This is a genomic window from Halorubrum sp. ARQ200 (genome assembly GCF_005435115.1).
GTDB classification, from domain to species: Archaea; Halobacteriota; Halobacteria; order Halobacteriales; family Haloferacaceae; genus Halorubrum; species Halorubrum tropicale.
In genome coordinates this window covers 1-103645 of record NZ_SGTZ01000013.1, presented here as the reverse complement: position 1 = coordinate 103645, position 103645 = coordinate 1, and the positions used below count along the sequence as shown (strand labels likewise).

The 103645-nt window shown below is 71.3% G+C and carries 108 protein-coding genes, 1 tRNA gene and 5 pseudogenes; 62 read left to right on the top strand and 52 right to left on the bottom strand.

Annotated features, from left to right (window positions below; all coding sequences use genetic code 11):
* Nucleotides 1-114 (top strand): annotated as a pseudogene (locus EXE50_RS14115) (IS6 family transposase); the annotation flags it as partial.
* A 75-nt stretch (nucleotides 115-189) separates the two neighbouring features.
* A complete protein-coding gene (locus EXE50_RS14110; protein ID WP_053771441.1) occupies nucleotides 190-741 on the top strand; it encodes a phosphate-starvation-inducible PsiE family protein in 552 nt (183 codons plus the stop codon).
* Nucleotides 742-786: 45 nt separating this feature from the next.
* Here EXE50_RS14110 and EXE50_RS14105 read toward each other — a convergent pair whose 3' ends face one another.
* Nucleotides 787-1269, bottom strand: a complete 483-nt coding sequence (locus EXE50_RS14105) for an Lrp/AsnC family transcriptional regulator (RefSeq protein WP_053771440.1) — start codon at nucleotides 1267-1269, stop codon at nucleotides 787-789.
* A gap of 183 nt (nucleotides 1270-1452) precedes the next feature.
* Between EXE50_RS14105 and EXE50_RS14100 the strand changes: the two genes are divergently transcribed.
* The gene (locus EXE50_RS14100) at nucleotides 1453-2388 is read left to right on the top strand and encodes a DMT family transporter (protein WP_137705369.1); all 936 of its coding nucleotides are present in this window, start codon (nucleotides 1453-1455) and stop codon (nucleotides 2386-2388) included.
* A gap of 36 nt (nucleotides 2389-2424) precedes the next feature.
* Here EXE50_RS14100 and EXE50_RS14095 read toward each other — a convergent pair whose 3' ends face one another.
* Both EXE50_RS14095 and EXE50_RS14090 read right to left on the bottom strand, forming a co-directional pair.
* The gene (locus EXE50_RS14095; protein ID WP_137705368.1) at nucleotides 2425-2991 is read right to left on the bottom strand and encodes a hypothetical protein; all 567 of its coding nucleotides are present in this window, start codon (nucleotides 2989-2991) and stop codon (nucleotides 2425-2427) included.
* A 171-nt stretch (nucleotides 2992-3162) separates the two neighbouring features.
* Nucleotides 3163-3558, bottom strand: a complete 396-nt coding sequence (locus EXE50_RS14090; protein ID WP_137705367.1) for a 2Fe-2S iron-sulfur cluster-binding protein — start codon at nucleotides 3556-3558, stop codon at nucleotides 3163-3165.
* Nucleotides 3559-3654: 96 nt separating this feature from the next.
* Between EXE50_RS14090 and EXE50_RS14085 the strand changes: the two genes are divergently transcribed.
* Nucleotides 3655-4644, top strand: coding sequence for a biotin--[acetyl-CoA-carboxylase] ligase (locus tag EXE50_RS14085; RefSeq protein ID WP_137705366.1), 990 nt, complete (start codon nucleotides 3655-3657; stop codon nucleotides 4642-4644).
* Between the two features lie 28 nt (nucleotides 4645-4672).
* Here EXE50_RS14085 and EXE50_RS14080 read toward each other — a convergent pair whose 3' ends face one another.
* Entirely contained in the window at nucleotides 4673-5209 is a 537-nt protein-coding gene (locus EXE50_RS14080) for a universal stress protein (protein WP_137705365.1), read from the bottom strand.
* 124 nt (nucleotides 5210-5333) lie between these two features.
* On the opposite strand from EXE50_RS14080, the gene EXE50_RS14075 reads away from it, so the two are divergent.
* From EXE50_RS14075 to ptsP, 4 genes are all read left to right on the top strand, one after another.
* Nucleotides 5334-5591, top strand: a complete 258-nt coding sequence (locus EXE50_RS14075) for a hypothetical protein (RefSeq protein ID WP_137705364.1) — start codon at nucleotides 5334-5336, stop codon at nucleotides 5589-5591.
* Nucleotides 5592-5709: 118 nt separating this feature from the next.
* A complete protein-coding gene (locus EXE50_RS14070; protein ID WP_137705363.1) occupies nucleotides 5710-6912 on the top strand; it encodes a redox-regulated ATPase YchF in 1203 nt (400 codons plus the stop codon).
* Nucleotides 6913-6979: 67 nt separating this feature from the next.
* On the top strand, nucleotides 6980-7297 hold the full coding sequence (locus EXE50_RS14065) for an HPr family phosphocarrier protein (RefSeq protein ID WP_137705362.1): 318 nt from the start codon (nucleotides 6980-6982) through the stop codon (nucleotides 7295-7297).
* Nucleotides 7294-9015 carry a phosphoenolpyruvate--protein phosphotransferase gene (gene ptsP / locus EXE50_RS14060; RefSeq protein WP_137705361.1) on the top strand — a complete coding sequence of 574 codons (1722 nt, stop codon included), beginning with the start codon at nucleotides 7294-7296 and terminating at the stop codon, nucleotides 9013-9015. Before EXE50_RS14065 ends, ptsP begins: the two co-directional genes overlap by 4 nt.
* A 30-nt stretch (nucleotides 9016-9045) precedes the next feature.
* Here the strand turns inward: ptsP and EXE50_RS14055 are convergent, their stop codons facing one another.
* The 7 genes from EXE50_RS14055 to EXE50_RS14030 form a co-directional block, all read right to left on the bottom strand.
* Nucleotides 9046-9462: a PTS-dependent dihydroxyacetone kinase phosphotransferase subunit DhaM gene (locus EXE50_RS14055; protein WP_137705360.1), complete on the bottom strand. Its 417-nt coding sequence runs from the start codon at nucleotides 9460-9462 to the stop codon at nucleotides 9046-9048.
* Nucleotides 9462-10181 carry a dihydroxyacetone kinase subunit DhaL gene (dhaL, locus tag EXE50_RS14050; RefSeq protein WP_053771430.1) on the bottom strand — a complete coding sequence of 240 codons (720 nt, stop codon included), beginning with the start codon at nucleotides 10179-10181 and terminating at the stop codon, nucleotides 9462-9464. Before dhaL ends, EXE50_RS14055 begins: the two co-directional genes overlap by 1 nt.
* A complete protein-coding gene (gene dhaK, locus EXE50_RS14045; protein ID WP_137705359.1) occupies nucleotides 10178-11176 on the bottom strand; it encodes a dihydroxyacetone kinase subunit DhaK in 999 nt (332 codons plus the stop codon). The genes dhaL and dhaK overlap by 4 nt, the downstream gene beginning before the upstream one ends.
* Nucleotides 11177-11250: 74 nt before the next feature.
* The gene (locus EXE50_RS17900) at nucleotides 11251-11373 is read right to left on the bottom strand and encodes a hypothetical protein (RefSeq protein ID WP_255510294.1); all 123 of its coding nucleotides are present in this window, start codon (nucleotides 11371-11373) and stop codon (nucleotides 11251-11253) included.
* 330 nt (nucleotides 11374-11703) lie between these two features.
* Nucleotides 11704-12888: a pyridoxal-phosphate dependent enzyme gene (locus EXE50_RS14040; RefSeq protein WP_137705358.1), complete on the bottom strand. Its 1185-nt coding sequence runs from the start codon at nucleotides 12886-12888 to the stop codon at nucleotides 11704-11706.
* Nucleotides 12889-13106: 218 nt separating this feature from the next.
* Nucleotides 13107-13180: transfer RNA gene (locus tag EXE50_RS14035), tRNA-Ile, on the bottom strand.
* A 103-nt stretch (nucleotides 13181-13283) separates the two neighbouring features.
* Nucleotides 13284-13901: an FxsA family protein gene (locus EXE50_RS14030; protein ID WP_137705357.1), complete on the bottom strand. Its 618-nt coding sequence runs from the start codon at nucleotides 13899-13901 to the stop codon at nucleotides 13284-13286.
* Between the two features lie 183 nt (nucleotides 13902-14084).
* On the opposite strand from EXE50_RS14030, the gene EXE50_RS14025 reads away from it, so the two are divergent.
* Together EXE50_RS14025 and EXE50_RS14020 are read left to right on the top strand one after the other, a co-directional pair.
* Entirely contained in the window at nucleotides 14085-14792 is a 708-nt protein-coding gene (locus EXE50_RS14025; RefSeq protein ID WP_053771426.1) for a DUF1405 domain-containing protein, read from the top strand.
* Between the two features lie 70 nt (nucleotides 14793-14862).
* Entirely contained in the window at nucleotides 14863-15909 is a 1047-nt protein-coding gene (locus EXE50_RS14020) for a hypothetical protein (protein WP_137705356.1), read from the top strand.
* A gap of 499 nt (nucleotides 15910-16408) precedes the next feature.
* Here the strand turns inward: EXE50_RS14020 and engB are convergent, their stop codons facing one another.
* The gene (engB, locus tag EXE50_RS14015; protein ID WP_053771424.1) at nucleotides 16409-17029 is read right to left on the bottom strand and encodes a GTP-binding protein EngB; all 621 of its coding nucleotides are present in this window, start codon (nucleotides 17027-17029) and stop codon (nucleotides 16409-16411) included.
* 409 nt (nucleotides 17030-17438) lie between these two features.
* On the opposite strand from engB, the gene EXE50_RS14010 reads away from it, so the two are divergent.
* Entirely contained in the window at nucleotides 17439-19064 is a 1626-nt protein-coding gene (locus tag EXE50_RS14010) for a Na+/H+ antiporter NhaC family protein (protein ID WP_053771423.1), read from the top strand.
* 123 nt (nucleotides 19065-19187) lie between these two features.
* On the opposite strand, the pseudogene EXE50_RS14005 reads toward EXE50_RS14010, so the two are convergent.
* Nucleotides 19188-19877 (bottom strand): annotated as a pseudogene (locus EXE50_RS14005) (DUF4013 domain-containing protein).
* Between the two features lie 215 nt (nucleotides 19878-20092).
* Between EXE50_RS14005 and EXE50_RS14000 the strand changes: the two are divergent.
* Nucleotides 20093-20833 (top strand): 5-formyltetrahydrofolate cyclo-ligase, encoded by a 741-nt coding sequence (locus EXE50_RS14000; protein ID WP_053771421.1) that lies wholly within the window; start codon nucleotides 20093-20095, stop codon nucleotides 20831-20833.
* 60 nt (nucleotides 20834-20893) lie between these two features.
* Here EXE50_RS14000 and EXE50_RS13995 read toward each other — a convergent pair whose 3' ends face one another.
* Together EXE50_RS13995 and EXE50_RS13990 are read right to left on the bottom strand one after the other, a co-directional pair.
* Nucleotides 20894-21097: a hypothetical protein gene (locus EXE50_RS13995; RefSeq protein WP_137705355.1), complete on the bottom strand. Its 204-nt coding sequence runs from the start codon at nucleotides 21095-21097 to the stop codon at nucleotides 20894-20896.
* A 219-nt stretch (nucleotides 21098-21316) separates the two neighbouring features.
* Nucleotides 21317-22411: an archaeosine biosynthesis radical SAM protein RaSEA gene (locus EXE50_RS13990; protein ID WP_137705354.1), complete on the bottom strand. Its 1095-nt coding sequence runs from the start codon at nucleotides 22409-22411 to the stop codon at nucleotides 21317-21319.
* Between the two features lie 266 nt (nucleotides 22412-22677).
* Between EXE50_RS13990 and EXE50_RS13985 the strand changes: the two genes are divergently transcribed.
* Nucleotides 22678-24600 (top strand): bifunctional UDP-sugar hydrolase/5'-nucleotidase, encoded by a 1923-nt coding sequence (locus tag EXE50_RS13985; RefSeq protein ID WP_137705353.1) that lies wholly within the window; start codon nucleotides 22678-22680, stop codon nucleotides 24598-24600.
* Nucleotides 24601-24612: 12 nt separating this feature from the next.
* Here the strand turns inward: EXE50_RS13985 and EXE50_RS13980 are convergent, their stop codons facing one another.
* On the bottom strand, nucleotides 24613-25095 hold the full coding sequence (locus EXE50_RS13980; protein ID WP_137705352.1) for a VanZ family protein: 483 nt from the start codon (nucleotides 25093-25095) through the stop codon (nucleotides 24613-24615).
* Nucleotides 25096-25373: 278 nt separating this feature from the next.
* Between EXE50_RS13980 and EXE50_RS13975 the strand changes: the two genes are divergently transcribed.
* Both EXE50_RS13975 and EXE50_RS13970 read left to right on the top strand, forming a co-directional pair.
* Nucleotides 25374-27305 carry an aldehyde ferredoxin oxidoreductase family protein gene (locus EXE50_RS13975; protein ID WP_053771416.1) on the top strand — a complete coding sequence of 644 codons (1932 nt, stop codon included), beginning with the start codon at nucleotides 25374-25376 and terminating at the stop codon, nucleotides 27303-27305.
* Between the two features lie 61 nt (nucleotides 27306-27366).
* Nucleotides 27367-27702, top strand: a complete 336-nt coding sequence (locus EXE50_RS13970; protein ID WP_137705351.1) for a hypothetical protein — start codon at nucleotides 27367-27369, stop codon at nucleotides 27700-27702.
* A gap of 84 nt (nucleotides 27703-27786) precedes the next feature.
* On the opposite strand, the gene EXE50_RS13965 is transcribed toward EXE50_RS13970, so the two are convergent.
* From EXE50_RS13965 to EXE50_RS13950, 4 genes are read right to left on the bottom strand one after another with little or no spacing between them, the layout of a single operon-like run.
* Nucleotides 27787-28134 (bottom strand): AzlD domain-containing protein, encoded by a 348-nt coding sequence (locus EXE50_RS13965; protein ID WP_137705350.1) that lies wholly within the window; start codon nucleotides 28132-28134, stop codon nucleotides 27787-27789.
* On the bottom strand, nucleotides 28131-28820 hold the full coding sequence (locus EXE50_RS13960; RefSeq protein ID WP_053771414.1) for an AzlC family ABC transporter permease: 690 nt from the start codon (nucleotides 28818-28820) through the stop codon (nucleotides 28131-28133). Before EXE50_RS13960 ends, EXE50_RS13965 begins: the two co-directional genes overlap by 4 nt.
* Nucleotides 28821-28822: 2 nt before the next feature.
* Nucleotides 28823-29686: an RNA methyltransferase gene (locus EXE50_RS13955; RefSeq protein WP_121599536.1), complete on the bottom strand. Its 864-nt coding sequence runs from the start codon at nucleotides 29684-29686 to the stop codon at nucleotides 28823-28825.
* Nucleotides 29683-30273, bottom strand: coding sequence for a hypothetical protein (locus EXE50_RS13950; protein WP_053771412.1), 591 nt, complete (start codon nucleotides 30271-30273; stop codon nucleotides 29683-29685). Before EXE50_RS13950 ends, EXE50_RS13955 begins: the two co-directional genes overlap by 4 nt.
* A gap of 141 nt (nucleotides 30274-30414) precedes the next feature.
* On the opposite strand from EXE50_RS13950, the gene EXE50_RS13945 reads away from it, so the two are divergent.
* The 3 genes from EXE50_RS13945 to EXE50_RS13935 all read left to right on the top strand — a co-directional run bounded on the left by EXE50_RS13945 (nucleotide 30415) and on the right by EXE50_RS13935 (nucleotide 33484).
* Nucleotides 30415-30984 carry a DUF192 domain-containing protein gene (locus EXE50_RS13945; protein WP_121599535.1) on the top strand — a complete coding sequence of 190 codons (570 nt, stop codon included), beginning with the start codon at nucleotides 30415-30417 and terminating at the stop codon, nucleotides 30982-30984.
* Between the two features lie 340 nt (nucleotides 30985-31324).
* Complete coding sequence (folP, locus tag EXE50_RS13940; RefSeq protein ID WP_199241439.1) at nucleotides 31325-32596, top strand: dihydropteroate synthase; 1272 nt, start codon at nucleotides 31325-31327, stop codon at nucleotides 32594-32596.
* Between the two features lie 162 nt (nucleotides 32597-32758).
* Nucleotides 32759-33484, top strand: coding sequence for a 6-hydroxymethylpterin diphosphokinase MptE-like protein (locus EXE50_RS13935; protein ID WP_137705349.1), 726 nt, complete (start codon nucleotides 32759-32761; stop codon nucleotides 33482-33484).
* Here the strand turns inward: EXE50_RS13935 and EXE50_RS13930 are convergent.
* Nucleotides 33481-34266 carry a creatininase family protein gene (locus EXE50_RS13930; RefSeq protein ID WP_137705348.1) on the bottom strand — a complete coding sequence of 262 codons (786 nt, stop codon included), beginning with the start codon at nucleotides 34264-34266 and terminating at the stop codon, nucleotides 33481-33483. The two genes, EXE50_RS13935 and EXE50_RS13930, sit on opposite strands and share 4 nt — an antisense overlap.
* Before the next feature lie 167 nt (nucleotides 34267-34433).
* Here EXE50_RS13930 and EXE50_RS13925 point away from each other — a divergent pair, with 167 nt between their 5' ends.
* The 7 genes from EXE50_RS13925 to EXE50_RS13895 all read left to right on the top strand — a co-directional run bounded on the left by EXE50_RS13925 (nucleotide 34434) and on the right by EXE50_RS13895 (nucleotide 40459).
* Nucleotides 34434-34841, top strand: a complete 408-nt coding sequence (locus EXE50_RS13925; protein ID WP_053771409.1) for a nascent polypeptide-associated complex protein — start codon at nucleotides 34434-34436, stop codon at nucleotides 34839-34841.
* Nucleotides 34838-35578: a tRNA (adenine-N1)-methyltransferase gene (locus EXE50_RS13920; RefSeq protein WP_137705347.1), complete on the top strand. Its 741-nt coding sequence runs from the start codon at nucleotides 34838-34840 to the stop codon at nucleotides 35576-35578. The genes EXE50_RS13925 and EXE50_RS13920 overlap by 4 nt, the downstream gene beginning before the upstream one ends.
* Nucleotides 35579-35662: 84 nt before the next feature.
* Nucleotides 35663-36679, top strand: a complete 1017-nt coding sequence (locus EXE50_RS13915) for a DUF5821 family protein (protein ID WP_137705346.1) — start codon at nucleotides 35663-35665, stop codon at nucleotides 36677-36679.
* Between the two features lie 77 nt (nucleotides 36680-36756).
* Nucleotides 36757-37878: a pyridoxal phosphate-dependent aminotransferase gene (locus EXE50_RS13910; protein WP_137705345.1), complete on the top strand. Its 1122-nt coding sequence runs from the start codon at nucleotides 36757-36759 to the stop codon at nucleotides 37876-37878.
* A gap of 113 nt (nucleotides 37879-37991) precedes the next feature.
* Nucleotides 37992-39194 (top strand): methionine adenosyltransferase, encoded by a 1203-nt coding sequence (locus tag EXE50_RS13905; protein ID WP_121599530.1) that lies wholly within the window; start codon nucleotides 37992-37994, stop codon nucleotides 39192-39194.
* A 48-nt stretch (nucleotides 39195-39242) separates the two neighbouring features.
* Entirely contained in the window at nucleotides 39243-39959 is a 717-nt protein-coding gene (locus tag EXE50_RS13900; RefSeq protein ID WP_053771404.1) for an SDR family NAD(P)-dependent oxidoreductase, read from the top strand.
* Nucleotides 39960-40006: 47 nt separating this feature from the next.
* On the top strand, nucleotides 40007-40459 hold the full coding sequence (locus EXE50_RS13895; RefSeq protein WP_053771403.1) for a DUF5804 family protein: 453 nt from the start codon (nucleotides 40007-40009) through the stop codon (nucleotides 40457-40459).
* A 31-nt stretch (nucleotides 40460-40490) separates the two neighbouring features.
* Here EXE50_RS13895 and EXE50_RS13890 read toward each other — a convergent pair whose 3' ends face one another.
* The 3 genes from EXE50_RS13890 to EXE50_RS13880 form a co-directional block, all read right to left on the bottom strand.
* The gene (locus EXE50_RS13890; RefSeq protein WP_053771402.1) at nucleotides 40491-41018 is read right to left on the bottom strand and encodes a hypothetical protein; all 528 of its coding nucleotides are present in this window, start codon (nucleotides 41016-41018) and stop codon (nucleotides 40491-40493) included.
* A 2-nt stretch (nucleotides 41019-41020) separates the two neighbouring features.
* A complete protein-coding gene (locus tag EXE50_RS13885; RefSeq protein ID WP_137705344.1) occupies nucleotides 41021-42208 on the bottom strand; it encodes a glycosyl transferase family 2 in 1188 nt (395 codons plus the stop codon).
* Nucleotides 42209-42322: 114 nt separating this feature from the next.
* Nucleotides 42323-43507, bottom strand: coding sequence for an MFS transporter (locus tag EXE50_RS13880; protein ID WP_053771400.1), 1185 nt, complete (start codon nucleotides 43505-43507; stop codon nucleotides 42323-42325).
* Between the two features lie 173 nt (nucleotides 43508-43680).
* Here EXE50_RS13880 and EXE50_RS17505 point away from each other — a divergent pair, with 173 nt between their 5' ends.
* Nucleotides 43681-43851, top strand: a complete 171-nt coding sequence (locus EXE50_RS17505) for an HVO_0758 family zinc finger protein (RefSeq protein ID WP_167551897.1) — start codon at nucleotides 43681-43683, stop codon at nucleotides 43849-43851.
* Nucleotides 43852-43929: 78 nt separating this feature from the next.
* On the opposite strand, the gene EXE50_RS13875 is transcribed toward EXE50_RS17505, so the two are convergent.
* From EXE50_RS13875 to EXE50_RS13860, 4 genes are all read right to left on the bottom strand, one after another.
* Nucleotides 43930-45285: a hypothetical protein gene (locus tag EXE50_RS13875; protein WP_137705343.1), complete on the bottom strand. Its 1356-nt coding sequence runs from the start codon at nucleotides 45283-45285 to the stop codon at nucleotides 43930-43932.
* Nucleotides 45285-45950, bottom strand: a complete 666-nt coding sequence (locus EXE50_RS13870; RefSeq protein WP_137705342.1) for a hypothetical protein — start codon at nucleotides 45948-45950, stop codon at nucleotides 45285-45287. Before EXE50_RS13870 ends, EXE50_RS13875 begins: the two co-directional genes overlap by 1 nt.
* A gap of 79 nt (nucleotides 45951-46029) precedes the next feature.
* Nucleotides 46030-47142, bottom strand: coding sequence for an aldo/keto reductase (locus EXE50_RS13865; protein ID WP_137705341.1), 1113 nt, complete (start codon nucleotides 47140-47142; stop codon nucleotides 46030-46032).
* A gap of 84 nt (nucleotides 47143-47226) precedes the next feature.
* On the bottom strand, nucleotides 47227-47847 hold the full coding sequence (locus tag EXE50_RS13860; RefSeq protein ID WP_121599523.1) for a bifunctional 2-polyprenyl-6-hydroxyphenol methylase/3-demethylubiquinol 3-O-methyltransferase UbiG: 621 nt from the start codon (nucleotides 47845-47847) through the stop codon (nucleotides 47227-47229).
* Nucleotides 47848-48115: 268 nt separating this feature from the next.
* Between EXE50_RS13860 and EXE50_RS13855 the strand changes: the two genes are divergently transcribed.
* From EXE50_RS13855 to EXE50_RS13805, 11 genes and pseudogenes are all read left to right on the top strand, one after another.
* Entirely contained in the window at nucleotides 48116-48844 is a 729-nt protein-coding gene (locus EXE50_RS13855) for an SDR family NAD(P)-dependent oxidoreductase (RefSeq protein WP_053771395.1), read from the top strand.
* Nucleotides 48845-48882: 38 nt separating this feature from the next.
* Nucleotides 48883-49344: pseudogene (locus tag EXE50_RS13850) on the top strand (GMC oxidoreductase); the annotation flags it as partial.
* A gap of 112 nt (nucleotides 49345-49456) precedes the next feature.
* Nucleotides 49457-50266 carry a diadenylate cyclase DacZ gene (gene dacZ / locus EXE50_RS13845; RefSeq protein ID WP_053771393.1) on the top strand — a complete coding sequence of 270 codons (810 nt, stop codon included), beginning with the start codon at nucleotides 49457-49459 and terminating at the stop codon, nucleotides 50264-50266.
* 3 nt (nucleotides 50267-50269) lie between these two features.
* Nucleotides 50270-51058, top strand: a complete 789-nt coding sequence (locus EXE50_RS13840; protein WP_137705340.1) for a mechanosensitive ion channel domain-containing protein — start codon at nucleotides 50270-50272, stop codon at nucleotides 51056-51058.
* A 61-nt stretch (nucleotides 51059-51119) separates the two neighbouring features.
* The gene (locus EXE50_RS13835) at nucleotides 51120-52337 is read left to right on the top strand and encodes a sensor histidine kinase (protein ID WP_121599521.1); all 1218 of its coding nucleotides are present in this window, start codon (nucleotides 51120-51122) and stop codon (nucleotides 52335-52337) included.
* A 75-nt stretch (nucleotides 52338-52412) separates the two neighbouring features.
* Nucleotides 52413-53075 carry a GNAT family N-acetyltransferase gene (locus tag EXE50_RS13830; RefSeq protein ID WP_053771390.1) on the top strand — a complete coding sequence of 221 codons (663 nt, stop codon included), beginning with the start codon at nucleotides 52413-52415 and terminating at the stop codon, nucleotides 53073-53075.
* Between the two features lie 81 nt (nucleotides 53076-53156).
* Nucleotides 53157-55589 carry a DEAD/DEAH box helicase gene (locus EXE50_RS13825; RefSeq protein WP_137705339.1) on the top strand — a complete coding sequence of 811 codons (2433 nt, stop codon included), beginning with the start codon at nucleotides 53157-53159 and terminating at the stop codon, nucleotides 55587-55589.
* Nucleotides 55590-55628: 39 nt separating this feature from the next.
* Nucleotides 55629-56075: a phosphate-starvation-inducible PsiE family protein gene (locus EXE50_RS13820; RefSeq protein WP_053771388.1), complete on the top strand. Its 447-nt coding sequence runs from the start codon at nucleotides 55629-55631 to the stop codon at nucleotides 56073-56075.
* A gap of 90 nt (nucleotides 56076-56165) precedes the next feature.
* A complete protein-coding gene (locus EXE50_RS13815) occupies nucleotides 56166-57695 on the top strand; it encodes a deoxyribodipyrimidine photo-lyase (protein ID WP_137705372.1) in 1530 nt (509 codons plus the stop codon).
* Between the two features lie 107 nt (nucleotides 57696-57802).
* Nucleotides 57803-57910, top strand: coding sequence for a trehalase family glycosidase (locus EXE50_RS18030; RefSeq protein ID WP_137705338.1), 108 nt, complete (start codon nucleotides 57803-57805; stop codon nucleotides 57908-57910).
* 74 nt (nucleotides 57911-57984) lie between these two features.
* On the top strand, nucleotides 57985-58656 hold the full coding sequence (locus EXE50_RS13805) for a nucleotide exchange factor GrpE (RefSeq protein WP_137705337.1): 672 nt from the start codon (nucleotides 57985-57987) through the stop codon (nucleotides 58654-58656).
* Between the two features lie 27 nt (nucleotides 58657-58683).
* Here the strand turns inward: EXE50_RS13805 and surE are convergent, their stop codons facing one another.
* Nucleotides 58684-59478: a 5'/3'-nucleotidase SurE gene (gene surE / locus EXE50_RS13800; RefSeq protein WP_137705336.1), complete on the bottom strand. Its 795-nt coding sequence runs from the start codon at nucleotides 59476-59478 to the stop codon at nucleotides 58684-58686.
* Nucleotides 59479-59573: 95 nt separating this feature from the next.
* Here surE and EXE50_RS13795 point away from each other — a divergent pair, with 95 nt between their 5' ends.
* Complete coding sequence (locus tag EXE50_RS13795; RefSeq protein WP_137705335.1) at nucleotides 59574-59876, top strand: DUF5798 family protein; 303 nt, start codon at nucleotides 59574-59576, stop codon at nucleotides 59874-59876.
* Nucleotides 59877-59888: 12 nt separating this feature from the next.
* Here EXE50_RS13795 and EXE50_RS13790 read toward each other — a convergent pair whose 3' ends face one another.
* Nucleotides 59889-60485, bottom strand: a complete 597-nt coding sequence (locus EXE50_RS13790) for an acyltransferase (RefSeq protein WP_394324735.1) — start codon at nucleotides 60483-60485, stop codon at nucleotides 59889-59891.
* A gap of 64 nt (nucleotides 60486-60549) precedes the next feature.
* Complete coding sequence (gene purD / locus EXE50_RS13785; RefSeq protein WP_137705334.1) at nucleotides 60550-61833, bottom strand: phosphoribosylamine--glycine ligase; 1284 nt, start codon at nucleotides 61831-61833, stop codon at nucleotides 60550-60552.
* 140 nt (nucleotides 61834-61973) lie between these two features.
* On the opposite strand from purD, the gene EXE50_RS13780 reads away from it, so the two are divergent.
* Nucleotides 61974-64211, top strand: coding sequence for a thioredoxin domain-containing protein (locus EXE50_RS13780; RefSeq protein WP_137705333.1), 2238 nt, complete (start codon nucleotides 61974-61976; stop codon nucleotides 64209-64211).
* Nucleotides 64212-64300: 89 nt separating this feature from the next.
* On the top strand, nucleotides 64301-65431 hold the full coding sequence (locus tag EXE50_RS13775; protein WP_137705332.1) for a geranylgeranyl reductase family protein: 1131 nt from the start codon (nucleotides 64301-64303) through the stop codon (nucleotides 65429-65431).
* A gap of 13 nt (nucleotides 65432-65444) precedes the next feature.
* On the opposite strand, the gene EXE50_RS13770 is transcribed toward EXE50_RS13775, so the two are convergent.
* Nucleotides 65445-65921 (bottom strand): TRAM domain-containing protein, encoded by a 477-nt coding sequence (locus EXE50_RS13770; RefSeq protein ID WP_121599511.1) that lies wholly within the window; start codon nucleotides 65919-65921, stop codon nucleotides 65445-65447.
* Between the two features lie 96 nt (nucleotides 65922-66017).
* On the opposite strand from EXE50_RS13770, the gene EXE50_RS13765 reads away from it, so the two are divergent.
* From EXE50_RS13765 to EXE50_RS13760, 3 genes are read left to right on the top strand one after another with little or no spacing between them, the layout of a single operon-like run.
* The gene (locus EXE50_RS13765) at nucleotides 66018-67256 is read left to right on the top strand and encodes a mandelate racemase/muconate lactonizing enzyme family protein (RefSeq protein WP_053771379.1); all 1239 of its coding nucleotides are present in this window, start codon (nucleotides 66018-66020) and stop codon (nucleotides 67254-67256) included.
* A gap of 43 nt (nucleotides 67257-67299) precedes the next feature.
* On the top strand, nucleotides 67300-67476 hold the full coding sequence (locus EXE50_RS17210; protein WP_158293671.1) for a hypothetical protein: 177 nt from the start codon (nucleotides 67300-67302) through the stop codon (nucleotides 67474-67476).
* Between the two features lie 35 nt (nucleotides 67477-67511).
* Complete coding sequence (locus EXE50_RS13760) at nucleotides 67512-68363, top strand: DUF502 domain-containing protein (RefSeq protein WP_199236380.1); 852 nt, start codon at nucleotides 67512-67514, stop codon at nucleotides 68361-68363.
* 147 nt (nucleotides 68364-68510) lie between these two features.
* Here EXE50_RS13760 and EXE50_RS13755 read toward each other — a convergent pair whose 3' ends face one another.
* Nucleotides 68511-69296, bottom strand: a complete 786-nt coding sequence (locus EXE50_RS13755) for a PHP domain-containing protein (protein ID WP_053771378.1) — start codon at nucleotides 69294-69296, stop codon at nucleotides 68511-68513.
* A gap of 210 nt (nucleotides 69297-69506) precedes the next feature.
* Between EXE50_RS13755 and EXE50_RS13750 the strand changes: the two genes are divergently transcribed.
* Complete coding sequence (locus EXE50_RS13750) at nucleotides 69507-71579, top strand: peroxidase family protein (RefSeq protein ID WP_053771377.1); 2073 nt, start codon at nucleotides 69507-69509, stop codon at nucleotides 71577-71579.
* 65 nt (nucleotides 71580-71644) lie between these two features.
* On the opposite strand, the gene EXE50_RS13745 is transcribed toward EXE50_RS13750, so the two are convergent.
* From EXE50_RS13745 to EXE50_RS13720, 6 genes are all read right to left on the bottom strand, one after another.
* Nucleotides 71645-72862 carry an MFS transporter gene (locus EXE50_RS13745; RefSeq protein ID WP_137705331.1) on the bottom strand — a complete coding sequence of 406 codons (1218 nt, stop codon included), beginning with the start codon at nucleotides 72860-72862 and terminating at the stop codon, nucleotides 71645-71647.
* A 99-nt stretch (nucleotides 72863-72961) separates the two neighbouring features.
* Nucleotides 72962-73594, bottom strand: coding sequence for a hypothetical protein (locus EXE50_RS13740; RefSeq protein WP_053771375.1), 633 nt, complete (start codon nucleotides 73592-73594; stop codon nucleotides 72962-72964).
* The gene (locus EXE50_RS13735) at nucleotides 73584-74720 is read right to left on the bottom strand and encodes a DUF3179 domain-containing protein (RefSeq protein ID WP_137705330.1); all 1137 of its coding nucleotides are present in this window, start codon (nucleotides 74718-74720) and stop codon (nucleotides 73584-73586) included. The genes EXE50_RS13740 and EXE50_RS13735 overlap by 11 nt, the downstream gene beginning before the upstream one ends.
* Nucleotides 74721-74872: 152 nt before the next feature.
* A complete protein-coding gene (locus EXE50_RS13730) occupies nucleotides 74873-75466 on the bottom strand; it encodes an MOSC domain-containing protein (protein WP_053771373.1) in 594 nt (197 codons plus the stop codon).
* The gene (locus EXE50_RS13725) at nucleotides 75466-75855 is read right to left on the bottom strand and encodes a hypothetical protein (protein ID WP_053771372.1); all 390 of its coding nucleotides are present in this window, start codon (nucleotides 75853-75855) and stop codon (nucleotides 75466-75468) included. The genes EXE50_RS13730 and EXE50_RS13725 overlap by 1 nt, the downstream gene beginning before the upstream one ends.
* A gap of 91 nt (nucleotides 75856-75946) precedes the next feature.
* Entirely contained in the window at nucleotides 75947-76864 is a 918-nt protein-coding gene (locus EXE50_RS13720; RefSeq protein WP_137705329.1) for a PLP-dependent cysteine synthase family protein, read from the bottom strand.
* Nucleotides 76865-76994: 130 nt separating this feature from the next.
* On the opposite strand from EXE50_RS13720, the gene EXE50_RS13715 reads away from it, so the two are divergent.
* Complete coding sequence (locus tag EXE50_RS13715; protein ID WP_137705328.1) at nucleotides 76995-77378, top strand: thioredoxin family protein; 384 nt, start codon at nucleotides 76995-76997, stop codon at nucleotides 77376-77378.
* 24 nt (nucleotides 77379-77402) lie between these two features.
* On the opposite strand, the gene EXE50_RS13710 is transcribed toward EXE50_RS13715, so the two are convergent.
* On the bottom strand, nucleotides 77403-77609 hold the full coding sequence (locus tag EXE50_RS13710) for a hypothetical protein (protein WP_137705327.1): 207 nt from the start codon (nucleotides 77607-77609) through the stop codon (nucleotides 77403-77405).
* A gap of 92 nt (nucleotides 77610-77701) precedes the next feature.
* Between EXE50_RS13710 and EXE50_RS13705 the strand changes: the two genes are divergently transcribed.
* Complete coding sequence (locus tag EXE50_RS13705) at nucleotides 77702-78445, top strand: ThuA domain-containing protein (protein WP_137705326.1); 744 nt, start codon at nucleotides 77702-77704, stop codon at nucleotides 78443-78445.
* A 178-nt stretch (nucleotides 78446-78623) separates the two neighbouring features.
* Here EXE50_RS13705 and EXE50_RS13700 read toward each other — a convergent pair whose 3' ends face one another.
* From EXE50_RS13700 to pyrB, 3 genes are all read right to left on the bottom strand, one after another.
* On the bottom strand, nucleotides 78624-79484 hold the full coding sequence (locus EXE50_RS13700; protein WP_053771367.1) for a hypothetical protein: 861 nt from the start codon (nucleotides 79482-79484) through the stop codon (nucleotides 78624-78626).
* Between the two features lie 325 nt (nucleotides 79485-79809).
* On the bottom strand, nucleotides 79810-80268 hold the full coding sequence (gene pyrI, locus EXE50_RS13695; protein ID WP_053771366.1) for an aspartate carbamoyltransferase regulatory subunit: 459 nt from the start codon (nucleotides 80266-80268) through the stop codon (nucleotides 79810-79812).
* Nucleotides 80265-81206, bottom strand: a complete 942-nt coding sequence (gene pyrB / locus EXE50_RS13690; protein WP_121599500.1) for an aspartate carbamoyltransferase — start codon at nucleotides 81204-81206, stop codon at nucleotides 80265-80267. Before pyrB ends, pyrI begins: the two co-directional genes overlap by 4 nt.
* Nucleotides 81207-81395: 189 nt before the next feature.
* On the opposite strand from pyrB, the gene EXE50_RS13685 reads away from it, so the two are divergent.
* Nucleotides 81396-81716 carry an ASCH domain-containing protein gene (locus EXE50_RS13685; RefSeq protein ID WP_053771364.1) on the top strand — a complete coding sequence of 107 codons (321 nt, stop codon included), beginning with the start codon at nucleotides 81396-81398 and terminating at the stop codon, nucleotides 81714-81716.
* Nucleotides 81717-81772: 56 nt separating this feature from the next.
* On the opposite strand, the gene EXE50_RS13680 is transcribed toward EXE50_RS13685, so the two are convergent.
* Nucleotides 81773-82114, bottom strand: coding sequence for a 2Fe-2S iron-sulfur cluster-binding protein (locus EXE50_RS13680; protein ID WP_053771363.1), 342 nt, complete (start codon nucleotides 82112-82114; stop codon nucleotides 81773-81775).
* Nucleotides 82115-82271: 157 nt separating this feature from the next.
* Between EXE50_RS13680 and EXE50_RS13675 the strand changes: the two genes are divergently transcribed.
* The 6 genes from EXE50_RS13675 (at nucleotide 82272) to EXE50_RS13650 (ending at nucleotide 85342) form a co-directional block, all read left to right on the top strand.
* Nucleotides 82272-82532: a hypothetical protein gene (locus EXE50_RS13675; protein ID WP_137705325.1), complete on the top strand. Its 261-nt coding sequence runs from the start codon at nucleotides 82272-82274 to the stop codon at nucleotides 82530-82532.
* 76 nt (nucleotides 82533-82608) lie between these two features.
* On the top strand, nucleotides 82609-82851 hold the full coding sequence (locus EXE50_RS13670; protein ID WP_053771361.1) for an antitoxin VapB family protein: 243 nt from the start codon (nucleotides 82609-82611) through the stop codon (nucleotides 82849-82851).
* The gene (locus EXE50_RS13665) at nucleotides 82848-83240 is read left to right on the top strand and encodes a PIN domain-containing protein (RefSeq protein ID WP_137705324.1); all 393 of its coding nucleotides are present in this window, start codon (nucleotides 82848-82850) and stop codon (nucleotides 83238-83240) included. The genes EXE50_RS13670 and EXE50_RS13665 overlap by 4 nt, the downstream gene beginning before the upstream one ends.
* A gap of 73 nt (nucleotides 83241-83313) precedes the next feature.
* On the top strand, nucleotides 83314-84312 hold the full coding sequence (gene mvaD, locus EXE50_RS13660; protein ID WP_137705323.1) for a phosphomevalonate decarboxylase MvaD: 999 nt from the start codon (nucleotides 83314-83316) through the stop codon (nucleotides 84310-84312).
* Between the two features lie 128 nt (nucleotides 84313-84440).
* Nucleotides 84441-84764, top strand: coding sequence for a BolA family protein (locus tag EXE50_RS13655; RefSeq protein WP_137705322.1), 324 nt, complete (start codon nucleotides 84441-84443; stop codon nucleotides 84762-84764).
* A gap of 44 nt (nucleotides 84765-84808) precedes the next feature.
* Nucleotides 84809-85342, top strand: coding sequence for a hypothetical protein (locus EXE50_RS13650; RefSeq protein ID WP_394347757.1), 534 nt, complete (start codon nucleotides 84809-84811; stop codon nucleotides 85340-85342).
* Between the two features lie 11 nt (nucleotides 85343-85353).
* Here EXE50_RS13650 and EXE50_RS13645 read toward each other — a convergent pair whose 3' ends face one another.
* Nucleotides 85354-85944, bottom strand: coding sequence for a hypothetical protein (locus tag EXE50_RS13645; RefSeq protein ID WP_137705320.1), 591 nt, complete (start codon nucleotides 85942-85944; stop codon nucleotides 85354-85356).
* Between the two features lie 194 nt (nucleotides 85945-86138).
* On the opposite strand from EXE50_RS13645, the gene EXE50_RS13640 reads away from it, so the two are divergent.
* Entirely contained in the window at nucleotides 86139-87548 is a 1410-nt protein-coding gene (locus EXE50_RS13640; RefSeq protein ID WP_137705319.1) for an aspartate ammonia-lyase, read from the top strand.
* A 44-nt stretch (nucleotides 87549-87592) separates the two neighbouring features.
* Here EXE50_RS13640 and EXE50_RS13635 read toward each other — a convergent pair whose 3' ends face one another.
* A complete protein-coding gene (locus tag EXE50_RS13635; RefSeq protein WP_053771355.1) occupies nucleotides 87593-87976 on the bottom strand; it encodes an ACT domain-containing protein in 384 nt (127 codons plus the stop codon).
* 139 nt (nucleotides 87977-88115) lie between these two features.
* On the opposite strand from EXE50_RS13635, the gene sucC reads away from it, so the two are divergent.
* From sucC to EXE50_RS13610, 5 genes and pseudogenes are all read left to right on the top strand, one after another.
* Nucleotides 88116-89261, top strand: coding sequence for an ADP-forming succinate--CoA ligase subunit beta (gene sucC, locus EXE50_RS13630; protein WP_053771354.1), 1146 nt, complete (start codon nucleotides 88116-88118; stop codon nucleotides 89259-89261).
* Nucleotides 89258-90127: a succinate--CoA ligase subunit alpha gene (sucD, locus tag EXE50_RS13625; RefSeq protein WP_137705318.1), complete on the top strand. Its 870-nt coding sequence runs from the start codon at nucleotides 89258-89260 to the stop codon at nucleotides 90125-90127. The genes sucC and sucD overlap by 4 nt, the downstream gene beginning before the upstream one ends.
* A gap of 114 nt (nucleotides 90128-90241) precedes the next feature.
* Nucleotides 90242-92801: pseudogene (locus EXE50_RS13620) on the top strand (GAF domain-containing protein).
* A 73-nt stretch (nucleotides 92802-92874) separates the two neighbouring features.
* Nucleotides 92875-93195, top strand: a complete 321-nt coding sequence (locus tag EXE50_RS13615) for an ArsR family transcriptional regulator (protein WP_137705317.1) — start codon at nucleotides 92875-92877, stop codon at nucleotides 93193-93195.
* A gap of 92 nt (nucleotides 93196-93287) precedes the next feature.
* Nucleotides 93288-94610, top strand: coding sequence for a tRNA (N(6)-L-threonylcarbamoyladenosine(37)-C(2))-methylthiotransferase (locus EXE50_RS13610; protein ID WP_053771350.1), 1323 nt, complete (start codon nucleotides 93288-93290; stop codon nucleotides 94608-94610).
* A 39-nt stretch (nucleotides 94611-94649) separates the two neighbouring features.
* Here the strand turns inward: EXE50_RS13610 and EXE50_RS13605 are convergent, their stop codons facing one another.
* From EXE50_RS13605 to EXE50_RS13585, 5 genes are all read right to left on the bottom strand, one after another.
* Entirely contained in the window at nucleotides 94650-95828 is a 1179-nt protein-coding gene (locus tag EXE50_RS13605) for a HAMP domain-containing sensor histidine kinase (RefSeq protein WP_137705316.1), read from the bottom strand.
* Nucleotides 95829-95891: 63 nt separating this feature from the next.
* Nucleotides 95892-97961, bottom strand: coding sequence for a long-chain fatty acid--CoA ligase (locus EXE50_RS13600; RefSeq protein WP_137705315.1), 2070 nt, complete (start codon nucleotides 97959-97961; stop codon nucleotides 95892-95894).
* An 86-nt stretch (nucleotides 97962-98047) separates the two neighbouring features.
* Nucleotides 98048-99028, bottom strand: a complete 981-nt coding sequence (locus EXE50_RS13595; RefSeq protein ID WP_053771347.1) for a hypothetical protein — start codon at nucleotides 99026-99028, stop codon at nucleotides 98048-98050.
* A gap of 91 nt (nucleotides 99029-99119) precedes the next feature.
* Nucleotides 99120-99962 carry a translation initiation factor eIF-2B gene (locus EXE50_RS13590; RefSeq protein ID WP_053771346.1) on the bottom strand — a complete coding sequence of 281 codons (843 nt, stop codon included), beginning with the start codon at nucleotides 99960-99962 and terminating at the stop codon, nucleotides 99120-99122.
* Between the two features lie 57 nt (nucleotides 99963-100019).
* Entirely contained in the window at nucleotides 100020-100775 is a 756-nt protein-coding gene (locus EXE50_RS13585) for a DUF726 domain-containing protein (RefSeq protein WP_137705370.1), read from the bottom strand.
* Nucleotides 100776-101024: 249 nt separating this feature from the next.
* On the opposite strand from EXE50_RS13585, the gene EXE50_RS13580 reads away from it, so the two are divergent.
* From EXE50_RS13580 to EXE50_RS13570, 3 genes are all read left to right on the top strand, one after another.
* Nucleotides 101025-101525: a hypothetical protein gene (locus EXE50_RS13580; RefSeq protein ID WP_137705314.1), complete on the top strand. Its 501-nt coding sequence runs from the start codon at nucleotides 101025-101027 to the stop codon at nucleotides 101523-101525.
* A 454-nt stretch (nucleotides 101526-101979) separates the two neighbouring features.
* A complete protein-coding gene (gene mch, locus EXE50_RS13575; RefSeq protein ID WP_137705313.1) occupies nucleotides 101980-102918 on the top strand; it encodes a methenyltetrahydromethanopterin cyclohydrolase in 939 nt (312 codons plus the stop codon).
* A gap of 18 nt (nucleotides 102919-102936) precedes the next feature.
* A complete protein-coding gene (locus EXE50_RS13570; RefSeq protein ID WP_053771342.1) occupies nucleotides 102937-103482 on the top strand; it encodes a hypothetical protein in 546 nt (181 codons plus the stop codon).
* A 43-nt stretch (nucleotides 103483-103525) separates the two neighbouring features.
* Here EXE50_RS13570 and EXE50_RS17790 read toward each other — a convergent pair.
* A pseudogene (locus EXE50_RS17790) lies at nucleotides 103526-103645 on the bottom strand (IS6 family transposase); the annotation flags it as partial.

Here is a 103645-nt window from a genome sequence, read left to right as displayed (position 1 = left end):
TTTCGAGAAGTAGAACGACGAACCTCTTCGTTTTCAAACTGTTTTAGCCACGTCGATCCACCGACCGCGGAAACGTGGTTGCAAGCCCACGCCGTCTGGTGGAATCATGCTTAAGTTAACACGACGCCGGTACGGCCCCTGCCACTTACTTGTCGGGCGGCCGTGTCTCGATCCGAGAGGTCAGACTCGATGGACGATTCTCCACCGGCCGACTCCCCGAACGACTCACAACGGACCGACCTGTCGGACGACGCGCCGACGTCCGGCCCCGAGCCGGACCCGGCGGTCGCGAAGACGCGCGGCGACCGCGTCTCCGACGTGACGAACAAGTTCGTCCACGGCGTCGAACTGGCCGCAGCGGCGCTTTTCGCGCTGCTGTTCGGCATCGGCGTCGTCGACCTCGCGATCCAGATCGCCGAGTCGGTCCCCACGGGGGAGATCACCGACCCCAACACCGTCATCAGCTTCATCGAGACCGGACTGCTGCTGCTCATCATCGTCGAGGTGTACGAGACGGTCGTCGCGTACATCGAGCAGAGCGACACCCGCCGGATCGTCCGGCTCGTGATCTACACCGGCGTCATCGCGATGGTCAGGAAGGTGATCATCTTTCGCACCACAGAGTACTCGACCACGCAGGACGCCCTGTTCGCCGCGCTCTCGTACACCTTAGTCGTCCTCGGGCTCGTCGCACTGCTGTTCGTGGAGCGGTCCGTCGGACCGTCGCTCGGCCCCGACTGATCCGCGCAGCGGCCGCCCCGCCGTACTCGGCTCCCGAGCGCCGTGTCACTCCGTCAGCTCCTCGATCAGCGTGTCGATGTCGTACGTCGCCGGGGCGCGCGACTCGTCGCGGAGCGTCGCGATGGTGAACGTCGAGTTCGTGCGCTCGACCTGCGGGATCGCCTCGAAGTCGCTGATCAGCCGCTCGACGGTGTCCGAGGAGGAGAGCCGCGCGAGGACGACGAAGTCCGTCTCGCCCATCGTGAAGAACGCCTCCGTGACGCCCTCGACCGCCAGCAGCTCCTCGGCGAACTCCTCGTAGGGGCCCTCGTAGCTGGCGAGCACCTCGACGATGACGGTGACGCCGAGCCCGAGCGCCTCGTGGTCGAGGTCGTACAGGTCGTTCTCGATGACGCCGTCTTCGCGCAGGTTGTTCAGCCGATAGTGGATCGTCGACACCGGGATCCCGGTCTCCTCGTGGAGCCGTTCGGGGCTCCCGGTGCCGAGATCGGAGATGGCCTTCAACAGCCGCACGTCGCGCTCGTCCATACCCCCGGATCGACCCCCGACCGGTTGTATATGTCGACCGACAGGGTTGGAGTCTGCTCTAATATTCGAGCACAGTTAGGTGTTCGAATCGGATCTGATTCGTATGTCTGATTCTTCATTCCAAATGTCGGCTGTTTCGAGAGTATAATTTAACTACAGTCGCGTATTTCGAACGAGTAGCCAGTGAAACTCAGAAACTTCCTCTCTACTCCGGAAGCGATCGTCGCCGCGTTCCTCCTCCTCGCGACGCTGTGGGGGACCTCCTTCGTCGCCATCGAGGCCGGCCTCCACTACTTCCCGCCGCTGCTGTTCGCGGGGGTCAGGTACGCCGTCGCGGGCGCGGTCGTGCTCGGCTACGCCGCGGTCGCCGCGGACCGGTGGACGCCGCGGGGCCGCGACGAGTGGCTCGGCGTCGCCGTCGCGGGGACGTTCGTGATCGCGGCGTACCACGGGCTCCTCTACCTCGGCGAGGTCCGGATCTCCGGCGCGGTCGCCGCGGTCGTCGTGAGCCTCTCTCCGGTCCTGACGGCCGTCTTCGCGGCCGCGCTCCTCCCGAACGAACGCCTCGGCCCCGTCGAGATCGGCGGGTTCGCGCTCGGCGTCCTCGGGGTGGCCGTGGTCGCCGACCCGGCGGCGGCCGGGCTTGGCAGCGCGGCGGTCGTCGGCGTCGGCCTCGCGCTCGCGGGCGCGGTGGCCTTCTCGCTCGGCGCCGTCCTGCTGCGACCCCTCCGCACCGACCTGCCGATCGCCGCGCTTCAGGGGTGGGCGATGGTCATCGGGGCGGGCCAGCTCCTCGTCGCCGCCGCCGCGATCGGGGAGTCGCCCGCCGCGGTCGTCTGGAACCAGACGTCGATCGCGTCGCTCGCGTACCTGACGCTGCTGTCCGGCGTTGTCGCGTTTCTCCTGTACTTCGCGCTGCTCGACGCGGTCGGCCCGTCGCAGCTCCACCTCGTCGGCTACGCGGAGCCCGTCGTCGCCGCGGTCGGCAGCTGGCTCCTGCTCGGCCACCTCGTCGACGCGTCGGCGCTCGTCGGATTCGTCGCGATCCTCGCCGGCTTCCTCGTCTTGGAGCGCCGGGAGATCGCCGACTACGTCGACGCCGATCGCCTGACCGGATAGCGACCGGCGGAAAGGCCCTGCGCCGTCAGCGGGGATTCACCCCTCGATGTCCCGACTCAGCCCCGCGCGGAGGTCGCGGCCGAAGTAGTGCCCCAGCAGCGCGAGCGCCAGCCCGACGCCCCCGCCGACCGCGACCAGCGGGAGCCCCCACTGCGAGAGGTAGTCGATCCCGATGGGCAGGAAGCCGACGCCGAGGACGCTCGTCACCGCGCTGGCCGCGCCCGCCGCGCCGCCGGCGATCCCCGTCTCGACGTACCGGCGCGTCGAGAGCGCCAGGCCGAGGAGGAACGAGGCGACGAACACGCCGCCCGCGGTGCCGATCGTTCCCCCGATAAGCGGTATCAGCCCGCCGACGAACACGCCGACCGCGACGGTCGCGAGCGCGAGCCCCAACGCCTTCGCCGAGAACCACCGGCCCGAGACGCCGACCCTGCCGGCGTCCCCGGTTTTCCCGGCGCTCCGCGCGCCCGGTTCGGCGGCCGCGGCGCCGCCGGCGTCGGCGTCGGACGCCCCCTCGCCGCCACCGAGGTCGTCGTCGAGGAGGTCGTCAAGGTCGTCCATCGGGTCGTCGTCGGACGACTCGCGCTCCTTGGAGGGTTGCATACCCGACCGTTCGGGCCAGCGGACTTGGCTTTTGTGCCGCGACGGCAGTCGGAAGGCCCCCGATCACCGGGCCGAACGCCCGCGACGTCCCTTCGGAACCCCTCGACGGGCGGACCGTGTGACGCGGTACCGTTCGCCGTTTCACCGGAAACGAGGTGTGGGGCCCGGGCGTCAGCCGCCGTCCAGCTCTCCGTCGCCCGCCTCGGACCGTCGCCCGCCCCACACGCGCTTGTCGACGAGCGACACCGTCATCGGGCGGTCGACCGCGATCTGACAGGAGAGCCGGGGGTAGCCGAACCGGTCGGCGAGCCGGTCGTGCCAGTGGTCGGCCGGCGGTCCCTCTCTGACGCGGACGCCGCAGGTCGCACAGATCCCTCGCCCGCCGCAGTTGAGGCGGCGGGTCGCGGCCGCGTACGGCGACAGCCCGGCGTCGAGCAGGACCCGGCGGAGGTTCCGTCCCCGCTCCACGTCGAGGTAGACGCGCTCGTCGCCGTCGACGACGACGAGCGACACGGTTTGGCTCCCGGCCTCCGTTCGGTCGTCGCCGTCGCGGTCCACGTCGGTCATCGGCGGTCCTTCGCGCCCCGGACACAAAGCGTCGGGGACCCGACGCGGCGTTCGAGACCCGGAACGGCTTTCGGCCAGGCCGCCGGATCAGGGCGTATGGACACGCGGCGCGCGCTGCTCGACGCCCTCGCGGCGGACGACGACCCGGTCTCCGGGCCCGCCCTCGCCGAGTCGCTCGACGTCTCCCGGGCGGCCGTCTGGAAGGCGGTCGAGGGGCTCCGCGAGGAGGGGTTCGCGGTGGAGTCGACGTCGGACGGCTACGTCGCGCCCGACGACCCGGGGTACTCGGGGGCGGGCATCGCGTTCGGGCTCGACGCCCCTTACTCGGTGGAGTACCACGACCGGGTCGGGTCGACGAACGAGCGGGCCCGCGAGCTCGCGGGAGCGGACGCCGCGGACGTCGCGGTGGTCGCCAACGAGCAGACGGGGAGCCGGGGGCGCCTCGACCGCGAGTGGGTGGCGCCGAGCGGCGGCGTCTGGCTGTCGGTCCTGACCCGCCCCGACGTGCCGACCGCGCGGGCGCCGCTCTTCACGCTCGCGGCCGCGGTCGCGACGACCGACGCCGCCCGCCAGGCCGGCGTCGACGCGCGGATCAAGTGGCCGAACGACGTGCTGGTCGGAGACGGGACGCCCGAGGAAAGCGCCCCCGCGTCGGATCTCGGCGGCCGCGGCGGCCGGAAGCTGGCGGGGATCCTCACGGAGATGGAGGGGGAGGCCGACCGCGTCGGCTGGCTCGTCGTCGGCGTCGGCGTCAACGCCAACATCGACCCCGAGACGCTGCCCGCGGGCGCGACGTCGCTGTCGGCCGAGCGCGGCGCCCCGGTCGATCGGCGGCGGTTCGCCGCGACGCTGCTCGAACGCTACGCGGAACTCACCGCGTCGCCCGGGGCGCTCGACGGCGTCCTCCCGGCGTGGCGCGAGCGAGCGAGCACGCTCGGGCGGCGCGTCCGCGTCGAGGCCGCCGACGGCGTCGTGGAGGGCACCGCCGTCGACGTCGCCGAGCCTGGCGCGCTCGTGGTCGACACCGACGAGGGCCGGCGGCGCGTCCACGCGGGCGACTGCGAACACCTCCGCGGCGCGGAGTGAGGCGGGCGGCAGGGCCCGAGCCTCCTCCCTAACCGGTCTCCGTCGCGTCCGAGACCGCCCCCTCGGCGTCGGTCCCGGCCGTCTCGCCCGCCGTCGCCGACTCGGCGGCGCTCGGCGGCTCCTCCCCGTCGCCGATCCGGACCGTCAACACCGGAATTGACGAGCCCCGCACGACCTTCTCCGCGACGCTGCCGAGGAGCAGTCGGTCGATGCCGCCGCGGCCGTGAGTGCCCATCACGACGAGGTCGCAGCTCGCCTCCTCGGCGTGGGTGATGACCTCGCGGCTGGGCGACCCCTCGACGACGACCGTCTCCACGTCCACGTCGCGGTCGGCGGCCAGTTCGCGGACCGTTTCGAGCGCCGCCTCCCCGTCGTCGTACAGCAGGTCGCCGACGCCCTCCCATGTCGTCTCCATCGGCATCCCGGCGTACCGCGCGGTGTCGACCACGTAGATGGCGCGGACCGAGGCCCCGTGGACCGCGGCGAGGTCGAGCGCGTGGCACACCGCCAGCTCCCCCTCCGAGGAGCCGTCGGTCGGGACCAGGATCCGGTCGTATAGAGACATGTTCACATGACTCATATCGCCGACGACAGATAACCTTTTGCGGTTCTTGCCGGTTTCTCGCCGTCGCCCCCGCCCCGGCCGCGACGGGGCGCGCGTTTATGCTCCGTCCCGTCGAGGGGACGGTATGTCCGACGAGATCACCCTCTCCCGGCTCGAACCGACGCTCGAGGATCACGCGTACCCCGCCGAGCGAGACGCGCTCGCCGAGGCGTTCGCCGGCACCACGGTGCTGTTCGCCGACGGCGACGCCGACCTCGGCGACCTCCTCGCCGACGTCGACCAGGAGACGTTCGAGAGCGCCGACGACGCGTACGCCGCGCTCCAGAACGTCTTCCCCATCGAGGCGCTCGGGGAACCGGGCCAGTCCGACGGCGACGCCTGACGGGGCCCGCTTTCCCGCTCCCTCGTCACCGCTTCGCACGCCGCGGTCCCTCGTCATCGAGTCCCACGCCACGGCGCGTCTCGCATCGCTTTTTACCGCGGATCGCGGACTGGCGGTAATGAGTTACCGGATCGGTCTCGTCGGCAAGCCCTCGGTGGGGAAGTCGACGTTCTTCAACGCCGCGACCATGAACGACGTGCCGGAGGGGGCGTACCCGTTCACCACCATCGACCCGACCGTCGGCGAGGCGTACGTCCGCGTCGACTGCGCCGCCCCTGAGTTCGACGAGACGTGTACGCCGAGCGTCGGCGTCTGCCGCGAGGGGACGCGGTTCGTCCCGGTGAAGCTCGTCGACGTGGCCGGGCTCGTCCCGGGCGCCCACGAGGGGCGCGGGCTCGGCAACCAGTTCCTCACCGACCTCAACGAGACCGACGTGCTGATCCACGTCGTCGACTTCTCGGGGAAGACCGACATCGAGGGCGAGGCGACGGAAGGCCACGACCCCCGCGAGGACATCGACTTCCTGGAGGAGGAGTTGGACGCGTGGTACCTCGACGTGTTAGAGAAGGGCCTCGAGAAGTACGAGACGCGGTACCAGGGCGCCGACGCCGCCGTCGAGGAGGAACTGGCCGAGCAGATGTCCGCGTTCGGGACGGACAAAGACCGGATGAAGCGGACCATCCTCGCGCAGGGGCTCGAACTCGACCCCGAGACGTGGGACGAGACGGACAAGGTCGAACTGGCCCGCGAGATCCGCAAGCGGACGAAGCCGATGGTGATCGCGGCCAACAAGATGGACACCCCCGAGGCGCAGGCGAACTGGGAGGAGATCACGTCGGACCCCGACTACGACCACCTGTCCTTCGTCCCCGCGAGCGCTCACGCCGAGAGGGCGCTGAAGAACGCCGACGAGGCGGGCGTCGTCGACTACACGCCCGGCGCGGACGAGTTCGAGATCGTCGGCGACGTCTCCGGCGAGCAGGCGGCCGGGCTCGATCGGATCGGCGAGTTCGTCGGCGAGTACGACGGCACGGGCGTCCAGGGCGCGCTCGAAGCCGCCGTCTTCGACGTGCTGGGCTGTATCGCGGTCTTCCCCGGCTCCGCCAACGGGAGCAAAGACGAGAAAGGGGTCTTCCGCGACTGCTTCATCCTCCCCGAGGGCTCCACGACGGAGGACTTCGCGTACCACATCCACTCGGACATCGGCGAGGGGCTCCTCCACGGCACCGACTGCCGGAGCGGCCGACAGGTGGGGACCGACCGCGAGCTCTCCCACCGCGACGTGATCGAACTGGTCTCGACGAAGCAGGCGGCGCCGTAGCCGCTCCGCGTCGTCGAGGCCCTGTCGCCCCGATCAGCTATTACCCGCCGGGGCCCAACCGGACCGCATGGAACGGACCGTCACGGTCGAACCAGAGGCCGGCCTCCACGCGCGACCCGCCTCGAAGCTGGTACAGACGACGAACCGATTCGACGCCGACGTGTCGATCGGTCGCGCCGACGACGGCGACGGAGGCCTCGTCCGCGCCGACAGCATGCTCTCCGTCAGCGGGCTGAACGTCGGGCACGGCGAGTCGGTCTGCGTGGTCGCCGAGGGGCCCGACGCCGAGGCCGCACTCGACGCCGTCTGCGACCTGCTCACGAGTCCGGTTGAGGAGGCGGACGAGTCGGGGACCGACGGCGGCGACGCGGAGGACGCGCCGTGAGGACGCTCGCCGGCGTCGGCAGCACGCCGCGTGCGGGGGTCGGGACGACGCGCTGGTACCGTCCCGAGGCCGACCTGACGCTCCCGGACCGCCCCGACCCGGCGTCCGTCGACGCCGACGCCGAACTAGACCGGTACGAGGCGGCGCGGGACGCCGTGCGAGAGGCCCTACGCGACGCCCGGGACCGGGCGGCCGAGCGCGTCGGCGAGGAGGAGGCCGCGGTGTTCGAGGCCCACGAGGAGTTCCTCGACGACCCGACGATAATCGAGGACGTCGAGGCCGCGATCCGCGAGGGGACGCCCGCGGAACACGCCGTCGCGGACCGGTTCGACGAGGCCGTCGCGCAGTTCGAGGGGATGGAGGGGCGGATGGCCGAGCGCGCCGACGACCTGCGCGACGTCCGCGACCGGCTGCTCCGCGCGCTCCTCGCCGGAGACGGGCAGGCGTCGGCCGCCGCCGCGGGCCTCGCGGCCCTCCCCGACGGGACGGTCCTGCTCGCGGAGCGGCTCACGCCGAGCGACACCGCAGCGCTCGACCCCGAGGCGGTCGCCGGGGTCGCGACCGTCGAGGGGGGTCGTACCTCCCACGCCGCGATCATCGCGCGGTCGCTCGCGGTCCCCGCGGTCGTCGGCGTCGGCGAGGCGCTCGAATCGATCAACGACGGGGAGACGGTCCTCGTCGACGGCGAGGCCGGCGAGGTCGTCGTCGACCCCGACGAGGAACGCCGCGAATCGGTGCGGGAGTCCGGTCCGGACGCGATCCCCGAACGCGTCGCGACCGCCGACGGCCGGCCGATTGCGGTCGCCGCGAACGTGGGCGGCGAGGTCGAACTGGCGCCGGCCGCCGAGCGCGGCGCGGACGGGGTCGGACTGTTCCGGACCGAGTTCCTCTTCGTCGACCGCGAGGCGCCCCCGACCGAGGACGAGCAGTACGAGGCCGTGACGGCCGCGCTGTCGGCGTTCCCCGACGACCGCGTCGTCGTCCGGACGCTCGACGTGGGCGGCGACAAGCCGGTCCCGTACCTCGACCTCCCCGACGAGCCGAACCCGTTCCTCGGGCGGCGCGGGGTCCGGCTGTCGCTCGGCGAGCACGCCGACCTCTTCGAGACGCAGCTCCGGGCGCTGCTCCGCGCGGCCGCGACCGAGGACGGCGACGGGCTCGCCGTCATGTTCCCGCTCGTCACGCGCGTCGAGGAGGTCGAGCGCGCGGTCGACGCGGTCGAGTCGGTCGCCGCCGACCTCGCGGCCGAGGGCGGCGACCACGCGGTGCCCGCCCTGGGCGCGATGGTCGAGACGCCCGCGGCGGCGTTCCTCGCCGACGCGCTCGCGGAGCGGCTGGACTTCCTGAGCGTCGGGACGAACGACCTCGCGCAGTACGTGATGGCGGCCGACCGCGGCAACGACGCCGTCGCCGAGTACCACGACCCGCTCCACCCGGCGGTGCTGCGCGCGCTCGACCGCACGACGGCGGCCGCGGAGGGGAGCGACGCCTGGGTCGGGATGTGCGGCGAGATGGCCGGCGACCCGGCGCTGACGGAACTCCTCGTCGGGCTCGGCTTCGACGAGCTCAGCATGAGCGCCGTGACGGTGCCCGAGGTGAAGGCGCGCGTCCGCGAGGTCGACGCCGACGCCGCGGCGTCCCTCGCGAACGAGGCGCTCGCCTGCGAGACGCGCGGCGAGGTGCTGTACGCGCTCGGGCTCGGCGAGCGCGACGCGTAGCCGACTCGGAAAAACGGGCCGGCTCCGCCCCTACAGCTTCTCGATGTCCCGGGCGGACTCCGCCTGCTCGCGCACGGACTCGACCGTGGCCGAGGGGTCGGTCGCCGCGACCGCCGCGTTGACGGCGCCTTCGAGGACGGGCGCGTCCGCGATGACGGCCTCCGCGTCGCTCATCTCGACCGCGACGTCCGCGTTCATCACCGCGCTGCCTAGGTCGACGAGGACGACGACGCCGTCCGCGTCGCTCCCGTCCTCTTCGCCTCCCTCCTCCTCGCCCCCGGCCGCGGCGTCGATCGCCGTTTCGATCGCGTCGGGGACGGTGCCGATCCCGCCCTTCCCGTCGCCGCCGACCGGTTCGATCCGGGTGTCGCCAGCCATCTCGGCGGCGATCTCGGCGATCCCCTCGGCGGCGCGCTCGCTGTGCGAGACGACGACGATCCCGACCATCAGTCGCCCTCCGAGACCCCCGCGTCGTCGGGGTCCTCGTCCGGGATCGTCGGCGAGGCGGCGTCGGGCTCCGGGGCGTCGACGCCGAGCCGGTCGGCGGCGACCGCGAGCAGCTCTTCGAGGATGAACAAGGTGCTGGTCGCCCCCGGGTCCTGGTGCCCGACCGAGCGCCAGCCGAGGTAGGAGGCGCGCCCCTTCCGCGCCCGGATCGGAACGGTGAACGCGACGCCGCGCTCGGCGGCGTCGACCGCCTTCGCGAGCGCCTCGATCGGCGGCAGGTCGTCGGCCTCGATCGACTTCTTGAACGTGTGGACCGCGGGCGTCAGCGCGTCCACCATCGTCTGGTCGCCGACGCGCGCGTCGCCGCGGTCCTCGACCTTCTCCAAGTACGTCTCGGCGAACGCCACCGCCGTCTCGTGGCTGATACCCCCGTCGAGTTCGCCCGCCGCGAACACGAGCGACCCGCCGAACAGCGGACCCGAGGCGCCGCCGACCTCGGCCATCAGCGTCTTGCCGACCGTCTTCGCGACGGTCTCGGCGTCCGGGTCGTCGAGGTCGCGCGCGGCGTCGGCCGCCCGGGCCCAGCCGCGCGCCATGTTCCCGCCGTGGTCGGCGTCGCCGATCGCGGAGTCCAGCTGCGTGAGGTGGTCGCGCTCGGCCTCGATGCGCTCGGCGACGGCCTCGACGGCCGCGACGACCGCCGCCCCGTCGTCGCTCATTTCACCGTCAGCGCCGGGGTGTCGGCCGGCGCGTCGAACAGCTCCTTCAGTTCGGCGTCGACCGCGCACACCGTGATCGACGCGCCAGCCATGTCCAGCGAGGTCATGTAGTCGCCGACCCACGCGTCGTAGGTCTCCAGCCCGTGCTCCCCGAGCAGCTCCTGGAGGCGTCGGTTGACGACGAACAGCTCCATCTGCGGGGTGGCGCCCATCCCGTTGACGACCGTGAGCACCTCCTGTCCCTCGTCGAGGCCGAGGTCGTCGAGGACCGCCTCGGTCAGGTGCTCGGTGATCTCGTCGGCCGACATCACGTCCGTGCGCTCCGTGCCCGGCTCGCCGTGGATCCCGATGCCGAGTTCGATCTCGTCGTCGCCGAGATCGAAGGTGGGCTCGCCCTTCTCCGGGGTGACACACGAGGTGAGCGCGGTGCCCATCGTGCCGACGTTGTCGACCACCTTCTCGGCGACGCGCTTGACCTCGCTCAGGTCGGCGCCCTGCGCGGCCTTCGCGCCGGCGGCCTTGTGGACGAGGATCGTTCCGCAGACGCCGCGACGCCCGGAGGTGTACAGCGAGTCCTCGACTGCCACGTCGTCGTTCACCACGACGCTCTCGACCTCGATCCCCTCCATCTCCGCGAGCTCGATGGCGGTCTCGAAGTTCATCACGTCGCCCTCGTAGTTCTTGATGATCGCGAGGACGCCGTCGCCCGCGTCGCAGGCGCCGATCAATTCCTCGAACTCGTCCGCGGTCGGCGAGGAGAACACGTCGCCCGCGGCCGCGCCGTCCAGCATTCCGTCGCCGACGTACCCCGCATGGGTCGGCTCGTGGCCGCTGCCGCCCCCCGTCACCAGCGCTACCTTCCCGTCGATCGGCCCATCGTCGCGGACGAGCACCTGCGTGTCCGGCAGGCGTCGCAGGCGGTCGGGATACGTCGCCGTCATGCCGTCCAGCATCTCGTCGACGACGTCGTCCGGGTCGTTGATCAGCTTCTTCATGATCGTTGGTACCGACTCACTCGGTTCGCATAAGCGTAGTGGCCCTCAGCGCCGCCGTGCCCCCCGTCGAGCGGTCAGATGGGCGCCAGTTCGCGGGTGCCGAACTCGCGACACCGGGCGACACCGGGGTCGGTCCGGTCGGGCACGCGGAACCCGTAGCCACTTTCGCAGACGCCGCCGTCGTCGAACGGATTCATGCCCCGCCGACGGAGAGCTGCGTGTAAACGCCTATGGTCGGGTTCGTTCCGGGATTTCGTGGGATACACGGCGTGGGTCCGCCTCGCCGCTGCCGCTCTCACTCCCCGCACACGGCCCGCGCGTGTCACCCGTCTTCCGATCGTCGCTCCCGAATCCGTTCCCTTCGACCGATCGTAAGCTTCCGGCACTCCCGACGCGGGCTCCCCTCGTCGACGCCGCGGTCACCACGACCGAGCGCTGCTCCTTGACCGCTTGATCGGGGCCGGCGGGAGCCTCGCCGAACCCACCGACGAGGCGGCGGCAACGGAGTGAGGCCGGCGCCCGACGGGTTACGACACCGCGTCGCGGACCGCGCCCGGGACGTCCGATCGGTCGACCTCCCGAACCGACGAGGTGTCGGGCTCGGTCTCCCCGTACTTGTACCCCGACCCGGTCAGTATCACGGCGACGTCGTCGTCGGGACCGAACTCGCCGGCCGCGGCGAGGTCCCGCACGGCGGCCGTGGCCACGGCGCAAGACGGCTCGACCGAGACGCCGGCGTCGGCCGCGAGGCGGTCCGTTTCGGCGAGCATCGCCTCCTCGGGGACGGAGACGACGCCGCCGTCCGTCTCCGCGACGGCGGCCAGCGCCCGGTTTCCGCTCGGCGGGTCTGCGTTGTTGATCGAGACGGCCGTCGTCGGCTCGCCCGTGACCGGCTCGACGCGCGACGCCCCGCGACGGTACGCCTGCGCGATCGGGTCGCAACGTGCGGTCTGCGCGAGGTAGATCCGCGGCGTCGCCGTGAGAAGCCCCGCCGCGTCCAGTTCCCTGAGCGCCTTCCAGACCCCGCTCGCCTGCCCGCCGCTGCTGACCGGTAAGACGATCGCGTCGGGTGCGTCGGGGGCGAACGCCTCGCAGATCTCGTACGCGACCGTCTTCTGTCCGGCCACCCGGAGCGGGGCGTCCGAGTTGAGAAACGCGGCGCCGAGGTCGTGTTCGAGGGTGTCGTGGTAGAGCCGCCCGTACTCCCCGTGGACCCGGAACAGGTGCGGGTCGTGTTGGGCGATCATCGCGAGCCGGGAGTCCGGGGTGTCCTCGGCCACGAGGATGACCGCCTCCCGGTCCGCCGCGGCGGCGTGGGCGGCGACGCTCAACGCCATGTTGCCGTGCGAGACCGTTCCGACCGGTCCGTCGACACGACTGATACCGACGGCCGTTCCGCGGTCCTTGAAGCTCCCCGTCGGATTGACGCCCTCCACCTTGAGGTGGACCCGAGGGCCGTCCGTCGATTCGATCGACGGCGCACGGAACAGCGGCGTCCCGCCCGCGGCGGCGGCGAGCCCGGTCGGCGTCGTCGCGGGGAGGACGGACTCGTATCGCCAGAGCGCGTCTCGACCGAGCGAACCGTCGCTCGCGTCGGGCCAGTCGAACGCCGCCGCGTCGGTCTCGAACCAGAGCGGCTCGCCGCAGCGACACCGGGTCACGTCTCCGAACGGATACGTCTCCCCGCAGTCGTAACACGTCAGCTGCTCCATACCCATCTCTCACGGGCGGTGTACAAATGATTGATCGCGGGGGCCGATCGCGGTATCGGTCGGCACTCGGAGGCCGTGGATGCGATACCCCTCCGCAGAATTCCAACCCTGATAAGACACGCTACCGGTGCCTCTCTGGGTGTAGAAGACCGAAATTGGGTGGCTGGAGAGTCCCAGCCCACCAATCCCGAGCGGTCAAAGACCGCTCGCGAAGCAGGTGGGCCAACACGGATTTGAACCGTGGACCTCCCGGTTATCAGCCGAGCGCTCAACCTGACTGAGCTATTGGCCCAGGTGAGCGCATCCAATCGTTGCGCGGGTAGGATTTTAAGGGTTTCCTTTCGTGAGCCGCCCGCCGTGTGGCGGTTTGACGGACCCTCACGACCTCCACGTCGTCAGTCGGTTCCCTTCCGCTCCTCCTCTTCGACGGTGAAATCCACGTCGACAACGTCGTCGTCCGCCGACCCGCCGCCGGCGTCAGCGTTCCCCCCGACACTTCCGTCGGTATCGGGGCCGTCGCCGCCGTCGAACCCGTCCGGGCCGTCACCGGGAAACCCGCTACCGCCCATCGTGAAGCCGCCGTCGCCGTCGTTCGGGAAGCCGCCGATGTAGACGTTGCCCGAGAGGAAGCCGTCCGTCTCGCGTTCGATGTACGGGATGACGACGTACTTCTTCAGGGCCACGCGGATCGGCACCCGGGAGAGCGGGAGCGCGAGCAGGAAGCCGACCGCGTCGGTGACGAGCCCCGGCGTGAGCAGGAACGCGCCCGCGGCGATGAGCAGCCCGCCGTCGAGCAGTTCGTCGGTCGGCGGCTTCCCCTGCGCGACCTTCCGTTGGAGGCGCGCGAGGGTCGCTCGCCCCTCGGCGCGGAGCAGGAGCATCCCGAGGACGGCCGTCAACACGACCAAGGCGACCGTCACCGGCCACCCGAGCCGCGTCGCGACCACGATCAGGAACAGCGCGTCCACGAGGGGGACGACGAGGAGCAGCGCGAGCAGCGTTCGCGGGCGCATACCCCCGCCTTTCCGCCGGGCGCCCATAGCCCTTTTCGTCGCGGTCGGGGTCTGACGAGAGCTTGCGGCGCGCTCGCATCGCGCTCGGTCCGCGCTCGACCTGGTCTCGCGACGCCGATCGGGTGCGCCGGTCGCGCCCGCCGCGACCGCCACGACTTTGCCCGCCCGGGCCGAGCCGGCGGTATGGACATCGTCGGCGCGCTCGGTCGCGACCCGCCGGACCGCGAGTCGCTTCCGCGGTGGGTCGCGCCGCTCCCGCAACGACTGGAGGACGTCGCCTTCCGGTTCGCGTGGGTCATCGTCGCCATTAACCTCGTCGGCACCGCGTTCGGCTTCTGGTACTACCGATTCCAGTTCCGCGCTCTCCCGACCGAGATGTGGCTGTTCATCCCGGACAGCCCGGGCGCGACGCTGCTCATCGCGATCGCGCTCGGCGCGTGGGCGCTCGGGCGGTCGAGCGACACGCTCGCCGCGCTGGCGTTCTTCGGGAACGTCAAGCTCGGGCTGTGGACCCCGTACGTCCTCGTCGTCTTCTGGCCGGAGTTCCTCGCGGTCAACGGTCCGGCGCTGTACGCCTTCCTGTTCTTCAGCCACCTCGCGATGGTGGTCCAGGCGTTCGTCCTCCACCGGATCACCGACTTCCCGCTGAAGGCGGTCGCGGTCGCGACCGCGTGGTACACAACCGACCTGCTGATGGACTACTTCGTGCCCGTGATCGGCGAGGTGACCCACACCTCGCTGCCGTACGCCGACGGCGCGCCGTGGTTCACGACGACCGTCCTCCAGGTCGCGGCCGCCGGCGCGGTCGTCCTCACCGTGATCCCGCTGTTCTGGACGCTCGGAACTCGGATCGCGACGCTGCGAGGCCGCGCGAGCGACTCCGGGTCGTAACCCCGGCGGGGGGAGCGTCGAGCCCGCCCGCGCTCACCGATTTAAGTGGACAGCCGACCTCCACGGGGGTATGAGCCACTACGAGCGGATCGCGGACCTGACGGTCACGATCGAGTCGGTCTCGCGGCGACGACACGTGGCGAACACGACGAGCGGCTTCGAGCGGACGACGACGGAGTACCGGCTCTCCGGCGACGGCGTCGTCGGCAGGGGGGAAGACGTCACCTACGAGACCGCCGACCACGACGCCCTCGCCGGCACCGACCCGATCGACATCGAGGGGGAGTGGACGATCGACGCGCTGTCCGACCGACTCGACGAGATCGACCTCTTCCACGGCCACGAGCCCGCAAACGAGACGTCCCGCAACTACCGCCGGTGGGCGGTCGAGAGCGCGGCGCTCGACTTGGCCCTCAGACAGCACGGGGAGTCGCTCGGTGAGCGCCTCGGCGTCGACCCCGAACCGGTCCGCTTCGTCGTGTCGACGCGGCTCGGCGACCCGCCGTCGACCGACCGCGTCGAGGCGCTGCTCGCGCGTGACCCGGAGTTAGAGTTCAAGCTCGACCCCACACCGGAGTGGCCGGAGGCGGCCTTCGAGACGCTGCGGGAGACCGACGCCGTGCGCGTCCTCGATCTGAAGGGCTGGTACGAGGGGACCGAGGTGGACGTCGAGCCCGACCCGGAGCTGTACCGCGACGTGTTCGCGACGTTCCCGGCCGCGGTCGTGGAGGACCCGGCGTTCACGCCCGCGACGAGCGCGCTCGTCCAGCCGCAGGCGGACCGGCTCTCGTTCGACTATCCGATCGACGGCGTCGAGAGCCTGAAGTCGCTCCCGGTTGAGCCCGGCTGGTGTAACGTCAAGCCCTCGCGGTTCGGCACGCTCGAATCGCTGTTCGAGACGATCGCCTACTGCGAGGAGGAGGGGATCCAGCTGTACGGCGGCGGGCAGTTCGAACTCGCGAGCGGCCGCACCGCAATCCAGACGCTCGCCGCGCTGTGTTACCCCGACGCGCCGAACGACGTGGCGCCGCGAGCCTACAACGACCCCGACGCCGAGCCGCCGTATCCGAAGAGCCCGCTCCGACCGAGCGACGACGTGGTCGGTTTCGAGTTCTGAAACGACGGGACTCCAATCGGTTACTGGGTCAACTATTTACAAATGGCTCTGCGGTGGCGCGTGCCTCCGACTGGCCGCCGTTGGCGGCCGCGAGGAGCACGCGCGAGGGAGTCAGTCGCCCGAAGCGAAGCGAGGACGGCTGACGAGGCTGGGGAGGTGTGAGGCGCTGTGCGGGGTGGGACTCAAAGGGGAAGCCGCGAGGACGACGGCGCGTGACGTAAGCACCGGAGTGAGTGAGCGGAGCGAACGAACGAGGAGCGCAGCGAGCGCACCGAGTCCTCGCGGCTGGGGCTTTGGCGGTGTCCACCGTTGATTGGGCGTCACCCACGTACGGCCGAGCAGCTAGGGCTTTGGCGGTGTACGCCGTCAGTCCGTCAGCAGCCACTTATAAGCAAGTAACTGGGATTGTGGCGCTGTCCGACGTTGACTCGCAAACGTTCACTTATAAATAAACGGCCGAACCCACGGAGCAACCGATCCTGCCGCAGCACACCATTACTTAAGAGACGAACTTCAGTAGGTCGTCGCGGTTGTGGTCGTGGAAGCGCGTCCGGAGACACTTCTCTAAGGCCTCGACGTCGCCGCGCTTCGCGCAGATGGGCGCCACGCGGTCGGACCACTGCTGCCACGGCGGGAACAGCCCGAGCCGGTCGCAGATCTCGTCGAGCCGCTCGTCGAGGTCGTCGATCTTGTCGGTCTTGTTGACGGCGACGATGGGCTCGACGCCCACGTCCTCCAGGAAGCCGTACATCTCCACGTCGTGGGGGACGTTCCCGCGCTCGGCGTGCCGATCGATGATGTCCACCGCGGCCTTGCCGTCCATCACGACGACCCCCGCGAGGATCGAATCGGCGTTGTCCTCCAGGTAGCGGACGATGTCCGTCTTGATCTGCTCGCGGTGCTCCTCTTCCACGCCGGACATGAACCCGAAGCCGGGGAGGTCCGTGAACATGAAGCTCTCGCTGGCCCAGTCGAAGTGGTTCGGCTGGCGGGTGACGCCCGGCTTACCGCCGGTCGAGAAGTCGTGGCCCGTCAGCTCGCGCATCAGCGTGGACTTGCCGACGTTCGAGCGCCCAACGAGGACGACCTCGGCGTCGCGGTCCGGCCGGTCTTCGAACATACCCGACGGTGCGCGCCTGAGCGGGTTAAAAGGCGCGTCGTCGGTCTCTGACGCGTCGCGACGGAGAGCGGGCGGGCGCTGTCGGCCCGAGAGGAATCCTCCTTTGGGAGACACACCCGCGAACGTCTCGTCGTTCGAGAAGCGAAACAGTCGGAAGGGGAATTGAATGTCCACATTTCGAAAACGTACGGTCAGAAATATGAAACTACCATAGGTTATATATACTCCGAGCCGGTGTGGGTGTGTGTAACATGGTTTTCCAGACGAGGGCTCGTGACCGTCGCATCGGTTCGACGAATCCGGTGAACGCCTGTACAGGCGCCTCCGAGCGCGTGCGACGAGGATTCCGGTCGTCTGCGGTGGGCCGCTCGTCCCCCTCGTCAGGTCGGGATCGCTCGGGGGGAGGCGTATGACGGGAGCCGAGACGTTCGGCGCCGTCTCCCTCGTGCCGCCGCTGTTAGCGATCGTGCTCGCGATGGTGACGCGGAAACCGGTCCTCTCGCTGTTCTTAGGGATCTGGTCCGGGGCCGCGATCTACACGACGAACCACGGCGTGGTCCAGACGCTGGACTGGCTCGTCTCCTCGATCGGCGAGAGCACGTTCAACGCGAAGATCATGCTGATCGTGCTGTTCCTCGGGGCCGGCGTCGCACTCATCTGGCGGCTCGGCGGGGCGAACGCCCTCGCGAACGCGGTGACATCCAGGCTCGACAGCCAACGGAAGGTCGGCGCGGCGACGTGGATCTTCGGCATGATCTGGTTCTTCGACGACTATTCGAACACGGCGATCGTCGGCACCACGATGCGGGAGATCTCCGACGAGGTGAGCATCTCTCGGGAGAAGCTCGCGTACATGATCGACTCGACCGCCGCGCCGGTCGCGACGTTCGGCGTCTCGAGTTGGGTCGCGTACCAGCTGAGCATGATCCGCGACGGCTACGAGGCGGCGGGCGTCTCCGTCGACGCCGGTCAGGTCCCCAGCGCCTTCGCGCTGTTCCTCCAGAGCGTCCCGTTCAACATGTACTGCCTGCTGGCGGTCGTGATGGTCGGGATAATCGTCTTCTCGAGGCGCGACTTCGGCGAGATGCTCGACGCCGAGCACCGCTCCGCGACGGAGGGGAAGGTCCTGCGCGACGGGGCCATCCCGATGCAGAGCGCCGAGGACAGCCTCGGCGACGTGCTGACCGACTCGCCGCAGCTCCGGTACTTCCTCGTGCCGACGCTCGCCCTGATGGCGACCGTGGTCGGCGGCGGGTTCTACACCGGACTCGGCGCGTCGGAGGCCGGCGCTGGGCCGTTCGAGATCGCCGGCAACGCCGCGTTCGTCGACGCGCTCCTGTGGGGGACGTTCATGATGGTCGCCGTCGCGCTCACGATGGGCATCGCGAGCGGGATCGCGAACCTCGACGAGGCGATGGAGACCGTCATCGACGGCTTCGGAATGATGCTGACCGCGCTCACGATCCTCGTGATGGCGTGGACGATCGGCACCGTCACCACCGCCCTCGGCACGGGCGTCTTCGTCACCGACATCGCTCAGGAGTTCGTGTCGCCGACGCTGCTCCCGGTCGTCGTCTTGATGGCGTCCGCGTTCATCGCGTTCTCGACGGGCACTTCGTGGGGAACGATGGCGATCGTGACGCCGATCGCGGTCCCGCTGGCGTGGAGCGTCGGCGGCGCCACGCCCGCGCTGCTTCCCGCCGCGATCGGGACCGTGTTCAGCGGCGCCATCTTCGGCGACCACTGCTCCCCCATCTCCGACACGACGATCCTCTCGTCGACGTTCACCGGCGCGGACCACATCGACCACGTCCGCACCCAGATCTACTACGCCACGACGGTGATCGTCGTGGCCGCGACGCTTTTGACGGTGTGGGGCGCCACGCGGATCACGCCGCTCGTGCTGCTCCCGATCGGCGTGGTGACGCTCGCCGGTCTCGTGTACGCGCTCTCCGAGTTCGACGCGAACCGGAAGGGCGTGGCGGCGACCCGCACCGTCGAATCCGCCGACCGGTCGCCGGCCGACGACGACTGACCCCCGGCCACACCGAGGGCGCGCCGCGCCGGACGGTTCGCCGACGACCCCGGCCGGCGCGGGGCGCGGCCGACAGTCTCTCCGACGCGTCGTCGCCGCCGGCCCGCCGCGCTCTCGCCGCAATCAGATCGCGGCGTCGTCGGAGGCGGTCCCGACGTCGATGCCGTCGCTCTGGTCGGCGAACGCCGTCCCGAACATGCGGAACACGGCGACCTGACCGTAGAACTGGACGAACGGAACGAGCACCGCGCCGACCACGGTGACGATCAGGACGACGGACACGACGAACACGCCGACGGCGACGAGGATCGGCACGAGCACCGCGAGCAGGTACTCCACGCTGAACAGGGTCGGCGTGAGGAGCCCGACGTCGAATGCCGCGCTCGCCTCGCCCCGGGCCGCGTACGCCGTCAGCGCCGCGGGGACCGCGTAGTACACGAACAGGAGCACTGGGATGAACGCGAGCGCGAGGAGCGCGCCCGTCAGGCCGATCAGCGCGCCGAGGTCGCCGCCGATCCCGGCGCCCACGCCCGCGACGGCCGCGACGAGGACCCCGTACGCCAGCAGAAGGACGATCGAGTACACGATCGCGATCAGCGTGGCGACGACGCCCTTCACGAAGAGGTCCGCCTAGTCCGTGAACTCGGGCGGCTCCTCCTCGCCCGCGACGGTCCGTTCGAGCACTCGCACGAGGTATCCGAGGACGGCGAAGGTGGGAATCACGAGCACCGAGAGGAACCCCAACACGCCGCCGATGACGATACGACCGACCCAGTCGCCCCGCGCCGGGTACGACAGTCCGTCCTCTATCATACCTCCGACCACGGCGATCCGGTATATAAATCGATGCCACTGTTCGCGCGCCGGACCGCTCGCACGTCCGCGTCCGGTTCGAGGCCGCGAGCGTCGTCGGCGTCGCGTGAGCGCCGTCGCGCGGACACCGTGTGCGCACCGCGTGGGCGTCGTGAGAGAGACCCTCCGTGCCGCCGCGTCGCCGGCTACTTGTCGGTCCCGCCCCTGCCTGCGGCATGAACAAACAGACCGTCCGCGAGGCGGTGTGGGACGCCTTCGACGCAGGCGACCACGCGCGCTTTCCGTTCCCGCCGCACGACCGGATCCCGAACTTCGCCGGCGCCGACGCCGCGGCTGAGCGGCTCGCGGATACCGAGGCGTGGGAGGCGGCCGCGACGCTGAAGGCCAACCCCGACGCGCCGCAGCTCCCGGTCCGCAGAGCCGCGCTCCGCGCCGGCAAGACCGTCTACGTCGCGCAGCCCCGGCTCCGCGATCCGGACCCGTTCCTCCGGCTCGACCCCGGCGAGATCCCGCCGGAGGAGATCGACGACGCGACGACCGTCTCCGGGATCGGCGAGTACGGGACGCCGACCGCGCCCGAGGACGTCGCGCACGTCGACCTGATCGTCGCCGGCTCCGTCGGCGTCACCACCGACGGCGCCCGGATCGGGAAGGGCGAGGGGTACAGCGACCTGGAGTGGGCGGTCCTCCGCGAACTCGGCGCGGCCGATGCGGACACGGAGGTCGCGACGACCGTTCACGAGTGCTCCGTGCTCGACGGCCCCGAGTCCGCCGTCGGCGCCGACGCCGACCTCCCGGCGCCCGACGCCCACGACGTTCCCCTCGACCTCGTCGTGACGCCGGAACGGACGGTTCGGACGGACACGCCGTACGCGCGGCCGGACGGCGTCGACTGGGACGCGCTCGACGCGGAGAAGCTGTCCGAAATTCCCGTCCTCGCCGAGCGGGCACCCTGACGAGAGAAAATCGCGGTCGAAAGGAGGCGATTACGGTGTTCAGTCGGCGGTACGATACCCTCAGTCCGCGTGCTGCGGCGTCGGCGTGGCCCGCTCCGCCCGGTGGTCGGCGACGTGGCCGCACTCCGGACAGACGATCGTGCGCTCGTCGCCGTCGCTGACGACGAGCCACCCGTCCGACAGGGGGCTCTCGAAGCGACACTCCGGACAGAACAGGACCGACTTCCTGCGGGAGGGCGGGGAACCGCTGGCGTCTGCGTTCATGGTGTCCGGTAGGGCCCGGAGCTATAAGGGTCTTGTTCGACCTGATCGTTCAGTATGGTCGGGAGTCAAAAACGTGACTGTCACGCACTTTCAGAGATAATAGATCGTTCATTTCACCGATTAGAAAATAACTGATCGGCGACTGTCATCATCGTTCCGGGGCGTTCCGTCGCCCGCCTCGGAGGTTCGCCTCGCCCCGGACCGCGCTTCCGTCGCAGGCTATCGCGCCAAGGGCATGTTGTAGCTCGTCTCCTCGGCCATCACGTACTCCCACGTGGCCTCGCACTCGCAGGATACCTGCTCGAAGACGCTCGGGTCCTGCCGCTTGTCGAAGTCCTTGATCGCGGTCTGGACGCGGTCGTCGCACTCGCCGCAGTTGTGCGCGCCGCGGTCGGAGCCGTGACCGACCGGGTCGGAGACGACGATGGCGTCGACGTCGGCCGTCGCTTCGAGCACGTGCGCGACCGACCAGAGCCACGGCGGCCGGTAGCCGCCCTCGAAGAACAGCTCGTCGACCATCGTGTAGCGCTGGACGTTCGTCGGGTTCATCGAGACGGTGTGACAGCCGTCCACGTCGGCGCACCGCCGGATCGAGTCGATCATGTCGGCGGCCGCCTCGGGCTCCGCGAGGAAGGGCGGCTTCATGAGGAGGTACGCCTTGACCCCCACGTCGGCGTCGAACTCGTCGTCGGCTGCGGCCGCCTCGGCACAGGCGGCCTCGAAGTCGGCGAAGTCGAAGTACTTGTTCACGCAGTCGTGGCGGACGCGGTCGGTCGCGGTCTCTAACCCGACGGCCACGTCGGTCGCGATGCCGTAGTCCGCGAAGTCGGCGATCTTCTCTCGCTCGACGAAGTCCGGCAGCGACTCGACGACGATCCGGTCCCGGTCCGCGAACGTCTCGGCGATGGCCCGCCGGGTCTCGGCCGGCACCTCGCGCTCGTCGAGGAAGGAGCCGGAGGTGTAGATCTTGATCAGCTCCGCCGGCTCCTCGGCCTCCTCGGCCTCGTGGTCGAGGCACGCGTCGATCTGCGTCATCAGGTCCTCGTGGGCGACGCTGCCGCCCTCGACCGACTCGGCGACGTAGCCGCACATCGTACAACCGCCGGCGCGGGCCCACCGGCAGCCGCCGGTGTTCAGGATGATCGTGAGGGAGTTCACCACGCCGTCGGGCGTGTTGTCCTCGTCGATCCACACGCGGGTCGGCTCCGTCGGGTCGTACGTCTCCGAGCGCTCGGCGCGGATGTCGCGCATCACGTCGTTGTGCGCGTCCATTCCGCGCCCCTGCTCGTACGCGTCGGGGCTCGGCTGGCTCATTGCCGGGAAAAGCGGTCGCGCGCGTAAAGCGGTGTCGTCATCGCGGGCCGCGTCGCGTCCTCGTCGTCGAGCCCTATGTCGCGTCCGCGTCGGGATCGGTCGCGTCGTCGCGGTCGCGGTCGGCCGCGAGTCCGACGACGCGGGTCGACCACGCGCCCGCCGGCCGGAGACGAATCGTTTGCGAAGAATACTCAAACACGCCGAACTGGTAAATATATATCATTTCATAGAAAGATTTTATAAACTTCTCTATGTGGAAGAATTCGATGTCACGGGACCGTGACTACGGACGGCGTGACGTACTGCGAGCGGGTGGAATCGTACTCGGCGGGTCGCTCGTCTCCGGATCGGCGGCGGCCGCGGACGGCGAGGGAGCGACGACGCTCACCGTCCTGTCGTACAACGACATCCAGACGGCGGCGGCGCAGGACGAGAACTTCCCGCGGCTGGTGACGCTCATCGAGCAGCGGCGGGCGGCGGCCGACGGCCCCGTCGTCGTGGTCGGCGGCGGCGACGAGGTGGGACCGCACGCGCTGAGCCCGATATCGCAGTGGCGCGCGCCGGTGGACGTGCTCAACGAGGTCGAGCCGGACGCCGACGTGATCGGCAACCACGAGTTCGACAACGGGCTCGACCCCATCTCGGACGTGACGGCCGACTCCGAGTTCCCGTGGCTCGCGACGAACCTCGTCGACAGCGAGACGGGCGAGGCGTTCGACGGCACGGAGTCGTACCGGATCGTCGAACGCGGCGGCGTCAGCGTCGGGATCATCGGCCTCGCCGATCAGGGCGCGACGACGGGGAAGACGAACATCGACTTCGCGGCGGAGGGCATCGCCATCGAGGACTACACCGAGACCGGCCCCGCCGAGGCGAAGCGGCTCAAGGAAGAGGAGGGCGTCGACGCCGTCGTCGCGCTCGCGCACACCGGCATCGGCGACGCCGAGGAGCTCGCGGAGGCCGACGCGGACGACGACATCGACGTGATCGTCGTCGGCGACGACGAGCAGCTCTATCCGCCCCAGGAGGTCGACGGATCGATCGTCTCCGAGGCGCGGGCCCGCGCGGCCTACCTCAGCGAGATCGAACTGACGATCGAGGGCGGCGAGGTCACCGCGTGGGACGGGGAGCTGATCGAGGTCACCGAGGACGTCGAGAAGGACCCGACCGCGTCGGGCATCATTAACGACTACCGCGCGGAAGTGAGCCTCGACTCGCCGGTCGTGGAGACCGAGACGCCGCTCAACGCCACGTTCGGCGCGAACTACCACCGCGAGACGGGCTACGGGAACCTGATCACCGACGCGATGCGCGAGCGCGTCGACGCCGACGCCGCGATCACGAACGCGGGCGGTATCCGCTCGGACTCGGTGTACGGGCCCGGCGAGATCACCGGCGGTGACATCTTCAACACGTTGCCGTTCCCGAACACGGTCGTCTCACTGGAGCTCACGGGCGAGGAGCTCGTCGAGACGCTGGAGAGCCAGGTCGTCACGCTGGAGAGCGACACCGGACAGCAGTTCGGCGAGGAGATCTCCCAGCAGACCAGCGGCCTGCGCTTCGAGTGGGTGCCCCACGACGACGCCGACGAACTGGTCCGCGAGGTGTACGTCGGCGGCGAGCCGCTCGACCCCGACGAGACATACGAGGTGGCCGTCAACAGCTACATCGCGAACGGCGGCAGCGGCTATCCGCTCGAAGACAAGCCCGTGGTCGAGGAGACGGGCGAGCTACAGGCGACGACGGTCGTCGACTACCTCGAACCCCGGGAGACGATCGCGCCGACCGTCGAGGGCCGGATGCAGCGCGTCGACCGCGACCTCCCCGACGCCTCGGTCACCGTCGACGGGAACGGCAAGGTGGTCACGCAGTTCGACGCGCCCGACGACGTCGACTCCGTCGCCGAGGACACCGTCGCCGTCTGGGCGTCCGACGGCGAGCACCTCGACGCGGAGAAGGCCGTCTTCGACGACGAGGAGGCGACCCTGATGGTGCGCGTCGACGACGGCGACCTCGCCGAGACGGTCGAGGACGCGGACGACGGCGAGGAGGTCCCGCTCGACCTGTACGCGGAGTACGAGTCGAGCGAGTTCGACCACATATACTTCGAGCGCTCGCGGCTGAACGCCGACGTGGCGGCGACCGTCCGGCGCCGCGGCCGCGGCCGCGCCGGCCCGCCGGGACGCTGAACGCGGGCGTCACTAGCGCCCGTCGTCGCGGTCGCTCGCCGCTTCCGGTCCGCTCCCCCAGGCGACCGCGATCCCCGCTCCGATGACCGCGCCGACCGCGTTGACCGCGGCGTCGCGCCACGCGAAGGACCGCCACGGGATCGGCGCCTGGACGAGTTCGATCCCGAAGCCGAACGCGACCGCGGCGCCGGCCGCGAGGAGCGGTCCGAACCGATGTCCCCGCGCCACCGGGACGAGCAGCGCTGCGAGGACCGCGTAGCCGACGAGGTGGAACGGGTCGGTAAGCCCGACTTCGGCGGGCAGGGCGTCGAGAGCGCCGCCGAGCGCGCTCTCCTCGCCGCCCGACGACGCCGGGACCGGAACCACGGACGCGACGAGCACGGCGAGCGCGACCCCGAACGCCCTCGCTCGGTCGCGCCCGGTCGCCCTCAGACGGCGCGCGACCCCTCCCGGACGGCGTCCGGTCGTCTCTCCCCGCCCGTCTCGGTCGGTCACGCTCGCGCTTCGCCTCGCCGGCAATTATGACCTGCGGCTTCGCGATGTTCGGCGTCCGACGCGGGACGCCGACCGAAACCGGTCGCTCGCACCACGTCGTCGCGGTAACGTGAGAACCGTTCGCACCCCGCTGCCGTCCGCGAGTATTCACGCACGGAACGCGCGGTCCATTCATAAGCGCCGTGGCGCCGACGCCTCCAGTTTGGTAACTGGTTCCGGTTGCGTCCGGAGGTGAACACCTAACACGTTGTGGTCCGTCTATAATGAACGAGCATTACATGACTGAAATGGGCGGCTACAGAGACCGTGTGGCACAGGTCGAACTCGGCGGTGGCGAGGTCAGCTACCGCGGGATCGACGACGACGACGCGAAGAAGTACATCGGCGCGCGCGGGCTCGGCGTCAAGTACGTCTTCGACAAGGGGCCCGACGTGGACCCGCTGGGACCGGAGAACCGACTGGCGTTCATGACCGGCCCGCTGACGGGCACCCAGACCGTGATGAGCGGCCGGATCGCGTTGGTGACCAAGTCCCCGCTGACGGGGACCGTCACCGACTCGCACCACGGCGGCTGGTCCGGGGCGCGGCTCAAGTGGGCCGGGCTCGACGGCATCCTGCTCGACGGCGAGAGCGACGAGCCCGTCTACCTGTTCGTCGAGGACGGCGACGTGGAGGTACGCGACGCCTCGCACCTCTGGGGCCAGGGCGTCCACGACACGATCGACCAGATCGGCGAGGAGGTCGAGGGGAAGGTCGGTCGCGACGTCTCCGTGATGGCCATCGGTCAGGGCGGCGAGAACCAGGTTCGCTACGGCTGCGTCATCAACGAGGACGACCGCGCCTCGGGCCGCGGCGGCACCGGCGCCGTGATGGGCGCGAAGAAGGTGAAGGCGGTCGTCGTGAAGTCGGGCACGGACATGCCCAAGCCCGCCGACCCCGAGACGTTCCAGGAGGGGTACCAGCAGGCGATGGAGGTCATCCGCGAGTCCGACGTGACCGCGCCCAACGAGGGCGGGCTCTCGATGTACGGGACGAACGTCCTGATGAACGCGACCGAGGAGATGGACGGGCTCCCGACCAAGAACGCGAAGTACACCTCGACCGAGGCGTACCACGACGGCGAGGGCGTCGACATCGAGGCGGAGCGCGTCTCCGGCGAGAACGTCCGCGAGAACATCCTCGTCGACGAGCCGACCTGTCACTCCTGCCCGGTCGCGTGTAAGAAGGAGGTCGAGGTCAACGTCACGCACAAGGGTCAGGACATGAACGTCCGCACGGAGTCGTACGAGTACGAGTCCGCGTGGGCGCTCGGCCCGAACTCGGGGCACTCCGACCGCGACGAGATCGCGGTCATGCTCCAGCGCTGTAACGACCTCGGCATCGACACCATCGAGGCCGGCAACATGATGGCGATGGCGATGGAGATGAGCGAGGAGGACAAGCTGGACGGCGTCGGCGGCCTCGACTGGGGCGACTCCGAGACGATGATCGACCTCATCGACGAGATCGGCCACCGCTCGTCGGACCTCGGCGACCTGCTCGCGGAGGGCCCCGAGCGCGTCGCCGACGCGAAGGACGCGCACGGCAACAAGCTCTCCGTCAAGGGGCAGACGATGGCCGCCTACGACCCGCGCTGTATGAAAGGCATGGGGATCGCGTACGCGACCTCCAACCGCGGCGCCTGCCACCTGCGCGGCTACACGCCGGCCGCCGAGATCCTCGGGATCCCGGAGAAGGTCGACCCGTACGAGTGGGAGGGGAAAGGCGAGCTCACCGCCACCTTCCAGGACCTTCACGCGGTGTCGGACTCGTTCGACATCTGTAAGTTCAGCGCGTTCGCGGAGGGGATCGAGGAGTACGTCCTCCAGTACAACGGCGTGACCGGTCGCGACCTCTCGGAGGACGAGCTGTTCGAGGCCGGCGAGCGCGTCTACAACCTCGAACGCTACTACAACAACCTCGCCGGCTTCGACGGCGCGGACGACACGCTGCCGAACCGGTTCATCGAGGGCCACCCGGACGCCGTCCCCGGCACGGGCGCCAGCGAGGGCGAACTCGTCGAACTCGACCAGCTGAAGGCCGAGTACTACGAGACCCGCGACTGGGTCGACGGGGTCGTCCCCGACGAGAAGCTCGAGGAGCTCGGCATCGACATCGGCCCCGGCACCGGCGTCTCGGCCGGCGACTCCGCCGCCCCGGCCGACGACTGATCGACACCGCGTCCGCCGACCCGCGTTCATTTTTAAGTGTCTCACGCCGGTAGCCCCGGCTATGCCGCATGACCCGCTCTCGCCGTCCGAGGCCCTCCGCACCCGTGCCGGCACGGTTCTGGGCGCCGTGAGCCTGTTCGTGTTCGTCTACTCTCTGTTGATCGTCGGACAGATCCTGCTCGGGGTCATCGCCGTCGCGGTGCTCTCGGTCGGCCCGTACCTCTCGTACCGGGTGTTCGCGGCGCTCGACTCGCTCGCCGACGCCGCCCAGCGGATCGCCGCCGCCCGCGAGCGCGAGGCCGACGACGGCGGCTCGCGGTTCGACCGCCCCGTCGACCGCGGCGACTCGGCCTCCCGGAAGTCCTCCGCGGAGCGGCCGACGGAGCGCGAGCGCTGACGGAATCGTCGCTCCAGTCGGCCGCGGCAGCGGGTCACGCCGTCGCGACGCCGACGCGGCCGCACAGAGCGCGCCTCGCGAGCCTCAGCCGAACACGACGAACCGGAACAGCCACAGCGTCCCCATCCCGGTCGCGATGGTCGCGAAGACGTTCTCGGTTCGCCACGCGACGGCGCCGGCGACGGCGCCGGCGATCAGCCGCTCGTCCAAGAGGGTCGCGGCGACCGACGGGCGCAGCGTCACCAGGTCCGGGAGGACGAGCGCCGCGAGGACGGCGGGCGGGACGTACCGGAGCGGCCGCTGGACGCGCGTCGGGACCCCGTTGATCCGGCCGAACAGGTGGATGAAAGAGAGCCGGATCCCGTAGGTGATCACGCCGATGACGACGATGGCGGCCCACGCCCGCGGGGAGGCGACGAGCGCGCCGGTCACCGGCCCGCGACCTCCGTTGCGAGCCCCGCGCCGATCCCGCACAGCGCGCCGACGAGCAGCCCCAGGTTGAGCGGCAGCCCGGCCGCGACGACCGCGACCGCGCCGCCCGCGCCGCCCGCGACGGTGGTCGGCCGGTCCTTCATCGCCGGGACGAGGAGCGCCAGGAACACGAGCGGCACCGCGAAGGTGAGCCCCCACGCGTCGGGGACGCCAGCGCCGAGGACGACGCCCGCGACGGTGCCGATCTGCCAGACGACCCACAGCGAGGCGGCGGCGCCGAGGTAGTAGCGCCACCGGCTCCGGTCGGGGTTCTCGCCGAACTCGGCCACCGAGAGCGCGTACGCCTGGTCGGTGAGGAGGTACGCGAGCCCCGCGCGGAGGCGGCGCCCGTAGTCGGCGAAGTGCGGCGCGATGGACGCCGAGTACATCAGCATCCGGAGGTTGATCACGACGGCCGTCCCGACGACGACCGCGAGCGGCGCGTTCTCGCCGAGCAGTTCCAGCGCCGCCAGCTGCGAGGCGCCCGCGAACACGATCACGGACATCCCGACCGCCTCGGCGAGGCCGAGCCCGGCGTCGACGGCGGCGATGCCGGCCACGAGCGCGAACGGCGCGACCCCGAGGATGAGCGGCGAGACGTCGCGGACGCCGGCCAGCAGGTCCTCGTCGAGGACGGAGTCGGACACGGCTACTTCTCCCGCGGGTACGGCGGCTCGTCGTACTTCGCCGCGAGGTGGTCGGCGTGCTCCAGCTTCGTGTTCGCCTTGCGGAAGGTGCCGAGCAGGGTGTGGATCTCGCGTTCCGTCGGGTGCGCGCGGCCGAGCAGCCGGCGCATCAGCAGCGCGTTCTTCTCGCGGACGTGGTCGCGCTGCCCCGTCGCCGCGAGGAAGTCCTCGAAGAACCCGTGGAAGCGCTCCACGTCGGCCTCGGGCGCGCGGGTGACCTCGGTGTCGGGCAGCTGGGTCTCGCCGACCGTGAGGTCACGCAGCTCGTACAGCAGGACGGTCGCGGCCTGCCCGAGGTTGAGGACGGGGTAGTCGTCGTCGGCCGGGATCGAACACACCTCGTCGAGCCGCGAGAGCTCCTCGTTGTTGAGCCCGCGACCCTCGCGGCCGAAGACGATGGCGGTGGGCGCGTCGACGGTCTTCAGCGACTCGCGGAGCTCGACGGGCGTCTTGAACGGGAAGCGCTCGTGGCTGCGGTCGTCCTCGCCGGTGATCGCGGTCGTGCCGACCGTGTGGTAGTTCGCGACGACCTCCTCGAAGGTTACCTCGTCCGCGTTCGGCAGCACGTCCTCGCGGGCGTGGCCGGCGAAGCCGTACGCCTCGCCGTCCTCCCGCAGCTCCGGCGGGTCGACCAGCTTGAGGTCGGTGAGGCCGAAGTTCTTCATCGCCCGCGCGATGGTCCCGACGTTGCCCGGGGTCTCGGGCTCGACGACGACGACCACGGGCGTCTGCCGATCCGCAGCGTCGTCCGACTCGGCGGACGCCTCGGCGTCGGTCGGCTCCGCCGCTCCCTCGCCTGTCGCCGGCGCTCGCTCGTCGCCGCTCATCGGTCCGACGGGTAGTCGGTGGAGAGGTCGAGGTCGGACTCCGCCAGCTCCTCCTCGGTCAGTTCCTCGCGGTCGGTCTCCTCGCCGCGGGCGAGTTCGAGGATGTCGATCCGCTCGCCTTCGAACCCCTCTTCGATCCGCTCTTGGACCTCTTGCTGGTCGGGCAGGTCCGGGAGCCCGTCGGGGTCCTCCTCGACGTGCTCGACGGAGCCGTACCCCTCTGGGGCCTCGTTGCCGGCGGCGACCCACTCGTGGAAGCGGTCGGCGAACTCGACCGACCCCTTGTGCTCGCTGCCGCCCTCCTCGCGGAACCAGTAGAGCAGGTCGGGCTCGTGTTCGGGGCAGAGCAGGACCTCCCCTTCCGGCTCGCCGTACACGATCTCGGCCTCGTTACAGCGGTGGACCTCCGCCTCACCGTAGTCGAGGTAGCAGACGTCGCACGGCTCCTCGACGAGGCTGACGAGCCGCAGGAGCCGTTCCCGCGGGTCCTCCGGAATCTCGTCGAGGGGCTTCAGCTCCTCGTCGTCGCTGAATATCTCGTCCTCCTCGAAGCGCCACCCGCGGAGGCCGATGCTCACTTTCGCCATGTTCACGCTACGCTCCGGCGGCGATAAAAGCGCGTCCTTCCCGGCACGCGGACGGTCGCTGCGCCGCGCCGAGGCCGCGGCGTCCGCACGCGTTCGCCGCCGATGCAGTCGCTTATATCGCCGGCCGCCCTCGTTCCGGCCATGAGACGGCGGCGACTCCTCGGACTGACCGCGGCCGGGACCCTCGGCGCCGCGGCGGGCTGTCTGGGCGACCGCGCGGGCGACGACGGCGCGGGCGGGGAGAACGACTCGACCGACGGCGGTGGCGGTTCGGACGGCGGCGACGGCGAGTCGGCGTGGCCTACCGGGGCGTACGCGGACTACGAGACGACAACCGTGACAGTAGCGGGCCCCGACGGAGAACTGAAGGGGTCGGTGACCGCCGCGATAGCTTCCACCGGTCCTGAACGCCGTCTGGGTCTCAGCGACGCCGAGTCGTTGCCCGGGGACAGCGGGATGTTGTTCGTCTACGGTTCGCCGCGCGACTCGCTCACCTACGTGATGCGTCGGATGAGCTTCGGCATCGACATCGTTTACGCCGACGGCGACCGGGAGATCACACGGATCCACAACGCGCCCGAACCGGGGCCGAACGAGGACGGCGAGGAGCAGCGGTACCCCGGCTCCGGGCAGTACGTGCTGGAGGTCCCGTACGAGTGGACCGACCGCCACGGCGTCGGAGTCGGCGACTCCCTCCGGTTCGATTTGTAATTGGAGTCTTCAGTGCGTGGATCGGCGGCGAACACCGCCAAAGCCCCGGCCCCTTCGAACCCCGCCTGGTGCAGCACCTCACACCACCACGACCTCGCCGCTCGCTCGGGGCTCCCTTCGGTCGCCCGCGTCGCCCGCGGCGTCCCTTGCGCGTGCCGTCACCGGCGCTGCGCGCCGGCTTCCAGAGGGACCAAAGGCCCCTCGCGGCTCGGCCGCAGAGCGGCCTCGCGGGCACGCGCCACCGCACCACCGATCATTTATAAATAGTTGTCCGGTCGATCCCCCGGCGAACCCGTCGGGTACTCGCCCCGTTTATGTCGCTCGCGCCCGTGGTGATCGTATGCGAAACGTGGACGCCGCGGGGCTCGGGATCGGCGACGACCACCCGCCCCGGATCATGGGCGTGCTCAACGTCTCGGAGGAGTCGCCGTACGACCCCAGCGTGTACGACGACCCCGGTGAGGCCGCGGCGTACGTCGACGAGGAACTGATCGGCGAGGGCGCCGACATCGTCGACGTGGGCCTCGAATCGGCCAACAAGGACCTCGACGTGCTCTCCGCCGAACAGGAGTTGGATCGGCTCGACACCGCCGTCGAGACCCTCGAATCGACCTCGGGCGACGCCGTCTGGTCGATCGAGACGCGCTACCACGAGGTCGCCGACGAGGCGCTCTCGCGCGGCTTCGACATGGTCAACGACATCTGCGGGTTCGCCGACCCGGAGATGCCCCGCGTCTGCCGCGAACACGACGTGGCGGTCTCGAAGATGGCCTCGCCGCCGGACCTCGAACGCCCGGGCGCCATCGAGGACGTGGACGACATCTACGAGGCCCTCTCGATGAACGGCCTCACCGACAAGACGATCCTCGACCCCGCGTTCGGCGGCTGGTCCGAGGCGAAGACCCACGAGGACGACCGCGAGACGTTCCACCGCCTGCGCGAGTTCCGCGGCTACGGCCGCCCCCTCCTCGTCTCGATCAACCGCAAGAGCTTCCTCAAGACGGTCGCCGGCCGCAGCACCGAGGAGGCGCTCCCGGTCTCGCTCGCGGCCACGTCGATGGCCGTCGAGCGCGGCGCCCACGTGATCCGGACGCACGACGTGGCCGAGACGCGCGACGCCGCCCTGATCGGCGCCGAGTTCGCCCGCGACCGCTACGCCGGCGGGGCCGACGACGCCGTCGCGGTCGCGGAGCTCGACGTGACGACGGTCCGGGAAGCGGGGCGCCACCTCGATCGGATCGGCGCGCCGCGGGCGGCCGACGGCGACCGCGACCCCACCGAGGCCGCGGTCGTCCGCACCTACGAGCTCGACGGGCTCGGCGACGCCGCGGTCGGCGCCCTGCGCGCCGCGACCGTCGGCGGCGACGCGAGCGCCGCGACGTTCGCGCTCGGCGATCCGAACCGGGCCGGCGTCCCGACGACTCCGACGACGACCGACGGCGGGACCGGTGACCGCGCGAACGGCGGATCTGCCGGCGGCGCCCTCCCGGACCGCCGTCGCGGCCTCCTGATCGGGACCCCGGACGCGATCGAATCGGTCAGGGAGTCGGTTTCAGGCGTCTCCGACGCGCTCGACGCCGCGCTCGACGGAATCGCAGCCAACGTCAGTTAAGAGAAAGTTTATGCCCTCGTGTAGACAACCGATCGACCGGACGCCGGAGGGGCACGCGGGTAGGGGTACTCTGTGCCACTCCGGTCCATACCATAATTCGACCGGCGAGCGGCGGTGCCGGTCTGGACGGAGACAGGATCCCGCACGCGGAGTGACCAGTCCGTGAACTTCGCGACCTTCGAGCCCGTCTACGAGGCGATCCTCGCCGACTTCGGGTTCGACAGAGCCGCCGACGAGCGGGCCCGAGACCTCGCCGCCGACCTCGCGACGCCGTTCCCGCCCGACCGCCTCGGTGATTGGGAGGGGCAGACTGTCGCCGTCGCGGGCGCGGCGCCGTCCCTCGCCGACGAGGTGGCGCTCGCCCGCGACGCCGACGTCGTCGTCGCCGCCTCCACGGCGGCCGACGTGCTCGCCGACCGCGGCGTCGACGTCGACTGTATGGTGACCGACCTCGACAAGAACCCCGAGACCGCGGCGTCGCTGACCCGCGAGGGCGTCCCCGTCGCCGCCCACGCCCACGGCGACAACGTCCCCGCCGTCCGCGAGTGGCTCCCGCGCTTCGCCGACGAGTGGACGCTGGCGACGACGCAGACGGCCCCCGTCGGCCCGGTCCGAAACCCCGGCGGATTCACCGACGGCGACCGGGCCGCGTTCCTCGCCGACCACGTGGGTGCCGGCGACCTTGTCTTCCCCGGCTGGGACTTCGACGACCCGGCGGTCGACCCGATGAAGGCGCGGAAGCTCGACTGGGCGGCGCGGCTGCTCCGCTGGCTCGAACGCCGCCGCGGCGAGGCGTTCGCGGTCCTCGACGGCCGGCGCGAGGCGACCGACGCCGCGCTGGACGCGGTCCTCAGCGGCGGGGGCGACCGGGAGCCCGACGGCGCTTAGGCCGTCTCTCCTTCGACGCGCGGCTCCGGGAACAGTTCCTCCGCGTCGCGCTCGCCGATCCACTCCGCCAGCTGGACGAGCTGGTCCGCGGCCGCCTCGAACAGGCGCTCCGCCTTCTCGGGCGTCACGCCGGTCGGGTCGCCGAACGCGCCGTTCGGCGAGTTGTCGATCGCGTCGTAGAACGTGCGGGCGCCGTGGACCGTCGCCTCCGCGCTCGCGAGGTCGACGAGACCGCCGTCCCGGGCGTCTTCGAGCCGGCCCTCGCGGACGAGGTCGGGCGCGATGTGGGTGATCATCGCCGTCTCCTTCGGTCCGGCGTGGGGGCCGTTGTGCTCGAACAGGTCGTCGACCAGCTCCGGGATCGACTCGTCCCACATCCACTCGACGGCGTAGGCGACCTCGTCCTCGTGGAGCCGGCGCCCCACCTCGCGGAGGTGCTGGACGTTGCCGCCGTGGGCGTTGACGAACACCACGCGGTCGATCCCGTGGTACGCGAGGTTCCGCGAGAACGACTCGACGTAGTCCCGGAACTCCGGCGGGTCGACCCACATCGTCCCCGGGAACTGCCGGTGGTGCGGGCTGACGCCGACGTTGACCGTCGGCGTTCGGAACGCGTCAGACCGCTCGGCGGCCGCCGTCGCGAGCGCCTCGGCGATCAGGTGGTCTGTCGCGAGCGGGAGGTGGGGGCCGTGCTGTTCGGTCGAGCCGAGCGGGACGAGCGCGACGGAGCCGGGAGCGAGCGCGTCGCCCAGTTCCGGCCAGGTGTGGTCCGCGAGGTACATACCGCCGCCTCGCGCGCGACACGTATCAACCCAGCCGTCTCGGTCCGGTTCGCCGGGTTCGGTCGGACTGCGTTCAGCCGGCCTCGCCGCGACCGCGCTCCCGCGGCGCGTCGCCGCTTCGGCCCGTGTCGACACCCTTTTTGTGTCGTCCGGCCGAATCAGGTGGCATGTTCGGAGGCGGCGGCATGAACCCGCGCAAGATGAAACAGATGATGAAACAGATGGGGATCGACGTCGAGGAGCTCGACGCCGAGCGGGTCGTCATCGAGACGGCCGACGGCGACGACCTCGTCTTCGACGGCGCCCAGGTGACCAAGATGGACGCCCAGGGGCAGGAGACCTACCAGATCGTCGGCTCGCCCGAGTCGGTCGCCGACGCCGGCGCGGGCGGCGCGACGGCCGTCGAGGGCGGCGACGACCCGGCGCTCGACGACGCGGACGACGGCGACGACGGCATCCCCGAGGAGGACGTGAAGCTGGTCGCCCAGCAGGCGGGCGTCTCGAAGGAGGCCGCCCGCGAGGCGCTGGAGGCGGCCAACGGCGAGCCGGCGCGAGCGATCTCGGACCTGCAGTGACGGACGCCGCGTACCTGCTCGTCCACGAGGACCGCGAGTACCTGCTGGAGCCCGGCGAGGAGTTCGGCACGGACCTCGGCGTGATCGAGGTCCCCGAGGACGTCGCGGCCGGCGACGAGGTCGAGACCCACCTCGGCACCGTCTTCGAGGTCCGCGCGCTCCGCGGCCCCGACCTGTTCAACCACCTCGAACGCACCGGCGCGCCGATGATGCCGCGCGACGTGGGCCTCGTGATGGGCCACACCGGCGCGTCCGGCGGCGACCGCGTCCTCGACGCCGGCACCGGGACCGGCATCCTCGCCGCGTACCTCGGCCGCGCGGGCGCCGACGTGACCACCTACGAGGTCGATGCCGAGTTCGCCGCGGTCGCCCGCGAGAACATGACGACCGCGGGCGTCGCCGACCGCGTCGAGGTCCGGACCGGCGACCTCACCGACGAGCTGGACGCGCTCGCCGACGAGGAGCCGTTCGACGCCCTCACGCTCGACACGGGCGACGCCCCGGCGGTCGTCGAGCGCGCGGACGACCTGCTGGCGCCCGGCGGCCGCCTCGCCGTCTACTCGCCGTTCGTCGAGGGTACCCGCGAGGCGGCCCTCGCCGCGCGCGAGGCCGGCTTCGACGAGGTCGAGACGCTGGAGACGATCCAGCGCGAGATGGACTTCTCCGACCGGGGCTCCCGCCCCTCCACCGCGGGCGTTGGGCACACGGGCTACCTCGTGTTCGGGCGGGCGCCCTGACTGCGCTCCCGACCCTCTCTGCTTCCCGCGGCGTCCGCGCGGACCGGCGCAACGCTCTTTCGGATCGCGGCAGTGACGACGTGTGTGACCGGTGACGACGCCGCGCCCGGAGCCGACTCCGACGCCGCCGGCGACTCCGCCGCGGCGGCGAGCGACGGCTTCGGTGACGAGGGCGAGGTCTCCGACGCGCTCCCGCGCCCCGACGACCCGCTCGCCGATGCGGTCGAGACCGCGCTGGCCGACCGGTCCGCGGTCGTCGCGGTCGGCGTGCCGATCCGGCTGCTCCCGTCCGTGCTGGCCGCTCGCGAGCGCTCCTCGGGCCCGCCGTGGCGGGTCGCGTGCCGGCCGGGCGTCGTCGACGCGCTCTCGCGCGCCCTCGTCCTCGGGAGCGCCGTCGCCGAGGCGGTCGAGACCGACCAGATACGGGTCCGAACCGGCGACCCGCTCGGCCACGGGGCCGGCGGGACGCTGTTCGCGAGCCCGGACCGCGCCGACGCCGTCGTCGGCCCCCGCGGGGACCGGACCCTCGCGACGAGCGCGGCCGAGACCGACTCCGAGGCGGTCGATGGCGCCCGCGCGACGGCCGAGTCGCGGTTCGACGCGGCGACGACCGAACCCGTCGGGATGTCCTCCCGAACGCGGCTGCTCGCCGCCGCGCGCGAGATCCTCGACGACCGCTTCGCCGACGACTTAGCGGCGGTGCTCGCGACGCTCGACCCCGGCGAGTTCGGCCGCACGACCGAGCCGTCGGACCGGACGCTCCTCGCCGCGCTCGCGGCGCGACACGACTACCTCTTCCGCGATCTGCGGCGCTGGGTCGGCACCGACGGCGTCGGGATCGCTCCGGCGCAGGAGTTCACCCGCGACCGGGAGGCGCTCGTCGACCGGGGGCTGATCGAGTCGATCAAGGTGCCGATGGGGCCGGGCCGGCCGATGCTCCGGCTCCGCGCCGTCGACGACGCGCTGTTGCGAGCGCGGCCGACGGAGGTACCGGCCGTCCTGGAGGGTCGGTTCGCGCTGCCGACCGACGCGGACGGCCGGGTCCGCGACGACGCCCGCCGGGGCGAGCGCCGCCCCGTCTGGGAGCGTCGGCGCTGGTGACTCGACGGCGTCGAGTCGGGGCCCGGCGCTCGGGCGACGTGGCAAGAACTAACTCTCGGCGGCGCGCCCACACTGACATGACGACGTTCTCCGACAGGGTCGAGCGGATCTCGATCAGCGGGATCCGCGAGGTGTTCGAGGCGGCCGGCGACGACGCGATCAACCTCGGGCTGGGCCAGCCCGACTTCCCGACGCCGGACCACGCCCGGCGGGGCGCGGTCGACGCCATCGAGTCCGGGAAGGCGGACGCTTACACCGAGAACAAGGGGACTCTGTCGCTGCGGGAGGCCATCGCCGAGAAGCACTGCGCCGACCAGGGGATCGACCTCGACCCGGGCAACGTCATCGCGACCGCGGGCGGCAGCGAGGCGCTCCACGTCGCCCTCGAAGCGCACGTCGACGCCGGCGACGAGGTGCTGATCCCGGACCCCGGGTTCGTCTCGTACGACGCCCTGACGAAGTTGGCCGGCGGCGAGTCGGTCCCCGTGCCGCTCCGCGACGACCTCACGATCGACCCGGCGGCCGTCGAGGACGCGATCACCGACGACACGGCGGCGTTCGTCGTCAACTCCCCCGGCAACCCCACGGGCGCGGTCTCCTCCGAGGCGGACGTGCGGGAGTTCGCCCGCATCGCGGACGAGCACGACGTGCTCTGTATCTCCGACGAGGTGTACGAGTACACCGTCTTCGACGGCGAGCACTACTCGCCGATCGAGTTCGCGGAGACGGACAACGTCGTCGTCGTCAACTCCGCCTCGAAGCTGTTCTCGATGACGGGCTGGCGGCTCGGCTGGGTGTACGGGTCCGACGAGCGCGTCGAGCGCATGCTGCGCGTCCACCAGTACGCGCAGGCGTGCGCCTCGGCGCCGGCCCAGTACGCCGCGGAGGCCGCGCTCCGCGGCGACCGCGGCGTCGTCGACGAGATGACGGCGTCGTTCCGGCGCCGCCGGGACCTCCTCCTCGACGGCTTCGACGAGATCGGCCTCGACTGCCCGACGCCGCAGGGCGCGTTCTACGCGATGCCCCGCGTTCCGGAGGGGTTCGTTGACGAGTGCCTCGACCGCGGCGTGGTCGTCGTCCCCGGCGAGGCGTTCGGTGAGGGCGGCGCCGGCCACGCGCGGATCTCGTACGCGACCGACGAGGCGGAGCTGCGCGAGGCCCTCGACGTGATGGCCGAGGCGTACGCGGCGGTCCGCTGACGGCGTCGGCCGGGGCGTGGCCGCAATATCTGCCGAACCATAACCATGGAGCATTACCCCGGGGCAGGTGGTTTCCGCAAGTTATACTGCCGCCGACGGAGTAGCGAGGGGCAATGGACCGGAACATACAGGTCAGCCGCCTCGACCGGCAGGCGGTCGAGGACCAGGAGGTCGAAATCGTCGAGCGAAAGGGGATCGGTCACCCCGACTCGATCTGCGACGGCGTCGCGGAGTCGGTCTCGCGGGCGCTCTCGCAGCTCTACCTCGACCGCGTCGGCAAAGTCCTCCACTACAACACCGACGAGACGCAGCTCGTCGCCGGCCGCGCGGCCCCCGCGTTCGGCGGCGGCGAGGTCGTCGAGCCCATCTACATCCTCATCGTCGGCCGCGCCACGAAGGAGTACGACGGCGAGCAGCTGCCCGTCGACTCGACCGCGCTCGCGGCCGCCCGCGACTACCTCGCCGAGGCGATCCCGGAGCTGGAGTACGGCACCGACGTGGTCGTCGACGTGCGGCTCGGCGAGGGGTCGGGCGACCTCCAGGACGTCTTCGGCGAGGAGACTCAGGAGGTCCCGATGGCCAACGACACCTCCTTCGGCGTCGGCCACGCGCCGCTCACCGAGACGGAGACCATCGTCCGCGAGGCCGAGCGCGCGCTCAACACGACCTACCACGACGACCACCCCGAGCTGGGCCCCGACGTGAAGATCATGGGCAAGCGCGAGGGCGACCGGATCGACATCACCGTCGCCGCCGCGATGGTCGACGCCTACGTCGAGGGGCTCGACGAGTACGACGACGCGGTCGCGTCCGTCCGCGAGTACGTCGACGACCTCGCGCGCGAGTACACCGACCGCGAGGTCCACGTCGACGTCAACACCGCCGACGACTACGACGAGGGGTCCGTCTACCTCACCGTCACCGGCACCTCCGCCGAGCAGGGCGACGACGGCTCGGTCGGCCGCGGGAACCGCGCCAACGGGCTCATCACCCCGAACCGCCCGATGTCGATGGAGGCGACCTCCGGGAAGAACCCCGTCAACCACATCGGGAAGATATACAACCTGCTCTCCACCCGCGTCGCCGAGTCCGTCACGAGCGAGGTCGACGGCATCCGCGACCTCCAGGTCCGGCTGCTCTCGCAGATCGGTCGCCCGATCGACGAGCCGCACGTCGCCGACGCGCAGATCGTCACCGAGGACGAGGTCGCGCTGGGCGACATCGAGGACGACGTGATCGCCATCGTCGACCGCGAACTGGCCGACGTGACCGACGTGACCCGCAGCGTCATCGAGGGCGACGTCTCGACGTTCTGAGGGCGGTCGGCCCGGGGTTTCTACAGGCGCGGCGCCGTAGCGATCGCCATGGCCGACACCCCTACCGACGTCGACCTCAAGGCCGACCTGACCGACGATGTGGCCCTCGTCACGGGCGCGACGCGCGGGATCGGCGCCGAGATCGCCGCGGAACTGGCGGACCTGGGCGCGACCGTCTACGCCGGCGCGCGCGACCCCGACGACGTGACCGCGGCGGACCAGCGCGCGGTCCGGCTGGACGTGACCGACGACGACGAGCTCAGCGCCGCGGTCGACCGGATCGAGCGCGAGGCGGGATCGCTCGACGTCCTCGTGAACAACGCGGGCGTGTTCGCCCGCTCCGGACCGCTCCACGAGATGGACGTCTCGGACTTCGACCGCACGACGGCCGTCAACCTCCGCGGCCCGGTCGTCCTGACAAAGCACGCGCTGCCGCTGCTGTTGGAGGGAACCGGCGGTCGCGTCGTGAGCCTCTCGTCGGAGCTGGGGCAGTTCACCGAGGGGCAGATGGGCGGCGGCTACCCGGCCTACCGGCTCTCGAAGGTCGGCGTCGGCGGGCTGACCGCGTACCTCGACGGGGAGTACGGCGATCGGGGCCTCATCGCGAACGCCGTCTCGCCGGGGTGGGTCCGGACGGACATGGGCGGCGACGAGGCCCCGAGAACCCCGTCGAAGGGCGCCGAAACGCCGGTCTGGCTCGCGCGGTTCGCGCCGGGGAGCCCCGCGGGGCACCTCTGGAAGGACCGCGAGCGGGTCCCCTGGTAGCGTCGGCGACCGCAACGGATTTGCACCGCCCGGTCCGAACCCCGGGCATGACGCGGGTGTGTCTCCTCGGCGACCCCGACGTGGAGCTCTCCTACGAGCTGCTCTCCCGCGAGACGGCTCGCGACGCGCTCGCCACCTACGACATCGAGGAGCCCTTCGAGAACAGCGTCGCCGTCGACACCGTGAGCCTCGGCGCCGCCGTCTCCCTCCTCAACGACCTCGACTGGTACCTCGCCCGCTTCGTCGCGGAGGCGCTCGTCCTGGAGCCGTCCGTCGCGACCGACGAGTGGCTCTCCCGCGACCTCGCCCGCGAGGTCCGCGACGGCGAGGTGCCGCCCGAGGAGACCGACCAGCGACTGAAGGTGTTCGGGCTCGTCGACGGGCGCCCGGTCGAGCCGCTGTTCGTCCGCCGGCGACAGGGCGAGACGCCGGAGTACGACCTGCGCGACGTCGAGGAGACCGTCGTCGTCCGCGTGAGCGAGTCAGAGTTCTCCGGCTGAGGCGTGCGCGGCGACCGCGGCGCCCGCCGACTTACGCCTCGTCGACCTCGGCGAGGATCCGCGTCCGAACGGGGTCGACGTCGACCGGCGCCCACGCCTCGACGTCGTAGGTCACGTCCGCGAGCGTCTCCAGCCGCTCGTCGTCGCTGTCGCCTATCGCCGCCACCGCCTCCTCGCGGAGCCGTTCGAGGACGGCGTCTGAGAGTGCCTCGCGGTCGACCTCCCGATCCGGGATTTCGAGGATGTGCGGGAGGTCCTCGGCGCCCGCCGGAAGCGTCGGGAACGCGGCGGGACCGACCGCGAGCGCGGTCTCCCGTTCGGACGCCGACTCGGAGCCTGCGCTCGAAAGGGCGGCCGACGGTGCCGGCACGAGCGCGTACTCGGCCACCGCGAGGTCGATTGCGGCGTCGATGGCGGCCTCGTCGACCTCGGCCCGCTGTTTGAACGCCAGCTCGGAGAGCGCCCGCGACAGCTCCGCCCGGGTGAGCCAGCCGAACAGGTCGACGACGCCCGCGAGGTCGTCGCGCGCGGCGACGCTCGGCCCGCTCGCGTCCGCCATCGTCAGTCCTCCCCCGGCGCGGGCTCCGCGTGTCCGTCGTCGGTCGCCGAGCCGCCGACGGCGTCGTTCCCGCTGGCCTCCGAGCCGTCGCCGCGGACGGCCACTAGGTCCGCCTCGGCGGCCTCTCGGACCTCGTCGGGGTCGACCGGCGCGTCCTGCCACGCGTGGAGCCGCGTGTCGGGGCCGGGCTCGCCGAGGGCCTCGGCGTAGGTCGCCACCTGCGAGCGCTCGTCGTCGGCGTCGTACGAGAGGCCGTTGAACGCGGCGTCGGCGGCGTAGCCGTCGACCAGCGTCGCCGCCGCGTCGCGGTACCGGTCGGCGAGGCCCTCGTAGTCGACGTCCACGCCCGCGTCCTCGACCGCGCGCAGCGTCGCCGCGCCGACCGCGCGGCTCATGTCCGCGAGCCCGGTCGGGCCCTCGACGGAGCGGTGGTCGTGCTCGTAGCGGCCGAGGTCGACCTGCGCGCTGTCCGCGAAGCCGGCGTGGTCGAACGCCTCCCCGAGCGTCCCGACCTCGAGCCCCCAGCCGCGCTGGACGCGGAGCCGCGAGACGAGGTCGCTCGTCGCCGCGAACTCCCCGGCGAGCGCGTAGCGGAACGCCGAGAGGTACTCCAGGACCGCCGGCTCTCGCCCGGGCGCGGCGTCACCGAGCGCCCGGACCAGCGGCCGGAAGAACAGCCTGAACAGCCGCCCGTACAGCGAGCCGTCCTCGACGCGGGCGTAGTACCCCTTCGAGAAGGCGTAGCCGCGCCCGAGCGGGAACAGCAGTCGGTTGACGAACGCGGGCGAGTAGGTCTTGGTGTCGGCGTCGTGGACGACGACGAACTCCTCGTCGAGCGCGCGGCCGAGGGCGAGCCACACGTCGCGGCCCTTGCCGCGGTCGCCGTCGAGCCCGCGCGCCTCCAGCAGCGAGGCGAGTTTTGGGCCGTCGCACCACAGCGTCTCCACGTCGATGTCGAACCCGTCGAGCCAGTCGGCGAACGGGCCGGCGCGGTCGGCCGACGCCCGCAGCGGGACGATGACCCGGGCGGGGTCGACCGTCTCCAGCGTGGACAGCACGCGCTCGGCCGCGAGCGTCCCGTACTCGCGCTCGGTCATCGGCACGACGACCGCCGCGCGGTCCGTCGGGGCGTCGGGCCGGTGGTCGGTCAACGCGTGGAGGGTCGTCACGCGCTCCTGAACGTACTCCATTTACCGATCACACGGGAGCGACGCCCAAAACAGGTGCGGTACCCCCGACCCGTTCGAAGCGTCCGAACGGGCTCCGCGCTCCGGTCCCGTCGCCGGCGGCGCCTTGCCGTCGCGTCAGGTCGCCCGCGTCGAACCCGTCGCTCCGCCCGGGACGCGCCCGAGGCGGTAGAGGACCGCGTACCCGGCGACGAGGAGCGCCAAGCCGCCCGCGAGCGCGAGGAAGACGGCGTCGTAGCCCGCGCCCGCCTCAACGGCCTCGCCGACGACCCACGAGCCCGCCGCCTGCGTGGACATCATCCCGGCCGAGAACATCGCGTACGCCGACGCGCGCGACTCGTCCGGCAGCGACGCCAGCAGGTACGTGTCCCCGGCCGGGAACAGCATGTGGATGGCGAACCCGACGACGACGCTCGCGGCGATCACCGCCGCCAGCCCCTCGGCGACGACGACGAGGACGACGCCCCCCACGAACGAGGCGACGATGCCGAGCAGGTAGGGGACGTGCGGGAGCCGGTCCGCGAGGTCGCCCGAGACGAGGAAGGCGGGGACGCCGGCGGCGAAGATGACGGTCAGGAGGTTCCGGGCCGTCGCCCGTGGGAGTCCCTTGTCTATCATGTACAGCTCGTAGAAGTTGAACAGGCCCTGCCACACGAAGCTCGTGAGGCCCATCAGCACGACGCCCGCGACGATCAGCTTCCACTCGCCGCGGGCCGCCGCGAGGAAGTCGGTGTCCCCGGCGCCCGCGTCCGGGAGGTCGGTCCGCTTCGCGAGCGCGACGAACAGCAGCGTGCTGACGGCCGCGGCGAGCGCGAGCGCGTAGAAGGCGTAGCGCCAGTCGTACCACAGCGCGACGGTGACGGCGGGCGCGGCGATGACCGCGGAGAGCTGGCTGGCCATGCCGTGGACGCCCATCACGCGGCCCACGCGCTGCGGGAACAGCTCAGAGATGAACGGGTTGGCGGCGACGAAGTAGACCCCGGAGGCCAGGCCCACCGCGAAGGCGGCGACCATGAGCGCGAGGACGCCCGGCGCGAGCGCGACGCCGAGCGCCCCGGCGGTCAGCATCGCGCCGGAGACGACGATGACGCTGCGCCGCGCGAACCGGGTGAGCGCCCAGCCCGCGGGGAGCCGCGGGGCGGCCGAGCCGAGCCACGCGAGCGTGACGATGAGCCCGGCGGTCCCCTCGCGGATCCCGAACGCGTCGATGAACTCGCCCACGAGCGGTGCGAACACGACCCGGGCGAAGTTGACGAGGAAGACCAGCGCGCAGAGCGAGCCGAACAGCCTGGTCCGTGACACGGCGGCGATTCCGCGCGCCCGGACACAAGGGTTGCGAAAGCGCCCGGTCGGGCACCGCGAGCGTTCGGTCTCGACGGGGGAGCCCGCACCGTTCCGCCCGCCCGCGGTTTCGCCGAGGTCGTCAGACCGACGTCGTACAGGGTTTTTATGCGCCCCGGCGACAAACCCCGGGTATGAAATCCACGCGTAAGGGGCTCCGCGACGGGGACCTCGTCAAGGACACCTACGAGCGGCTCAACTGCGCCGACTGCGACCAGGTCCTGAAGAAGGAGAACGATCCCGACGAGGTGTTCTCGGTCCGGATCTGCCCGGAGTGCGGCACGCGGTACAAGGAACTCCGCTGAGGTCGCCGCGCGCCCGAGACGTCGAGCCGCCGCCCGAGTCAGCGCCTTCACCATCGCCCTCTCCTCGCCCGCCGTCGTTCAGGAGCCGAACGAGTCCGCGACCGACGCCGCCACCGCCAGCGCCTCGTCGGTCACGATCTCGATCCACCGGTATCGCGTGTACGCCTCGACCGTCGACCTGGCGGTCCGGTCGGCCGCCGCGAGGGCGCCGTCGGGCTCGTCGAACAGCGCGAGGAACTCGGCCGCCAGCCACAGAGCGAGCGGGTTCTCGCTCCCGGCGAGCGACGACGCCGACTCGACGGCCCCCTCGCGCGCATCGCCGATCGCCGCCGGGTCGTCGGGGAACATCGCGTCTCCCTCCTCGACCCGCGACGCCACGGCGTCGAGCGCCCGGAGCCGCGTCCACGCGAGCGCCGTTCGGGTCAGCCCCGTCGCCGGGTTGTCGGGCTCGTAGTCGCCGAACGCGACCGGGTCGAACCACATGCCGTCGAAGCTCCGGTAGACGGCGCTCGACAGCAGGGCGTCGCTCGGCGCGCCGCGTTCGACCGCACGCTCGTCGACGAACGCCTCGGTGCCCGGGCTGTGTCGGAGGTCCTCGACGCCCTCGCCGTGGAGCTCGCGGAGCCGGTCGCCGACCGCGCGGCCGATCCGGTTCATCTCGCGGCGGAGCGGCTCGGCCACGGACGCCGGATCGCCGAGCGACGCCGCGTACCGGTCGCGCAGGTACCGGCCCGCCTCGACGTGCGACTGGACGCGCTCGATCTCGCCGATCGCGTCTCCCGTCCGAAGCGGGTTCGCCCGGTCTGCGGGCCCCACGCCGCCGCCGACGAGCGTCCGTCGGCGCGCCACGTCGTACCACCGCTCCATCGGCCCGTACACCGCGGCGGCCGCGAGCGGGTCCGCCGCCGGACCGGGGAGTTCCCGCAACGTCTCGGACGCTCGGCGACGCACCGTTCCGAGATCCGGGGCCACCGCGGTCGGGTCGCCCTCGACGGTCACGGCCGCCCACGTGCCGACGGCGGTCGCGGCGTGCTCGCGCGCCGTCGCGTACCGCTCGACCGCCCCCAGCGGCGTCAGCGACGCCGGTCCGCCCGGCAGCGCCTCGCGGGCCGCCGTCCGCTCGGTCTCGATCTGCTCGCGGAACTCGCCGTTCGGGAGCGTCTCCGCCGTCAGCGGCTCCGGGATCGGACTGAGCAGCCGGTCGACCCGGTCCGCGAAGGCGGCCGGGACCTCGGGCTCGACGTCGACGGGAACGAGCCGGGGGCGCTCCGGGACGGGCTCGTCGAACGAGGTCGGGACGCGCTCGATGTCGAGCGACGGCGGGTCGTCCCAGAAACGCGGGTCGCCTCCCCGACCGGAACAGCCGGCGAGCGAACCGAGCGCGACGGCGCCCGCCGCGGCGAGCGCGTCGCGTCGCGTGAGCCTCCGAGACATCAGAAGTCACCCCACTCGTTGGTCGCCGTGGCGTTGCCGGGCACGGTCGCGTTCCCGTCGATCACCGAGTACTCGGTGTTCGTCGTCCGGCACGGCGACCGCCCGCTGGAGCCGGAGCCGCGGATCCGCTCGTCCAGCGCGACCGGTAGCCGGAAGAGCAGCGCCAGGGAGACCCTGGTGTCGGCCTCGCACGCCGCGTCGGGCGGCCTGAACTCGCGGCAGTACTCGTACTCGACCCGCCCCGGCCGCCACGACACCGAGTGGATCTCCAGCCGCTGGCAGGACAGGATTCCGGCCGGCGAGACGTACACCGTCTCCGCGTCGTAGTCCGTCTCGTCGAAGAACTCGCGGACCCGGCGCCGGTCCTCCTCGGCGACGCCCTCGGCGGGCAGCAGCTCGGCCGCGCGGTCGGCGGTCGTGACGAGCTCGCGCCCGACGGAGACCGGCTCCCCGTCGTCGGTCGCCTCGCTCCCGTCGACGAGGACGCGATCGCCGTCGGGGTTCCGCGGTTTCACCACCGTCGGGTCCGTGTCCGTTCCGGAAACTGCCGACGACCTGGCGACGGGGTCGGAGCCGTCGGCCGGGTCGCCGCCGAAGCAGCCGGCGAGCGCGCCGACCGCGCCGAGGGCGGCGCTACCCAGGAGGGCACGTCGCGTGGGGGACATACGCCCCGGTTGAATCGGTCCGGACAAACGTTTTGTGGCGTTCGCCCGACGTGCTCTCCCTCCTCGCGCCGCGGCCGACTCACTCGAAGACCGCGTCGAACGCCGACGCGCCGAGCGGGTCGAACGTGCCGGCCGCGACGTTCTCGCGGACGTGCTCGGGGTCGGTCGTGCCGACGAGCGACGCGGTGACGCCGGGGGCGCTCCGCGCGAAGTTGAGCGCGCGCTGGGCCGGGGTCTCCCCCGCGAGCGTCGCGTCCACGTCCGCGGGGACCGCGCCCTCGACAGCCAGGTCGCCCTGCCCGAGACTCGCGCTCGTCACCACCGAGAGCCCGGCCTCGTGAGCGAACGTGAGCGTCGAGACGGGCCCGTCGGCGTCGGCGCCGGGCGGCGCGGGCTGGTTCCGCCGGGTGAACGCGTCGGCCATCGCGACGTTGAACGGCAGCTGGACCGCCGCGAACCCGTGGTCGTCGTCTGGGCCGACCGCCTCGCCGGCGGCCTCGGCGCGGGCGAGCACCTCGGCGAGCGAGAGGTAGCCGTCGGCCCCCTGCGGCACGCGGAAGGCGCTCCACGACGCGACGCCGTAGGCGCCGACGTCGCCCGCGGCGCGCCGGCGTTCGAGGGCCTCGAAGGCGGCTTCGAGCGCGTCGTACACCTCGGACCGCGAGCGCACGGCGAGCTGGGTCTCGGGGTTGTGGACGTAGAAGCAGTCGACGGAGTCGAGGCCGAGCCGGTCGAGCGAGCGGTCCAGCGACCACTCCAGGTACGCCGGCGTCATCGCGTGGGCGCCGTTCGCGAGGTCGCCCGGGTCGACGATCCCCGGCTCGACGAAGCGCTCGCGGACGTAGGCGCTCGGGTCCGCGGGGCGCTCGCCGTCGAACGGGAGGAAGCCGCCCTTCGTCGCGACGACGACCGACTCGCGGTCGACGGGCGCCTCGGTGAGGGCCTCGCCGACGACGCGCTCGGCGCGGCCGCAGCGGTAGTTGGCCGCGGTGTCGACGTGGTTCACCCCCGAGCGGAGCGCCAGTCCGATCGACTCGCGGGCGGCGTCGTCGACCGCGGGCGTCGGTTCGCCGAGGTACGTCCCGATCCCGAGGCTGGAGACGACGCCGGGGCCGAAGCGGCGGAAGTAGGTGCGCCCGAAGGCGTCGCCGAACCGGTTCCGGTACCCCCAGAGGGCCTCGCGAGTCGCCATGTGGTCGTGGTAGTCGGCTCGCTGGTAAAAGTCGCGCGGGATGCGGGGTCGCCGCCGGGGTTCCCGACCCCGCGAGGGCGCCCGTCAGTCGGTCACGCGGAAGGTCCGCGCGGTGTCCCTGTCGCCGCGGACCGCGTCGACCTCGACGAGTCCCAGCGAGGTGAACACCTCGCCCCAGTCCCGGTAGTACAGCGGCGTCTCGTCGTCGACGTAGTTCACGTCCGGATCGGTCGCCTCCGTCTCCCCCGCCGGCTCCTCGATCTCGGCCGTGACGAGGACCTCATCGGTGATCCGCGCGATCTCCTCGAAGACCCTGTCGACGTCGGGGTGAAGGTGTTGGAGCGTCTCGACCGAGTACACGGCGTCGAACGCCCCGTCCCCGAACTCGCCGACGAGGTTCTCTATCGCGCCGCAGTAGAACGTCCCGTCGGCGGCCAGGTCGGGGTAGGCCTCCCGCATCACGTCGAACGCGTCGGCGTTGATGTCGACGCCCGAGAGGTCGTCGAAGCCGTGGGCCGCGAGGTGACCGAGGTGGCGGCCCGACCCGCAGCCCAGTTCGAGGACGGCCGCCTCGCGGTCGAGGTGCGCGGTCAGCGCCTCGCGGATCCGCTCGCTCGTCTCGTTCGGCCCGCGGTGGGCGTAGTACGTCGGCGAGTACTCTCCCGCCCGGTCCGTCCACGCGTCTCGGACGGTGTCGATGTTCACGGGTAACGACTCTGGCGGGGTGGCATAACGGCGTCGGACGGCGCCCGGCGCGCGCCGGTGCCACCGCGGCCCGCTCGGACGCGTCAGGCGCCGCCCTTCTCCGGTCGCTCGCGCTTCGTCCGCGGTAGTTAGCGTGCGTCTGAAGCGACGAGTTCGGTCGTCTCGGTCCTCAATCCACCGCGGATTCCCGGCGGAACGAAACGAGGGAAGCGCATATTAGTATAAATATTCCGAAAGAAATACAAAATATACACACAAACGAGTAAATATGCTCGACGGAAAGACGGCGATCGTCACCGGCGGCTCGGCCGGCATCGGAAAGGCCATCGCTGCGGAGTTCGTCGACCGAGGGGCGTCGGTCGTGATCGCGAACCGGACCGAGGAGACGGGCCGAGAGACCGCCGAAGAGCTCGGCTGTTCGTTCGTTCAGTGCGACGTCTCGTCGTACGAGTCCGTCGAATCGCTGGTCGAACGGACGGTCGACGAACACGGCGGACTGGACATCCTCGTGAACAACGCCGGGATCGGGCTCACCGGAACGGTCGAGGAGACGACGCTCGACGACTGGCACAGGCTGTTAGAGATCAACCTCAACGGCGTCGTCTACGGGACGCGAGCGGCCATGCCGTCCCTGCGCGAGTCCTCGGGGGCGGTCCTCAACGTCGCGTCCGTGTTCGGGCTGGTCGGGGGGCCCCAGACGGCCGCGTACGCAACCGCGAAGGGCGCCGTCGTCAACTTCACACGAACGACGGCCGTCGATTACGCCGACGCCGGCGTCCGGGTGAACAGCATCTGTCCCGGCTTTGTCGAGACCGAGATGACCGAGTCCGAGCTTAACGACGACTCCTTCTACGAGTTCGTCCTCAGCCAGACGCCGATCGGCCGAATCGCCGAACCGGAAGAGATCGCCGAACCGGCGGCGTTCCTCGTTTCAGACAAGGCCTCGTACATCACCGGAGTCAACCTCTCGATCGACGGCGGGTGGACGACGCACTAGCGCGCGCCCCCGTCGGCGTCGACTTCGTCCTGTCACGTCGTATTCGCCGTGACCTGGACGACCCGTTCGCCGACCCCGCGATCGATCCGAACTACCTGGACGAGCGCGCGGACCTCGACGCGCTCGTCGAGGGGGTCAAGCGGGCCCGCGACATCGCTCGGCAGGACGCCCTCTCGGGGCACGTCGGCCGCGAGCGGTGGCCCGGCGAGGACGTTGAGACCGACGAGGAAATCGCCCGTCACGTCCGGGGGACGTGTCACACCGTGTATCACCCCGTCGGGACGTGTAAGATGGGTGACGACGAGGCGGCGGTCGTGGACGACGAGTTCCGGGTCCACGGGGTCGACGGGCGCCCCGTCGTCGACGCGAGCGTGATGCCCGCGATCGTCGGCGGCAACACGAACGCCCCGACGATCGCCCTCGCCGAGCGGGCGGCGGACCTGATCCGCGACGATCGGACGGCGACCAGCGAGAGGCGGACGTCGGCCGCCGGCGATTAGCCCGACCGACGGTCGTCCGACCTTCCGCGGCGAGCAACACGTCGGCCGCGCCTCGGCGTCAGACGCGCGCACGACGCAACGACTATACGGACTCCGGGAGTCACGTGCGGTAATGGCCTCGCTCACCGACCACCTGGCGGACCTCGTCGCGGACGTCGACGCCGCGTTGCTGTTCTCGCCGACGAGTTCCTTCTACGAGCGATTCGCTGACGCCGAGGTCGAGGTCGTTGTCGTCGCGCCCGACAACGACGTCGACGCCGAGACGTTCGTCGAGCTGCCGCTCCCCTTCGACAACGTCAAAGACCGGATCGGGTTCGGCATCGAGGGCGCCATGGACGCGGACCTCCTCGCGGAGGGCGACGAGGTGGCCTGCGTCGCGTCGGTGTTCGACGGCGGCTCGGACGCGGTCGTCCGCGTCACCGTCGACGAGGGGATCCACACCGGCATCTACGACCTGTTCGCCAACTCCCGGGCCGAGCCGAGCGTCATCCGCGACGTGTTCGAGGTCGCGATCGAACTCGGACAGAAGGGGCAGAAGGGGAAGCCCGTGGGCGCGCTGTTCGTGGTCGGCGACGCGGGGAAGGTGATGAACAAGTCCCGTCCGCTGTCGTACAACCCCTTCGAGAAGAGCCACGTCCACGTCGGCGACCCCATCGTGAACGTCATGCTCAAGGAGTTCTCGCGGCTGGACGGCGCGTTCGTCGTCTCCGACTCCGGGAAGATCGTCTCGGCGTACCGATACCTCGAACCCGCGGCCGAGGGCGTCGACATCCCGAAGGGGCTCGGCGCGCGCCACATGGCGGGCGGCGCGATCACCCGCGACACCAACGCGACCGCTATCGTCCTCTCCGAGTCGGACGGGCTCGTCCGGGCGTTCAAGGCCGGCGAACTCGTCTTGGAGATCGATCCGGAGGAGTACTAAGCGATGTCAGCGGGCCAGGTTTCCGTCCCCAAGTTCGTCGCGACAGTCCCGTACCGGATCTGGCTGGCGCTCGGGGTGTTCGCGCTCGGGCTCGTGTTAGCGTACCTCACCGGCGTGGTCAACCGCCGACTGCTCCGCCGCGCCGGCGTCCCGGAGGTGATCGAGGGGACCGCCTTCGAGCGGACCGCCCGCGAGTTCGACACCTCGACGGTGGGGATCCTCGCGCGGCTGTCCAGCTACTTCATCGTCGCCGTCGCCGTCATCGTCGCCCTCACGGTGGCGGACGTGAACTACCTCGAACAGTTCTGGTCGGGGGTCGCCGCGTTCCTCCCGCGGCTGTTCGTCGCGGTGGTCGTGTTCATCGTCGGCATCGTCGTCGGCGACAAGGCGGAGCTGCTCGTCGCCGAGCGCCTCCGCGGAATCAAGCTCCCGGAGCTCGGCGTGCTCCCGACGCTCGTGAAGTACAGCGTCGTGTACGTCGCGACGCTCATCGCGCTCGGTCAGGTCGGCGTCCAGACGCTCGCGCTCATCGTGCTGCTCGCGGCGTACGCGTTCGCGCTCGTGCTGTTCGCCGCGCTCGCGACGAAGGACCTCGTCGCCTCGGCGGCGGCCGGCGTCTTCCTCCTCCTCCGCCAGCCGTACGGCATCGGCGACGAGGTGCGGGTCGCCGGCGAGCGCGGCGTCGTCCAAGAGGTTGACCTCTTCGTCACCCACATCGAGACGGACGGGGAAGAGCACGTCCTCCCGAACCACGCGGTGTTCCGCGAAGGGATCGTACTGATCCGGGAGTGACTCGCGCGGCGGCGCCGAGTTCGGAACGCACTTACCCGGTCGTGTTTTAGGCCCGCCTAAAATGAGGCGACAGGAGGAACAGCTCGTCGGTGCCCTGTTCGACGTGTTGGAGACTGAGGGGCACGACGAGGCCCGAAAGCGCCTGTTACGCGCGTACGAGTCCAGCGCGTCCGAGGGTCGCGACGAACTGATTGAACGGCTGATAACGGAGCTCGTCGCCGTGCTCAACGAGCAGCTCGGCCGCCGAGAGGGTGCCGTCGTCCTCACCGACGCGATCCAGTTCCTCTTCGACCGCCTCGTCTCCGTCGTCGAGGTCGCGCCGGTCGCCATCGTCGTCGTCGACGCAGAGGGTGCGGTCCAGCTCTGGAACGACGGCGCCGAACGGCTGTTCGGCTGGACGGAGTCGGACGCGCTCGGCGGTCGCCTCGTCTCGAAGGAGGCGGACGCGAGCGGGCCGTTCGGCGACTCCCTCTCGCGGCTCGAACGGGGCGAGCGTCTGACGGGGGTCGAAACGCGCCACCCACACCGAGACGGCTCGCTGGTGGAGATCCGGTTCTGGGCGGCCCCCCTCCGCGATCGACACGACGACTTCGCCGGCGCCACGTACGTCGCGGCCGACGTCGGAGAGCGGAAGCGCCGCGAACAGCGGCTGACCGTACTCAACCGTGTGTTGCGGCACAACATTCGCAACGACGTGAACGTCGTGTTGGGTCACCTCGAAGCGCTCGCGGCCGAGCGACCCGACGACGACCCGCACGTGGCGGCGATGGAGCGGCGGCTCGCGGAGATCGTCGACCTGAGCGACGCGGCCAGACGCGCCGAGCGGCTTCAGGAGTCCGACGGCGAAGCGAGCCGGACGACGTTCGACCTGTCGGCGCTCGCCCGCGATCGAGTCCGGGAATTCGATACCGCTGCCGGGGACGCCGCGTTCAGCGTCGGGGGACCGGACGCCGTCGAGGCCGTCGCCCACGAGCTGCTGCCGTTCGCGCTCGACAACCTCCTGGAGAACGCGGTCGAGCACTGCGGACCGTCCCCCCGGGTACGCGTGGCGGTTCGGGAGGAAGGGGACAGAGCGCTCCTCACGGTGGCGGACGACGGCCCGGGGCTCCCGGCGCACGAGCGGGAGGTGCTGACCCGCTCGGACGAGACGCAGCTCACACACAGCACCGGCATGGGGATCTGGTTGGTCCGCTGGATCGTCCGTAGTTCCGGGGGCGAGTTGCGCGTCGGGGAGAGCGAGGCCGGCGGGACCGCGATCACCGTCGTCCTCCGGCGGTGAGCGCGCCGCGCGGACGTTCCCACCTCGTGAGATCCTCTCTCACGATATAACTTACCAGCCGATCGATACCCGCGTATGAACGACGACGCCACCGCGGTCTGCGACGGCTGGGACGGCAGCGAGTGCGAGGGGACGCCCCACTGCCCCCCGCGCTGTCCGCGGTTCGTCGACAAGGAGGGCACGCGCTGGACGATCCGCCCGGCGAGGGACGCCGACGAGCCGTTCCTCGCCGAGATGTACGACGCGTTCGACCGCACTCACCGCGCGCAGGGCCTCCCGCCGGTGAGCCGGCGGCGCTGCGCCGACTGGGTCGAGACGATGCTCCGCGAGGCGAACAACGTCGTCGCGGAGCGGGACGGCGAGCTGCTCGGCCACGCGATGTACACGCCGACCGACGCCGCGGTGCCCGAGCTCGCGGTCTTCGTTCACCCCACTGCGCAGGACCGCGGCGTCGGGACGGAGCTGTGTCGGCACGTGATCGCCAACGCCGCCGCGGCCGACCGAGAGGGGCTCGAACTCCACGTCGAGACCGGGAACCGCGTCGCGCGGAGCGTCTACCGCACGGTCGGCTTCGAGGTCGCCGAGCGACGCGGCGACCTCCGGATGGAGCTCGACCTCGACGAACCGATCGCGACCGAGGTCCGCTGGCCGCCGCTCGCCCGCCAGGGGCCCGCGGAGCCGGCGGTCGACCTCTCGCCCCGTGACGGCGGCCCCGGACGCTCTCCGGCCGACGACTGAGGCGAGGCGGCAGCGCGACCCGCCCTCCGGACCGCCGTCACCGCAACCGTTAGGCCCCGCCGACCCCAGGGTACCGTAACCGTGGACGACGCCATCGAGTGGCTGCGGAACCGCCCCTTCTACGAGGGACAGATCGCCGACCACCGGCGGCTCCCGGCGCGCGAGCCCGAGTTCGGCGACGTGGACCTCGAACCCCGGCTCGCCGACGCGCTCGCGGACCGCGGGATCGACCGGCTCTACCGCCACCAGGCCGACGCGATCGGCGCGGTCCGCGACGGCGACGACGTCGTCCTCGCGACCGAGACGGCCAGCGGCAAGTCGCTCGCGTACACCGTCCCCGCCTTCGAGGCCGCGATGGACCACGGCGGGCGGACGCTCTACCTCGGCCCGCAGAACGCGCTGATCGCCGACCAGGAGGAGTCGCTGTCGGACCTCGCGGCCGACCTCGGCTTCGGCAGCCGGGTCTCGGTCGACTCCTACACCGGGCGGCTCTCGCGGTCGGAGAAACGGGACGTGCGCGACCGCCGTCCGACCGTCCTCCTCTCGAACCCGGACATGCTCCACTACGCGCTGTTGCCGTACGCCGGGCGCCTCTGGGACTGGTTCTTCTCGTCGCTGGAGCACGTCGTGATAGACGAGGTCCACAGCTACCGCGGCGTGTTCGGCTCGCAGGTCGCGCTTACCCTCCGGCGGCTCGCGCGAACCTGCGAGCGGTTCGGCTCGTCGCCGCAGTTCGTCTGCTGCTCGGCGACGATCAACAACCCCGTCGACCACGTCGCGACGGTCACCGGCCGCGACCCCGAGAGGATCGCCCTCGTCGACGAGGACACCTCCGGGCGCGGGCCGCGCGACTGGGTGCTGTGGAACCCGCCGGAGTACGACGACGACTGGCAGGAGCGCGGGAGCGGTCGGCGGAAGTCGAGCCACACGGAGTCGAAGCGGCTGTTCGTCGACCTCGTGACGGCGGGCGCACAGACCCTGGCGTTCACGCGGGCGCGACAGACCGCCGAGCAGTACGCGACCGACAGCGCGAGCGACCTCCGGGAGCGGGGCGAGCGCGACCTCGCCGGGAAGGTCGGCGCGTACCAGGCGGCGCTCACCGACGACCGCCGCCGGGAGATAGAGGCCGACCTCCACGCCGGCGACCTGCGGGGCGTCTGGTCGACGAGCGCCCTCGAACTCGGCGTCGACGTGGGCGGGCTCGACGCGGTCGTCCTCGACGGCTACCCCGGCACGCGGATGTCGGCCCACCAGCGCGCGGGCCGGGCCGGCCGCGGCGACGACCCCGCGCTGGTGGTGCTGGTCGGCGGCGAGGACCAGCTCGACCAGTACCTGATGCGGAACCCGAGCGACTTCTTCGACGCGCCGCCCGAGGACGCGATCTGTGACCCGGAGAACGGCCAGCTCATGCCCGGCCACGTCGCCTGCGCGGCCGACGAGAACTGGCTCTCGCCCGGGGACGAGCGGTTCTTCGGCGACTCGTTCCCGGGCGTGGTGGCCGACCTCACCGACGAGGGCGTCCTGAACCGGCGCGAGGCCGCCAAGGGGACGCGCTGGGTCCACGCCGGGGGGTCGAGCCCGCAGCAGTCCGTGAACCTCCGCACCGCCGAGGAGCGCGAGATATCGCTGATCGAGCGGTCGAGCGGCGAGACGGTCGCCGCGCTCGGGTTCGCCGACGCGCTCCGCGACGCCCACCCCGGCGCCATCTACCACCAGCAGGGCCGCACCTACGAGGTGGTCGACCTCGACCTCGACCGCGACGTGGCGGAGCTCCAGCAGTCGTGGGCGGACTACTACACGCAGGTGCGGTCGGACAAGGACATCGTCGTGAACGAGGACCTCGACGAGCGCGCGCTCTCGGCGCGCGAGGACGTGCCGGTCCGCTTCGCGGACGTGACCGTGACCGAGCAGATTACGGGCTTCGTGCGGAAGGACGCCGCCACGGGCGAGTCGCTCGGCGAGTCGACGCTCGACCTCCCGGAGACGACGCTGCGGACGAAGGCGCTGTACTTCCCGGTGCCGAGGGATCTCGAGCGCGAGATGCGGCGGCTCGGCGACGCGCTCGACGGCGAGGACGCGGGCGACCCCGAGGTCAGCGCCGACGGCGGCGAAGCGCCCGGCGACGGCGACGAACCGATCCCGGGCGGCGAGTACGCGTTCAACGGCGGGATCCACGCGGCCGAACACGGGATCATCTCGCTGTTCCCGTTCCACCTCCTCTGTGACCGCGCCGACGTCGGCGGCATCTCGACGCCGCACCACCCGCACACCGAGGGGCCGGCCGTGTTCGTCTACGACGGCTATCCGGGCGGCGTCGGGCTCACGCGCCGCGGCCACCGCCGGATCGAGGAGCTGATGACCCGGACGGCGCGGCTCATCGACAGCTGCGACTGCGAGGGCGGCTGCCCGGCCTGCGTCCAGTCGCCCCACTGCGGCAACGGGAACGACCCGCTGGCGAAGGCGCCCGCCGTCCGCCTGCTCGAATCGCTGACGGGCACCGACGCGGACGCCTGACCCAAACTGACTTGCCTCCGGCCGTCGAGCGTTCCGTCGATGGCGCTCGACCTCGACGACGCCGCGGACCCCGCCGCCCGGGCGATGGAGTGGCTCGTCCTCGGCGCGGCGTACTTCCTCCTGCTCCTGTTCCTCATCGGCGTGTTCGACCTGTTCGTCTCGCTGTACCGCCTCCTCGTCGCGGGGAACTTCACCGACCCGGCCGAGGTGGTCGCGCTCCTCGACAGCGTCCTCCTCCTCCTGATCATCGTCGAGGTCCACCGGACGCTCGTGGCGTACGCGCGCGGCCAGCCGGTCCTCCGGATCGTCGTGAGCGCGGCGATCATCGCCGTCTCCCGGCGCGTGATCAGCTTCCGCTTAGAGGACTACGGCGGCGGCAACGAGGCGCTGCTCGCGGCCGCGGCGCTCGGCGTGCTCGTGCTCGCGCTCACCGTCGGCTACTTCCTGCTCGACCGGGTGAGCGTCCCGGGGCGGCTGGAGCTCTGATCGCGGTGCGACCGGAGCGCCGCCCGCTGCCGGCCGAGACCCCCGCGCCGCTCCCGGTGGTTTCACGGTGGACGCGCCCGTGTGGAACCCATGGAGCTGTTCTGGCACCGACGGGACCTCAGAGCCGCCGACAACGTCGGGCTCGCGGCCGCGAGCGGGGCCGGCGACGACCCCGACCGCGGTCCCGCCGCGCCCGTGTTCGTCTTCGATCCGTCCGTCCTCGACCACGCGAGCGACGTTCGCGTGCGCCGCCTGCTCGACGGGCTGGCCGCGCTGCGCGACGACTACCGCGCACGCGGGAGCGACCTGCTCGTCGCGCGCGGCGACCCGGAGACCGTCCTCCCGCGGCTCGCGGCGGCGCTCGACGCCGAGCGCGTCGTCTGGAACCGCGACTACTCCGGGCTCGCCCGCGAGCGCGACGCCGGGGTGCGACGCGCGCTCGACGCGGTCGACGTGGCGCGCGAGGCCCACCACGACGCGGTCCTCCACGACCCCGACGCGATCCGGACGAACGCCGGCGACCCCTACTCCGTGTACAGCTACTACTGGAAGAAGTGGACCGACCGCGCGAAAGAGGACCCGGCGCCGGCGCCGACCGAGGCGGGCCTGGCCGATACCGATCGGCTCGCCGACGCGGCCGACGCCGTCGACGGGACGGACCCGTCGGGCGCGGTCGCGGACGGCGGCGAGGCGGCGACGCTCGGCGCGGCGGTCGGCGACCTCCCGACGCCGGCGGACCTCGGCTTCGCGGAACCGGACGCCGACGTCGGCCCCGCGGGGACGGAAGCGGCCCGGGAGCGCCTCGACGACTTCCTCGACGAGGCCGTGTTCGCCTACGAGGCCGAGCGCGACTACCCAGCCCGGGAGGCGACCTCGCGGCTCTCCGCGTTCTTCAAGTACGGCGAGATCGGCGTCCGCGAGGCGTACGCCGCCACCGAGGCGGCGATGGCCGAGGCGGAGTCCGACTCGCGGCCCGAGGACGCCCCGGAGCAGGTCGAGGAGTTCCAACAGCAACTGGCGTGGCGGGAGTTCTACACGCAGGTCCTCTTCCACAACCCGGAGGTGGTCTCCGAGAACTACAAGGAGTACGAGGAGGGGATCGACTGGCGCGACGACCCCGAGGAGATCGCCGCGTGGAAGCGCGGCGAGACGGGGTACCCCATCGTCGACGCCGGGATGCGCCAGCTGCGCGAGGAGGCGTTCATGCACAACCGGGTGCGGATGATCGTCGCCTCCTTCCTCACGAAGGACCTCCTCGCGGACTGGCGCCACGGTTACGACCACTTCCGCGAACGCTTGGCCGATCACGACACCGCCAACGACAACGGCGGGTGGCAGTGGGCGGCCTCCACCGGGACCGACGCGCAGCCGTACTTCCGCATCTTCAACCCGATGACGCAGGGCGAGCGCTACGACCCCGACGCGGAGTACATCACGGAGTACGTCCCGGAGCTCCGCGGGCTCGACGCCGACCTGATCCACGAGTGGCACGAGCTGTCGCCCACCCAGCGCGCGAACGCCGCGCCGGAGTACCCGTCGCCGATCGTCGACCACTCGGAGCGCCGCGAGGCGGCCCTCGCGATGTACAAGCGGGCGCGCGGCGAGGATCCGGAGGACTGAGGCCGCGGCGCAGAGAGCGCGTTCGTCTCGCGACGGAAAACGGAGCGGCGACGCCGACTCAGTCGGCGACCGCGGCCACCATCCCCTGCTTGTAGTACCGCTGGAGCGTGACGAACAGGACGATCATCGTCAGAACCGACCGCGGCGAGTACGAGCCCCAGTACGGGTTCGGCTGGACGAACGGTGTCGTCACGGCGCTGTCGGCTCGGCGGTAGGCCCTTCCCCTGCCGCCCGAGCGGGAGCGTCGCGCTTCTGAACGCTTATCCCCGCCGGCCGACTTCGATCGGGTATGAGCGACGACGACGCCGTCGACGCCGAGTCCGCCGAGGACGAGGCGGGCGACGCGGCGCGGACGAACGGCACGGCGGAGGCGACCGCCGAGGAAGCGGCCGCCGAGTCGGCCGACGGCGACGCCCGTCACGACGACGAGGCGCTCGCCGCGGCCGTCGCCGAGCACGACGAGGCGCTCGCGCGCGAGGTGGCGGCGCTGGAGGCCGACCTCGCCGAGACCCGCGAGGCGCTGCGCGAGCGCGACGAGGAGGTCGAGGAACTGACGAGCAAGCTCGCCCGCGTGAAGGCGGACTTCAGCAACTACAAGCAGCGCGCGAAGCGGAAGCAGGAGGAGATCCGCGAGCGCGCCTCCGAGGCGCTCGTCGAGCGGATCGCACCCGTCCGGAACGACCTCCTCCGCGCGCTCGACCAGGAGGAGGGGAGCGACCTCCGCCCCGGCGTCGAGTCGACGCTGGAGAAGTTCGACGACGTGCTCGCCGACGAGGGGGTCGAACCCATCGAGCCGGAGCCGGGCGAGGAGGTCGACCCGGCGCGCCACCAGGTGATGCTCCGCGTCGACAGCGACCGCCCAGAGGGGACGATCCACGAGGTGTACGAACCCGGCTACGAGATGGGCGACCGCGTGCTGAGCGAGGCGAAGGTGACCGTCAGCACCGGCGACGGCGAATAGCTCGCGCGCCTCTGTTCCGGCGGCGCGTCAGGACCGGACCGCCGATTCGTAGGCGTCGGCGAGGTCGTCAAGGCCCGCGTTCGTCGCCGCGGCGTGCGGCACGGAGAGCGGCGAGACCGACACCTCGCCGTCGACGACGGCGCGCCGGTCGGTCCCCACGGGGTCCGGCACGTCGCCGTCGTTCATCCGGCCCCAGATCGGGTCGGAGAACCCGACGCGGCCGTCGCCGTTCCGCTCCGCGCGCATCCCGTACCACGTCGAGGGCGTCGTGACGCGGAGCTGCGCGCGGTCCTCGTCCGCGATGGGCGCGTTCACGTTGAGGTAGTCAGCCCGCTCGAACACGCCGGCGTCGACCGCCTCGTCGACGAGGTACCGCGTCGCCCGGGCCGCGTGCGCGAAGTCCGCGGCCGCGAACTCCCGCTTCCACCAGTCGTCGCCGCCGGGCACGTACATCGAGGTCGCGACCGCGGGCACGTCGAAGAACGCGGCCTCGACGGCCGCCGAGACGGTCCCCGACCGGCCGAGCGTGTAGGCGCCGAGGTTCGCCCCCTCGTTACAGCCCGCGACGACCGCGTCCGCCTCCGGGACGAGTTCGTCGAGGCCGGCGACGACGCAGTCGACGGGGGTCCCGTCGACGACGTACCCCAGCTCGTGGTCGTCGACCGCGGCGTCGTCGGAGAGGCGGCGACCGACGGACGACTGGTCGTCGGCCGGCGCGACGACCGTCACCGCGTACTCGGTCGCGAGCGCGTCGTGGAGCGCGCGCAGCCCCGCGGCGTCGACGCCGTCGTCGTTGGTCAACAGGATCCGGTCGACGCTCATACCCGTACCACGGGCGAGTCGGGCAAAAGTCCACCGTCGGTGCGGGCGTCGCGTCGAACGGAAAAGCACACGTATCGCCGGGCCGACCCGTCGGTATGGGATTCGGGGACACCGCAAAGAAGATTCAGACCCTCGCGGACCGCGCGGAGCGCACCTACAAGAAGATCAGCGAGCTCCGCGACGAGGTCGACGAGACGCAGGAGACGGTGAAAGACACCGCGGAGCGCGTCAAGACGCTCGAAAACGAGATGGCCGAACAGCGGGCCGTCCTCGACGCGGTCGCCGAGGAGGTCGGCGTCGACTTGGCGCGCGTGAGCACCGAGGCGCACATCACCGACGCCGAGGAGACGGCGGCCGCCGCGGGCGACGACGCGGACGCGGGCGACGACGCGGCGTAACCGACGGTCGGCTCAGTCGTCGCTCGCGGCCGTCTCCGCCCGCGAGACGACCTCCGCCGGCACGCCCGCGACGGTCGCGCCCGGCGGCACGTCCTCGGCGACGAGCGAGTTCGCGGCGACGCGCGCCCCCTCGCCGACGGTGACGCCGGGCAGCACTATCGCCCCGGCGCCGACCATCGCCTCGTCCTCGACGACCACGTCGCCGAGGCGGTACTCCTCGTGGAGGAACTCGTGGCACAGCAGCGTGGCGTCGTACCCGATGACTGCGTCGTCGCCGACGCGGATTCTCTCGGGCCAGAACACGTCGGGCGTCGACTCCAACCCCCAGGCGACGCCGGCGCCGACCGTGACGCCGATCCGCCGCAGCAGCCAGTTCTTCAGCCGGAGGCTCGGACAGATCCGCGCGAGGACGATGACGACGTAGTTGCGCACGACCGCGAGCGGCGACTTCGCGTCCGGCCACGACCACAGGGAGTTGCGCGCTCCCGGCGTCGGAAACCGGTCGAGGCGGTCGCTCCGACTCGGGTCGGTGTCGTCGGACCTCGCGTCCAGGTCGTCGCGTGGCGGCTCGGTGTCCTCGCGCGTCGCGGCCGCGTCGTCGTCGGTCACGACGGCTCGTTCGGACGGGGAGAATAAAAGGGTCGCTCCGGGGCGTCGGTCGGAACGCGTCCGGTCAGCTCCGGAGGTCGTCCATGTGGTCGATCCGGCGCTGAACGAGATCGGCTGTACCGATGTCGTGACGGATGCGGACGCGATCGCCCGCGGCCGCCAGGGCGTCCTCCGCCTGCGCCTCGGCGGCCGCGACGGAGTCGCCGCGGCCGACGACGGCGAACGCCCGCGACGTGGTCGTGTACAGGCGCCCGTCGCGCTCGTCGACGCTGGCGTAGTAGAGGAGCGCGTCGCCCGCGTGCTCCTCGTCGACCGCGATCTCGGCGCCCGCGTCGGGGTCGGTCGGGTAGCCGTCCGGCACGGCGTACTTACAGACGGTCGCCTCGCCGGAGAAGGAGAGCTCCGGGAGCGGCTCGCCGTCGCGCGCGGCGGCGAGCACGTCGACGAACGGCGTGTCGAGGACGGGCAGCGTGTTCATCGCCTCCGGGTCGCCGAAGCGCGCGTTGAACTCGACGACCTTCGGACCCGTGTCGGTGAGCATGAACTGGCCGTAGAGGACGCCCTTGTACTCGGGGAGCGCGTCGACGACCGCCTCCAAAACCTCGACGGCGGCCTCGTAGTCGCCCTCGCGCATGAACGGCAGCGACGGTCCCGTGTCGGAGTACGAGCCCATTCCGCCGGTGTTGGGCCCCTCGTCGCCCTCGTAGGCGCGCTTGTGGTCCTGGACCGCCGGCGTCGTCCGCAGATCGCCGTCGGCGACGAACGCCTGGATCGTGAACTCCTCGCCGACGAGTCGCTCCTCCAGCACCACGCGGTCGTAGCCGGAGTCGCGGAGGTACGCCTTCGCCTCCTCGCTCGTCACCTGGTCGCCGATCACCTTCACGCCCTTCCCGCCGGTGAGCCCGGCGGGCTTGACCGCGAGGTCGCCGTCGTACTCGTCGATGTACTCGCAGGCCGCCGCCGTGTCGTCGAACACCGCGTAGTCCGGACAGCCCGGGATCGCGTGCTCCTCCATGAACTCCCGCTGGTACGCCTTGTCGGTCTCCAGCCGGGCCTCGGCGGCCCGCGGGCCGAAGGCGTACACGCCGGCGTCGTCGAGCGCGTCCGCGACCCCCGCCTCAAGCGCCGACTCCGGGCCGATGACCGCGAGGTCCGCGCCGACCTCGGTCGCGTAGTCGGCGACCGCGGCCGGATCGGTCTCGTCGATCGCCGCGAACCCGTCCGCCAACCGTCGGATCCCCGGGTTCCGAACGCCGGCGCAGGCGTACAGCGCGCAGTCGTCGGCCACGGCGCGGGCGATCGCGTGTTCGCGCCCGCCGCCCCCCACCACGAGTACGGTCTCCGTCATGCCCGACGGGTGTCCGCACGGTAGTGTAAACCTTACTCTCTATCGGGCTCGATATATGCGCGGACGTGGATAGAACTACGCCCGAAGCGGGAATCGCCCCAGTGCGGACGGCTTTTGGCCCGCCGGGCCGAATCGAGCCCATGTCACAGCCGACCGAGCGGAACCGCCTCGACGGCGAGGCGAGCCCGTACCTCCAACAGCACGCCGACAACCCCGTCAACTGGCAGCCGTGGGGCGACGAGGCGTTCGAGCGCGCTCAGGAGCACGACGTTCCGGTGTTCGTCTCCATCGGCTACTCCTCGTGTCACTGGTGTCACGTCATGGCCGAGGAGAGCTTCGAGGACGAGTCGGTCGCCGCGCTGCTCAACGAGGAGTTCGTCTCGATCAAGGTCGACCGGGAGGAGCGCCCCGACGTCGACAGCACGTTCATGACCGTCTGCCAGCTGGTCACGGGCGGCGGCGGGTGGCCGCTCTCGGCGTGGTGTACCCCGGAGGGGAGGCCGTTCTACGTCGGGACCTACTTCCCGCCCGAGCCGCGGCGGAACCAGCCCGGCTTCCGCGACCTCTGTGAACGCATCGCCGACTCCTGGAGCGACCCCGAGCAGCGCGAGGAGATGCGGCGGCGCGCCGACCAGTGGGCCGAGAGCGCGCGCGACGAGCTGGAGTCGGTGCCGACGCCGGACGCGGCCGGTCCGGACGGTGAGGACGCGGCCGGTCCCGCCGGCGACGACCTGCTCGACACCGCGGCCGCGGCGGCGCTGCGCGGCTACGACGAGGAGCACGGCGGCTTCGGGAGCGGTGGCGCGAAGTTCCCGATGCCCGGGCGGATTGACCTCCTGATGCGCGCCTACGCCGGGCGCGGCCGCGACGCCCTGCTGTCGGCCGCGACCGGCACGCTCGACGGGATGGCCCGCGGGGGCATGTACGACCAGATCGGCGGGGGGTTCCACCGCTACGCGGTCGACCGCGAGTGGACGGTCCCGCACTTCGAGAAGATGCTGTACGACAACGCCGAGCTGCCGATGGCCTACCTCGACGGCTACCGCCTCGCGGGCGACCCCGCGTACGCCCGCGTCGCGAGCGAGTCGCTCGCGTTCCTCGACCGCGAGCTCCGCCACGAGGGCGGCGGCTTCTTCAGCACCCTCGACGCGCGGAGCCGACCGCCCGCGGGCCGCGGGGGCGACGACGGGGAGGGAGACGTCGAGGGTGCGTTCTACGTGTGGACCCCCGAGGAGGTCGACGCCGTCCTCGACGAGCCGGCCGCGTCGCTCGCCAAGGAGCGGTACGGGATCCGGGCCGGGGGCAACTTCGAGCGCGGCACGACCGTCCCGACGATCGCCGCGTCCGTCGAGGAGCTGGCCGCCGACCGCGACCTGTCGCCCGAGGCGGTCCGAGAGATCCTGACCGAGGCGCGCACGGAGCTGTTCGACGCCCGCGAGGAGCGCCCGCGTCCCGCCCGCGACGAGAAGGTGCTGGCCTCGTGGAACGGGCGAGCGATCTCCGCGTTCGCGCGGGCCGGGAGCGCGCTCGGCGAGGCGTACGCCGAGATCGCCCGCGAGGCGCTCGACTTCTGTCGCGAGCGCCTCTACGACGCCGACCGCGAGACCGGCGCGCTCGCCCGGCGCTGGCTCGACGGCGACGTGCGCGGGCCGGGGTACCTCGACGACTACGCGTTCCTCGCGCGCGGCGCGCTCGACACGTACGCGGCGACCGGCGACCCGGAGCCGCTCGGGTTCGCCCTCGATCTCGCCGACGCGCTCGTCGACGAGTTCCACGACGCCGACGACGGGACGATCTACTTCACCCGCGACCTCGACGGCGAGGCGCGAGACGGCTCCGGCGACGCCGGCGGCGAGACCGCCGACGCCGGCCCCCTCATCGCGCGGCCGCAGGAGTTCACCGACCGGTCGACGCCGTCGAGCCTCGGGGTCGCCGCCGAGACGCTCGCGCTCCTTGACGGCTTCCGAACGGACGGCGAGTTCCGCGAGATCGCCGAGCGCGTCGTGCGGACCCACGCCGACCGGATCCGCGGGAGCCCGCTGGAACACGCCTCCCTCGTGCGGGCGGCCGACCTGGTCGAGACCGGCGGGATCCAGGTGACCGTCGCCGCCGACGCGGTCCCCGACGACTGGCGCGAGACGCTCGGCGAGCGGTACCTCCCGGGCGCCCTGATCGCGCCGCGCCCCGCGACCGACGCCGGCCTCGACGAGTGGCTCGACCGCCTCGGCATGGCCGAGGCCCCGCCGATCTGGGCGGACCGCGACGCGGTCGACGGCGAACCGACCGCGTACGTCTGCGAGGGCTTCACCTGCTCGCCGCCGCGGACGGACCTCGACGCGGCGCTCTCGTGGCTGGAAACGCGGGAGTCGTCCGAGTAGGCGGCCGTTCGACCCCTCGGCCCTCGCTCCGTCGGGACCGGCCGGGTCGGCGCGTCGCGCTTAACTACCCCCGTCACCACGACCCGACCATGTACGACTTCGTCGTCGTCGGCGCGGGCCCGCCGGGGTCGCGGTTCGCCCGACGCGCGGCCGAGGACGGCCGCGACGTCGTCGCCTTCGAGAAGGGGTCGATCGGCGAGCCGCTCGCCTGCTCCGGGCACGTCTCCGACGACGTGTGGGAGTACGCCCCCGACGGCGCCCGCGACGACCTCCTCCAGAACCGGGTGTACGGGGCCCGCTTCCACGTCGGCGGTCCGGATTCGCGGTCCTACCCGTTCTACAAGCGGGAGCCGGTCTCCAACGTGATCGACCGCGTCGGGCTCGACCGAGCCCTCGCCGAGGCCGCGCGCGAGGCGGGCGCCGACGTCCGAGTGAACCACACGGTCGTCGGCGTGGAGGAGCGGGCCGACCGGGTCGCCGTGGACGTTCGGACGCCCGCGGGTGACGTGGAGCGCGTCGAGGCCCGGATGGTCGCCGGCTGCGACGGGCCCACGTCGCGGGTGCGGCGCGCGCTCGACCTCCCGGAGCCGGACGAACTGCTCCACGGCGTCCTCGGGTTCGACCCCGCGGCGGACGCGGGCGACTACGTCGACGTCCACCTCACCGCGCCGACGTTCTTCGCGTGGCGGATCCCCCGCGGCGACGCGGGCGTCGAGTACGGGCTGGCGGCGCCGCCGAGCGAGGACGTGTCGGAGATGTTCGAGCGGCTCACGGACGCCTACGGCGCGACGACCGACCGGCGCTGCTCTGGCGCCATCCCGGTCGGCCCGCCGGCGCGGACGACGAGCGACCGCGGCTTCCTGATCGGCGACGCCGCCGCGCAGACGAAGCCGTTCACCGGCGGCGGCATCCTCTACGGGATGCGCGCGGCCGACGTGGCCGCGGCGGCGATCGACCCGGCGGACCCGGAGACGCTCGCGGACTACGAGTCCGGGTGGCGCGCGGAGCTGGCCACGGAGATCCGACTCGGGAAGGCGATCAGGCGGTGTTACTCGCTCCCGGAACCGGTTCAGCGGGTCGGGCTACGGGCGCTGTCCGGCGAGATCGGCGTCCACATGGACGAGCCGTCCTCGTTCTTCTCGGCGTCGCACCTGCGGTCGCTGTTCTCGCGGGCGACCCCCCCGGAACGGATACATCCCGACGACCGGGGGGCGAAGTGACCCCCGGCGGTCGCTACTCGTCGACGACGCTCGCGAACGAGACGTTCTCGCGGACGCTCGTGATCTCGACGGTCGGCTGTTCGCCGGGCTCCGCGTCGGGAACGATGACGACGTAGCCGCGTTCGATCTTCGCGATCCCGTCGCCCTTGTCCCCGAGCGTCTCGATCGTCACGTCCCGTACCTCCCCCTCCGAGACGGGCGGGTCCGGCTGGACCGCGCCGGCGGCCCCGCGGGAGGTGGGCCGCTGGCCGTCGTCGGACGCGGTCCCGTCGGACGCGCCGTTCGTCTCGGGGACGGACGCGCCGTCGGCGTCGCCCGTCGACTCCGCCGCCGATTCGGCGCGGTCCAGGACGGCGATCCGATACGTATCGCCCACGCTGACGCTTCCGTGTTCGATCTCCGAGGTCGGGACGGTGACGACGTAGTCGTCGCCGCGGGACTCCACCCGTCCGGTGTACAGACACGCGAGAGAATCAGTAATTTCGACCATGAGCGCTATTGCGCGCACGGGGATGAAAAGCCACCTGTTCGTGCGGACGACGGGCGAAGGTAAACGTTTACCCTGTCCCGAATTAACCAACGCGGTATGAGCCGAAACTACGAGTCGCTCCACGACCCGAACGCGGAGTACACGATGCGGGAGCTCTCCGCCGAGACGATGGGGACCACGGGGACGCGCGGGGGCGGCCGCGACGTCGAGATCACTGACGTTCAGACGACGATGGTCGACGGGAACTTCCCGTGGACGCTCGTCCGCGTGTACACCGACGCTGGCGTCGTCGGCACCGGCGAGGCGTACTGGGGCGCGGGCGTCCCGGAGCTCATCGAGCGCATGAAGCCGTTCGTCGTCGGCGAGAACCCGCTCGACATCGACCGCCTCTACGAGCACCTCATCCAGAAGATGTCCGGCGAGGGCTCGATCGAGGGCGTCACCGTCACGGCCATCTCCGGCATCGAGGTCGCGCTCCACGACCTCGCCGGCAAGATCCTCGACGTGCCCGCCTACCAGCTGCTCGGCGGGAAGTACCGCGACGAGATGCGCGTCTACTGCGACTGCCACACCGAGGACGAGGCGGACCCCGAGGCGTGCGCGGACGAGGCCGAGCGCGTCGTCGACGAGCTCGGCTACGACGCGCTGAAGTTCGACCTCGACGTGCCGAGCGGCTTCGAGAAGGACCGCGCGAACCGCCACCTCCGCCCCGGCGAGATCCGCCACAAGGCGGAGATCGTCGAGAAGGTCACCGAGCGCGTCAAGGACAAGGCCGACGTCTCCTTCGACTGCCACTGGACGTTCTCGGGCGGCTCCGCGAAGCGCCTCGCGGACGCCATCGAGGAGTACGACGTGTGGTGGCTCGAAGACCCCGTGCCGCCGGAGAACCTCGAGGTCCAGGAGGAGGTCACGAAGAGCACGACCACGCCGATCACGGTCGGCGAGAACCGCTACCGCGTCACCGAGCTGCGCCGCCTCATCGAGAACCAGGCGGTCGACATCGTCGCCCCCGACCTGCCGAAAGTCGGCGGCATGCGCGAGACGCGCAAGATCGCGGACGTGGCGAACCAGTACTACGTCCCGGTCGCGATGCACAACGTCGCCTCGCCGATCGCGACGATGGCGGCGGCCCACGTCGGCACCTCCATCCCGAACTCGCTCGCGATCGAGTACCACTCCTACGAGCTGGGCTGGTGGGAGGACCTCGTCGAGGAGGACGTGATCGAGGACGGCTACATCGAGGTGCCGGAGAAGCCGGGTCTCGGGCTCACGCTCGACATGGACACCGTCGAGGAGCACATGGTCGAGGGCGAGACGTTGTTCGACGAGGAGTGAAACGATTCGTCGAACTCGATAGGCGAGCGGAGCGAGCCTATCGGTGTTCGACGAGGCGGAAGCCGAAGTCGAGCCCAAAAATCTCCGATTTTCGCAGTTCGACGAGGCGGAAGCCGAAGTCGAGCCCAAAAATCTCCGATTTTCGCAGTTCGACGAGGCGGAAGCCAGATCGTACTCGATAGCTGAGTGGGTGCGCCCCCGTCGACGGGTGCGTGAATGAGCATTTATTTTACCGTTCCCCGCGAGGAACGCATTATGTCGTCCCCCGACGATAGCGACCCCTCCCAAGTAGCGACCCGGGCGAAACAGACCGGCCAATCCCTGTACTCGCGCGCGTACGATTCGCTGATCACGGGCGTCGCGATCATGATCCCCGTCGTCGTGACGCTGTACATCGTCAGCATCGCGATCGGGTTCGTTCGGAACGCGCTGGACCCGCTCATTCGGGTCCTACGGTGGGCCGGTCTCATCCAGCGCATCGAGTCGGGCGGATTCGTCCAGCTGCTCATCGAGATCGGGATCTACGCCGACGTCGTGGCGTTCGTCTCCGAGCTCATCGCGATCGCGGTCCTCGTGCTCGTCATCGCTGTCGTCGGGGTCGTGGGACGCAACCGCTACGGGCAGCGGGTCGTGGACGTCTTCGATCTGGTGGTGTCTTCGATCCCGGGCGTCGGAACGGTGTACAAGAGCTTCCGGCGGATGGGAGACGTGGTTCTCGACGAGCAGGACGACAAGTTTCAGGAGGTGAAGCTCGTCCAGTGTTTCGACGAGAACGTCTACGTGCTCGGGTTCAAGACCGGCGAGGCCCCGGTGACGATAGAAGAGTCGACCGGTCACGAGGAGATGGTCTCGATGTTTCTGCCGTTGGCGCCGAACCCCGTGACCGGTGGCCTGTTGACGTACATCCCGCAGTCGGACGTCTACGACATAGACATGACCATCGAAGAGGGGATTCAGAGCGTCCTCACGAGCGGTGTCGCGACCGACCAAGGCGCCTCGGGGACTCTCAACATCGGCCTCGAAGAGCTACAGAACTCACAGCGGTACCAAGACATTCGCAGCGCGGTGGTCACGACCGACTACGACGACGACGACGACCGGGAGTAGGCGCGACGACTCTGACGGCCCGGGAGGGTCTGTTGTACCGCGAGGGAGCGAGCGTTCGACGACCGGCGCCCGCTGGTCGCTTCGGACCTCGACGCCGCCGCGTCGTCCGACGATCAGCGCCCTCGTCACGGCCGTTAGCCGAGCGCGTCAGCTCCGTTTCACCACCCGATCGAGTCCGACGGGCTGTAGCCCGCGCCGGGCGAGTTCGGCCTCGACCTCCCGCACCCGGGGCGCGATCGCGTCCGGCTCGTGGCTGTCGGTCCCGACGGTCACGTCGACGCCGGCGTCGACGAGCCGGTCGAGGAACGGGGGCGCCGGGTGGAACTCGCCGTAGTCGTCCAACAGGCGGCCGGCGTTGATCTCGGGGACGGTCCGCGAGTCCCGGAAGGCGTCCGCGACGGCGGCGTAGTGGTCCTCGGTCGCGAACCCGCGGAGGTGCGGGTTGCGCTCGACCAGGTCCGGGTGCGCCGCGATCGCGAACAGCTCCGAGTCGATCAGGGCGACCAGCTTCTCGAAGTAGCGGTCGACCAACTCGCGCCGCTCCGACTCCGGCTTGTCCGCGAAGCGGGACCGCGTGTGGACGTTCGCGCCGTCGAGCTCGTGGACGCTCCCCACCGCGTAGTCGAAGCCGGCGTCGTCGAGGAACTCGGCGATAGCCCCCTCGTGGGCGGGGTCGTAGTCCATCTCGGCGGCGTCGAACACGTCGACGTCGACCTCGTCGCGGACCGCCTCGATCGCCTCGCGGCGCCGCTCGTAGGTCAGGTCGAGATTGAACCCGAACGCGCGCTTGTACCGCCGCGCGGTCGGGGCCGGCGAGACGTTACAGTGGTCGGCGAGACCGATCCCGTCGAGCCCGGCGTCCGCTGCCGCCTCGACCATCCATCGCAGGAACGCCCCGTCCGAGTAGTTCGTGTGGGCGTGGAAGTCGTACACGGAGGTTCTTCGTGGCGAGGCGACTCGAAGGTTCGGGTCGCACGTGACGCGGCGTCGCGCCTCTCCACGGCGCTTCTCCACGTAACCCGCCTCGTCCGCTCTCACGTCTCGTTCCCCGGACGGTCGCAGTCTACCCACAGCATAATCCGCGAAACCTGTTGAAAGTTCATTTAGAAAATTTTTTGCTACTGATGTTTAATTGTATGAGTCATGAGGACAAGTAACAAGATCCGGTGTCGCGTGGTCGACGACGAGTCCCGCCCGCTGGCGGGGCGCGTGGTCGTAGGAGAGCGGCCGGGCGAGGGGGGCCAACCGGTCGGCCACTGGACCACCGACGACGACGGCGGATTCGTCGTCGAGACGGACGGCGGCGTCGACGACGTCTCGTTTACGGTTCGCAACCCCGCACGCGGCGGCGCGGAGGAGCCCGTGCGACGGCGGCGGACCCCGGACGACGCCGAGCACGCGCTCCACCTCACGGTGAAGGCGCGCCGGATGACGGTCCACGGCGGTATCGAACACCGGGGGATGAACGAGGCGGCCCAGACGGCGGCGGGGCCGGTCCGGAGCCACCGGTTCCACACGCAGTTCCCCGAGTTGGAGCCCTATGAGCGCAGCGAGGCGTTCCTGCGGACGCTCGGAGGCACGGGGGGCGAGGCGGGCGCGCCGATGATGGAGCCCGCGGACGCTCCGGTCGGCGAGGCGGAGACGCCGGCCGGGTACGGGATCTTCGGCCAGTTCGTCGACCACGACATCACCTTCGACCCCACCTCCGACATCGACCGGCGGAACGACCCCGCCGCGCTGCGGAACTTCCGCACGCCGGCGCTCGACCTCGACTCGCTGTACCGGACGAACGCCGAGGCCGCGCCGTTCCTGTACGACCACGAGCGGGACGAGCGCAAGCTGCTCACCGGCGAGGCGGGCGCGCCGGACGCGGCGGAGGGCGGCGGGCTCTCGGGGCTTCCCGGGACCGACCTCCAGCGTAACGATCAGGGCGTCGCGCTGATCGGCGACCCGCGAAACGACGAGAACGTCGTCGTCTCGCAGCTCCAGCTCGCGTTCGTGAACTTCCACAACCGCGTCGTCGACCACCTCCGGGGCCCGGGCGCCGACCTCGTCGAAGACGGCGAGTCGGTCCTCGAAGCCGCCCAGCGGCTCGTCAGATGGCACTACCAGTGGGTCGTGCGCCACGACTTCCTCCCGCGGATCTGCGACCGGTACGTCCTCGACGACATCGAGGACCGCGGCCGGCAGTTCTTCGTGCCGCCGGGACGAACGCCGGCCATCCCGGTCGAGTTCGGCGGCGCCGCCTACCGCTTCGGGCACAGCATGATCCGCCACGCGTTCGACGTCAACGACGAGGTCGGCGAGGTGCCGCTGTTCCCCACCGGCCCGGGCGACGGCCGGAACCTCCGCGGCGGCCGACCGGTGCCGAGCGACCTCGTCGTCGACTGGTCGCGGCTGCTCGACGCCGGCGACGGGGACTTCCAGCCGGGTCGGAAGATCGAACCGCTGCTCGCGCCGACGCTCTTCGAACTCCCGTTCGGGGGCGAGCCGTCCCTCGCGGTCCGGAACCTCCGCCGGGGCGAGGCGCTCGGACTCCCCTCCGGGCAGGACGTGGCCGCACGGATGGGGAACGATCCGATCCGCAACGAGGCGTTCGGCCACGACTCGGGGATCATGGAGGCGCTGCGGGCCCATGAACGCGGCGCCGACCCCGACTCGCCGCTGTGGTACTACGTGCTCGCGGAGGCGGAGTTCCAGCAGGACGGCGAGCGCCTCGGCGCGGTCGGCAGCCGCATCGTCGCCGAGACGCTCATCGGGCTGATCGAGGCCGACGAGACCGCCTACCCGAACGCCGCGCCGGACGACTGGGAGCCGAGCCTCCCGCAGCCGACGGCGACGGCGGGCTACACCCTCGCCGACATCACGGCGTTCGCGGCCGAGGCGCGGCCGGACGGCCTCGTGATCGACGCGATCGATCCGGGCCCGGGCGCCGGGGGCGACCCGCTCGACGAGTCGGTGACGCTCCGGAACGCCGCCGCCGAGCCGATCGACCTGTCGGGGTACGCGATCGACCTCGGCGGGCAGCGCGACGACCTGCCCGACGCGACGCTCGACCCTGACGAGACGCTGACGGTCCACATCGGCCCGGGGACCGACACCGCCGCCGACCACTACCTCGACCGCGGCGCGCCGGCGCTCAACGACGCCGGAGAGACCGTCGCGGTCTTCGACCCCGATGGCGAGCGGTCGACGCGCCGGCGGTACGTCGGGTGAGTCGGTCGCGACGCGCCGACGGGGCGCGGTACCGACGCGCCGACTCGGACGCGGCCCGACCCGCGTCACCGCCCCCCGCCGACGACCGCGTTTGCGGAGATGACGAGGAACGCGAGCCCGGACATGCCGGCGATGACGGCGAACGACGCGGCCCAGCCGAGCAGGTCCGCGACGAGGCCGACGCCCACCGAGCCAGCCGAGCCGATCACGGTGTAGACGGTCCGGATCAGGCCGAACCCGGCGCCCCGCTCCGCGTCGCCGAGCGCGTCCATGAACCGCGGGTCGATGGCCGAGAAGAAGCTCGACCCGAGGCCGGCGAGGAAGACGGCGACGCCGAGCCCCGCGACCGCGGGGAGCGCCGGGAGCCCGACCGCTGTCGGGAGCCGCAGGAGGCCCGGGAGCGCGACCAGCGCGCCGAGGCCGAGCGCACCGCCGAGGAGGGCCGCGGCGATGCTCGCGTCGCGGCCCAGCCGGTCGGAGAGCCGACCGAGCCCGACCTGCGCGCCGGCGCGGACGACGAAGAACGCCGAGAAGACGCCGCCGGCGAAGCCGGGCGAGTACCCGCGGAGCTCGACGAGGAACGTCGGAAGGAAGGAGATGACGCCCTGCGCGACGTACGTGCCGAGCGTCGCGACCGCGAGCGGGACGAGGACCTCCCGGCACCCGACCAGTTCGAGCAGCGGCGCGAGCCGGAGCCGCTCGGCCATCGGCTGCTCCGGGCGCCGCGGCTCGGTCGGGCGCACGCGGCGCGCGAACAGGGCGAAGATGGGGACGCCGACGAGCGCGGCCAGCGCGACGCCGGGCCGCCAGCCGTAGCGGAACCCCACCCACGTCGCGGCCACCGGCGCGACCAGCCCCGCGAGCGGCCCGCCGAGCGAGTGGATCCCGACCGCGGTCCCGAGGTCGTCGAACGTCCGCGAGAGCAGCGTGGTCGCTACCGCGTAGTGGAGCCCCGCCGCGAGCCCGAGCAGCACCGCGGCCAGCACGAACGCGGGGAAGACCGGTACGACGGCGAGCAGGAGGCTCGTCGCGGTCGTCCCGCCGACGGCGACGAGGATCACGCGGCGCTCGCCGTACCGGTCGGCGAGGATGCCGCTCGGGAACTGCGAGAGCCCGTAGGCGAACCACATGCCGGAGAGCGCGACCCCCACCGCGGTGTTCGACACGCCGAAGTCGTCGATGATCAGGGGGACGACCGGGCTGATCGCCAGCCGGGCGAAGTACGTGACGAAGAACGCCAGCATACACAGGGTCAACACCGCGTGGCGGTACCGCCAGTTCATCCGACAGTCACGGGCGTGTCGTCGGGACGGTCGCCGGTCAACGCTTTCGATCCCGACGGGGCGCGGAACGCCGTAGCGGGGGTTTCTGGCGAGCGGGACTCACCCGACGGCGGCCGGGTCCACGCGGCTCCCGACCCACAGCAGCGTGAGCAGCAGGCCGCCGACCGAGGCGGGCAGGAACCACTGGAACGCGGCGAGCAGCCCCGCGGAGGCCTGTACGCCGATCACCGCGAGGAGCGTGGGGCCGCAGCAGGCGAACCCGGAGAGGACCCCCGGGACCCCCGCGACCGCGCCCGCGCCGGCCCCGATCCGGCACGCCGACGGCCCGCGCCACGCGACGACGGAGACGGCGAGGGTGACGCCGACGAGCGCCGCGAGCCCGAGCCCGAGCGCGGCGTTGACCGGGGCGAAGAGGTACTCGACCGGCCCGACGGAGAGCAGCGCCACGGGCTCGTACTGGAACGGCGCGACGCGGCGGAGGGCGAGCGCGCCCGGCGTCTCCGCGACGACGAGGTCGAACCGAGGGGGCGCGCCGCCGCTCGCGCCGGCGCGGACCCCGAGGTGGCCGAGCCCGACGTGGTACGCGAGGAGGTACGCGACCGCGACGACCGCGGCGGTCGCGCGGCCGTCGCGTCGACCGAGAGACGCGCGCACGGCGAACGCCGTCCGCCGGCCGAGCCCGACGAGCCACTCGCGCGGGGCCTCGGTCGGCGCGGCGGTCTCAGCGGCCATACCCGGCCCAGGTGTGGTCGCCGACGAACGCGGTGTCGGGGTAGAACCCGGCCCAGGCGAACCACATCGCGTCGAATGCGAGGACGCGGTCGAGCGGGAGGTCCGCGGCGGCCAGTCCGCCCTCGCCCCCGACCCTGTACCCGTCGCCGTCGGTCGCGACCGCGGCCCCGTCCGGGTTCCGGTAGACGTGCCCGGTCGAGAGGGCGGGCTCGGCCACGGCGACGACGGCCGCCCCGTCCCCGCCGACGGTCCCGGTCAGGACCCGCTCGTCAAGGAGGGTGGCCTTGTCGAACGCGACGGCGCCGTCGGCGGTGCGCGCCCCGACGACGACGGACTTCGGGTGGCCGTCCTCCGTCGACGCCAGCGGCGGGAACAGCGTCCCGTTCCGGGCGTAGTAGCCGTTCACCGGGGCGTAGCTCCCGTACGGGTCGCTGTCGTAGCGGCGGACGTGGCCGGTCGCCTCCGTCATGACGAGCGAGCCCGGCCGTCGCGCGGCCCACTCGCTCGCGGTCGTCCACACGACCCGGAACTCGTCGAGCGTCGCGCCCGCGAGCGGGCCGTCGATCGCGGTCGCGAGCATCTGCGGCCACCAGCTGTCGGTGGCGCGGTCGTACATGATCAGGTTCGAGTTGACCAGCCGGCCCGACACGCCGAACGTCGTGGCGCCGCGCCGGAACCCCTGTGCCGTCCCGGTGAGCGGGCAGTAGGTGACCGCGATCGGTTCGCCGGCGATCTCGTCGTTGACGATCTCGTGGTGCGAGAGGATCCGCCGGGGGTACGCCCTCGCCTCGCCGTCGCGGACGACGCCGAACACCGGCTCGTCGGCCGCGAGGTCCGCGTCCGCGATCGGCCGGAACTGCGGGTCGTCGACCGACGGGATCCCGTCTTTGCCGACGCCGCCGTCGAGCGACTCCGACAGGAGCGACGCCGGCTCGTACGCGAGGTGGTACTCGGTTTCGACGGTGGGCGGCGGGCTCCCGTCGCCGCCGGACGCCCCGTCGCTCGACGCCCCGGCCGACTCCCCGTCGCGGTCGGCCCCGCTCGTCGCTCGACCGCCGAGACAGCCGGCGACGGCGGCGCCGACGGCCGCGAGTCCGGACAGCGCCGCGCGCCGAGTTCGATTCATGCCCCCGTCTCCGTCTTCGACCGTATAAAGCCCGAAGCGGGGGTGTGAATTGCACGCACACCCGTCCGGCGCGGGGCGGTTCTCGGGCGCCTCGCGGTACCGAAGCGGGCCGAGGCCGTCGGGGAGAACCGGCTGCCGGGACCGGCTGACGGCTACTCGTGACCGCTCTGCGAGCCGCCGCGCAGCCGCTCGGCGATCGCCGCGCCCGCCGTCCGAGGGTCGGCCTCGCGCACCGTCACGGGGTCGCCGACCGCCACGCGGCCGGGCTCGACGACGGTACAGCAGAGCCCGCCGCGCTCGCGCAGCGCGGCCGCGATCCCGTCGGCGCCGGCGAGCGATTCGAGGCGCGCGCAGGGCGGACGGCGGCGCGTCGGCCGCAGGAGCGCGTCGCCGACGGCCACCGTCGCGCCGAGCAGCGGGTCCAGTCCGCCCCCGAAGCCGTCGACCACCACGTTCCGCCGGTGTCGACCGTCGCGGAGGTCGACCCCGGTCTCCTCGCGGACGGCGGCGAGCGCCGCCGCGGAGACGAGCGTCACCGCGCAGCCGTCCAGCTGGAAGTGACCGTCCCCGCGGCGGTAGCGGTCCCCCTCGACCCCGTCGGGACGGACGTCGACCGCGTCCCGACCGACCGGCGGCGCGCCCCCTTCCGGGGCCGTGACGAGCGACGCGACGCGACCGGTCTCGTCCGGTCCGCGGGGCCCGAGGTCGCCCCCGGCTCGGCCGTCGCGGCCATCCTCGGCCGGCATCACGGGCCCCCGAGGAGGGTCGCGTCGTCGGGCCTCAGCCACTCGCGGTGGAGGTAGTAGACCGCGGCGACGGGCGGGGCGGGGAGCGCGGCGAGGGCGTAGATCCACTTGAACAGTCCCAGGTCGGCGACGCGCCGCTCGGCCAGCGAGAGCGAGTCGAGCAGCAGCGTCGCGGTCGCCAGCGGCGCGAGGAGGTAGCCGTGCGCGAAGGCCACGGCCGCGCCGACGGGGGTCGACGGCGTCAGGAACGCCCAGTCGAGCGCGTACAACAGCGTCCAGCCGACGACGGCCGCGGCGAGCGCGGCGAGCCACGGCCCGTCGAAGCGCCGATCCTGCGGGTCGGTCGGGTCCGCGTCCGGCGCGGCCGTCGTCGAGTCGCGGGTGCTCACGGGGGCCCTCGGCGCCGCGCGCTAATCAACGTCCGGGTGCCCGCGGACGCGACGGTCGTCGGCGCCCGAGCGTCGCCGCGGTGCGGGGCGCTCACTCGTCGAAGGCGCCGGCGGTGAGGTACCGCTCGCCGCTGTCCCAGAAGACGGTGACGACGAGGGGTTCGGCGCCCGCGTACGCCCCGGCCTCGCGCAGTTCCGCCGCCACGTTCCTGGCCGCGAGGTTGGAGGCTCCGGACGACTGGCCCACCAGAATTCCCTCCTCGCGGGCGAGCCGCCGGCACTCGGCCTCCGCGTCCGCGAGCTCGACCGTGTGTACCTCGTCGATCAGGTCGACGTCGAGGTTCGGCGCGACGAACCCCGGTCCCATCCCCTGGAAGCGGTCGTCGCCCGGCGGGTCGCCGGAGAGGACGGCGTTGTCCGCGGGCTCGACGGCGTCGATGCGCACTTCCGGGAACGCCTCCCGCAGTCGGCGGCCGATCCCGGAGAGGGTGCCGCCGGTACCGACACCGGCGACGAGGGCGTCGACGGTGCGGTCGCCAACCTGATCGAGGATCTCCGGCCCCGTCGTCTCGTAGTGCGCGCGGGGGTTGGCGGGGTTCTCGAACTGCCGCAGCTGAACGGTGTTCGGCTCCGCTTCGAGATCGTCCGCGCGCTCCTTCGCGGCCGAGATGTCGCCGTCGACGAGCTCGACGGTCGCGCCGTACGCCTTCATCAGGCGCCGGCGCTCGATCGACTTCCCCTCCGGGATCACGAGCGTGACGTCGTAGCCGCGCGCCGCGCCCGCCATCGCCAGCCCGATGCCGGTGTTGCCCGAAGTGGGCTCGACGATGCGGTCGCCCGGCTCGATCTCGCCGGCCGACTCGGCGGCCTCGATCATGTACAGCGCGGGACGGTCCTTCGCCGAGCCGCCCGGGTTCCGGGACTCGACCTTCGCCGCCACGGTCGTTCCCGCGGGCGCGTCGACCCGCACCAGCGGCGAGCCGAGCGTCGACAGGATGTCGTCGTCCATTACCCGATCCGAGGCGACCGCGACCCAAAGGCCCCGCGGACTGCGGCAATCGATGTCGGCCGCGAACCGCCGAGGGCTCGTCTTGCCACCGACGCACCGTTTAGGTGCCTCCGCGACCTACCTCCGCAAAATGACGCTCGAAACGCTCGCGCCCGCCGACCTTGACGCGGACGCGTTAGACGAGTCCGTGCTCGAAGCGCTCGGAGCCGACGACTACGTCTTCAAGGTGTGGGGCGGCGACTGGTGCGGCGACTGCCGGCGCCAGCTCCCCGAGTTCGGCGCCGCGCTCGCGGCCGCCGGGGTCCCGGACGACCGCATCCGGGAGTTCCCGGTGACGAAGGGGCCGGACGGGAAGGAGGGCGAGTTAGTCGAGGAGTACGGGATCGAGCTGATCCCGACCGTCGTCGTCGAGTCGCCCGAGGGCGAGGAGCTCGCGCGGTTCGTCGAGGAGGCAGAAGTCTCCATCGCGGAGTTCCTGGCCGAGCGGCTCGCGGACGTCGAGGCGACCGCCTGACCCTTTTCTCGCCGCTCAGTCGGCTCACGCGTTCATGTCGAACGCGTAGTAGAGCGCGGCCATCGTGACGCCCATCGCGACCGCCTGAAATGTCATGGAGGTGTCGGATAGGACGCCGACCACGAGGACCGACGCCGTCGCGATCACGCCGGTGACGACGGCGTACCGGAACCGGGAGAGGCCGCGCGCCCAGTCGTCGGCGCGTCGGTACAGCTGTCGGGGACCTGCCATATGCGGTCATCTCCAGCCCGAGGGAAGTGCCTTCGGGTCCGGGCGCCGCGCGGCGGGGGAGCGCTAAAGTCGGTTCGGCGTCGACCACGGGCATGGCACGCGTCACGGTCTGGAACGAGTACCGTCACGAGCGCGAGAGCGACGTCGTCGCCGACGTCTACCCGGAGGGGATCCACGCCGTCGTCGCGGACGCGCTCCGCGAGGGCGGCCACGAGGTCCGCACGGCGACGCTTGACGAGGGCCCGGACCACGGGCTCACCGAGGCCGCCTTGGACGACACCGACGTGCTCGTCTGGTGGGGCCACGCCGCGCACGACGAGGTGCGCGACGAGGTCGTCGACCGCGTCCACGAGCGCGTCCTGAACGGCACGGGCCTGATCGCGCTTCACTCCGCGCACTACTCGAAGATATTCAGGCGGCTGATGGGCACCAACTGCTCGCTGAAGTGGCGCGAGGCCGCCGAGCGCGAGCGCCTGTGGACGATCGAACCGGGCCATCCCATCGCGGAGGGGATCGGCGAGTACGTCGAACTGGCGGAGACCGAGATGTACGGCGAGCGGTTCGACGTGCCCGCGCCCGACACGCTCGTGTTCACCTCCTGGTTCGAGGGCGGCGAAGTGTTCCGGTCCGGCTGCTGCTACCGCCGCGGGAGCGGGAGGGTGTTCTACTTCCGACCCGGCCACGAGACGTACCCGATATACGACGACGAGGACGTTCGACAGGTCCTTCGGAACGCGGTCGAGTGGGCGGCGCCGGGCGACGGCCCCGCGCCCGAGTTCGGCAATTCGGAGCCGGTCGCGGATATCGACATGAGCGACGACCGGACGGTTCACTGATCGGCACGAGCGCCCGCGGAGAAATCGACGAGCCGGCGGCTCAACGGCGTAGAGCGACCGCCGCTACGGCGCGGACGTTGAAAGGCGACCGCCTCGCGCGAACGCGAGACGACCGGTGGTGTCGCACGCCGGCGGCCGGTCGAGTTGCCCTCGGCCGGCCGGGTATATAACCCCTCGTTTACTCCGGGCGGTGGACCTCGCCGTCGCGCGAGTCGGCGTCCTTCCGGCGGAGCGCGGCGGCGGCGTTGTTCGCGTCGTAGCCGAAGAACACGTCCTTCGCGTACGTCTCGGCCACCTCGGCGGCGTGGATCAGGTCGTCGACGTCGACCTCGACCGCGTACAGCTCCAGCGAGAACGGCGTCTCCGGCGGCGCGCCGTGGAGGTCGTAGTCGCCGCCGAGCCGCGAGCGAAACCCCCGGGCGATGGTCTCCAGCCAGTAGGTCGTCGCGTACTCGGTGTCGTACAGCGGGACGACGAACTCGTCGACGTGGTCGGCGAGCCGGTCGAGGTCGAGGCCGGCGCGCTCGTAGAGGTGGTCGGGGTAGGGGTCGGGGTACAGCGTGAGCAGGAGCCGTCCGGGGACGAGGTCGGCCGCCTCGGCGACGAACTCGGTGATCACGTCGGCGCGCCAGTCTGCGAAGTCGTCGCGGTCGCTCTCGGCGAACAGGCGCTCGCAGCGGTCGCAGTGACAGAACCCCTCGCGGGGGAACCCGACGTCGTCGAGGCGAACGTCGGCGTTCGCGTCCGCGCAGTCCGCGATTATCTCGAACAGGCCCTCGCGGTACTCGGGGTGCGTCGGGCAGATGTACGCCCAGTCGAAGTACTCGCGGTCGCGGGTCGCCGGCTCGCCGCGCTCGTCCACCGGGACGAGGTCCTCGTTCTCGCTCGCGGCGGCGTTGTCGCCGAAACACGACACCATGTTCACGGCGTTCGGCAGCGGCTCGGCCGCCCGGCCGGTGACGTCTTTGACCTCGTAGAAGCCGAGGTCGAACGGCTCCATCTCGACCTCGTCGGCGTTGCGCGTGACGACCCCGTACATGGCTTCAGCTACGTGGCTGGTCGGTAAAAACGGACGGTCTCGCCGCGGTCGGCCGGGGAGGCGGCCGCCGCGCGATGCGGATCGCCGAGCGGTGCGGTTCGGGGGCGGTGCGGTCCGCGGAGGGCGCGGGCGCGGCGCCGCGGCGTTACTCGACTTCGACCGGCTGCTTGTCGCCGGCGAAGAGGAAGTACGCGAGCGCGACGAGCGACAGCACGAGGACGAGCTTGGCTTTCTTGCTCATGTCATACGGTTCGTGCGGCGGGCGCTAAAACTTACCGGAGGGCGCGCGTGAGAGACGGCCGCACGCCGACCCCCGGTCGGCGACTCAGACGTCGATGTGCTCGGCGATGTCGGACCGCAGGATCGTCGCGCAGTAGTCGCAGCGCACGCCGTCGGCGACCACGTCGAAGCGGGTCTCGACCGGCTCGCCGGCGTTCGTGATGCAGTTGCGGTTCGGACAGGAGAGCACCCCGGTCACGCCGTCGGGACGAGTGACGCGGTTCTTCTCGACCACCTCGAAGTCGCGGACGATGTTGATCGTCGCCTCCGGCGCGATGAGCGAGAGCACGTCGACCTCGGACTGCGACAGCTCCCGGTCCTCGACCTTCACGATGTCCTTGCGGCCGAGCCGGTCGGAGGGGACGTTCATCCCGACGGAGACGCCGAACCCCTCGGCGCCGTCGATGCCGAGGATGGCGAGGACGTTCAGCGCCTGCCCGGCCTCGACGTGGTCGATGACGGTGCCGTCGCGGATCTTCGAGACGCGGAGCTCGTGCTCGCTCATCGGTCCACCTCCGGCCCCTCGTCGGGGTCGGCGTTCTCTAAGAGGGTGTCGAGCAGCGCCATCCGGACCGGGATGCCGTTGTGGGCCTGCTCGAAGTAGCGCGCGTGGTCCGTCTCGTCGACGTCGGGCGCGATCTCGTCGACGCGCGGGAGCGGGTGCATGACGGTGAGGTCGTCGGCGGCGGCGTCGAGCGTCTCGGCGTCGATCCGGTACTCGCCGGCGACGCGGTGGTACTCGTTCTCGTCGGGGAACCGCTCCTTCTGGATCCGGGTGACGTAGAGCACGTCCAGATCGTCGAGGACGGGCGCTAAGTCCTCGTGCTCGCGGATCTGCGCCCCGGTCTCGTGGAGGTCGAACCGGACCGACCGCGGGAGCCGCAGCGACTCGGGGCTGATGAAGTGCTGGTTGGCGTCGAACTCGGTGAGCGCGGCCGCCAGCGAGTGGACCGTCCGCCCGTACTTCAGGTCGCCCATGATCCCGATGGTGAGGTCGTCGAGCCCGTGGTCCTCGCGGATCGTGTGGAGGTCGAGCAGCGTCTGGGAGGGGTGCTGGCCCGCGCCGTCGCCGGCGTTGACGACGGGGACGTCCACGCGCTCGCCGGCCAGCGTCGCGGCGCCCTCGCTGGGGTGACGCAGGACGAGGGCGTCCGCGTACCCCTCGATGACGCGGACGGTGTCGGACAGCGACTCGCCCTTGGAGACGGACGAGGAGTCGACGTCGCCCATATCGATGGTGTTCATCCCGAGGCGCTTCGCCGCGCTGTCGAAGCTCATCCGCGTCCGCGTGCTGGGCTCGAAGAAGCAGAGCGCGAGCACGCGACCGGCGTGCCGGTCCGCGTAGGCGGCGGGGTCGTCGGCGACCGCTCGGGCCCGGTCGAGCACGGCCTCGATGTCATCCCGCGAGAGCTGGGTCGCGGTGATGAGGTGGTCCTGTCGCATCGTCTGAGATGGGACTCGGCAGTATCTTGAATCCCTCGGCTCCGGCCGCAGCGCGGGTATTCACGGACGTGGGCACCGGCGAGACGACCGTTTCGATATCCGTAACGCCGCCCCGATCGCACGGACCGGCGACCGGGTCGAGCGCCGACCGCCGCCGATCATAAGGCGCCGCGGCCCGAACCGATCCGCATGTCCGAGAACGGTCCGGCCGACCTGCTGCCGAACGACCGCGTGAAGCAGAGCGCGCTCGACGGCGACGTGACGCAGCTCCACCGCGGGAACCGCTACGGCGACGAGGGCGACACCTTCGAGGTCGACGGCGTCGCGTTCGAACTGACGGAGGTCACCGAGCGCACGCTCGGCGACATGACCGACGAAGACGCGAAGCGGGAGGGGTCGCCCTCGCTGGAGGCGTACAAAGAGCGGATGGTCCGCGCGCACGGCGGCAGCTTCGAGTGGGACGACGACGCCGACGTGGTGCGACACCGCTTCGAGCGCGTCGACGAGTAGCTGACCGACAAGTAGCGGACCGATCACCGGACGGCGACCGGCGCCGCCGAGCCGACTCAGTCGTCGTCCGCGGCCGCGCCGTCGCCCTCTCCCGCGGCGGTCGCCGCGTCGTCCTCGATGCTCGGCGGGTACTTCCCGCGGTCGAGCTTCAGGTCCGACTGCGGGCGGGCCATACAGGTGAGCGCGTACTCCTCGGCCTCCTCGTCGGTGAGGCCGCGGGCCGCGGGCTGGGTCACCTCGCCCTCGACGATCTCCGCCGAGCAGGCGAGACACATCCCGACGCGGCAGGAGTACTCCTGGGCGATCCCCTCGTCGAAGCAGGCGCTGAGGATCGTCTCCGTGTCGGCCACCTCGATCGTCTCGCCGGTGCCGACGAACTCGACGGTGTACTCGGTCATGGCGCCGAGTACCCGCCGCCCCGTCAAAAAGGGTTCCCCTCAATCTCGTCGCTGTCTCGGGGACGGAAGCGAGTGAAAGAGATAGTGAGTTATCTGGGACAAGTTAATTCCTCTATTTCGGTTTTTTTATAAACGGGGCAACTATCCAACCCCATCGATGGTCCTCGCACCCTCAGCGACGCAGCTACCGACGTATCGGATCTGGGGCGCTACCGTCGCCCGCGACGAACTGCTCTTGTTGGCGACGCTGCTCGTCCTGTGGGCGACACTCGGCAGATGGGTGTATAAAGACGCGAAGGACAGAGGCAGCGACTGGGCGTGGCAATGGGGGTTCGGCACTCCGCTAACGGTGATCGCGGAGTTGGACGTGATGCTGTTGGTTGTCGTGATTTATTTGCTAGTCCGTGAATCGGCGTAGAGTGACCTGCCGTCGGGTCGTAACCTCGATTTCGGTGCTGACATTTTTAAATATACACACGCAACTGTGTACTGTAATGTCGACGAAAACGATCTCGCTCGACGAAGAGGCCTACGAGCGGCTCAAATCGCACAAGCGGGAGGGTGAGTCGTTTTCCGACGTGGTCAAACGGATCGCCGGTGAGCGATCGTGGACGGAAGTCGCAGGAATTCTCTCCGAAGAGGAGGGCGACGAGCTCGAATCTCTCGTGGAGGAGGGGCGGTCTCGTTCTCGCGACCGGCGCGAACAGATCGACGCAGATGTACGGGACGTCGAATGATCGAGGACACCGCCTTCATCATCGACGTTCTACACGACGATCGGGACGCAGTCCGATACCTCGATCTCATCGAACGGGAGAATCGTCCCGAGAAGATCTCCTCGATAACGGTACTCGAACTGTACGAAGCGGTTCCACAGTTGAACGCTCCTGAAGAGCGCCGACAAGCGATCCTCGACGTGCTCGACACGCGCCACGCGGTCGTCGCCGACGAGACCGTAATGCGAAAGGCCGGGAAGATCTCCGGCTCGCTTCGCGCTCGGGGTGAGGAGACCGACAGAGAGGATTGTATCATCGGGGCGACTGCGCTTTTGAACGACGAACCGGTCGTGACCCGCAACCGCGATCACTTCGAGCGCATCGACGGCCTCGACGTCGAGACGTACTGAGCGCTCGTCGACGGCTGTCGGTTCCCTCCCACCTATCGCAACGACTAATCCCCCGCCGGACGCTTCCCGAGGTATGACCGGCAAGGCCACCGCGCGAGCCCACCCGATCCAGGGGCTCGTCAAGTACCACGGCATGCGGGACGCGGAGCTTCGGCTCCCGTACCACGACAGCATCAGCCTCTGTACCGCCCCGACCGCGACGACGACCACCGTCGAGTGGCGGCCCGACGCGAGCGAGGACACCTACGTCATCGGCGGCGAGGAGGTCGACGGGCGCGCCGCCGAGCGCATCGACATGGTGGTCGACCACGTCCGCGACCTGGCCGGGGTCGACGCCGCGGTCCGGCTGGAGAGCGAGAACTCCTTCCCGTCGAACATCGGCTTCGGTTCCTCGTCGTCCGGGTTCGCGGCCGCCGCGCTCGCCCTGACCGAGGCCGCCGGGCTCGACATGACGCTCGCCGAGGTCTCCACGGTCGCCCGCCGCGGCTCCTCGTCGGCGGCGCGCTCGGTGACGGGCGCGTACTCGCGGCTCGACGCCGGTCTCAACGACGAGGACTGCCGCTCGCATCGGCTCGACGTGGGCATGAGCGACGACGGCTTCGACCCCGAGGAGGACCTCCGGATCGTCGCCGCGCACGTCCCGGCGTACAAGGAGACGGAGGAGGCGCACCGCGAGGCCGCCGCGAGCCACATGATGCAGGCGCGGACCGCGCACGTCCAGGACCAGCTGGTCGAGATGACCGACGCGCTCCGCGCGGGCTCCTTCGAGCGGATCTTCGAGACCGCCGAACACGACTCGCTCTCGCTGACGGCCACGACGATGACCGGCCCCGCGGGGTGGGTGTACTGGCAGCCCGAGACGATCGCGGTGTTCAACGCGGTCCGCGAGCTGCGCGAGTCGGGCGTCCCGGTCTACTTCTCGACCGACACCGGCGCGTCGGTGTACGTGAACACGCCCGCAGACCACGCCGACGAGGTGGAGAGCCGGATCGCGGAGGTCGGGATCGACACCGACGTCTGGGAGGTCGGCGGCCCGGCGCGCGTCCTCGACGAGAGCGAGGCGCTCTTCTAGCGAACGGTCGGGAGACGGGGTCGCTCCGGCTGCGACCCGAGTCCGCGACTCGTGGACGCCGTCTGACACGGGCTCTCCAGGCTCGACCGGGCCGGTCGACTTTTGGCCGTTCGCGTCCGAGCGGGACCATGACCATCGTACCCGACGACGTCGCGGACCTCATCGAGGAGCACCTCCCGGACGCGGTCGCCAGCGTGACCGCGCCCAGGATCCACGACGACGAGGACGAGGACGCCCACTTCGCGGCCGTCGTCGTCTCGCCCGCCTTCGAGGGCGAGTCGCTCGTCGACCAGCACCAGTTAGTGTACGACGCGGTCGGCGACCACATGACCCGGTCCGTCCACGCCCTGGAGATCAAGACGTACACCCCTGAGGCGTACGCGGAACACGGCGACGGCGCCCTCGACGACGACCTCCGCGAGGCCGGGCTGCTCTCGGTCGACGAGGCCTGATCGCCGACCCCGGTCCCGTCGAACCATTCTCGCCCTCCATGCCGATCCCATCCGCAGCCGTGCGCGCCGCACGCGGGGTCCTCGCCGCCGTCTCGCTGTTGGCGTTCCTCGCGGCCTTCCTCGCCGCCGAAGCGCGCCTCGCGTCACCGACCGTCCTCGCCGCCCTCACCGCGGTCGGGACGCTCGCGATGCTGGCGGCGGCCGGCCGCTCGGGACTCCGTCGACTGGTCCTCGGGAGCGACTCCGGCTCCGACGAGACCGAGGACTCTCCCGCCGAAGCGGACGCCTGGCTCGGCGAGTCGGCCGAGGAGACGCCGTGGACCGACCGCGCCGACCGCGCCGACGCCGAGGCCGAGGCCGACTGGCCGCTCGCGCGGCTCGAACCGGCGCTCGACGACGCGTGGAACCGGTACTCGGACGCTGCGCTGACGCTCGGGCTGGCGGCCCTCGGCGTCGGGTCCTTCGTCCTCCTCGCCGTCCACCCGGGCGACGAGCCGCCGCTCGGGCTGGTGCTCTCGCTGCTGTTCGGTCTCAACGGGGCGCTCGTGACGCTCCCGTTTCTGTTTACCGAGGATTGACGAGCTTCCGGTCAGCCGTCGCCGTCCGGGGTCGCCTCATCGGTTTCGGCGGCTTCGGCGGTGTCGCCGTCGGATCCCTCGTCCGCGACGCGGTCGGCGACCAGCTCGGCCAGCGGGTCGACCGTGACCGTCAGGCGGGCGACGAGGAACACCACAGGGACGAGTGCGACGAACAGGAACCCGGCGTCGTACGCCCATGCGGCGCCGTCCAGGACGGGGACCGCGACGCCGGCGAGCCCGCGGTACGCGACGAGGACGGCCCCGAAGACGACGAGCCAGTGGACGATACCGCCGCCGTTCTCGACGATCCGGTCGGACCGGGCGTCGCCCTCGGCGTCGGGTTCGCCCAGCGCCAGCCGCGTCAGCAGCGCGAACTTCGGCGCCGCGTACAGGAGGGTGCCCGCCACCGCGAGCGCGACGACCGCCGTCGCGACGGCGGCGAACGTCGCGGGCGCGAAGGGGACGAGTCGGTCGACGCCCGGCAGCAGTGTGACGACCGCGAGGACGCCGACTATCGCCAGCGCGCCGATGAGGAGCCTGCTCGTCGACCGGACGGTGTCGCGGTCGAGCGCCGCGCCGATCGCTGAGTCGTTCGAGCTCATGTGCGCCCAGCCGTTGCGGACGGACCGACATAGAAGCCGGAAGCGTTTGCGCCGATTTTCGGCCGTTTTCGCTCGGCTTAACGCCTCGCTCCGACAACGTCTCGCGGTAGCAATTGTCTCGGTAGCAGCCCGCACGATCCCGCGCGCTGCCGGCTTCCAGTACCTTTTACAGCGTCTCGCGGGAAGGTCGGCGCATGGGTGACGACTACCGCACGGAAGAGGACAGCCTCGGCGAGATGCAGGTGCCGGCGGACGCCTACTGGGGCGCACAGACCCAGCGCGCCGTCGAGAACTTCCCCGTCTCGGGGATCCCGATGAGTCGACGGTTCATCCGCGCGCTCGGCGTCGTGAAGAAGGCGGCCGCGCAGGCGAACCGCGACCTCGGGCTCATCGAGGACGACACCGCGGAGGCGATCGTCGCCGCCGCCGACGAGGTGATCGCCGGCGAGCACGACGACCAGTTCCCGGTCGACGTGTTCCAGACCGGCTCCGGCACCTCCTCGAACATGAACGCCAACGAGGTGATCGCCAACCGCGCCGCCGAGATCGCCGGCGCGGAGATCGGCGACCGCGTCGTCCACCCCAACGACCACGTCAACTACGGCCAGTCGTCGAACGACGTGATCCCAACGGCGATGCACGTCGCCGCGCTCGAAGCGGTCGAGAAGGACCTCGTGCCGGCCTTAGAGACGCTTCACGCCGAGCTGGAGGCGAAGGAGGCGGAGTTCGACGGCGTCGTCAAGACCGGCCGGACGCACCTCCAGGACGCGACGCCGATCCGGCTCGGCCAGGAGTTCGGCGGCTACCGCACGCAGGTCGCGAAGGGCATCGAGCGCGCCGAGGGCGTCCAGTCGAACCTCCGCGAGCTCGCCCTCGGCGGCACGGCTGTCGGGACCGGGCTCAACACCCACCCCGACTTCCCGGAGCTCGCCGCGGAGTACATCTCCGACGAGACCGGGACCGAGTTCCGCGAGGCGGCGAACCACTTCGAGGCGCAGGCGGCCCACGACGCGATGGCGGAGGGCCACGGCGCGCTCAAGACCATCGCCGGCAGCCTCAACAAGATGGCCAACGACCTCCGGCTCCTCGCCTCCGGGCCGCGGAACGGCCTGGGCGAGATAGAGCAGCCCGAGAACCAGCCCGGCTCCTCGATCATGCCCGGGAAGATCAACCCGGTCGTCGCCGAGTCGGTCAACCAGGTCCACAAGCAGGTCGTCGGCAACGACGCCGCCGTCTCCGCGGGCGCCGCGCGCGGCGAGATCGACTTGAACCTCTACAAGCCGGTCATCGCGCACAACTTCCTCGAGTCGGCGGAACTGCTCTCGAACGTCGCCGAGACGTTCGGCGAGCGGTTCGTCGGCAAGCTGGAGGCCAACGAGGAGTTCGCCCGCGAGCGCGTCGAGCAGTCGATGGCGCTGGCGACGGCGCTCAACCCCGCGATCGGCTACGACAAGGCCAGTAAGGTCGCGAAGACGGCCCTGAAGGAGGGCAAGAGCGTGCGCGAGGCCGCCGTCGAGGCCGGCCACCTCACCGAGGAGGAGGCCGACGAGGTCCTCGACCCCGAGGCGATGACCCACCGCGTCATCCTCGGCGACGAGGACTGACGGGGTCGAGCGTCCCCCGAGAGGCGCCCTCCGTTTCCCCGCCGTCAGTCGACGATTTCGCAGCCAAGGGCCTCCAGCCGCCGCACGGCGGCCGGCAGGTCGTCGTCCCCGACGAACACGTGGTCCGTCGCGAACGACGAGACGACGAACACCGAGACGTCGACCTCGGCGAGCCCCGTTGCGACCGCCGCGAGGAAGCCGACGAGCTCGAAGGGGAGGTCCATCTCGAAGGTCAGGCGCCTCCAGCCGGGCTCGACCGCGGCGGCGTCGACCGCGTCGACATCGCCCTCGTCCACGACGACCGTCGTCTCGCCGTCCGCGCGGACCGTCGCGAACGCGTCCGGGTGTCCGCGGTCGGTCCGGCACACCGCGTACGTCTCGTCCGACACGCTGACCGCGCCGCCGTCGAGGAACTCGGCCGGATCCATGCGGGCCGCAGGCGCCCGCGGGGCAAAAAGGCGCGCCGTCCGCCGACCCCGCCGCGACCGGTCCGCTCCGTCCCGCGGTCGCCGCGGTTCGCGCCGAATCGGAACCATTTAAGCCGGTGTCGGTACCGATCCCACACGGATGAAACTTCACGAGTATCAAGCGAAGTCTCTCTTCGCGGACGCCGGGATCCCGGTTCCGGACTCCCGGCTCGCGACGAGCGTCGAGGACGCCCTCGACGCCGTCGACGAGATCGGCTACCCGGCCGCGATCAAGGCGCAGGTCCACGTGGGCGGCCGCGGCAAGGCCGGCGGGATCAAGATCGCGACGGACCGCGAGGAGGCCGAGCAGTACGCCGACGAGATCCTCGGGATGGACCTCAAGGGGTACACGGTCGACCAGGTCCTCGTCGAGGCGGGCGTCGACTTCGTCGACGAGCTGTACGTCGGCGTCACGATGGACCGCGGCGAGGGCAAGCCGGTCCTGATGGTGTCGACCGAGGGCGGCGTCAACATCGAGGAGGTCGCCGAGGAGAACCCCGACGCCATCGCGCGCGAACACGTCGACCCCGCGTTCGGGCTCCACCCCTACCAGGCCCGGAAGGTCGTCTACGAGGCCGGCGTCGACGCCGACGTGGCGCTCGACGTGGCGTCGATCCTCTCGACGCTGTACGAGCTCTACGAGGAGAACGACGCCTCGGAGATCGAGGTCAACCCCGTCATGATCACGAGCGACCGCGACGTGATCGCGGCCGACGCCGTGATGAACATCGACGAGGACGCGCTGTTCCGCCAGCCCGACCTCGCCGACATGGCCGAGGAGTCCTACGAGGACGACCTCGAACGCAAGGCCGGCGAGTACGGCTTCGACTACGTCCGCCTCTCCGGGAACGTCGGGATCATCGGCAACGGCGCCGGGCTCGTGATGACGACGCTCGACCTGGTCGACTACTACGGCGGCGCGCCCGCTAACTTCCTCGACATCGGCGGCGGCGCCAAGGCCGAGCGCGTCGCGAACGCGCTCGACATGGTGTTCTCCGACGACAACGTCGACGCGGTCGTCTTCAACATCTTCGGCGGGATCACCCGCGGCGACGAGGTCGCGAAGGGGATCAACGAGGCCCTCGAACAGTTCGACGAGATCCCGAAGAAGGTGGTCGTCCGCCTCGCCGGGACGAACGCCGAGGAGGGGATGGAGATTCTGAACACCGACCTCGTTGAGGTCGAAAAGACGCTGGAGGACGCGGTCCAGCGCGCGGTCGCGAACGCCGAGGAGGTGACCCAATGAGCATTTTCGTCGACGACGACACCAGAGTGGTGGTCCAGGGGATCACCGGCGGGGAGGGCAAGTTCCACGCCGGACAGATGATCGAGTACGGCACCAACGTCGTCGCCGGTGCGGTGCCCGGCAAGGGCGGCCAGGAGGTCCACGGCGTCCCCGTCTACGACACCGTGGACGAGGCCGTCGCGGCCGAGGACGCGGACGCCTCCGTGATCTTCGTGCCGCCCGCGTTCGCCGCGGACGCGGTCTTCGAGTCGCTCGATACCGACCTCGACCTCGCGGTCGCGATCACCGAGGGCATCCCGACCCAGGACATGGCGAAGGTGAACAAGCGCCTCGGCGAGACCGACACCCGCCTCATCGGCCCGAACTGTCCGGGGATTATCACGCCGGGCGAGGCGAAACTCGGCATCCTGCCGGGGAACATCTTCTCCGAGGGCAACGTCGGGCTCGTCTCCCGCTCCGGCACGCTCACCTACCAGGTCGTCGACAACCTCACCGAGCGCGGGCTCGGCCAGTCGACCGCCATCGGCATCGGGGGCGACCCGATCATCGGCACCTCGTTCGTCGACGCGTTAGAGGCGTTCGAGGCCGACCCCGACACCGACGCCGTCGTGATGTGCGGCGAGATCGGCGGCGAGGACGAGGAACAGGCGGCGAGGTTCATCGGCGAGCACATGGACACGCCGGTCGCCGGCTTCATCGCCGGCCGCACCGCCCCGCCGGGCAAGCGCATGGGCCACGCCGGCGCCATCGTCTCCGGCTCCGGGACGGGCACGGCGCAGTCGAAGATCGACGCGCTCAACGACGCGGGCGTCCCCGTCGGCGACACCCCCGAGGAGGTTGCCGACCACGTCGAGGACTTCCTGTAAGGACGCCTCGACCCTCTCTCCCTCGTTTCTCTCCGTTCGAGACGGGTAGTCCCCGATTTTCAGGAGCGGTAGCCGGAGCGAAAGCTAAAATTACCGCTAGGGAAACACACGCATATGAACTTCGGTCCCGACGACTCGGCGACGGACGCCGACGCGGCCGCCGCAGGCGCGTCGGGACCGACGGCCACCGACAGCCGCGTCCTGTTCGTGGACGACGAACCGGGGGCGGCGGACCTCGCCGCCACGCACGTGGAGCGCCTGTTGGACGGCGTCGAGACGGTCACCAGGATGTCACCGGAGGCGGCGTTCGACGTGGTCCGGAGCGAGCGCGTCGACTGCGTCGTCAGCGACTTCGACATGCCGGGCAAGGACGGACTGGCGTTCCTCGAGGCGGTCCGCGAGGTCGACCCCGGCCTCCCGTTCGTGCTGTTCACGGGGAAAGGGAGCGAGGAGATCGCGAGCGAGGCCATCTCCGCCGGCGTCACCGACTACCTCCAGAAGGGCGCCGGACGCGACCGCTACGAGATGCTCGCCAACAGCGTCGCGAACGCGCTCGGCCGGCGGCGGGCCGAGCGCGACCTCCGCGACGTGAACGCGAAGGTCACGGCGATCCACGAGTTCGCGGCCGAGCTGGCGTCCGCGACCGACGTGGCGACGGTGTTCGACCGCACGGTCGACGCGGCCGAGGACATCTTGGAGTTCGACCGCTGCGTCACCGCCCGCCGCCGCGGCGACCGGGTCGTCCCTGCCGTCCTCTCCGACAGCGTCACCGAGGACGAGGTCCGGACGTTCGGCGTCGGCGAGGGCGTCGTCGGGACCACGGTCGCCGAGCAGGAGACGATGGTGGTCGACAACCTCAGCGTCGACCCCGCCGACCCGGACGAACTGGAGGACCCCGCCTCGCCGGGGCGCACCGCCGGCGGGGCCGACCGACGGGAAGGCTCGGACGTCGCGGACCCGGTCGCCGACGACATCCGGTCGGCGATCAGCGTCCCGATCGGGTCGCACGGCGTGTTACAGGCCGTCTCGAACGGCTACGCCGCGTTCGACGACCGCGACATCGAGTTCGCGGAGCTGCTCGCGTCCCACGCGGCCAACGCCATCGAGCAGATCGAGACGGAGACCGCGCTCCGCCGGGAGCGCGACCGACTGACGGCGCTGTTCCACGACCTCCCGCTCCCGGCGGTGCGCACCGTCGCGCTCGGGGAGGGCGAGCGCCGCCTCGACGCCGCGAACGACGCGTTCGAAGACACGTTCGGCTACGGCGCCGACAGCGGGTACGAAGCGGTCCGCGAGGCGGTCGTCCCGGACGGCGCCGACCGGCTCGACCCGGAGACGGTGCTGGAACGCGACGAGCCCTCGCGGCTCGAAGTGCGCCGCCGGACCGCCGACGGGATTCGCGACTTCATCCTCCACGTGATCCCCGTCAAGCAGTCGGACGAGGCCGTCATCTACAGCGTCTACGCCGACATCGAGGAGCAGAAACGCGTCGAGCGGACGCTGCGTCGGCTCCACGCGACGACCCGCGAGATGTTCGGCGGCGACGACCGCGAGGAGATCGCCGCGGTGGCCGCGCGCGGCAATCGACATCCTCGGGTTCCCGAACAGCGGCGTCCGGTTGTACGACCCCGAGGCGAACGTGCTCCGCCCGACGGCGATAAGCGAGGAGGCGACGGCGGCCTTCGGCGACAGACCCCCGTTCGGGCCGGGCGACGGTCGGGTCTGGGAGGCGTTCGAGTCCGGCCAGCCGATCGTGGTCGACGACCTCGCCGGGATCGACACCGCGGTCGGGTACGGCGACCTCCGGAGCCTCCTCGTCGTGCCGCTCGGCGAGCACGGCGCGATGCCGCTCGGGTCGCGCGAACCGGGCTTCTTCGACGAGACCGACCTCCAACTGGCGCGCGTCCTCGCCGCGAACGTCACCGTCGCGCTCGATCACGCCGAGCGGACCGAACAGCTCCGCGACCGGGACGCCGCGCTCCAGCGCGAGATCGATCGCTTAGAGAAGTTCGCCGGCCTGGTCTCGCACGACCTCCGGAACCCGCTCAACGTCGCCGCCGGTCGGACCGACCTGGCGCGCTCGCTGACCGACGACGAGGCGGTCCTCGGCGAACTCGACCGGGTCGAGGACGCGCACGAGCGGATGAGCCAGCTGATAGACGACCTCCTCGCGCTGGCCCGCCAGGGCCGGACGGTCGACGAGATCGAGTCCGTCCCGCTGGACGAGGCCGCCGAGCGCGCGTGGCGCACGGTCGACACGGGGGACGCGACGCTCGACGCGGCCGACGCGTCGTCGACCGTCGAGGCCGACCCAGAGCGGCTCCGCACGCTGTTCGAGAACCTGTTCACGAACAGCGTGGAACACGGTTCCACGAGCAGCCGGACGGAGTCCGGCGACAGCGTGGAACACGGCTCTGACAGCGAGGCCGGGGCCGACGACGGACTCACCGTGACCGTCGGCTCCCTTCCCGACGGGTTCTACGTCGCGGACGACGGGGCCGGGTTCGATATCGACCCGGAGGAGGCGACGGAGTACGGCCGGTCGAGCACGGAGCGGGGGACCGGGTTCGGCCTCGCGATCGTGCGCGAGATAGCGGCCGCACACGGCTGGGAGCTTTCGATCGACGGCGACGACGGGGCCCGGTTCGAGTTTCGCGCCCGAGCTACTATATAAGGATCTGGTTGCCGTGCGCACTCGGCGCACAGGCGGGCCACGATTATGCGCGAATCGCCCTTGTAGGTAACGTATGAACGAAGGAACCCGCGAGCTGCTCGAACCGCTCCCGCCGAGCGCCAAGCTGGTCTACTACGTGCTCGACGCGGAGGGCCGGTTCGACCAGACGGGCCTCGCCGATGCGACGCGCCTCTCGACGCGCACCGTCCGGTTCGCGGTCGAGAAGCTCACGGAGGTCGGCCTCGTCGAGGAGGGCCTGTGCCCCCGCGACGCCCGCCGCTCCGTCTACCAGGCCGTGCCGCCCGCGGAGCGCGACCCCGTCGACGAACCCGAGGCGACCGCCGACTCCGCCACCGAGGCCGACGCCCCGGCCGCCGCGGTCGCCGAGGACTGAACCCGGTCCGCGCCGAACCGCCGCATCGCCGCCGAACCGACGCCTGGATCCGTCGCGCTTTTGCCCCCGCGACCGGTAGTGAGGGCACTCCGATGGCGACGTACCACATCGAAACCTACGGCTGTAGCTCGAACCGGGGAGAGAGCCGGGAGATCGAGCGCGCCCTCCGCGACGGCGGGCACCGACCGGCCGACGGCCCCGACGACGCGGACGTCGCCATCCTCAACACCTGTACCGTCGTCGAGAAGACCGAGCGCAACATGCTTCGGCGCGCGGAGGAGCTGGCCGAGACGACCGCCGAACTCGTCGTCACCGGCTGTATGGCGCTCGCGCAGGGCGACTTGTTCGACGAGGCGGACGTCGACGCCGAGATCCTCCACTGGGACGAGGTCCCCGAATACGTGCTCAACGGGGAGTGCCCGACGGTCACGCCCGACGCGGAGCCGGTCCTCGACGGCGTCGTCGGCATCCTCCCCATCGCGCGCGGCTGTATGAGCAACTGCTCGTACTGTATCACTAAGTTCGCCACCGGTCGCGTCGACTCGCCGTCGGTCGAGGAGAACGTCGAGAAGGCCCGCGCCCTCGTTCACGCCGGCGCGAAGGAGATCCGCGTCACCGGCCAGGACACGGGCGTCTACGGCTGGGACGACGGCGAGCGGAAGCTCCCGGAGCTGCTCGACCGGATCTGCGACATCGACGGCGACTTCCGGGTCCGGCTGGGCATGGCGAACCCCGGCGGCATCCACGGGATCCACGAGGAGCTGGCCGACGTGTTCGCCGCGAACGAGGAGCTGTACGACTTCATCCACGCGCCGGTCCAGTCCGGCTCCGACGACGTGCTTGCGGACATGCGCCGGCAGCACCGCGTCGACAAGTTCCGCGAGGTCGTCGCGACGTTCGACGACCGGCTCGACCACTGGACGCTCTCGACGGACTTCATCGTCGGCTTCCCCACCGAGGACGAGGCCGACCACGAGCTGTCGATGGACCTCCTCGCCGAGGTCCGCCCGGAGAAGATCAACGTCACCCGCTTCTCGAAGCGCCCCGGCACCGACGCCGCCGACATGAAGGGCCTCGGCGGGACGGTCAAGAAAGAGCGCTCGAAGGCGATGTCCGAGCTGAAGATGGAGGTCGTCGGCGAGGCGTACGAGTCGATGGTCGGCGAGACGTTCGAGGCCCTCGTCGTCGAGGAGGGCACCGGCGACTCCGTGAAGTGCCGCGACGGCGCCTACCGACAGATAATCGTCCAGAACGCCGCCGAGCGCGGGGTCGAAGTCGGCGACTTCGTCACGGTCGAGGTCACCGGGCACAACACCGTGTACGCGTTCGGCGACCCCGTGGTGACCGGGCGCGACCCCGTCGACGGCGACGTCGAGCGGGACGACCGGCCCGAGTCGACGGCCTCGTCCGCGTGATGGTCCGAGGCACCTCGTTCTAACCGGGCGATGCGGGGCTCAGGCGGACTCGTCCGCTTCCGGGTCCCCCGTTCCGACGCCCGCGACGTCCGGGTCCCCCCACATCGCGGCCCGTCTCGCTCGTCTCCTGAGTTCGGCGGCCTCCGGGACGGGCCCGCTCGGGCCGTCGGATTCCGGGCGGTCCGGGAGCCGGATCCGGACGACGGTCCCGCGCGGGTCGTTCTCCGCGAACTCGACCGCCCCGCCGCCCCGGGTCACCGTCCAGTAGATCAGCCACAGCCCGAGTCCCTCGGCGTGTTCGAGCGGCGTCTCTTCGGCGTTCCGAAGCGTCTCTCGGTCGGTCGCCGGAAGCCCGCCGCCGGTGTCCGCGACGACGAGGGTCGTCGCGTCGCCGTCGCGTCCCACGCACACCGTGACGGTCACGTCGTCGCCGTTGTGCTCGACCGCGTTCCGGAGCGCCTCCTCGAACGCGAGCGGCAGCGACGGGTGCGCGCGGACGATACGCCGATCCGGTAGCTCCGTCTCGATCGCCGCCTCGGGGTCCTCCGCGGTCACCCGGTCCACCCGCTCCCGAACGAGGGGGACGAGATCGAACGACTGGAGCGACCCGGTCCGCCAGATCGACGCGATGCGGCGCGTCCGCTCGCTCGTCTCGGAGAGCTCCGACAGGTGGTCGCGAACGATCGCGGCGCGCTCCGCGACTTCCGCGTCGTCCTCCACGTCCTCGATCCCGTCGAGGTAGCCGAGCGCGACCGACAGCTCGTTCCGGATGTTGTGGCGCAGCACGCGGTCGTTGATCGAGAGCAGGGTCGCCAGCTCCTGCGCCTCCGCGAGCTGCTCGTCGGCCTTCACCGCGTACGGCCCCGCCCGGGACCCGACCGCCGCGCCGAGGCTCGTGGCGAACGCGATCAGGAAGGGGAGCTTGAACGCGTGGTGTTCGAGCAGCCAGATGAGCCAGACGACGCCGGCGAGCGAGGCGAACGAGAGGGCGGTGAGGGCGGCGATCCGGACCGCTCGCCACCGCCCGGAGTGGGAGATACCCCAGCCCGGGAGGTCGTACACCGTGTAGAAGACGAAGCCGGAGAGCCCGACGATCAACGCCGATTCGAGCAGCGGGCCCACGCCTCCCCCCTGCGACGCCAAGTGGCCGGCGCCGAGCCCGGCACACAGGGTGCCGAGCGCGGCGAACCCGACTCGGGGGGTGACGATGGAAGCCATCGGGCACCGTACTCCCCCACGACGGTTATGGGTTTCCCGACGGAACGTCCGCGACGGCCGAGGTCAGCCGTCGTCGTAGATCATCTCGACCTCGTCGGCGAACCGGTCCAGGATGTTCCGCCGCTTCTTCTTCATCGTCGGCGTGAGCAGGTCGTTCGCCTCGGTGAACTCCTCTTCGACGAGGCGGAACTGCTTGATCTTCTCGTAGGACTCGAACTCCTCGTTCACGCGGTCGACCTCCGCCTGGATGCGCTCCCGGACGCGGTCGTCGCGGCAGACCGCCGCGCGGTCCTCGGGGAGGTCGACCCCGTTCTCGTCGGCCCACGCCGCCACCCGCTCGAAGTTCGGGACGATGAGCGCCGAGACGAACTTCCGGCCGTCGCCGAGGACGACGCACTGCTCGACGAACTCGTTGGCGGCGAATCGGTCCTCGATCGGCCCGGGCGCGACGTTCTTGCCGGTCGAGAGCACGAGCAGCTGCTTGGCGCGCTCGCGGAAGGCGACGTACCCGTCCGGGCGGAGCTGGACGATGTCGCCGGTGCGGAACCACGGCTCCGCGGCGGCGGCCTCCGCGTCGCCCCCGTCGTCCGACCCGCCGACGCCGATGCGCTCGTCGGCCGGGGTCCCGGCGGTCACGACGTCGGGGGGAAGCTCGTCCGCGTCGAGGAACGCCTCCGCGGTCGCGTCCGGGCGGTTCCAGTAGCCGTCGCTCACCTGCGGGCCGCGGACGAGCAGCTCGCCGACGTCGCCGGCGAGGTCGGCGACCTCCTCGCCGACGACGGAGCCGTCGATCGCTATCTCGGTGTCGACCACCGGCGGCCCGATGGTGCCGACCTTCGGCTCCTCGGGCGGGTTGACGCTGATGACCGGCGAGGTCTCGGTCAGCCCGTACCCCTCCAGGATCGGGAGGTCCATCGCGTGGTACAGCGCGCACAGCTCGGCCGACAGCGACCCGCCGCCCGAGATGAAGAACTCGATGTTGCCGCCGATCGCCTCGCGGACCGACGAGAAGACGAGCCGGTCGGCGACCGCCCGCTTGGCGTCGAGCAGGGGGCCGGGACTGTCGGCCTCGTGGTGGGCGCGCCCCACGTCGACCGCCCACTCGAAGATGCGTTCCTTGACGGGCGACTCGCTTGCCTGCTCGCGGATCGCGTCGTACAGCTTCTCGTAGACCCGCGGGACGCTGGTCGTCGTCGTCGGGCGCACGAGCCCGAAGTCCTCCCGGAGCGTGTCCGGACTCTCGGCGTAGGCGACCGTCGCGCCCGCGGCGAACATCATGTAGTGGCCGGCCATCCGCTCGAAGACGTGCGCGAGGGGCAGGAACGAGAGCGTGGTCGACTCGGCGGAGATCCCGGGGACCGACGGGTCGCGGTCGGGCCGGTCGGCGAAGCGCCGGTAGCACTGCGAGACGTTGTCGCGGAAGTTCGCGTGCGTGAGCCGGACGCCCTTCGGCTTCCCGGTGGTTCCCGAGGTGTATATCAGGCTGGCGAGGTCGTTGACCTCGACCGCGTCGACCCACCCCTCGTAGGTCGCCTTGTCGAACGCCTCGGCGCCGAGCTCGTGGACGTCACCGAGGCCGTACACGTCGTCGAGGTCGTCGGCCTCGACCGCGTCGCCGTCGACCTCGTCGACGGTCACTATCGCGTCGAGGTCGTGGTCGAGGTCGCCGCGTACCGCGAGCACGTCCGCCAGCATCTCGGCGTTCTCGGCGACGACGACCGTCGCCTCCGGGTCCTCCAGCAGGTAGCGCAACTGGCTCGGCGACGACGAGGCGTACACCGTCGTCACGACGGCGCCCGCGGCCAGCGCCGCGAAGTCGGTCTGGGCCCACTCCATGCGGGTCTGCGAGTACATCGCCACTCGCGTGTCGGCGTCGACGCCCAACTCGCGGAACCCGGCCGCGAGGTTCCGGACTATCCCGCGCATCTCGGCGTACGTCAGGTCGGCGTAGTCGCCGGCCGGCGCCGGCGGAACCACCCCGGCGGCGACGAGCGACCGGTTGTAGGTGCCGCCCTTGTACCGCTGAGCGATCCGGTCCGCGTGCCGCTCCGCGGTGCGTTCGAACATCTCGGGGAGCGTCTCCCGGGCGATGGCCTCGTCCGTGAACGCTCGTTCCGCCGCTTGCCAACTCATACACCCTCAGTCCCGCCCTACCTTCATAAACAAACCGGTAGTTTGTAGTTTCTCGCCGCCACCTCCTCCGCTTCCCGCGTCGGCAGTCAGTCGCTGCCGGCGATCCGTCTGCCGACGCGGTCCCTGTCCGCGCGGACTTCGTCGGCTATCTCCGCGACCTGCGCCAACACCGGGTAGCGAGGTCCGTCCTCGGCGCCGTAGAGGTAGTCGTGGAACGGGTGGCCGCTCTCCCCGTCGAGCGGCGACTCCGGGGTCAGCGGCGGGTCGTCGAGCGAGCGCTGCCGGTCGGCGGCGAGTTCGTCGCACTCCCGTTCCAAATCCGTCAGTCGGTTCCAGACGTCTATCGCCGCGTCGGCCTCGCCGTCAGACCGGATCCCGTCCAGGTGGCCGACCAGGCACCGGCGGCGTCGATCGATCGCCGACAGCGCCGCCTCGCGGTCGTCGAGCTCGTCGATCTCCGTCCCGATCGCGTCGGCGAGCCGCTCGCGGGCGTCCGCGGCGCGCCGGCTCCGGTCGACGAGCGCCGACTGTGCGCCGCTCGACAGGGCGCCGTCGGTCGCCAGCGCGGTCGCCGCGTCGGGCCCGAGCTCGGCCGCCAGGCTCTCCGCGGGCGTCTCGTCGTACTCGGCCCGGTAGTGCGGCAGCGACATGACCGTGTCGCGGTACGCGGCCATCACCCGCCTGAGGGTGACGCTCCGGCCGCTCGGCCCCCCGCCCGGCGGGTCGCCGCCGTCGCCGTCGATCCGACGGAGGGCGCCGGCCGGCACCCCGGTCGGCGTCGCGTCCGCCGCGACGGAGACGGCGTCGATCCGCGACACGCGGTCGGCGAACGACTCGAACGCGTCCCGCTCGTCGAGGACGCGGCGGCGCTCGCGGCGGCAGGCGGACTCGGCGTCCCGGACGTACGCGAACGCGAGCAGCGTGAGCACCCCGACGAGCGCGACCGCCGTGACGACCCCCGGTTCCGTCGCGATCGCGCCCAGCTCGCACCAGCCGCTCGAACACCCCTCCGTCAGTCCCCGATCGGGGATCTGAAACACCGCCGCCGAACCCGGCTGAACAGTCATTTGGGTCTGTTAACACGGTACACACACAAAGCGTTTTGGTCTCGTCGGCGGCGTTGGCCGGTCAACGGCGGCTTCTGTCCCGGCTCCGGGGTCAGTTCCGGACGCCGTCGTCGGTTATCACGGTGTCGACCATCCCGATCGGCGTGGCGTCGTAGCTCGGGTTCTCGATCTCCACGTCCTCGACGGGCTCGCGCATCACCTCGACGGCGTCGCGGAACTCGTTTTCGAACCGGAACTCCTCGATGGTCTTCGCGCCCGAGCCGACCGCGGTGACGGGCACGCCGAGCTCGCGGGCGGTGACGACCAGCGGGAACGTGCCGACGCGGTTGTAGTAGGTCCCGCCGGTGATGCAGGTGATCCCCAGCAGGACGCGGTCGCAGTCGCGGAGCGCGTACCCCATCGCGCCGTCGACGACCATCCGCGTCTCGACGCGCGACATCCCGGCGAGGACGCGCGCGGTCTTGCGCCCGAGGGTCCGCGGGCGCGCCTCGGTGACGTAGACGGTGAGGTGGGCGCCGTCGCGGGCGGCGTCCTCGATGGCTTCGAGCACGGTCGTCGAGTAGTCGTGGACGAGCAGCGTGTCGCCGTCGTCGAGGTGTTCGGCCGCGTTGGCGGCCGCCTCCCCCTTGGCCGTCTCGATGTCGTCGACCACGCGGGCGATCACGTCCTCCAGCAGCTGTTTCGCGCCCTCGACGCTCGTCGCTTCGCCGACGATCGAGCGCTCGACCTCGCGCATCGCGTTGTGGAGCGCCGCGTGGGAGGGGTTCGAGCGGCGCAAGACGCCCGCGTTGTGTTCGAGGTCGCGCTCGAACTCGTCGACGGTCACGTACTCGCGGTCCAGCAGGTCCGCGAGCGACCGTGTCGCCTTCACGGCCACCGCGGACGTGCTGTGGGTCCGCATCGCCCGGATCTCGGCGACGGTCTCGTCGATCATGCCCCAACGGTCGACCGCGCTCGTAAAAGGGGTTCCGGGGACGCGTCGGCGCGCCGACTATTCGAGCCCGAGACGCTCCACCGCGCGCGGCACGCACCCCGCCTCGGGCTCGACGTACGAGTAGTGGTCCGCGACCAGGTCGGTGACGTCGACGTCGGCGTAGCCGTCCGGCGCGGTCGCCGACTCCGGGAGCCCGCCGTGGCCGACCGCCCGGGTCCGGTCCGACGCGCGGTACACCCAGCCGAGAACGCGGTCGTTCCGGCTGTGGAAGCTGTAGACGGGGGCGTCGAGCGCCGCGATCGCCTCCCCGTACCGCCCGTCGGCCCCGACGCTCTCGTCCGGGACCGCGCCGCCGAACAGCGACGCCGAGGCGAGGACGCCCGTCCGCCCGCGGGCCGCCAGCTCCCGGAGCGTCGCCCCCGTCACGCGGGCCCCGAGCGAGTGGGCGAACAGGTGGACCGGCCGGCCGTCCTCATCCGCCCACGCCGTCAGCCAGTCCGCGAGCGGCGCGGCGTTGGCGTCGGCGGTCTCCTTCGCCGGCCCCCAGTCGACGTTCGACGCCCACGAGTAGCCGATCACCGGGCGGGTGCCCCCGACCGCGGCGTCGCCCGCTGCCGCCGCGTCGGTCCCCGTCTCCTCGCCCGTCACCGCGGCGAGCGCGAGTCGAGCGGTGTACGCCTGGTCGCGCGCCGACTCGGCGTCCGCGCCCAGCCCGTGGACGTACAGGACCACGGAGTCGGCGCCGCCGAACGCCCACGACCCCGAGCGCTCGGTCGGGTCGGCGGCGTCGAGGCGCCCGCGCGTCGACACCATCGGCTGCGTCTCCGGCGCGTCGTACCCGCCGAAGTCGCCGTCGAGCGCGTTCGCGACGTAGAGGCCGCCGCCGCCGAGGAGCCCGACGCCGCCCGCGACGCCGTAGAGGAGTCGGCGTCGGGTGATGAGACCGCCCGCGTCGTCGGCGCCGTCCCGCGAGGTGTCGGAGGAGATACCGATCCCTCGCCCCGAACGATCAAATAGCTGACGCGGCGACGGCTGTATATCGGTCGCTCCCCTACGAGGGGTATGAGCTACCCGGTCACGTACTACTGTCCCCACTGCGGGACGCTCGTCGCGCTCGAACGCGAGGGGTACCTCGCGGACAGGTCGGTGACCCCGTACCCGCTGGAGGGGTGGACGTACGTCGCGCCGACGGAGCCGTTCGACGCCGAGGCGGGAGACGACGATGCGGACGACGGCGAGGACGCGGACGACGCGGTCGAAGCCGACGGCGTCCGGTTCGTCTGCGGCGAGAGCGACGGCGTCGACTGGGATCCCCACGACGGTGTCCGCGGCACCGATGTCGGCGGCGACGAGCCCTATCGCGAGCCGGACGCGGACGGCGTCGGCTGCGGCGAGGCCTTTTACCTCTCGTTCGTCCGCTTCGAGGAGGGACGGGAAATCGACCCCGCAGCGGAGTCGGAGCCCGTCGCGATCGACCCCGACCCGCGCCCGAGCGGTCCCCGCGGGCCGTCCGGTCCCGGCGAGGCCGGTGGCCCGAGCGACTCCGACGGCGGCTTCTGGTGAGTACACGTCTGAAGCTCTCTTCGACTACTCGCGAACGACTGAGAGCGGATCGCCGGAGAACACCGCTAAAGCCCCAGCCGCTCGGCGATACGTTGCTACCGCCGCGGCAGACACCCCCAAAGCCCCAGCCGCGAGGACCCCGTACGCTCGCTGCGCTCCTCACTCGTCGCTTCGCTCTCTCGTTGCGGTGCTTGCGTCGCCTACGGGGTCCTCGCGGCTGCCCCTTTGATTCCCACCCCGCACAGCACCTCACGCCTCCCCAGCCTCGTCAGTCGTCCTCGCTCCGCTTCGGACGACTGACTCCCTCGCGCGTGCTCCTCGCGGCCGCCGAAGGCGGCCACTCAGAGGCACGCGCCACCGCCTGATTCAGCGATGCGGACCATCTCGCAGAGTCACGCGCGGCCCGCGAGCCGAACAGCCAAACGCCTTAAACGGTGAGCGAGTAGGCCGGGACATGGAGAGCATCAACCGGACCGCGATCGAGCTGGTCGACGAGGCGCTCGATTTCGCCGGCGAGCTGGACGTCGTCGGCTACGAGCTTGACAACGGCGCCACGGTCGTCGACTTCGGTGTCGACGCGGCCGGCGGCGTCGAGGCGGGACTGCTGCTCGCGGAGATACAGACCGCCGGGCTGGCGAACCTCCAGACCCGGATGGGCAAGCTCGCGGGCGCGCCCCGCCAGTACGTCGAGCTGTCGACCGACCACCCCGCGGTCGCGCTGCTGTGCTCGCAGAAGGCGGGCTGGGAGATCACGACCGAGGGCGGCTTCGAGGGGCTCGGCTCCGGGCCGGCCCGCGCGCTCGTCGGCCGCGAGACCGAGTTCGAGCGCGTCGGCTACTACGACTCCTCGGAGTTCGCCACGCTGGCGGTCGAGTCGACGGCGCTGCCCGACGAGGCAGTGGCCGAGCAGGTCGCGGAGCTGGCCGAGGTCGACACCGACGGCGTGTTCCTCCCGGCGTTCGCCACCGGCTCGACCGCGGGCTCCGTCACCACGGCGGCCCGCGCCGCCGAGCTCGCCGTCTTCCGCCTGCTGGAGATCGGCTACGAGCCCACGGACGTGCTCCACGCCTCGGGGTCCGCGCCGCTCGCGCCCGCGACCCGCGACGAGACGGAGGCGATGGGGCGCACGAACGACGCGCTCGCGTACGGCGGCGAAGTCCACCTCCAGGTCGCCCGCGACGACGACCGCTTCGACGAAATCGTCTCGACCGCCGGCGAGGAGTACGGGACGCCCTTCGTGGAGGTGTTCGAGGACGCGGACTGGGACTTCTACGACGTGCCCGAGAGCGTCTTCGCCCCGGCGCAGGTCACCGTCGACGTGGTCGACGGCCCCGTCTACACCGTCGGCGAGACCGACGAGGAACTGCTCGCGGAGTCGTTCGGCTACCGCTGAGCGCCCGCGAGGCCGCCGATGCGACTCAAGCCCGTCCCCGACCCCCCGGCCGACCTCGACGCGCTCCGCGAGTACCAGCGCGCGGTCCCGCTCGTGCCGGGCGACACCGACGACTGCTGCGCTCGACTTCGTCGGCGCCGCGACCTCCCCGACCGGCAGACCGCGAACGACTGGCTCGCCTTCCTGCGCGCGCTCGACCTGGTCGAGGAGACCCCGCGCGGCTTCGTCCGCGCCGACGCCGAGCCGACATCCGAGCGCGTCCGCGAGGGGCTCCGCGAGGAGGTCCTCCTCGTCCCGGAGGCGCTCGCCGCGCTGCGCGAGGCCTCGCCGGAGGCCCCCTTGACGCCCGACGACCTCTTCGCGGCCACCCGCGACCGGGTCCCGCGCCACGACAGGGCGCGCAACCCCGACTGGGAGGCCGCGTGGCGCGACCGCGCCGCCCGCCTCCTCGGGTGGCTCGCGCTCGTCGACCTCGCCGCGCCGGTCGGCGGCGACCCGGACGCGACGGAGCGGTCGGAGGGGCCTTTGACAGACGCCGGGTACGTCGCCGGCGACGCGCTCTGAGCCGGTCGGAGGGGCCTCCGACCGCCCCGTCGTCCCGGTCGCGTTAAGTTTGGCGTGAATTGTGGTAGACGGCGAAGGCTTCGAGCCAGTTTTGAGCTGTCTCTAGCGCGACATTGCTGAAACTATTCGCAAATGATGATGTTCGTCGTTCTATCTCCCAAAA

What these genes read in the sequence shown, in the direction of transcription:
- EXE50_RS14110 (WP_053771441.1), top strand. Translation starts at nt 190, where the DNA reads ATGGACGATTCTCCACCGGCCGACTCCCCGAACGACTCACAACGGACC.
- EXE50_RS14105 (WP_053771440.1), bottom strand. Translation starts at nt 1,269, where the DNA reads ATGGACGAGCGCGACGTGCGGCTGTTGAAGGCCATCTCCGATCTCGGC.
- EXE50_RS14095 (WP_137705368.1), bottom strand. Translation starts at nt 2,991, where the DNA reads ATGCAACCCTCCAAGGAGCGCGAGTCGTCCGACGACGACCCGATGGAC.
- EXE50_RS14090 (WP_137705367.1), bottom strand. Translation starts at nt 3,558, where the DNA reads ATGACCGACGTGGACCGCGACGGCGACGACCGAACGGAGGCCGGGAGC.
- EXE50_RS14085 (WP_137705366.1), top strand. Translation starts at nt 3,655, where the DNA reads ATGGACACGCGGCGCGCGCTGCTCGACGCCCTCGCGGCGGACGACGAC.
- EXE50_RS14080 (WP_137705365.1), bottom strand. Translation starts at nt 5,209, where the DNA reads ATGTCTCTATACGACCGGATCCTGGTCCCGACCGACGGCTCCTCGGAG.
- EXE50_RS14075 (WP_137705364.1), top strand. Translation starts at nt 5,334, where the DNA reads ATGTCCGACGAGATCACCCTCTCCCGGCTCGAACCGACGCTCGAGGAT.
- EXE50_RS14070 (WP_137705363.1), top strand. Translation starts at nt 5,710, where the DNA reads ATGAGTTACCGGATCGGTCTCGTCGGCAAGCCCTCGGTGGGGAAGTCG.
- EXE50_RS14065 (WP_137705362.1), top strand. Translation starts at nt 6,980, where the DNA reads ATGGAACGGACCGTCACGGTCGAACCAGAGGCCGGCCTCCACGCGCGA.
- EXE50_RS14055 (WP_137705360.1), bottom strand. Translation starts at nt 9,462, where the DNA reads ATGGTCGGGATCGTCGTCGTCTCGCACAGCGAGCGCGCCGCCGAGGGG.
- dhaL (WP_053771430.1), bottom strand. Translation starts at nt 10,181, where the DNA reads ATGAGCGACGACGGGGCGGCGGTCGTCGCGGCCGTCGAGGCCGTCGCC.
- dhaK (WP_137705359.1), bottom strand. Translation starts at nt 11,176, where the DNA reads ATGAAGAAGCTGATCAACGACCCGGACGACGTCGTCGACGAGATGCTG.
- EXE50_RS17900 (WP_255510294.1), bottom strand. Translation starts at nt 11,373, where the DNA reads ATGAATCCGTTCGACGACGGCGGCGTCTGCGAAAGTGGCTACGGGTTC.
- EXE50_RS14040 (WP_137705358.1), bottom strand. Translation starts at nt 12,888, where the DNA reads ATGGAGCAGCTGACGTGTTACGACTGCGGGGAGACGTATCCGTTCGGA.
- EXE50_RS14030 (WP_137705357.1), bottom strand. Translation starts at nt 13,901, where the DNA reads ATGCGCCCGCGAACGCTGCTCGCGCTGCTCCTCGTCGTCCCCCTCGTG.
- EXE50_RS14025 (WP_053771426.1), top strand. Translation starts at nt 14,085, where the DNA reads ATGGACATCGTCGGCGCGCTCGGTCGCGACCCGCCGGACCGCGAGTCG.
- EXE50_RS14020 (WP_137705356.1), top strand. Translation starts at nt 14,863, where the DNA reads ATGAGCCACTACGAGCGGATCGCGGACCTGACGGTCACGATCGAGTCG.
- engB (WP_053771424.1), bottom strand. Translation starts at nt 17,029, where the DNA reads ATGTTCGAAGACCGGCCGGACCGCGACGCCGAGGTCGTCCTCGTTGGG.
- EXE50_RS14010 (WP_053771423.1), top strand. Translation starts at nt 17,439, where the DNA reads ATGACGGGAGCCGAGACGTTCGGCGCCGTCTCCCTCGTGCCGCCGCTG.
- EXE50_RS14000 (WP_053771421.1), top strand. Translation starts at nt 20,093, where the DNA reads ATGAACAAACAGACCGTCCGCGAGGCGGTGTGGGACGCCTTCGACGCA.
- EXE50_RS13995 (WP_137705355.1), bottom strand. Translation starts at nt 21,097, where the DNA reads ATGAACGCAGACGCCAGCGGTTCCCCGCCCTCCCGCAGGAAGTCGGTC.
- EXE50_RS13990 (WP_137705354.1), bottom strand. Translation starts at nt 22,411, where the DNA reads ATGAGCCAGCCGAGCCCCGACGCGTACGAGCAGGGGCGCGGAATGGAC.
- EXE50_RS13985 (WP_137705353.1), top strand. Translation starts at nt 22,678, where the DNA reads ATGTCACGGGACCGTGACTACGGACGGCGTGACGTACTGCGAGCGGGT.
- EXE50_RS13975 (WP_053771416.1), top strand. Translation starts at nt 25,374, where the DNA reads ATGACTGAAATGGGCGGCTACAGAGACCGTGTGGCACAGGTCGAACTC.
- EXE50_RS13970 (WP_137705351.1), top strand. Translation starts at nt 27,367, where the DNA reads ATGCCGCATGACCCGCTCTCGCCGTCCGAGGCCCTCCGCACCCGTGCC.
- EXE50_RS13955 (WP_121599536.1), bottom strand. Translation starts at nt 29,686, where the DNA reads ATGAGCGGCGACGAGCGAGCGCCGGCGACAGGCGAGGGAGCGGCGGAG.
- EXE50_RS13950 (WP_053771412.1), bottom strand. Translation starts at nt 30,273, where the DNA reads ATGGCGAAAGTGAGCATCGGCCTCCGCGGGTGGCGCTTCGAGGAGGAC.
- EXE50_RS13945 (WP_121599535.1), top strand. Translation starts at nt 30,415, where the DNA reads ATGAGACGGCGGCGACTCCTCGGACTGACCGCGGCCGGGACCCTCGGC.
- folP (WP_199241439.1), top strand. Translation starts at nt 31,325, where the DNA reads ATGCGAAACGTGGACGCCGCGGGGCTCGGGATCGGCGACGACCACCCG.
- EXE50_RS13930 (WP_137705348.1), bottom strand. Translation starts at nt 34,266, where the DNA reads ATGTACCTCGCGGACCACACCTGGCCGGAACTGGGCGACGCGCTCGCT.
- EXE50_RS13925 (WP_053771409.1), top strand. Translation starts at nt 34,434, where the DNA reads ATGTTCGGAGGCGGCGGCATGAACCCGCGCAAGATGAAACAGATGATG.
- EXE50_RS13910 (WP_137705345.1), top strand. Translation starts at nt 36,757, where the DNA reads ATGACGACGTTCTCCGACAGGGTCGAGCGGATCTCGATCAGCGGGATC.
- EXE50_RS13905 (WP_121599530.1), top strand. Translation starts at nt 37,992, where the DNA reads ATGGACCGGAACATACAGGTCAGCCGCCTCGACCGGCAGGCGGTCGAG.
- EXE50_RS13900 (WP_053771404.1), top strand. Translation starts at nt 39,243, where the DNA reads ATGGCCGACACCCCTACCGACGTCGACCTCAAGGCCGACCTGACCGAC.
- EXE50_RS13895 (WP_053771403.1), top strand. Translation starts at nt 40,007, where the DNA reads ATGACGCGGGTGTGTCTCCTCGGCGACCCCGACGTGGAGCTCTCCTAC.
- EXE50_RS13890 (WP_053771402.1), bottom strand. Translation starts at nt 41,018, where the DNA reads ATGGCGGACGCGAGCGGGCCGAGCGTCGCCGCGCGCGACGACCTCGCG.
- EXE50_RS13885 (WP_137705344.1), bottom strand. Translation starts at nt 42,208, where the DNA reads ATGGAGTACGTTCAGGAGCGCGTGACGACCCTCCACGCGTTGACCGAC.
- EXE50_RS17505 (WP_167551897.1), top strand. Translation starts at nt 43,681, where the DNA reads ATGAAATCCACGCGTAAGGGGCTCCGCGACGGGGACCTCGTCAAGGAC.
- EXE50_RS13875 (WP_137705343.1), bottom strand. Translation starts at nt 45,285, where the DNA reads ATGTCTCGGAGGCTCACGCGACGCGACGCGCTCGCCGCGGCGGGCGCC.
- EXE50_RS13870 (WP_137705342.1), bottom strand. Translation starts at nt 45,950, where the DNA reads ATGTCCCCCACGCGACGTGCCCTCCTGGGTAGCGCCGCCCTCGGCGCG.
- EXE50_RS13865 (WP_137705341.1), bottom strand. Translation starts at nt 47,142, where the DNA reads ATGGCGACTCGCGAGGCCCTCTGGGGGTACCGGAACCGGTTCGGCGAC.
- EXE50_RS13855 (WP_053771395.1), top strand. Translation starts at nt 48,116, where the DNA reads ATGCTCGACGGAAAGACGGCGATCGTCACCGGCGGCTCGGCCGGCATC.
- dacZ (WP_053771393.1), top strand. Translation starts at nt 49,457, where the DNA reads ATGGCCTCGCTCACCGACCACCTGGCGGACCTCGTCGCGGACGTCGAC.
- EXE50_RS13840 (WP_137705340.1), top strand. Translation starts at nt 50,270, where the DNA reads ATGTCAGCGGGCCAGGTTTCCGTCCCCAAGTTCGTCGCGACAGTCCCG.
- EXE50_RS13835 (WP_121599521.1), top strand. Translation starts at nt 51,120, where the DNA reads ATGAGGCGACAGGAGGAACAGCTCGTCGGTGCCCTGTTCGACGTGTTG.
- EXE50_RS13830 (WP_053771390.1), top strand. Translation starts at nt 52,413, where the DNA reads ATGAACGACGACGCCACCGCGGTCTGCGACGGCTGGGACGGCAGCGAG.
- EXE50_RS13820 (WP_053771388.1), top strand. Translation starts at nt 55,629, where the DNA reads ATGGCGCTCGACCTCGACGACGCCGCGGACCCCGCCGCCCGGGCGATG.
- EXE50_RS13815 (WP_137705372.1), top strand. Translation starts at nt 56,166, where the DNA reads ATGGAGCTGTTCTGGCACCGACGGGACCTCAGAGCCGCCGACAACGTC.
- EXE50_RS13805 (WP_137705337.1), top strand. Translation starts at nt 57,985, where the DNA reads ATGAGCGACGACGACGCCGTCGACGCCGAGTCCGCCGAGGACGAGGCG.
- surE (WP_137705336.1), bottom strand. Translation starts at nt 59,478, where the DNA reads ATGAGCGTCGACCGGATCCTGTTGACCAACGACGACGGCGTCGACGCC.
- EXE50_RS13795 (WP_137705335.1), top strand. Translation starts at nt 59,574, where the DNA reads ATGGGATTCGGGGACACCGCAAAGAAGATTCAGACCCTCGCGGACCGC.
- purD (WP_137705334.1), bottom strand. Translation starts at nt 61,833, where the DNA reads ATGACGGAGACCGTACTCGTGGTGGGGGGCGGCGGGCGCGAACACGCG.
- EXE50_RS13780 (WP_137705333.1), top strand. Translation starts at nt 61,974, where the DNA reads ATGTCACAGCCGACCGAGCGGAACCGCCTCGACGGCGAGGCGAGCCCG.
- EXE50_RS13775 (WP_137705332.1), top strand. Translation starts at nt 64,301, where the DNA reads ATGTACGACTTCGTCGTCGTCGGCGCGGGCCCGCCGGGGTCGCGGTTC.
- EXE50_RS13770 (WP_121599511.1), bottom strand. Translation starts at nt 65,921, where the DNA reads ATGGTCGAAATTACTGATTCTCTCGCGTGTCTGTACACCGGACGGGTG.
- EXE50_RS13765 (WP_053771379.1), top strand. Translation starts at nt 66,018, where the DNA reads ATGAGCCGAAACTACGAGTCGCTCCACGACCCGAACGCGGAGTACACG.
- EXE50_RS13760 (WP_199236380.1), top strand. Translation starts at nt 67,512, where the DNA reads ATGTCGTCCCCCGACGATAGCGACCCCTCCCAAGTAGCGACCCGGGCG.
- EXE50_RS13750 (WP_053771377.1), top strand. Translation starts at nt 69,507, where the DNA reads ATGAGGACAAGTAACAAGATCCGGTGTCGCGTGGTCGACGACGAGTCC.
- EXE50_RS13745 (WP_137705331.1), bottom strand. Translation starts at nt 72,862, where the DNA reads ATGAACTGGCGGTACCGCCACGCGGTGTTGACCCTGTGTATGCTGGCG.
- EXE50_RS13740 (WP_053771375.1), bottom strand. Translation starts at nt 73,594, where the DNA reads ATGGCCGCTGAGACCGCCGCGCCGACCGAGGCCCCGCGCGAGTGGCTC.
- EXE50_RS13735 (WP_137705330.1), bottom strand. Translation starts at nt 74,720, where the DNA reads ATGAATCGAACTCGGCGCGCGGCGCTGTCCGGACTCGCGGCCGTCGGC.
- EXE50_RS13730 (WP_053771373.1), bottom strand. Translation starts at nt 75,466, where the DNA reads ATGCCGGCCGAGGATGGCCGCGACGGCCGAGCCGGGGGCGACCTCGGG.
- EXE50_RS13720 (WP_137705329.1), bottom strand. Translation starts at nt 76,864, where the DNA reads ATGGACGACGACATCCTGTCGACGCTCGGCTCGCCGCTGGTGCGGGTC.
- EXE50_RS13715 (WP_137705328.1), top strand. Translation starts at nt 76,995, where the DNA reads ATGACGCTCGAAACGCTCGCGCCCGCCGACCTTGACGCGGACGCGTTA.
- EXE50_RS13710 (WP_137705327.1), bottom strand. Translation starts at nt 77,609, where the DNA reads ATGGCAGGTCCCCGACAGCTGTACCGACGCGCCGACGACTGGGCGCGC.
- EXE50_RS13705 (WP_137705326.1), top strand. Translation starts at nt 77,702, where the DNA reads ATGGCACGCGTCACGGTCTGGAACGAGTACCGTCACGAGCGCGAGAGC.
- EXE50_RS13700 (WP_053771367.1), bottom strand. Translation starts at nt 79,484, where the DNA reads ATGTACGGGGTCGTCACGCGCAACGCCGACGAGGTCGAGATGGAGCCG.
- pyrI (WP_053771366.1), bottom strand. Translation starts at nt 80,268, where the DNA reads ATGAGCGAGCACGAGCTCCGCGTCTCGAAGATCCGCGACGGCACCGTC.
- pyrB (WP_121599500.1), bottom strand. Translation starts at nt 81,206, where the DNA reads ATGCGACAGGACCACCTCATCACCGCGACCCAGCTCTCGCGGGATGAC.
- EXE50_RS13685 (WP_053771364.1), top strand. Translation starts at nt 81,396, where the DNA reads ATGTCCGAGAACGGTCCGGCCGACCTGCTGCCGAACGACCGCGTGAAG.
- EXE50_RS13680 (WP_053771363.1), bottom strand. Translation starts at nt 82,114, where the DNA reads ATGACCGAGTACACCGTCGAGTTCGTCGGCACCGGCGAGACGATCGAG.
- EXE50_RS13675 (WP_137705325.1), top strand. Translation starts at nt 82,272, where the DNA reads ATGGTCCTCGCACCCTCAGCGACGCAGCTACCGACGTATCGGATCTGG.
- EXE50_RS13670 (WP_053771361.1), top strand. Translation starts at nt 82,609, where the DNA reads ATGTCGACGAAAACGATCTCGCTCGACGAAGAGGCCTACGAGCGGCTC.
- EXE50_RS13665 (WP_137705324.1), top strand. Translation starts at nt 82,848, where the DNA reads ATGATCGAGGACACCGCCTTCATCATCGACGTTCTACACGACGATCGG.
- mvaD (WP_137705323.1), top strand. Translation starts at nt 83,314, where the DNA reads ATGACCGGCAAGGCCACCGCGCGAGCCCACCCGATCCAGGGGCTCGTC.
- EXE50_RS13655 (WP_137705322.1), top strand. Translation starts at nt 84,441, where the DNA reads ATGACCATCGTACCCGACGACGTCGCGGACCTCATCGAGGAGCACCTC.
- EXE50_RS13645 (WP_137705320.1), bottom strand. Translation starts at nt 85,944, where the DNA reads ATGAGCTCGAACGACTCAGCGATCGGCGCGGCGCTCGACCGCGACACC.
- EXE50_RS13640 (WP_137705319.1), top strand. Translation starts at nt 86,139, where the DNA reads ATGGGTGACGACTACCGCACGGAAGAGGACAGCCTCGGCGAGATGCAG.
- EXE50_RS13635 (WP_053771355.1), bottom strand. Translation starts at nt 87,976, where the DNA reads ATGGATCCGGCCGAGTTCCTCGACGGCGGCGCGGTCAGCGTGTCGGAC.
- sucC (WP_053771354.1), top strand. Translation starts at nt 88,116, where the DNA reads ATGAAACTTCACGAGTATCAAGCGAAGTCTCTCTTCGCGGACGCCGGG.
- sucD (WP_137705318.1), top strand. Translation starts at nt 89,258, where the DNA reads ATGAGCATTTTCGTCGACGACGACACCAGAGTGGTGGTCCAGGGGATC.
- EXE50_RS13615 (WP_137705317.1), top strand. Translation starts at nt 92,875, where the DNA reads ATGAACGAAGGAACCCGCGAGCTGCTCGAACCGCTCCCGCCGAGCGCC.
- EXE50_RS13610 (WP_053771350.1), top strand. Translation starts at nt 93,288, where the DNA reads ATGGCGACGTACCACATCGAAACCTACGGCTGTAGCTCGAACCGGGGA.
- EXE50_RS13605 (WP_137705316.1), bottom strand. Translation starts at nt 95,828, where the DNA reads ATGGCTTCCATCGTCACCCCCCGAGTCGGGTTCGCCGCGCTCGGCACC.
- EXE50_RS13600 (WP_137705315.1), bottom strand. Translation starts at nt 97,961, where the DNA reads ATGAGTTGGCAAGCGGCGGAACGAGCGTTCACGGACGAGGCCATCGCC.
- EXE50_RS13595 (WP_053771347.1), bottom strand. Translation starts at nt 99,028, where the DNA reads ATGACTGTTCAGCCGGGTTCGGCGGCGGTGTTTCAGATCCCCGATCGG.
- EXE50_RS13590 (WP_053771346.1), bottom strand. Translation starts at nt 99,962, where the DNA reads ATGATCGACGAGACCGTCGCCGAGATCCGGGCGATGCGGACCCACAGC.
- EXE50_RS13585 (WP_137705370.1), bottom strand. Translation starts at nt 100,775, where the DNA reads ATGGTGTCGACGCGCGGGCGCCTCGACGCCGCCGACCCGACCGAGCGC.
- EXE50_RS13580 (WP_137705314.1), top strand. Translation starts at nt 101,025, where the DNA reads ATGAGCTACCCGGTCACGTACTACTGTCCCCACTGCGGGACGCTCGTC.
- mch (WP_137705313.1), top strand. Translation starts at nt 101,980, where the DNA reads ATGGAGAGCATCAACCGGACCGCGATCGAGCTGGTCGACGAGGCGCTC.
- EXE50_RS13570 (WP_053771342.1), top strand. Translation starts at nt 102,937, where the DNA reads ATGCGACTCAAGCCCGTCCCCGACCCCCCGGCCGACCTCGACGCGCTC.